Below are 115,343 nucleotides of genomic sequence, written 5' to 3'. Positions count from 1 at the left end.
ATTCGAATTCGTTGAAAATCAGGCCCCTGCTGGGGGCCTTAAAAAGGAATGTAAATCGCCATGTTACTACCCTGGCTAATATTAATTCCCTTCATCGGCGGCTTCCTGTGCTGGCAGACTGAACGCTTTGGCGTGAAGATGCCGCGCTGGATCGCGCTGATCACCATGGGATTGACGCTCGCGCTTGGTCTGCAACTCTGGTTGCAGGGTGGCTACTCTCTGACCCAGTCTGTGGGCATTCCGCAGTGGCAGTCTGAGTTTATCCTGCCGTGGATCCCACGTTTCGGCATTACGATCCACCTGGCGATTGACGGTCTGTCGCTGCTGATGGTGGTGCTGACTGGTCTGCTCGGTGTTCTGGCGGTACTCTGCTCCTGGCGTGAAATCGAAAAATACCAGGGCTTCTTCCACCTGAACCTGATGTGGATCCTGGGCGGCGTTATCGGCGTGTTCCTTGCCATCGACATGTTCCTGTTCTTCTTCTTCTGGGAGATGATGCTGGTGCCGATGTACTTCCTGATCGCGCTGTGGGGCCATAAGGCGTCCGACGGTAAAACGCGTATCACGGCGGCAACCAAGTTCTTCATCTATACCCAGGCGAGTGGTCTGGTAATGTTGATTGCCATTCTGGCGCTGGTGTTTGTTCATCACAACGCGACCGGCTCCTGGACCTTCAACTACGAAGACCTGCTGAAGACCCCGATGTCGCACGGCGTTGAATACCTGCTGATGCTGGGCTTCTTCATCGCGTTCGCGGTGAAAATGCCGGTGGTTCCTCTGCACGGCTGGCTGCCAGACGCGCACTCTCAGGCGCCAACGGCGGGTTCCGTTGACCTGGCGGGCATCTTGCTGAAAACGGCGGCCTACGGTCTGCTGCGTTTCGCACTGCCGCTGTTCCCGAATGCCTCCGCTGAGTTCGCACCGATTGCCATGTGGCTGGGTGTGATCGGTATCTTCTACGGTGCCTGGATGGCCTTCACGCAGTACGACATCAAGCGTCTGATTGCGTATACCTCCGTTTCCCACATGGGCTTCGTGCTGATTGCTATCTACACCGGCAGCCAGCTGGCGTACCAGGGCGCGGTGATCCAGATGATTGCGCACGGTCTGTCCGCAGCCGGCCTCTTCATCCTGTGCGGCCAGCTGTACGAACGTCTGCATACCCGCGACATGCGTATGATGGGCGGCCTGTGGAGCAAAATTAAATGGCTGCCAGCGCTGTCCATGTTCTTCGCGGTTGCCACCCTGGGGATGCCGGGCACCGGTAACTTCGTCGGCGAATTTATGATTCTGTTCGGCAGCTTCAAAGTGGTACCGGTGATTACCGTGATCTCCACCTTTGGTCTGGTATTCGCTTCCGTGTACTCGCTGGCGATGCTGCACCGCGCTTACTTCGGTAAAGCGAAGAGCGAAATTGCTGCACAAGAACTGCCGGGGATGTCGCTGCGTGAGCTGTTCATCATCCTGCTGCTGGTCGTACTGCTGGTGCTGCTGGGCTTCTTCCCGCAGCCGATTCTGGATACCTCGCACAGCGCGATGGGTAACATCCAGCAGTGGTTTGTTAATTCTGCTTCTACTACAAGGCCGTAATTCGCCATGACAATAACTCCACAACAACTGATCGCGCTGCTACCGCTGCTGATCGTCGGATTGACGGTGGTGGTTGTGATGCTCTCCATTGCGTGGCGACGCAATCACTTCCTGAATGCCACGCTGTCGGTCATCGGCCTGAACGCCGCGTTAGTCTCTCTCTGGTTTGTTGGCCAGGGTGGAGCGATGGACGTCACCCCGCTGATGCGCGTTGACGGTTACGCCATGCTGTATACCGGTCTGGTTCTGCTGGCGAGCCTGGCAACCTGTACCTTTGCGTATCCGTGGCTCGAAGGCTACAACGACAATAAAGAAGAGTTTTATCTGCTGGTTCTGATTGCCGCGCTGGGCGGCATTCTGCTGGCGAACGCGAACCACCTTGCTGCACTGTTCCTCGGCATTGAGTTGATCTCTCTGCCGCTGTTCGGTCTGATTGGTTACGCCTTCCGCCAGAAGCGCTCTCTGGAAGCCAGCATCAAGTACACCATCCTGTCTGCGGCGGCGTCCTCGTTCCTGCTGTTTGGTATTGCGCTGCTGTACGCACAGTCCGGTAATCTCTCCTTCATGGCGCTCGGCAAGAGCCTCGGCGACGGCATGCTGCATGAGCCGCTGCTGCTGGCGGGTCTGGGCATGATGATTGTTGGCCTTGGCTTCAAACTCTCTCTGGTTCCGTTCCACCTGTGGACGCCAGACGTATACCAGGGTGCTCCGGCTCCGGTGTCGACCTTCCTGGCGACGGCGAGCAAAATCGCTATCTTCGGGGTGGTCATGCGTCTGTTCCTGTACGCACCGGTGGGTGACAGCGAAGCGGTTCGCGTGGTGCTGGGCATCATCGCGTTCGTCTCCATCATCTTCGGTAACCTGATGGCGCTGAGCCAGACCAACATCAAACGCCTGCTGGGCTACTCGTCAATCTCTCATCTGGGCTACCTGATGGTGGCGCTGATTGCGCTGCAGAGCGGTGAGATGTCGATGGAAGCCGTAGGCGTGTATCTGGCCGGTTACCTGTTCAGCAGCCTCGGCGCGTTCGGCGTGGTGAGCCTGATGTCCAGCCCGTACCGTGGTCCGGATGCCGATTCACTGTTCTCCTACCGTGGTCTGTTCTGGCACCGTCCAATTCTGTCCGCGGTGATGACGGTGATGATGCTCTCTCTGGCGGGTATCCCGATGACGCTGGGCTTCATCGGTAAGTTCTACGTTCTGGCCGTCGGTGTGCAGGCGCACCTGTGGTGGCTGACTGCGGGCGTGGTTATCGGCTCCGCGATTGGTCTGTACTATTACCTGCGTGTGGCAGTGAGCCTGTACCTGAGTGCACCTCAGCAGCTCAACCGTGATGCCCCAACCAACTGGCAGTACAGCGCCGGTGGTATTGTGGTACTCATCTCCGCACTGCTGGTGCTGATCTTCGGTATCTATCCGCAGCCTCTGATTGATATCGTGCAGCGAGCGATGCCATTAATGTAAAAGCAAAAAACCCGCCTCGGCGGGTTTTTTTATGGTCTTCGCCCTCTCCCTGTGGGAGAGGGTTGGGGTGAGGGCACCAGCCCGCTCCAGACTTAAGCCAGCTGCTTGCGGCTAATCAGCGGCCCGTCAATCTTCTTCATCGAGCGGTCCAGCACTTCCTCAATCACCGACGACAGCTCGTTCAGCTCAAACTTCGCCACGTAACCGTCCGCCTTCACCTTACGAATATGATCTTCGTTGGCGTTGCCGGAAAGGGAAGAGTGGATCACCACCGGAATGTCCTTCAGGAACGGGTCGGTTTTGATTTTACGCGTCAGCGTAAAGCCGTCCATCTCCGGCATTTCGAGGTCGGTCAGCACCAGAGCGATCTTATCGGTGATCGGCACCCCTTCAGCCTGCGCCTGTGCCGCCAGCACGCCAATTTTTTCCCACGCCTCTTTACCGGTGATATGCAGCTGCGCCGGGATCTCCATCGCCTGCAGGCCTTTCTCCAGCATCGAACGCGCCACTTTGGAGTCTTCCGCGACGATGGCGACAGCGCCTGGCTTAATATGGAATTTGGTGGTCTTCAGGTTTGTGGCGTGCAGATCGTGATTGGCCGGGGTGATGTCATACAGGATCTGCTCAACGTCCAGCACCATTGCCAGATCGTTGGTATCGGTCTTCTCGTCCAGGCAGGCTATGCTGGTGATATAGCGGCCGCTGACGGCGGTTTCCGCCGCGTGCACCTGCTTCCAGTCCAGACGCATGATGTTCTCAACCGATTCCACGGCAAACGCCTGCACGCTGCGGGCATATTCGGTGATCAGCAGAATGTTCAGCCCGGTCGTGGGCTTACAGCCCGCTACGGCGGCCAGATCGATCACCGGAATCACCTGATCGCGAATATTCACCATTCCCATCAGCGGTGATTTCATCCCTGCGGGTTTCGTGAACTCCGGCATCGGCACAATTTCACGCAGCTTAAAGACGTTAATGCCAAACAGCTCGGATTTATTTTCGTTAAGAGAGGTGCCCAGACGGAACAGCAACAGTTCAAAACGGTTCGACAGGGTCAGATTCGCCCTGTCATCAATATCTTTCTGGAAATTATCCATTCTACCCTCGAGAGAAATGCTGACCTTTTAATCGTTATCGGCATCCTGAGAGAAAAATGAAGGACTAAACGCTGACCTGAGCGAAATCTTCGGCCAGCTCACATTCCGGGAACAGCGCGCGGCACTCCGACAGCAGGTTTGCGCATCCCCGCGCGTCGTAGCGTGAACTGACGTGGGTAACGATGAGCCTCCCGACGCCCGCGTCACGGGCAAGCTGCGCTGCCTGACGCGTGGAGCTATGGCCACGGCTGTTGGCTTTCTCTTCCATTGCCGCTTCAAGCGTGGCTTCGTGCACCATCACGTCCACGCCCTGAGCCAGCGTGAGCGCCGCCGGGCACGGGGCCGTGTCGCCAAAAATCGCCAGTTTTTTGCCGGGCTGCGGTGCGGCGAGATAATCCTGGCCGTTAATAACGCGCCCGTCCTCCAGCGTGACGGTCTCTCCGTGCTTCAGGCGCTGGAACAGCGGCCCGGGCTTAATGCCGTCGGCCATTAGCGCAGCGGCATCCAGCGCGCCGGGTTTGTCATGCGCTTCAATACGGTAGCCATAGCATTCCACTGGATGATTGAGTGGTTGGGCCGTAACCCGATAATCCCCGTCATCGAAAACCACGCCTTCTGTAATCTCAACGATCTCCAGCGGATAATCCGTCCACGAGCCGCTCAGGCGCAGCGTGGTTTCAACAAATTCACGCACACCCGCAGGCCCGTAAATCGCCAGCGGGTTGGCATTACCGGCCATTGAGCGGCTGCACAGCAGGCCGGGCAGGCCAAAGAGATGGTCACCATGCAGGTGAGTGATAAAGATTTTATCCAGCTTGCCCGGGTGATAAGCGGTATGTAACAGCTGATGCTGCGTCCCTTCACCACAGTCAAACAGCCACAGCCCGCCGCGGGTTGGGTGTTTAAGATCCAGCAGAATCGCCGTCACATTTCGTGAGCGGGTTGGCACGCCAGCGGACGTACCCAGAAAAATCAGTTCCATAACGCAATCAGCCCTTTGCCGAACGGGGAGGGGTTTAGTATAACGTGATGAACCCCAGGAAGGAGACTGACATGATCCAGTGGCAAGATTTACACCATAGCGACCTCACCGTTCATTCGCTCTACGCGCTGCTTAAACTGCGCTGTGAAGTGTTTGTTGTAGAACAGACCTGCCCGTATCAGGACATCGACGGCGATGACCTCGTTGGCGAGAACCGTCATATCCTCGGCTGGCGCGATAACGAGCTGGTCGCGTATGCGAGGATTCTGAAAAGCGAAGACGATTTTGAGCCTGTCGTTATTGGCCGCGTCATCATTAGCGGCAAGGCGCGCGGCGAAAAATTGGGCTACCAGCTTATGGAAAAAACGCTGGAAGCGTGCCAGAAACAGTGGCCGGACAAGGCGTTATACCTGGGCGCGCAGGCGCATCTGCAGTCGTTTTATGCCCACTTTGGCTTCACGCCGGTAACGGAAGTGTATGACGAAGATGGCATTCCCCACATCGGCATGGCGCGGGAAGTGAAACAGGCGTAATGGCGGCGCGTTGGCTATAGTTAGCGGACTGGTGTACTAACATGGAGAAAACTATGTCATTTCAATCCTGGGATACCCGTATCGATGACGATCTGGCCTTACTGAGCGAAACGCTGGAAGAGGTGTTACGTTCCTCGGGCGACCCTGCCGATCAGAAATATATTGAGCTAAAAGCCCGTGCCGAACAGGCGCTGCATGAGGTCAAAAACCGCGTCAGCCATGCGTCTGATACCTATTACTACCGCGCTAAAAAAGCGGTTTATCGTGCCGATGATTACGTGCATGAAAAACCGTGGCAGGGTATCGGCGCAGGCGCTGCTGTAGGCCTGGTTCTCGGCCTGCTGCTGGCCCGTCGTTAAGCCGCTTAACCACTCCCTATACGTGGGTACTGCTATTTATGGTCAGTACCCCGTATAATACGAGGTTTTAACAGGGAGAGGTTCGCGTGAATTCGATTTTCCTCGCGCTGGAGCATCTGCGTACCCAGCTTACGCAAGCGTTACCCGCAGCACCCGGCATACGTCATTTCGACGTCTCTTTCCCGTTAAACGATGCCTTCGATCCCCTCGCCTGGCTGGGGGCGCAGCAGTGCTATCCTCAGTTTTACTGGCAGCAGCGTAACGGCGATGAAGAGCTGGCTGCGCTGGGGGCGGTTACCCATTTTTCCTCTCTGGCGATAGCCTCACAGTTTTTGCGTGAGCAAAATGCGGCAGGTGATACCCGTATCTGCGGCCTGAACGCCTTTAACCCGGAGCAGGGCAGCCTCTTTTTACCCCGTCTGCTCTGGCGACGCACGGCCGGAAACGCCACGCTGCGCCTGCAATTATGGAGCGAGCGCTCGCTTCAGGACGACGCCTTTGCCGCGCGGGATTTTTTACAGCAGCTTCAGCCTGCCAGGCCTATCCGCCCGCTGGCCGTTCAGGTTGAGCACGAAACCCATCAGCCGCAACAGGCCGAATGGCTGAGACTTGTCCACAGGGCGACCGAAACCATCGCGCGCGGTGATTTTGAAAAGGTCGTCCTCGCGAGGGCCACCGATCTTCAGTTTACACGGCGCATTAACCCCGTCGCGCTGATGGCGGCCAGCCGCGCCCTGAATTTACATTGCTACCATTTCTGCATGGTATTTGACGCCAGCAACGCCTTTCTGGGCTCAACGCCCGAGCGACTCTGGCGGCGGCGCGGCAGGCTGCTGCGCACGGAAGCGCTGGCGGGCACGGTTGCCAGCCACAATGATGATAAACAGGCGCAGCGTCTGGGCGAGTGGCTGCTGAATGACGATAAAAACCAGCGTGAAAATATGCTGGTCGTGGAAGATATCTGTCAGCGTCTTCAGCACCACACGCAGACGCTTGAGGTACTGCCAGCCCAGGTGGTGCGCCTGCGTAAAGTGCAGCATTTACGCCGCTGTATCTGGACCGAGCTCAAGCAGGCCGATGATGAGCAGTGTCTTAACATGCTGCAGCCAACCGCGGCCGTTGCGGGATTACCGCGACAGCCTGCACGCGAGTTTATCCAGAAGGTTGAACCCTTTAACCGCGAGTGGTACGCCGGTTCGGCCGGGTATTTATCGCCCGATCAAAGTGAGTTCTGCGTGGCATTGCGCTCCGCCCGCGTGCTGGAGGATTCCCTGCGGCTTTACGCTGGCGCCGGCATTGTCAGCGGATCTGACCCGGAGCAGGAGTGGCAGGAGATTGAAAATAAAGCCGCCGGATTGCGCTCTCTGCTCCTAAGGGATTAATACTGATTCGCGCAATCCCGATTCACATCAAAATTCCAATTTTTTCTATTATTTATACTGTGTCGCATTCTTGATACCGGACAATCTCATGTCAGTAAGTTCTTTTAACCGACGCTGGGCGGCGGTGATCCTTGAAGCCCTGACGCGCCATGGCGTCAGGCACGTGTGTATTGCACCGGGTTCTCGCTCAACGCCGCTGACGCTGGCGGCCGCCGAAAACCGGGCGTTGATTCATCACACCCACTTTGATGAACGCGGCCTCGGCCACCTCGCACTGGGCCTGGCGAAAGCCAGCAAAGAACCTGTGGCGGTGATTGTCACCTCCGGTACCGCGGTGGCAAACCTCTATCCGGCGCTGATCGAAGCCGGGTTAACCGGTGAAAAGCTGATTCTGCTCACCGCCGATCGCCCCCCTGAGCTTATTGACTGCGGCGCCAATCAGGCGATTCGCCAGCCGGGACTCTTTGCTTCACATCCGTCGCAGACGATTTCGTTACCGCGTCCCACCCAGGATATTCCGGCAAGCTGGCTGGTTTCCACCGTTGATCACGCCATGGAGACGTTGCGTGGGGGGGCGTTGCACATCAACTGCCCGTTTGCGGAGCCGCTGTACGGTGAGCTGGACGACACCGGCCTGGAATGGCAGCACTCTCTCGGTGACTGGTGGGAGAGTGAAAAACCGTGGCTACGCGAGCAGACGCACCTTGAGAGCGCAAAACAGCGCGACTGGTTCTTCTGGCGGCAGAAGCGCGGTGTGGTCATCGCCGGGCGCATGAGCGCCGCGGAAGGCAAGCTGGTCGCGGAATGGGCACAAACGCTCGGCTGGCCACTGATTGGCGATGTGCTTTCCCAGACCGGTCAGCCGCTGCCGTGCGCCGACCTCTGGCTGGGTAATGCGAAAGCGGTTACCGAGCTGTCGCATGCGCAGATTGTGGTGCAGCTGGGTTCGAGTTTGACCGGCAAGCGGTTACTGCAGTGGCAGGCTACCTGCACGCCGGAAGAGTACTGGCTGGTGGATCCGCTGGAAGGGCGACTCGACCCGGCGCACCATCGCGGTCGTCGCCTGGTCAGCAGTATTGACGCCTGGCTGACGCTCCATCCGGCAGAAAAGCGCAAACCCTGGGCGGTGATCCTCCCGGACCTTTCGCGTCAGGCGTGGGAGCTGACCAAAGCGCACTGCGACGCGTTTAGCGAGGCCGGGCTGGCGCACCGTATTCGCCAGCTTCTGCCTGAGCAGGGGCAGCTGTTTGTCGGCAATAGCCTGGTGGTGCGCCTGATTGACGCCTTTTCGAAGCTGCCTGCCGGCTACCCGGTTTATAGCAACCGCGGCGCCAGCGGCATCGACGGCCTGATCTCAACGGCGGCGGGCGTGCAGCGCGCCAGCGCGAAATCGACGCTGGCGATCGTGGGCGATCTCTCCGCGCTCTACGATCTCAACGCGCTGGCGCTGCTGCGTCAGGCGTCAGCCCCGTTTGTGCTGATTGTGGTCAACAACAACGGCGGGCAGATTTTCTCCCTTTTGCCCACGCCGCAGAGCGAGCGCGAGCGCTTCTATCTGATGCCGCAGAATGTGCACTTCGAACACGCCGCGGCGATGTTCAGCCTGAAATACCATCGCCCTGAAAGCTGGGAACAGCTGGATGCCGCGCTGGGCACCGCCTGGAAACAGCCGGGCGCGACGCTGATTGAGCTGGTGGTGAACGATGCAGATGGTGCGCAGATGCTGCAAAGCCTGCTGGCGCAGGTGAGCCAGCTGTGATCCTCTCTGGCGTGCAGCGGGCCGGCGAGCCAGGCTATCCCTGGCTGGTCTTCTTGCACGGCTTTTCCGGGGACTGCCGCGAGTGGCAGAGGGTCGGTGAAAAACTCAGCGACTACCCCCGGCTGTATCTGGATCTGCCGGGTCACGGTGGATCCCGAGATTTGAGCGTGACGGGGTTTGAGGAGATGAGCACGCTGCTCACCCAAACCTTGCTTAGTTACAACATACTCAAGTTCTGGCTCATCGGGTACTCCCTCGGCGGCCGCATTGCGATGTTCCATGCCTGCCAGCAGCCTGAGGGGCTGCTGGGCGTGGTGGTAGAGGGCGGGCATCCGGGCCTGGAGGATGCCGAAGCGCGAAATGCGCGGCTGGCATCTGACCGCCGCTGGGCGAGACGTTTTCGTACTGAACCGCTGAGTAAGGTATTCGCTGACTGGTATCAACAGCCCGTTTTTGCCTCACTCACGGATGCCCAGCGCGAGGCGCTGATTACCCTGCGCAGCCAGAACAGCGGCGCGGCGCTGGGGATGATGCTCGAAGCGACGTCGCTGGCCGTGCAGCCCGATTTGCGTGCCGCGCTTGGGGCACGCCATTTCTCTTTTGATTATCTCTATGGCGAACGCGATGAGAAGTTTGCGGCCCTTGCCGCTGAGCTGAACGCCGTTCGCCATGCAATTCCCAACGCCGGACACAACGCCCACCGGGAAAATCCCGATGCGGTTACCGCGAGTCTGGCTCAGATACTGCGTCTTCGTATAAAGGACATTCTATGATCTATCCTGATGAAAACATGCTCTATGCACCGGTTGAATGGCAAGACTGCTCCGAAGGCTACACCGACATTCGCTACCACAAATCCACCGACGGCATTGCCAAAATCACCATTAACCGTCCGCAGGTGCGCAACGCCTTCCGTCCGCTGACCGTTAAAGAGATGATTCAGGCCCTGGCGGATGCACGCTACGACGACAACATCGGCGTGATTGTCCTGACCGGCGAAGGCGATAAGGCGTTCTGCTCCGGCGGCGATCAGAAAGTGCGCGGTGACTACGGCGGATATCAGGACGATGCGGGCACGCACCACCTGAACGTGCTCGATTTCCAGCGTCAGATCCGCACCTGTCCAAAACCGGTGGTGGCGATGGTGGCAGGCTACTCCATCGGTGGCGGGCACGTGCTGCACATGATGTGTGACCTGACCATTGCGGCAGAGAACGCCATCTTCGGCCAGACGGGCCCGAAAGTAGGCTCCTTCGACGGCGGCTGGGGTGCCTCCTACATGGCACGCATCGTCGGGCAGAAAAAAGCCCGTGAAATCTGGTTCCTGTGCCGTCAGTACAACGCCCAGGAAGCCCTGGATATGGGTCTGGTGAATACCGTGGTGCCGATTGCCGATCTCGAAAAAGAGACCGTACGCTGGTGCCGCGAAATGCTGCAAAACAGCCCGATGGCGCTGCGCTGCCTCAAAGCCGCGCTCAACGCCGACTGTGACGGTCAGGCGGGTCTGCAGGAGCTGGCGGGTAACGCCACCATGCTGTTCTACATGACCGAAGAGGGTCAGGAAGGGCGCAACGCGTTTAACGAAAAACGCCAGCCGGACTTCAGCAAATACAAACGGAACCCGTAATGCGTCGCGCGCAGGTTTACCGCTGGCAGATACCGATGGACGCGGGCGTGGTGCTGCGTGAGCGGCGGTTAAAAACCCGTGACGGCTTCTTCGTGCATCTGCAGCAGGGCGAGCGGGAAGGCTGGGGCGAGATTTCGCCTCTGCCGGGCTTTAGCCTGGAGTCGCTGGAGGACGCGCAGGCTGCATTGCTGACGTGGGCAGACGCGTGGCGTGAGGGCGAGAACCCGGCGTTACCGGACGTGCCTTCCGCGGCTTTTGGTATCAGCTGCGCGCTGGCGGAGCTGGACGATAGCCTGCCTGAAGAGGCTAACTACCGCGCGGCACCGCTCTGCACAGGGGATCCGGACGAACTCTTCGCGCTGCTCTCCGTCATGCCGGGCGAGAAGGTCGCGAAAATCAAAGTCGGCCTCTACGAAGCGGTGCGCGACGGCATGGTTGCCAACCTGCTGCTGGAGGCGATCCCCGACCTGCACCTGCGTCTGGATGCTAACCGCGCCTGGACGCCGCTGAAGGCGCAGCAGTTTGCGAAATACGTCAACCCGGAGTACCGCAGCCGCATTGCCTTCCTGGAAGAGCCGTGTAAAACCCGCGACGATTCGCGCGCGTTTGCCCGCGAAACGGGGATTGCCATCGCCTGGGATGAAAGCCTGCGCGAAGCGGGTTTTGCCTTCGTTGCCGAACCCGGCGTCAGCGCGGTAGTGATTAAGCCGACGCTGACCGGCAGTCTGGCGAAGGTGCGCGAGCAGGTCGCGGCGGCGCACGCCGCAGGGCTGACGGCGGTAATCAGCTCGTCGATTGAGTCCAGCCTGGGGCTGACCCAGCTGGCGCGTATTGCCGCCTGGTTAACGCCGGCCACGGTGCCTGGCCTCGATACGCTGAACCTGATGCAGGCCCAGCTTATCCGCACGTGGCCGGACAGTGCGCTGCCGTGCCTCGGCACCGAGGCGCTGGAGCCGTTGTTATGAGTTTTACCGACTGGCCGTGGCGGCACTGGAGCGCCCTGTCTGCCGATAAGCCTGCTCTGAGGCTGAACGACGAAACGCTTACCTGGCAACAGCTGTGCGCGCGCGTCGACAGCCTTGCGGCGGGGTTTCACCAGCAGGGCGTGGAGGAGGGCGACGGCGTGCTGCTGCTGGCTCATAACCACCCGCAAACCCTGCTGGCGTGGCTGGCGCTGCTCCAGTGCGGAGCGCGGATCCTTCCCGTGAATCCACAGCTGCCGCGCCCGCTGCTGGACGTGTTGCTTCCCCAGATGACCCTGCGCTTTGCGCTGGTGCTGGACGGTCTCTACGACGCTCTTCCTCCCCTGAGCATGCGCGAGCGCGCGGGTGAATATCGCGCCGCGTGGCAGCCTGCGCGGCTGGCGTCCATGACGCTGACCTCCGGCTCTACCGGTCTGCCTAAGGCGGCGGTGCATACCTGCGAGGCCCATCTGGCCAGCGCGCGCGGCGTGCTGACGCTGATGCCCTACGGTGAAGACGACGACTGGCTGCTTTCGCTGCCGCTGTTTCACGTTTCCGGTCAGGGTATTTTATGGCGCTGGCTTCTGGCTGGCGCACGGTTAACCGTACGCGAGAAACAGCCGCTGGCGCAGGCCTTGCGCGGCTGTACGCACGCCTCGCTGGTGCCGACCCAGCTCTGGCGTCTTCTGAATACCGAAAGCCACATTGCCCTGAAAGCGGTTTTGCTTGGCGGGGCGGCCATTCCGGTGGAATTGACGCAAAAGGCGAGAGAGCAGGGAATTCGCACCTTCTGCGGTTACGGCCTGACCGAGTTTGCCTCTACCGTCTGCGCGAAAGCGGCGGACGGCGAGCCGGACGTGGGCAGCGCGCTGCCGGGCCGAGAGGTGCAGGTCGTTAACGGTGAGGTCTGGATCAGGGCGCAAAGCATGGCCTCAGGCTACTGGCGCGACGGCGCGCTGATTCCGCTGACCAATGCGCAAGGATGGTTCGCCACCCGCGATCGCGGCGAGCTGCATGACGGCCGCCTGACGATTCTGGGCCGCATGGACAATCTCTTTTTTAGCGGCGGAGAAGGGATCCAGCCGGAAAGCCTGGAGCGGGTTATCGCCCGGCATCCGCAGATTAACCAGGTGTTTATCGTCCCGCTGGACGACGCCGAGTTCGGGCAGCGTCCGGTGGCGGTGGTGGAGTGTGAGCCGGGAACGGATATCGCCTGTTTGCCTGACTGGGTCACGGATAAGCTGGCGCGTTTTGAGCAGCCCGTCCGCTGGCTGCTGCTGCCGACCGAGCTTAAAAATGGCGGCATTAAAGTTTCGCGTCGTGCGCTGCAGCAGTGGGTGAACGCATCGCTGAAAGGATAATAGCCGTTTCAAATAGTTACAATCTACCGACCTGCCGCACGCAGAGTGCTTGATCCCCGGAAGAGTCAGGTTAAAATCTCGCGGTTTTGGGACTTCTTATAAAATGTGCGGGATCGCGACAATGAAAAAAGTGGCATTAATGGGCTTCGGCCTGATGGTTGTTTCTGCGGCGGCTAACGCTATTAGCATTAACGGCTCGGCGGGTCAGGACTATACCCACCTGGGCTTTGGCATGGGTACAGAGACCTCCGGTCTGGCGATGACCGGCGGCTGGACGCATAACGATGACGACGGCGACGCGGCCAGCCTCGGCCTGGGTCTTAACGTTCCTCTCGGCCCGTTCCTGGCGACCGTCGGCGGTAAAGGTATCTATACCAACCCAAATGACGGTGACGAAGGGTACGCGGCGGCAGTGGGCGGCGGCCTGCAGTGGAAGATTGGCGACAGCTTCGGCCTGTTTGGCGAGTACTACTATTCTCCCGACTCCCTCTCAAGCGGTATCGAAAGCTATGAGGAAGCCAACGCCGGCGCGCGCTGGACCATCATGCGTCCGATTACCATCGAAGCAGGCTATCGTTATCTGAACCTGGCCGGCAAAGACGGCAACCGCGACAACGCGCTGGCCGACGGCCCGTACGTGGGCGTCAGCGCAGGCTTCTAATCACTCCGGCGCGGCATTCTGTCGCGCCAGTTTCTCTCTTCTCCACCCCGCGTTTGCGCTATAGTGTTTTGACCAAATTAGCGGGAGAACATAATGATTAACGTGGAGATGTTATCCACCGGCGACGAAGTACTGCATGGCCAAATTATTGATACCAATGCTGCCTGGCTTGCCGATCTTTTCTTTGAGCAAGGATTACCGTTAACGCGCCGCAACACGGTGGGCGACAATCTTGAGTCACTGGTCGCTATTCTGCGTGAACGCAGCGAACACTGTGACGTGCTGATTGTGAACGGTGGGCTCGGCCCTACCAGCGACGATCTCAGCGCGCTGGCCGCCGCGACCGCAAAAGGCGAAGGGCTGGTGCTGCACGAGGCGTGGCTTTCGCAGATGGAGCGCTTTTTCTCCGAACGCGGCCGCATCATGGCCCCCAGCAACCGCAAGCAGGCTGAAATCCCCGCCAGCGCTGAGCTGGTCGATAACCCGGTCGGCACCGCGTGCGGGTTTGCCATGCAGTTGAACCGCTGCCTGATGTTCTTCACGCCGGGCGTGCCCTCAGAATTTAAAGTGATGGTCGAGCAGCAGATCCTGCCGCGCCTTCGCGATCGTTTTACCCTGCCGGAACCCCCGCTTTGCCTGCGTCTGACCACCTTTGGCCGCTCGGAAAGCGATCTGGCTCAGAGCCTCGACCACCTGGCACTGCCGCCGGACGTGTCCATGGGCTATCGCTCCTCCATGCCGATCATTGAACTTAAGCTTACCGGTCCGGCCACGCAGAAAGAGGCGATGCTGGCCCTGTGGCCTGAGGTGCAGCGCGTGGCGGGCGAAAGCCTGATTTTTGAAGGCACGGAAGGGCTTCCGGCGCAGATTGCGAAGCATCTGCAGTCGCGCCAGCTGAGCGTGACCTTAAGCGAGCAGTTCACCGGCGGCCTGCTGGCGCTGCAGCTGTCGCGCGTTAACGCGCCGCTGCTGGCCAGCGAAGTGGTGCCGTTCCAGCAGGAAACGCTGGCGCAGACCGCCCGCTGGGCTTCTGAAAGAAGGGTGAAACATTTTGCCGGCCTGGCGCTGTTTGTCGGGGGGCTGGATGAGGAATACCTTAACTTCGCGCTGGCCACGCCGGAAGGCACCTGGGCGCTGCGGGTAAAAATGAGCATCACCCGCCACAGCCTGGCGGTGCGTCAGGAGGTTTGCGCCATGATGGCGTTGAACATGCTGCGCCGCTGGTTGAATGGCAAAGAGGTTGCCAGCGAGCACGGCTGGATCCATGTGGTCGAGTCGCTGTTCGTTGAGTAAAACCCGTGCCGGGGCCTTTCGCCCCGGCACCGTTTAGCCCAGCGCCTTCGCCAGCAGGGTAATCGGATGTTCACAGCGCTTGCTGGTGGACATCTCAATCTGCCACTTGCAGGTTTCGCAGTCGGTCACCACGATATCCGCGCCGCTCTCTTCAATCTGGCGAAACAGCGGGGCGCCAATCGCCTGTGACGTTTCGTAGTTCTCACGCTTGAAGCCGTAGGTTCCTGCAATCCCGCAGCAGCGCGAATCCAGCACCGTTAGCTCAAGGCCCGGAATCAACCGCAGCAGTTCAAGCGTATAGAGCGACCAGCCCATTTTCTCCATATGACACGGCGTGTGGTACACCACTTTCAGGGGCAGTTTCCCCAGCGGCAACGTCTGCCCGCTATCCAGCTTGCGCCACAGGAAACGCGTCGCCAGCTCGATGTGCTCGCGCAGCCCGCTATTATCCACGTCCAGCAGATGCGGGTACTCGTCGCGCAGGGTGAAGGTGCAGGTGGACGAGGTCGCCAGCACCGGAATACCCTTGTCGACAATGGCTTCGCGCAGCGACGTAACGTTGCTTTTGGCCTGCCTGCGCGCTTTATCGGTAAACCCGTTGGCAATCAGCGGTACGCCGCAGCACTTCTCCTTGTTCAGTAGCTGAACGCCCGTTCCCATGGCGTTAAGCACCTTCAGCAGATCTTTACCCAGCTGCGGGTGGTTGTAGTTCACATAGCAGCCGTGGAAAAAGGCCACCTGGTCGACATACTTCGCTTGCTCCGCCGCGACGGACTTATACCAGCGGCGGAAGGTGCCGTGAGAATATTTCGGCAGGCTGCGGTGATGGTCTATCTTCAGCGTGGCATCCAGCAGCTGGCGCACCGGTTTGAGAGAGGTCGCCGCGTTCACCAGCGGGGCAAACGGCGTTGAGACGCTGCCCATCAGATCGGTGTGGCTCAGAATGGCGTCCCGCAGCGTCGGCTTTTGCGTGCCGTAGCGCGCCCGGGCGCGCTGGATGATATCGCCGATTTTAACATCCGACGGGCAGGCCACCTCGCAGCGTTTACAGTTAATGCAGTATTTCAGCGCCTCGTCATACAGCCTGCCGTCCTTCAGACGCAGACGCTCGCCGTCCGGTCCGGCCTGCTTTGGTCCGGGATAGCGTGGGTTCACGCCGCTGACCGGGCAGACGGTGGTACACACCGTGCATTTAATGCAGCTTTCAAAACGGGTGTCGTTCATTGTTCAGCCTCCGTGAGCTGGATAATCCGCTCTGCCACATACAGCGCCGTGACGGCGCAGACGCCACCACCGCATCCCTGAGCGATGGGATCGTATCCGCCCAGCAGCGAGCCGATGGCAAAGAGATTGCTGACGGGCTTACCGGAAAGCTGCGGGTGTAGCTGGTTATCGACAATCACGCCGAACTGTTGCCAGGGCTGGGGCGAGAAGAAATCACTCTGATACCAGTCCGCGCGGGAGGCGCTTTGCCGGACATCCAGCCCCATAATGGCTTCCCGAATGCCCTCCCGGTTGCTCAGCAGTCCGTTACTGAAGAAACTGCCGCTTGCCAGCACCGTATAGCGGGCGCGAAGCGGAATATCATCGTGGTTGCGCGTCCAGACTTCGCTTACCGCGCCGTCCGTCAGGGTGATTTTTTTCACCTCGTCACCCGCCATCCAGACGCCACCCTGCGCAACAAACTGGCGCTGGAGCTGGGTATGCAGGCGAATACCCGGTACGGAAGGCGGCAGCGTTGGCAGCAGGCCGAGCGTGCAGGGCAGTCGGTCCGAGAGCCAGCGCCAGAGCCGGTTGTCGCGTAAGCCGAAGCAGGCGGGCATCAACAGCGCGTCGCAGCTTTCGCCGAGCGGCCTGAGCGCGTCATACAGCAGCGGCCACTTATCTTCGTTATCGAGGAAACGGGCGATATTCACCGCGCGAAACTCGCTCGGGTTGTCGCGCAAAACATCAAGCTCGGGCAGCTCTATCTCTGCCGTTTCGGCATTAACGCCCTGGCGGCAAAGCGATGCCGCCGCGAGATGGGGCTGAAAATCAAGAAAACCGCTAATACCCACTACCCGCACGCGCGCGGCGCTGAACGGGGTAATGGGCACCTCCTCCGGACTTAGCCAGGCGGAACGCAGGGTACCGAGCGGCGTGACGCGCTGATGATTTTGCCTGGCGCTCCCCTTCATGCGCGCGCCGCAGTCCGCCAGTAGCGCTTCGGTTTCCAGGGCAAAGCGGTCAATATTATGCGCGCCGATCAGGTGATAGGGGTGCTCCGGCGGCAGCTTATCGCGGTACGGATCGTCCACCAGGTCCAGCGATCCCGACGAGAAGTGCAGAGCGCTCTGACCCCGGGTGATAATGGCGCAGCGTAGCCCCCGCTTTGTGAGTTTGATGCCACAAAGCAGGCCTGCCAGCCCGCCGCCGACAATCACGGTGTCAAATTTCATCGCGTTGCTCCTTCTCAAGACCGCAAAGCCCCTGGTAGACCCAGCGGGTAAATTCGCTTTCACGCAGGGCATCTCCCCAGGCAACAGGCTGAATGCCTTTCCAGCGCTCGTTTAAAAACGCGCTGAGCTGATCGAGCGACTGGGTGGCGGTGGTGGTATGAAAACGTTGCAGCAGACCGGCGGCACGACAGGCGCACAGCTCGCCCTGGCAGGTCCCCATTCCGACGCGGGTGCGGCGGCGGAGATCGAGCAGGCTATTGACCGTCAGGTTCTCTACCGCGTACTGCACTTCACCGGCGGTCACGGCTTCGCATTCGCATACGAGGCTGCGGCTCAGCCGCCCTTCGCCCAGCCAGGCCGGCGTTCTGTCGCCATGGCGATAGATGGCCGATCCGCGCAGAGGGGCTGGCAGAGAGATAATTTTTTGCAGCGTCTTCTCGGTGGACTGCCGCGAACCGGGCAGAGGCTGTTCTGCCGTTACGCACGGTTCGGTATTGCCCAGCTTGCGGCAGACGGCATCCGTTGCCCACTCCGCCATCAGGCGATAGGTCATCAGCTTGCCGCCGGTGATGGTGATAAACCCGTCCAGGCCGTCACGCGCGGCATGGTCGAGCAGCACAATGCCGCGGCTGACGTTTCGCCCGCTTGGGTCATTATCGCTGGCGACTAGCGGACGTACGCCCGCATAGGCCCGCAGGATCCGGGTCTGCGCCATTACCGGGGCCAGCTTTTCCCCTTCGCGCAGCAGGATATCCACCTCTTCGGCGGTCACGCGGTTGTAATCAATCTCGCTGTAGTCCACGTGCGTTGAGGTGGTACCGATTAACGAAATGGTATCGCCGGGGACGAGGATGTCGGCATCGGACGGTTTGCGGCAGCGGTTGATCACGTGGTTATTAATGCGGTGGTCGAGGATCAGCAGGGAGCCTTTCGCCGGGAACATGCGAACCGAGAGCTCAGCGTATTCCGCAATGTGCTGCCCCCAGATCCCCGCGGCATTCACGACGACGGAGGCAAACAGCTCGCTGTGTTCATTGTATTGCGTGTCATACACCCGCACGCCGCAGATGCGATGGCCTTCGCGGATAAGCCCGGTCACTTCGTGCCCGGTCAGTATGTGCGCACCATGCTCGCGAGCGTCCAGCATGTTGGCGGCCGTCAGGCGAAAAGGATCAACCGTACCGTCAGGCACTTTTACCGCGCCCGTCAGGGCCGGGTTGACGGAGGGCTCAATGCGCCGTGCGAGGGCAGGGTCGATAGCCTCGGCCTGAATCCCCGCCGCGCTGCAGGCGGTAATAAAGGTTGACTGAAAGGCGAGATCGTCTTCGGGAAGCGTAATAAACAGACCATCGGTGGGTTCAATGCAGTGGCGGGCTATACGCCGCAGGATCTGATTTTCGGCGATACATTCGCGCGCGGATTCGCCGTCGGTCACGGCGTAGCGGGCGCCGCTGTGAAGCAGTCCATGATTGCGGCCGGTAGCGCCCGTCGCTATGTCATGGCGCTCCAGAAGCGTGACGCTTAATCCCCGCAGGGCACAATCGCGTGCGATGCCAGAGCCGGTTGCGCCACCGCCAATGATAATCACATCGCTGTAACGAGGATCGTGAATTGTCATTGTCATCCCTCTGTGTTCGTTTTTTTATCATTTAGCCACATGAAAACTGTGGTTTGTTTGATTTCGAACACAAACGAGCGAAATTCGAAAGTGAAACGCGATTTCATGCGCTTTTTTGCGCATTCTGTCATATTTCTGTAACAATCTGTGCGTTGATTCACAGTAACAATCACTGTGATTTCTTAACATCGCGACCTCTCTGGAGTATGGGGCAGTTAAACCCCTGTAAATACAATTTTTGGCCACGGAGGCTGTCATGCTCAGTATCTTCAAACCTGCGCCGCATCGGGCGCGTCTGCCAGAGGCAGAAATTGATCCGCTATACCGCCGTCTGCGTTGGCAAATTTTCCTGGGGATCTTCTTCGGGTACGCGGCGTACTACCTTGTTCGTAAAAACTTCGCGCTCGCCATGCCGTACCTGGTGGAGCAGGGCTTTTCCCGTGGCGATCTGGGGTTCGCGCTGTCAGGTATTTCCATCGCCTACGGTTTTTCCAAATTCATTATGGGTTCAGTGTCCGACCGCTCGAACCCGCGCGTGTTTCTGCCGGCCGGCCTGATCCTGGCGGCAGCGGTTATGCTGTTTATGGGCTTTGTGCCGTGGGCAACCTCCAGCATTGCCGTCATGTTCGTGCTGCTGTTCCTCTGCGGCTGGTTCCAGGGTATGGGATGGCCGCCGTGCGGACGCACTATGGTGCACTGGTGGTCGCAGAAAGAGCGTGGCGGCATCGTGTCGGTGTGGAACTGCGCGCATAACGTGGGTGGCGGCATTCCGCCTCTGCTGTTCCTGCTGGGAATGGCCTGGTTCAACGACTGGAAAGCCGCGCTGTATATGCCTGCCTTTGGCGCCATCGTGGTGGCGATTATTGCCTTCGCCCTGATGCGCGATACGCCGCAGTCCTGCGGCCTGCCGCCGATCGAAGAGTACAAAAACGACTATCCGGATGATTACAGCAAGGAGCATGAAGAAGAGCTGACCGCAAAACAGATCTTCATGAAGTACGTCCTGCCGAACAAGCTGCTGTGGTACATCGCGGTAGCGAACGTGTTCGTTTACCTGCTGCGCTATGGCATTCTGGACTGGTCACCGACTTACCTGAAAGAGGTGAAGCACTTCGCGCTGGATAAATCTTCCTGGGCCTACTTCCTGTATGAATACGCCGGGATCCCGGGCACGCTGCTTTGCGGCTGGATGTCGGACAAGGTGTTTAAAGGCAACCGCGGTGCGACGGGCGTCTTCTTTATGACTCTGGTGACCATCGCCACCGTAGTGTACTGGCTCAACCCGCCGGGCAACCCGTCAGTAGATATGGCCTGTATGATCGTCATCGGCTTCCTGATTTATGGTCCGGTTATGCTGATCGGTCTGCACGCGCTGGAGCTGGCACCGAAGAAAGCGGCAGGCACGGCGGCAGGCTTTACCGGTCTGTTCGGCTATCTGGGTGGGTCGGTCGCGGCGAGCGCTATCGTGGGCTATACCGTTGACTTCTTCGGCTGGGACGGCGGCTTTATGGTGATGATTGGCGGTAGCGTGCTGGCGGTACTGCTGCTGATTATCGTGATGATTGGTGAGAAACGTCACCACGCGGAAGTGCAGGCACGTCGTCAATAAGGAGCATTGCCATGAAATTATCATTCTTAACAACCGGCCTGCTGCTGGCGGGCCTGATGACCGGGTCCGCGCTGGCGGCAGATAAAATCGTCATCGCCCACCGCGGCGCGAGCGGCTATCTGCCGGAGCATACGCTGCCGGCAAAAGCGATGGCCTATGCGCAGGGCGCGGATTATCTGGAGCAGGACCTGGTGATGACGAAGGACGACCAGCTGGTGGTCCTGCACGATCATTATCTTGACCGCGTGACGGACGTGGCGGAGCGTTTCCCGGACCGCGCCCGCAAAGATGGCCGGTTCTACGCCATTGATTTTACCCTGGATGAGATCCGCTCCCTGAAGTTTACCGAAGGCTTCGAGTTTGAAAACGGCAAGAAGGTGCAGGTCTATCCGGGACGTTTCCCGATGGGCAAATCTGACTTCCGGATCCACACCTTCCAGGAAGAGATTGAGTTTGTTCAGGGGCTGAACCACTCAACCGGGAAAAATATCGGTATCTACCCGGAAATCAAAGCGCCGTGGTTCCACCACCAGGAAGGGAAAGACATTGCCGCGAAGACGCTGGAGGTGCTGAAGCAGTACGGCTACACCAGCAAGAAGGACAAGGTTTACCTGCAGTGCTTTGACGCCGCCGAGCTGAAGCGCATCAAAACCGAGCTGGAGCCGAAGATGGGGATGAACCTCAATCTGGTACAGCTGATTGCCTATACCGACTGGAATGAAACCCAGGAGAAGCAGCCGGACGGCAAGTGGGTGAACTACAACTACGACTGGATGTTTAAGCCGGGCGCGATGAAGCAGATTGCGCAGTACGCCGACGGCATCGGGCCGGATTACCACATGCTGGTGGCGGAGGGTTCGACCCCGGGCCACGTGAAGCTGACGGCGATGGTGAAAGAGGCGCATGCCAGCAAGATGCAGGTCCACCCGTACACGGTGCGTGCAGACCAGCTGCCGCCGTATGCCACGGACGTGAATCAGCTTTATGAGGTGTTGTATAACCAGGCGGGCGTGGACGGACTGTTTACGGATTTCCCGGATAAAGCGGTGAGTTTTTTGAAGGATAAACGCTGAAATTGCCGGGTGGCGGCTGCGCCTTACCCGGCCTACGAAATGCGGTTTTGTAGGTCGGGTAAGCGAAGCGCCACCCGACGCAATCACATCTCGATCTCAATATCGCCTTTTGCCCTGCAGCAGCAGGGCAAAATTTCCCCTTCGTTGATAAAGGCCAGCGGTTCGGTCAGCCAGTCCACCTGGCCTGCGACCAGGCGGCAGCGGCAGGAGCCGCAATAGCCTTCACGACACTGGTACTCTACCTCCACCTGATGCGCTTCAAGCGCCACCAGCAGGGAAGGGTGCTCTTCCTGGCACAACACTTCGGTGCGCGAAAGGCTCAGCGTTACGCGCGTCATCAGAGCTGGAAGTCGCTCAGGTCGTCAGTGTTGACTTCAGAATCAATCTGACCGACCAGGTAAGAACTCACTTCCACTTCCTGTGGCGCTACCTGCACGTTATCGGACACCAGCCAGGTGTTGATCCACGGGATTGGGTTAGAGCGCGTCTGGAACGGCAAATCGAGACCGACGGCCTGCATACGGATGTTGGTAATGTACTCAACGTACTGGCACAAAATGTCTTTGTTCAGGCCAATCATGGAGCCGTCGCGGAACAGGTAATCTGCCCACTCTTTCTCCTGCTGAGCCGCCAGCACGAACAGGTCATAGCACTCCTGCTTGCACTCTTCGGCGATTTCAGCCATTTCCGGGTCGTCCGTGCCGCTGCGCAGCAGGTTCAGCATGTGCTGGGTGCCGGTCAGGTGCAGGGCTTCATCACGGGCAATCAGGCGGATGATTTTGGCGTTGCCTTCCATCAGCTTGCGCTCGGCGAAGGCGAAGGAGCAGGCAAAGCTGACGTAGAAGCGGATCGCTTCCAGCGCGTTGACGCTCATCAGGCACAGGTACAGCTGTTTTTTCAGCGCGCGCAGGTTCACGGTAACGGTCTTGCCGTTCACGTTGTGCGTGCCTTCACCCAGCAGATGCCAGTAGCTGGTCATCTCGATCAGCTCGTCGTAGTAGTGGGAAATGCCTTCGGCGCGCTTCTGGATCTGCTCGTTGGTGACGATATCGTCAAACACCACCGCCGGATCGTTCACGATGTTGCGGATGATATGGGTGTAAGAGCGGGAGTGGATCGTCTCGGAGAACGCCCAGGTTTCCACCCAGGTTTCCAGCTCAGGAATCGAGATCAGCGGCAGCAGCGCCACGTTCGGGCTACGGCCCTGAATGGAGTCCAGCAGCGTCTGGTACTTCAGGTTGCTGAGGAAGATATGCTTTTCGTGATCCGGCAATGCCTGGAAATCAATACGATCGCGGGAAACGTCCACTTCTTCCGGGCGCCAGAAGAAGGAGAGTTGCTTTTCAATCAGCTTTTCGAAGATGTCATATTTTTGCTGATCGTAGCGTGCCACGTTGACCGGCTGGCCGAAGAACATCGGCTCTTTGAGCTGGTCGTTTTTCGTCTGTGAAAAGGTGGTATATGCCATTGCGGTGAGTCCTGTTGAGATTTTATTGCCCGGCGGCACTGCGTTTGCCGGGCCTACAAAACCGTAGGCCGGGTAAGCGTAGCGCCACCCGGCGAAGTGCTTAGATCTTACATGCGCCGCTTTCGCAGCCATCGTCCTGAATTGACGGAACCATGTCGTCCTGGGCGTCTTCCGCACCATCACGGGTGTTGTGATAGTACAGGGTTTTCACGCCAAATTTATAGGCGGTCAGCAGGTCTTTCAGCAGCTGCTGCATCGGAACCTTGCCGGACGGGAAGCGCGTTGGGTCGTAGTTGGTATTGGCAGAGATCGACTGGTCGATAAACTTCTGCATGATACCCACCAGCTGCAGATAGCCGTCGTTATTTGGCATTTCCCACAGCAGCTCGTAGTTGTTGCCCAGCGTCTCGTAATCCGGTACCACCTGACGCAGCACGCCGTCTTTCGAGGCTTTAATGCTGACGTGGCCGCGCGGAGGCTCAATACCGTTGGTGGCGTTCGAGATCTGCGAAGAGGTCTCGGACGGCATCAGGGCAGAGAGCGTGGAGTTACGCAGGCCGTGAGTCTTAATAGACTCGCGCAGGCCTTCCCAGTCGAGGTGCAGCGGCTCGCTGACAATCGCATCCAGGTCTTTCTTGTAGGTGTCGATTGGCAGAATGCCTTTCGCGTAGGTGGTTTCGTTGAACCACGGGCACGCGCCTTGCTCTTTCGCCAGCTCGTTGGAGGCTTTCATCAGGTAGTACTGAATGGCTTCAAACGTCTGGTGCGTCAAGTTGTTGGCGCTGCCGTCAGAGTAACGCTTGCCGTTTTTCGCCAGCCAGTAGGCGAAGTTGATCACGCCGATACCCAGCGTGCGGCGGCCCATCGCACCGCGTTTGGCTGCCGGGATTGGGTAATCCTGGTAATCAAGCAGGGCGTCGAGGGCACGTACGGCCAGCACGGCCAGCTCTTCCAGCTCGTCCAGGCTCTTAATCGCACCCAGGTTGAACGCGGACAGCGTACACAGCGCGATTTCACCGTTTTCGTCGTTCACGTCTTCCAGCGGTTTGGTCGGCAGGGCGATCTCCAGGCACAGGTTAGACTGGCGCACTGGCGCAACAACCGGGTCAAACGGGCTGTGGGTGTTGCAGTGGTCAACGTTCTGGATGTAGATACGACCGGTAGAGGCACGTTCCTGCATCATCAGGGAGAACAGGTCTACCGCCTTCACGCGCTGTTTGCGGATGCTGTCGTCTTTTTCGTATTTGGTGTACAGACGCTCGAACTCGTCCTGATCGGCGAAGAACGCGTCATACAGGCCCGGGACGTCGGACGGGCTGAACAGGGTGATGTCTTCGCCCTTCAGCAGACGGGTGTACATCAGCTTGTTGATCTGTACGCCGTAGTCCATGTGGCGCACGCGGTTGCCTTCCACGCCGCGGTTGTTTTTCAGCACCAGCAGGCTTTCCACTTCCAGGTGCCACATTGGGTAGAACAGGGTCGCTGCACCGCCGCGCACGCCGCCCTGCGAGCAGGATTTAACTGCTGTCTGGAAGTGTTTATAGAACGGAATACAGCCGGTGTGGAACGCTTCACCGCCGCGAATCGGGCTGCCCAGCGCACGGATGCGACCGGCGTTGATACCGATACCGGCGCGCTGGGAAACGTATTTCACAATGGCGCTGGAGGTGGCGTTGATGGAATCCAGGCTGTCACCACACTCGATCAGTACGCAGGAGCTGAACTGACGGGTTGGAGTGCGCACGCCAGACATGATTGGCGTAGGCAGAGAAATTTTGAACGTCGATACCGCATCGTAGAAACGCTTCACGTATTCCAGACGGGTGTCGCGCGGATAGTTAGAGAACAGGCAGGCAGCCACCAGAATATAGAGGAACTGGGCGCTTTCGTAGATCTCACCGGTTACGCGGTTCTGAACCAGGTATTTGCCTTCGAGCTGCTTCACCGCCGCATAGGAGAAGTTCATATCGCGCCAGTGATCGATAAACCCGTTCATCTGCTCGAACTCTTCTTCCGTATAGTCTTCCAGCAGATGCGTGTCGTATTTGCCCAGCTCGACCATTTTCACCACGTGATCGTACAGCTTAGGCGGCTCAAACTGGCCGTAGGCTTTTTTACGCAGGTGGAAAATCGCCAGACGTGCAGCGAGGTACTGATAATCCGGTGCTTCGCGGGAGATCAGATCCGCCGCTGCCTTGATGATGGTTTCATGGATATCAGACGTTTTGATGCCGTCGTAGAACTGGATGTGGGAACGCAGTTCAACCTGGGAGATAGATACGTTGTTCAGTCCTTCTGCTGCCCAGTCGAGAACTCGATGGATTTTGTCCAGATTGATACGCTCGGTGGTACCGTCGCGCTTTGTCACCAGCAGACTCTGATTCATGTGGGGTTTACCTGTCCGTGAAATAAAAAAATATCCCCCGCTTATCCACAGAACCGTCTTGTGACTAACTCTGTGGATAAATACTACATATAGGGGGTTTGCGATAAGAAAAACGCTATATGGTGAGTATTCTAGTATCGAATCTTTTCAGCACAAGGGTTGATTTTGACGTTAAATTGAGGTTGTGAAAGGGTAAAAAAGGCTAAGTCCTCGTACCGTAAGGCCTGGAAGACATGTCAATAATTAAGAAAAAAAATTCAAAATTTGATCGAGTGCTGATTTCTTCAACGGGAGGTCAGAATTGCGCAACATGATGTCGCGCAATCTTTATAAGAATAACGAATGACGTTAGTCGTTTTTGGCGGTGGTATGCAACATATAGTTAACATCTACGCCCGGTGCGAGCTTGAATTTATCGGTCAGCGGATTGTAGTGCAGGCCGGTGATGTGTTGCTCTTTGAGCCACGTCTGGTCAACCCAGCTTAACAGCTCAGCAGGCTTGATGAATTTCTTCACGTCGTGCGTGCCTTTCGGCACCATGCGCAGCACATATTCTGCGCCGACGACGGCCATCAGCCAGGCTTTACCGTTACGGTTGATCGTCGAGAAGAAGACCTGTCCACCCGGTTTAACCAGTTTTGCACAGGCATGCACCACGGACTGCGGATCGGGTACGTGCTCCAGCATCTCCATGCAGGTCACCACATCGTACTGATGAGCATGTTTTGCCGCGTGTTCTTCGACGGTTTCCTGCACGTATTCCACCTGGATGCCGGACTCCAGCGCATGAAGACGGGCAACCTGCAACGGTTCAAAGCCCATATCGAGGCCAGTGACGTTCGCCCCTTCGCGCGCCATGCTCTCAGCCAGGATACCGCCGCCGCAGCCGACATCGAGCACTTTTTTACCGAACAGACCGCCGGAACGCTCCGCGATATAGCCCAGACGCAGCGGGTTAATGCGGTGCAGCGGTTTGAACTCACCTTCGAGATCCCACCAGCGGGAGGCCACCGCTTCAAATTTGGCAATCTCTTCGTGGTCAACGTTGTGAGCCACCGGGGATTTTTCGGCATTCATGGGCGCTTTTACTCCTTATTTAGCAAGACAAAGGAGTATATCAGGCAATCCCTGTGAATAAAGCGTATAGGTTTACCTCAATCACCTCGGCTGTGTTATAATTTGCGACCTTTGAATCCGGGATACAGTAGAGGGATAGCGGTTAGATGAGCGACCTTGCGAGAGAAATTACACCGGTTAACATCGAGGAAGAGCTGAAGAGCTCCTATCTGGACTATGCGATGTCGGTCATTGTTGGCCGTGCGCTGCCGGATGTCCGCGATGGCCTGAAGCCGGTACACCGTCGCGTACTATACGCCATGAACGTATTGGGCAATGACTGGAATAAAGCCTATAAAAAATCTGCCCGCGTCGTGGGTGACGTCATCGGTAAATATCACCCGCATGGTGATACCGCCGTGTATGACACCATCGTCCGTATGGCGCAGCCATTCTCCTTGCGTTACATGCTGGTAGATGGTCAGGGTAACTTTGGTTCTGTTGACGGCGACTCCGCAGCGGCGATGCGTTATACGGAAATCCGTATGTCGAAAATCGCCCACGAGCTGATGGCCGACCTGGAAAAAGAGACCGTTGATTTCGTCGATAACTACGACGGCACCGAGCGCATTCCTGATGTTATGCCAACCAAGATCCCGAACCTGCTAGTGAACGGTTCGTCCGGTATCGCGGTCGGTATGGCAACCAACATTCCGCCGCACAACATCACCGAAGTGATCAACGGCTGCCTGGCCTATATCGACGATGAAGACATCAGCATTGAAGGGCTGATGGAACACATCCCGGGTCCGGATTTCCCGACGGCGGCGATCATCAACGGTCGTCGCGGTATTGAAGAAGCGTACCGCACCGGTCGCGGCAAGATTTACATCCGTGCCCGCGCCGAAGTGGAAGCGGACGCTAAAACCGGCCGTGAGACCATCATTGTTCACGAGATCCCGTATCAGGTGAACAAAGCGCGTCTGATTGAAAAAATCGCCGAGCTGGTAAAAGAAAAACGTGTTGAAGGTATCAGCGCGCTGCGTGACGAGTCTGACAAAGACGGTATGCGTATCGTGATTGAGATCAAACGTGACGCGGTGGGTGAGGTTGTGCTGAACAACCTGTACTCCCAGACTCAGCTCCAGGTTTCCTTCGGTATCAACATGGTGGCACTGCACCATGGTCAGCCGAAGATCATGAACCTGAAAGAGATCCTGAGCGCGTTCGTGCGTCACCGCCGTGAAGTGGTGACCCGTCGTACCATCTTCGAACTGCGCAAAGCGCGCGACCGTGCGCACATCCTTGAAGCGCTGGCCGTTGCCCTGGCTAACATCGACCCGATTATCGAGTTGATTCGCCGTGCACCGACGCCGGCAGAAGCGAAAGCCGCCCTGATCGCGCGTCCGTGGGAGCTGGGTAACGTGGCCGCCATGCTGGAACGTGCGGGCGATGACGCTGCGCGTCCTGAGTGGCTGGAGCCTGAATTCGGCGTGCGTGACGGTCAGTACTACCTGACTGAACAGCAGGCCCAGGCGATTCTGGATCTGCGTCTGCAGAAACTGACCGGCCTTGAGCACGAAAAACTGCTCGACGAATACAAAGAGCTGCTGGAACAGATTGCCGAGCTGCTGCATATCCTGGGTAGCGCAGATCGCCTGATGGAAGTGATCCGTGAAGAGCTGGAGCTGGTCCGCGATCAGTTCGGCGATGAACGTCGCACCGAAATCACCGCGAACAGCTCTGATATCAATATTGAAGACCTGATCAACCGTGAAGACGTGGTGGTTACCCTGTCTCACCAGGGCTATGTGAAGTATCAGCCGCTGACCGACTACGAAGCACAGCGTCGTGGCGGTAAAGGCAAATCGGCAGCCCGTATTAAAGAAGAAGACTTTATCGACCGCCTGCTGGTGGCAAACACCCATGACACGATCCTCTGCTTCTCCAGCCGGGGCCGTCTGTACTGGATGAAGGTCTATCAACTGCCGGAAGCGAGCCGTGGCGCGCGTGGTCGTCCGATCGTTAACCTGCTGCCGCTGGAAGCGAACGAACGTATCACCGCTATTCTGCCGGTACGCGAATACGAAGAAGGCGTGAACGTCTTTATGGCCACCGCCAGCGGTACCGTGAAGAAAACCGCCCTGACCGAATTCAGCCGTCCGCGTTCTGCGGGCATCATCGCGGTGAACCTCAATGAAGGCGATGAGCTGATTGGCGTTGATCTGACTTCCGGTTCTGATGAAGTGATGCTGTTCTCTGCCGCCGGTAAAGTGGTGCGCTTTAAAGAGAACGCCGTCCGCGCAATGGGCCGTACCGCTACGGGCGTTCGCGGTATCAAACTGGCGGGCGAAGACAGCGTCGTTTCTCTGATCATTCCGCGCGGTGAAGGGGCAATCCTGACCGTGACGCAGAATGGTTACGGTAAACGTACGGCGGAAGGGGAATACCCAACCAAGTCTCGCGGCACGCAGGGCGTTATCTCTATCAAGGTGACCGAGCGCAACGGTTCCGTTGTTGGCGCGGTGCAGGTAGACGATGCCGACCAGATCATGATGATCACGGATGCCGGTACGCTGGTGCGTACCCGCGTTTCTGAGATTAGCGTGGTGGGCCGTAACACCCAGGGCGTGATCCTCATCCGTACTGCGGAAGATGAAAACGTGGTGGGTCTGCAGCGTGTTGCCGAGCCAGTGGATGACGAAGAGCTCGACTCCATCGACGGTAGCGTCGCGGAAGGTGATGATGAAATCGCGCCAGAAGCCGACACCGACGATGATGCAGCGGACGACGCTGACGAGTAATGTCTCCTGATGCAAAAAAGGGCCGAATTCCGGCCCTTTTCTTTTGCAGAAGCAGATAAGTCAACGTTGCGACCTGGCGCGTTTACCGCTACCTTAACCACATTCTTTTGACCCCGACGGCGGAGCCTCGCCCCTTTGAAATACCTCGTCTCCTTTCGTAATACGCTGAAAGTTTCTCGCTATCTGTTTCGGGCGCTGGCGCTCTTGCTTTGGCTGCTGGTGGCCTTGTTCTCGGTGTTTTACATCGTTAACGCGCTGCACCAGAAAGAAGCGGAGATCCGCCAGGAGTTTAATTTAAGCTCCGACCAGGCCCAGCGCTACATTCAGCGAACGTCTGACGTGATGAAGGAGCTGAAGTATATTGCCGAAAACCGCCTGACGGCGGAAAACGGTATCCTTGCGCTTCGCGGGCGTAATGACAAAACCGAAGTCCCGGACTTCCAGCCGCTGTTCCCGGACTCCGACTGCTCCACCATGAGCAATACCTGGCGCGGGTCGCTGGAATCGCTTGCCTGGTTTATGCGCTACTGGCGAGACAATTTCTCCGCCGCCTATGACCTCAACCGCGTATTCCTGATTGGCAGTGAAAATCTCTGCATGGCTGACTTTGGCCTGCGCGATGTCCCCGTTGAGCGTGATGACGCGCTGAAAAGCCTGCATGAGCGTATTGTGAAATATCGCAATGCGCCGCAGGACGAGCGCGGGAATAACATTTTTTGGGTAAGCCAGGGCCCGCGCCCGGGGGTGGGCTATTTCTACGCCCTGACGCCGGTTTATCTGGGCAATCGCCTGCAGGCGCTGCTGGGGATTGAGCAGACCATTCGCATGGAAAACTTCTTCACTCCGGGCAGCCTGCCAATGGGGGTGACCATTCTTGATGAAAATGGTCATCAGCTGATCTCGCTTGCCGGGCCCGATAACCGTTTAAACGTCGAGCCGCACTGGATGCAGGAGCGGTCGTGGTTTGGCTATACCTCGGGTTTCCGCGAGCTGGTGCTGAAGAAGAGCCTGCCGCCTTCGTCGCTGAGTATTGTCTATTCGCTGCCGGTGGATATGGTGCTTGAGCGGATACGCATTCTTATCATGAATGCCATTCTGCTGAACCTGATCGCGGGTGGGGCGCTGTTCACCCTGGCGCGCATGTATGAGCGGAAAATCTTTATTCCTGCCGAAAGCGACGCCCAGCGGCTGGAGGAACACGAACAGTTTAACCGCAAGATCGTCGCGTCGGCACCGGTAGGGATCTGTATTCTGCGTACTCAGGACGGGACAAATATCCTGAGTAACGAACTGGCGCATAACTACCTGAACATGCTGACGCATGAGGACCGGCAAAGGCTGACGCAAATTATCTGCGGCCAGCAGGTTAACTTCGTCGACGTGCTCACCAGCACGCACACCAACCTGCAGATTAGCTTTGTCCATTCCCGCTATCGTAATGAAAACGTGGCGATTTGCGTGCTGGTGGATGTCTCCGCGCGCGTGAAAATGGAAGAGTCGTTGCAGGAGATGGCACAGGCCGCGGAGCAGGCGAGTCAGTCGAAATCCATGTTCCTTGCGACCGTCAGCCACGAGCTGCGCACGCCGCTGTATGGGATTATCGGTAACCTCGATCTGCTCCAGACGAAAGAATTACCGAAAGGGGTCGACAGGCTGGTGACGGCGATGAACAACTCCTCCAGCCTGCTGCTGAAAATCATTAGCGATATTCTCGACTTCTCTAAAATTGAGTCTGAGCAGCTGAAAATCGAACCGCGGGAGTTCTCGCCGCGCGAGGTGATGAACCATATCAGCGCCAACTATCTGCCGCTGGTCGTGCGTAAACAGCTGGGGCTTTACTGCTTCATCGAACCGGACGTGCCGCTGACGCTGCACGGCGATCCGATGCGCCTGCAGCAGGTCATCTCTAACCTGCTCAGCAACGCCATTAAATTCACCGATGTGGGCTGTATCGTGTTGCACGTCTGCCGGGCGGGGGATTACCTGAGCATTCGCGTGCGCGACACGGGGGTGGGCATTCCGGCGAAGGAGGTGGTTCGTCTGTTCGACCCGTTCTTCCAGGTCGGTACCGGCGTACAGCGTAACTTCCAGGGAACCGGCCTGGGGCTGGCGATTTGTGAGAAGCTTGTCAGCATGATGGACGGTGATATCTCGGTTGATACCGAGCCCGGCATGGGCAGCCAGTTCACCATCCGCATTCCGCTCTATTCGGCGCAGTATCCGGCGAAAGCGACGCTTGACGGGCTGAGTGATAAGCGCTGCTGGCTGGCGGTGCATAATGCTTCACTGAATGACTACCTGACGGCACTGCTCACCCACAGCGGTGTCAGGGTGTGCAGCTATGAAGGCCAAACGCCGGACGTGGACGATGTGCTGATTTCCGACGAGATGCTGGAACAGCCGTGGCAGGGGAGAGGAACGGTGCGCTTCTGTCGCCACCACATCGGCATTCCGGTTGAGCGCGCGCCGGGTGAATGGGTACACAGCGTTGCAACGCCGCACGAGCTGTTGAGCCTGCTGGCGCGCATCTACAAGGTGCAACTGGAAGAGAGCGACAGCGCCGGCGGATTGCCATCACCGGATTCTCTGGCGTCGGTGAATGACGATATGATGATTCTGGTGGTGGATGACCATCCGATTAACCGCCGCCTGCTGGCAGACCAGCTCGGATCGCTTGGCTATCAGTGCAAAACCGCTAATGACGGCGTGGATGCGCTGAATGTGCTGAGTAAAAATCACATTGATATCGTGCTTAGCGACGTCAACATGCCCAACATGGACGGTTACCGCCTGACGCAGCGCATCCGGCAGCTTGGCCTGACGCTGCCGGTGGTGGGCGTAACGGCGAACGCGCTGGCGGAAGAGAAACAGCGCTGTCTGGAGTCAGGAATGGACAGCTGTCTGTCGAAACCGGTGACGCTGGACGTGCTGAAGCAGACATTGTCGATTTACGCAGATCGCGTGAGAAAAACCAGAATATAAAAAAGGCCCGCAAGGGCCTTTTACTTTTCACCCTCTCCCTGTGGGAGAGGGGCGGGGTGAGGGCATCAGGCCGCACACCCGTCCGGGATCAATCCTTATCCGTTGCGCTCAGCGTAACGGAGGAGAGATAGTTCAGCAGAGCAATATCGTTGTCCACGCCCAGCTTCATCATCGCTGATTTCTTCTGGCTGCTGATGGTTTTAATACTGCGGTTCAGCTTCTTGGCAATTTCGGTGACCAGGAAACCTTCTGCGAACAGGCGCAGAACTTCGCTCTCTTTCGGCGACAGGCGTTTGTCACCGTAACCCCCCGCGCTGATTTTTTCCAGCAGGCGAGAGACGCTCTCAGGCGTGAACTTCTTGCCTTTCTGCAGCGCAGCAAGCGCTTTTGGCAGATCGGTCGGTGCGCCTTGTTTCAGCACAATCCCTTCGATATCCAGATCCAGCACGGCGCTCAGGATCGCCGGGTTGTTGTTCATGGTCAGAACAATGATCGAGATGTCCGGGAAGTGGCGTTTAATGTATTTGATGAGCGTGATCCCATCACCGTATTTGTCCCCAGGCATGGAGAGATCGGTAATGAGCACGTGTGCATCAAGCTTTGGGAGGTTATTGATCAGTGCTGTAGAGTCTTCAAATTCACCGACTACATTCACCCACTCGATCTGTTCAAGTGATTTGCGAATACCGAACAGTACAATCGGATGGTCATCGGCAATAATTACGTTCATATTGTTCATGTATAAGGCTACCTTGCTACAGCAAGCTTTTGACGTAGGCGTCAATGTCGCTGATGTATTTTTCAATGCCAGAGGCATCTTTCTCACGAATTAGATGTTCCAGCGTTTCACATAACTGCTTGCCGGGAACCAGATTAAGCATGGCAAACACCCCTTTAAGCCGGTGTGCTGTCTGTGCCAGCGCTGCAAAATCATTCGCAGCGGACTCAGTATACAACCGCTTAACATCATCTGGTACTGTATCAACAAAGAGTGAATAATATCCGCTGGCGTGAAGCTCGGCGTTTTCATTGCCGCCTAACGGTGATTCCGCTATCTCTTCCTGCGCCAGCTGCTCTTCTATTAGTTGTAGTACAGCTTCCTGCATCGCATTGCTTATATTAAAGTTGACGCGCAGCTGGCCAGGGCCGATTTTCCGCACGCCTGACTCATCATCGCTTAAAAGCAAGCCGGAGGCAGTAAGATTAGACGGATTATCAGTTAAAAACAGATCATATTCTTGACTTGCAAGCCTTTCATCCGGCGTGATGCAGGCCGCACCCCAGTTTTCTAACTGACGAACCACAATATTGCGGATCTCATTCGAGGTCACATCAACCATCACCACGACATCATCCAGCAGACGTTCTTCATCTTCTTCCTGTGGATTGGCGGGCATTTTGACGTGCAGAGAATAACGGGTGCCGAGTGATTCACGGGCTTTAATATTCAGATGACCGCCGAGCTTACGCGCCAGCTGATCGCACAGCCAGAACGTCAGCGCATTGGCCTTGCCGTAGCGATCGCTTTGCGTGTCATTCAGGAACGGGAAGTGCAGATTATCAATTTCACTCGTCGTTACCCCTTCCCCGGTGTCCAGAATGCGGAACGTCAGGCGATCTTCTGCCGACTCGTCCGTACTGACTTCGAGGGTGATCTTACCGATCTGCGTGGTGGTCACGGCATACTGAATAATCATCAACAGAATGCGACGCAGCGCTTCACGATCGCCGTGGCGTACGTCATTCGCGGACAAACGGTTATTGATCAGTAGCTGCAGCCCTTTACGCTTAATCACGGGCAGAACTTCCGGAACCACTTCGTCGATCAGATCCTGAATGGAGAAGAGGGTTGGCGTTCCCTTCCAGAAGTCATTCTCCAGCATGTTCGCCAGCTGGATCTCATCAACCATACGCACCAGCGAGTCGGCCTGGCAGGCAAGCTGGTGGCTTTCAGCGGTGTTTAGCGCCGCTGCCTGGGTCGCCAGCGTTTTTAACGGCTGCTTGAAGGCATCGCCAATGTTTTGCATAAATGCGGCGCGCCCCTGCTGGTTTTTCTCATACAGCCTTTGCGCCTGCTTGAGCTTTTTATTCACCAGCACTTCGCGATCCTGATCGCGGATAATAAAGATTTGCGTACGCGAGGCCACCTGGCTGCGGAACTGACGGATCTCGTACAGCTCGTTATTAATCGTGGCTTGAATGACCCCCTGATGCTGATCCGCCATGGTGGTGATGTTCTGCAGGTTCAGATGCGGCAGCAGATGGTCAGCAATTTTGTTGCTCATCACCGTACGATTCGCTTCCTGATCGTGAACTAACACCCCGAGCGGCAGCACGGAAACAATCTCTTCATTCAGCGCACGCAATACGCGCAGCTCATTGCCGGTACCGGCCGGAACCGCAGAGGCGTCGCTCTGCCGTCCCGTCTGGAAGCGGAACGTGCTATAGCCAAACAGGGCCAGCGCAAGCAGGCCAATATTCAGCAGCAGAGGCAGCAGGATATTTTGCAGGGTATCGAGTAACAGCGTGCCAAACGGAACCTGCCACACCAGACGCATACCGGTCGAGTTGAGCGACGAGGCAATTTCGATTTTCGAACCGTTAAAGGAGATCGATACGCTCTCTGCGGCCTCTTTGTCAGGCGCCGAACGCATATTCTGGGTACTGCTGTCTGGCTCCAGACGGAAGCTGTCGAGCGGCATGTCCGGCGGAATTAAATCATTAATCGGTAAATCGAAGGCCACGACCGTTGCCAGATGCCCCGGCTGGTTAAAGGTGGTACGCAGGGTAAAGTAATGGCCATTTTGCCATGCCAGCCGGCGCAGTGATGAGAAGCTCTCACGTTCATCAAGGGCGTTGGCCTGCTGCAGCATCTCTGCCCGGCGGGAATCGACAATGCTGCCCACGGTCGTCTCTTTAAATCCGGAAGAGAGATCTTTCAACGGCAGCGTTGAGATCAGGATCATGCTGTTGTCCTGACCGTTCAGATAGTACATCGACCACGGTACCGTTTCGGCACCCCAGAGGGTATCCAGATAGGTCGAAATACGCTGGGTCATCTCAAGCGTCGCGCTGTCGTGAGAGCCAAAGATAAGCGCCTCAGTCTTGCGCTGCGGTTTTTCGAGGTAATAGACATCCTGCTTAAGCCGCGTTTCCTGAAGCCCATCCCCGGATGAAGATGCCGGTGCTGCCGCGATGTTGTCGTATATCTGCCAGGTGGCGTAGCGCCAGGTATCTATGCGCTTGTGCACGGCATGGGTGATATCAACGACCTGATAGCTCTTATCCTTCAGCCAGGCGTTAACCGCGCTCTGTACCATCACCCCCATTGTGACTAACAGCACAACGATCAAAAGAAGAAAGAAACGGGTGATGCTCCCGGGAAGGAGGGAGAATTTGCTCGGGGCGGTAGTTTCAGTCTGACTCATTGATATCTTTAACCCGTTATGGTCGTGCTCTGTGGCGATAGGGCAGTATAAAGGGTAATAACTGAATTTCCAGCGCCACTGTCCTGGAACAGGCGACTTTTTCAACCAACAATATCGGCGGCGAGGAGTGCAGTAAACATGTACAAACGCGCCCTGCGCGTACAGATATAACGCATTATCAGCCGATAAATAGCACGAATTAACAAGAAATTAAGTTTTGCATCAATCGTGTGCTTTCGGTGGCTACACGAAGAGAATTTAGTTAATAGTCGTTACAATTACGCTGCGGTAGCACAAAAAAAGAAAGATTACGTAAAGAAAGGTAAAAAAAAACCGAATGCGAAGCATCCGGTTGAATTAGGGATAAACAGACATTCAAAGCTGAATGACGGTAATAAATAAAGTTAATGATGATAGCGAGAGTTATTTTAGAGATTAGGGGCGATCTTGTTTTGTCATTCAGTGCTGTAACGTTTTTTATTGTAACTCGTTGATATTAGTGTAATGTCATTTCTGTTTGATTATAAGTGCTAAATTCATAAGCTATTTGTGCTTTGTAAAAGTTCCTTGATGTTTACATTTTGAAACATGTTGATAGATAAATGAAACATCTTCAAAGTTTTCGTATCATATTCGCATTGGATTATTCTGTAATTTTGAGGAGAATGAAATTGCCGACTGGTTAATGAGGGTTAACCAGTAAGCAGTGGCAATTATAAGGCATATAACAGAGGGTTAATAAAATGAAAGTTAAAGTACTGTCCCTCCTGGTACCAGCACTCCTGGTGGCAGGCGCAGCAAATGCGGCCGAAATTTATAACAAAGATGGCAACAAATTAGATCTGTACGGCAAAGTCGATGGTCTGCACTATTTCTCTGACGACAAGAGTGCCGACGGCGACCAGACTTACATGCGTCTTGGCTTCAAAGGCGAAACTCAGGTTAACGATCAGCTGACCGGTTACGGCCAGTGGGAATACCAGATCCAGGGCAACACCTCTGAAAGCGACAACCAGGCCTGGACGCGTGTGGCGTTCGCGGGTCTGAAATTCGCTGAAGCGGGTTCTTTCGATTACGGCCGTAACTACGGTGTGATCTACGACGTAACCTCCTGGACCGACGTTCTGCCAGAATTTGGCGGCGATACCTACGGCGCAGACAACTTCCTGCAGTCCCGTGCTAACGGCGTGGCGACCTACCGTAACCAGGACTTCTTTGGTCTGGTCGATGGCCTGAACTTTGCTCTGCAGTATCAGGGCAAAAACGGCAGCGTAAGCGGCGAAAACGACACCGGTCGTAGCACCCTGAAACAGAACGGCGACGGCTACGGTGCGTCCCTGACCTATAACCTGGGCGAAGGCTTCAGCATCGGTGGTGCAATGTCTTCTTCTAAGCGTACTGCTGACCAGAACAACACCGCTAACCCGGCGCTGAAGGGTGAAGGCGACCACGCTGAAGTGTATACCGGTGGCCTGAAATACGACGCCAACAACATCTACCTGGCGGCGCAATACTCTCAGACCTACAACGCAACGCGTTTCGGCAACTCTCAGAGCAGCAGCGACATTTACGGTTTTGCTAACAAAGCGCAGAACTTCGAAGTGGTTGCTCAGTACCAGTTCGACTTCGGTCTGCGTCCATCCGTGGCTTACCTGCAGTCTAAAGGTAAGGACATCGAAGGTTACGGCGACCAGGATCTGCTGAAATATGTTGATGTGGGTGCGACTTACTACTTCAACAAAAATATGTCTACCTACGTGGATTACAAAATCAACCTGGTTGATGAAAATGAATTCACCCGTCAGGCGGGTATCGGTACTGACGATATCGTCGCGCTGGGCCTGGTTTACCAGTTCTAATCGCTTCACCGTATAGCACAGGGGCCTGACGGCCCCTTTTTTGTGTTTTTTTTAGGCCCTCACAATTCACCCGTTTTGGTGTACTCTTGCCGCCCTGGCATGAGGATAATAATGAATGGACATGACTTTTTTACGCGCCAGCTTTCTGGCAACCCTTTTTTTCCTGACCGCTTGTGACTCTTCCACGCCGGTGGCAACCCCCGATGCACCCGCCGCGACGGTGCTTGAAGGCAAAACGATGGGCACCTTCTGGCGCGTCAGCGTGATGAACGTTGATAAGACACGCGCAAATGAGCTTCGTGGCAAAATTCAGACGCAGCTGGACGCTGACGATCAGCTGCTGTCGACATATAAAAACGACTCGGCGCTGATGCGCTTTAATCTTTCAAGCACGACCTCCCTGTGGCCGGTGAACGAGGCGATGGCCGATATCGTGACCGAGGCAATGCGCGTGGGCTACAAAACCAACGGTGCGATGGATGTGACCGTCGGCCCTCTGGTGAACCTCTGGGGATTTGGCCCCAACAAGCAGCCTGCCACCGCGCCCGATCAGGCTGCCATTGATGACGCTCGCGCCCGGACCGGGCTTCAGCATCTGACGGTGATCAATCAGTACGGGCAACAGTATCTGCAAAAAGACATTCCCGATCTGTTTGTCGATCTGTCGACGGTAGGGGAAGGCTATGCGGCGGATCATCTGGCTACGCTGATGGCGCAGGAGGGTATTTCGCGCTATCTGGTATCCGTGGGCGGTGCGTTAGTCAGCCGGGGCATGAACGCCAGCGATAAACCGTGGCGCGTTGCGATTCAAAAGCCGACCGATCGGCAAAATGCCGTGCAGGCGATGGTGGATATCAACGGACATGGCATCAGCACCTCCGGGAGCTACCGTAACTATTACGAGCTCGACGGGAAACGTATTTCGCACGTTATTGACCCGCAGACCGGACGTCCGATCGAGCATAACCTGGTGTCGGTAACGGTGATTGCCCCCACCGCGCTGGAAGCGGATGCCTGGGACACCGGGCTTATGGTACTCGGTCCGGAGAAAGCGAAAGAGGTGGTGCGTCAGGAAGGGCTGGCGGTTTATATGATCGTTAAAGAGGGCGACGGGTTTAAAACCTGGCATTCGCCGCAGTTCAACAGCTTCCTCGTGAGCGACAAAAATTAAAAAGCAAGGTTGCGGGTTTTTAATCAGTGGCACTCAGGCACGCTGTATATATGCTTATAAGAGGAGCCGATAATGAGAAACCCGACCTTAATGACCGATGAGGATCGCTGGCTGGCCGTGCTGGCCCGCGATCCGCGCGCTGACGCTCAGTTTGTCTTTGCCGTGCAGACGACGGGGATTTTCTGTCGCCCGTCGTGCCGTGCCCGACACGCGCTGCGTAAAAATGTCCGCTTTTATCCTGATGCCCAGCATGCCGTTCAGGCAGGGTTTCGTCCGTGCAAGCGCTGCATGCCGGATAAACGCGATCCGCATGAGCAGAAGCTGGCAAAAGTGGAACACGCCTGCCGTCTTCTGGAGCAGGATCCTGCGTTAACCCTGGAGAAGCTGGCGCAGCAGGTTGCCATGAGTCCTTTCCATTTCCACCGTCTGTTTAAGTCCGTAACCGGTATGACGCCAAAAGCCTGGCAGCAGGCTGCGCGGGGACAGCGCCTGCGCACCGCGCTTGCTCAGGGAGACAAAATTACCGATGCCGTGCTGGCGGCCGGATTTCCTGACAGCAGTAGCTATTATCGCAAAGCTAACGATGCGTTGGGCATGACGGCGAAGCAGTACCGTAAAGGTGATGCGGCCGTACGTTATGCCATCGATGACTGCTCGTTAGGACGCTGCCTGGTGGCGGAAAGCGAGCGGGGGATCTGCGCGATTCTGCTGGGCGACAACGACCCAGCATTAGCCGAGGAGCTTGCGACGGTATTTCCAAACGCAGAGCACGCGCCGCTGGACGATGCTTTCGCGCGGCGGATCCATCAGGTGATTGCCAGTATTGATGACCGCGCGGTTCCGCTCGCGCTGCCGCTGGATATTCGCGGAACCGCGTTCCAGCAGCGGGTCTGGCAGGCCCTTCGCCACATCCCCTGCGGTGAAACGGCAAGTTACCAGCAGGTGGCGCAGGCGATTGGTCAACCCGGTGCGGTGCGCGCCGTTGCCGGCGCCTGTGCCGCAAACACGCTGGCGATTGTAATCCCCTGTCATCGCGTTGTTCGCAGCGACGGGGCGCTGTCAGGCTATCGATGGGGAACGGAGCGAAAAGCGCTATTACTGAAACGTGAGGCAAAACGCCAGGAGGGATAATGCTCGATCTTTTTGCGGATGCTGAACCCTGGCAGGAGCCGCTTGCGCCGGGGGCAGTTATCCTGCGCCGCTTTGCGCTCTCCCGTGCGGCGGCGCTGCTTGCCGGTATCGAAGAGGTGACGGCCGTTTCACCGTTTCGCCATATGGTGACGCCGGGCGGATACACCATGTCGGTGGCCATGGCCAACTGCGGCGAATTAGGTTGGGCGACAAACGCGCGGGGCTATCTGTATGCGCCGAACGATCCCACCACCGGCCAGCCGTGGCCCCCTATGCCTGCGGTTTTTCAGGCACTTTGTCACGATGCCGCGGTTGCGGCGGATTATGCCGACTTCCGTCCGGATGCCTGCCTGATTAACCGCTACGCCGTCGGCGCGAAGCTCTCTCTGCATCAGGACAAGGATGAGCCCGATCTGCGCGCGCCCATTGTCTCGGTATCGTTAGGTCTGCCCGCCGTCTTCCAGTTCGGCGGATTGCGCCGCAACGATCCGCTCAGGCGCATTATGCTGGAACATGGCGATGTGGTGGTGTGGGGCAGGGAGTCGCGGCTTTATTACCACGGCATTCAGCCGCTGAAGCCCGGGATTCACCCGCTCACGGGCGAGTACCGTTATAACCTGACCTTCCGTCAGGCGGGGTACAGTAAACTAAAATAAGAATTATTCTTGATGTCCGTGCAGGGCAGTTTACACTGCTGGCTGATTTTTATTGTCCGGATTGCCTGCATGCAACTACTTCTCCTTGTCTGGCGTCAGTATCGCTGGCCATTCATCGCCGTAATGGCGTTAAGCCTCGCCAGCGCCGCGCTGGGTATTGGCCTGATCGCGTTTATTAACGTGCGTTTGATTGAAATGGTCGATACTTCGCTCTCCGTATTGCCGGAATTTCTTGGCCTTCTCCTGCTGCTGATGGCGGTAACGCTCGGCTCTCAGCTGGCGCTGACCGCGCTCGGCCACCATTTCGTTTTCCGTTTGCGCAGCGAGTTTATCAAGCGGATTCTGGATACCCAGGTAGAACGCGTGGAACAACTCGGCAGTGCTTCTCTGCTGGCGGGGCTGACCAGCGATGTGCGCGCCATTACCATCGCGTTCGTTCGGCTGCCGGAGCTGGTTCAGGGGATCATTCTGACCTTTGGCTCTGCGGCCTATCTCGCCTGGCTCTCCAGCAAAATGCTGGCGGTGACCGCGCTGTGGATTGCGATCACCATCTGGGGCGGCTTTGTGCTGGTGTCACGCGTCTATAAACACATGGCGGTACTGCGCGAAACCGAAGATAAGCTCTATAACGATTACCAGACGGTACTGGAAGGGCGCAAAGAGCTGACCCTGAACCGCGAGCGCGCCGAGTATATCTTTAACAATCTCTATATCCCGGACGCGCGCGAATACCGGCACCATATTATCCGTGCGGATACGTTCCACCTGAGCGCGGTAAACTGGTCAAATATCATGATGCTGGGAGCGATTGGCCTGGTATTCTGGATGGCGAACAGCCTGGGCTGGGCGGACACGAACGTCGCGGCAACTTATTCGCTGACGCTGCTGTTCTTGCGTACACCGCTGCTCTCGGCCGTCGGTGCCTTGCCGACTCTGCTAAGCGCGCAGGTGGCGTTCAATAAGCTCAAAAAATTCGATCTCGCGCCGTTTAAAGCCGAATTCCCGCGTCCGGAGACCTTCCCGAACTGGCAGACGCTGGAGCTGCGTAACGTCACGTTCCGCTATCAGGACAACGCCTTCTCCGTGGGGCCAATCAATCTGACGATTCACCGCGGCGAGCTGCTGTTCCTGATTGGCGGCAACGGCAGTGGAAAATCGACCCTGGCGATGCTGCTCACCGGGCTTTATCAGCCGCAGTCTGGCGAAATTTTGCTGGATGGCAAGGCGCTGAGCGCAGAGAAGCCCGAGGATTATCGCAAGCTTTTCTCAGCGGTCTTCACCGACGTCTGGCTGTTCGATCGGCTGCTGGGGCCGGAAGGGCAACAGGCTAATCCTGCGCTGGTGGAGAAATGGCTGGCGCAGCTGCAGATGTCGCACAAGCTGGAGCTACAGGACGGGAAGATCCTCAACCTGAAGCTCTCCAAAGGGCAGAAAAAACGCGTGGCGCTGCTGCTGGCGCTGGCGGAAGAGCGTGACATCATTCTGCTGGACGAGTGGGCGGCCGATCAGGACCCGCATTTCCGCCGCGAATTTTATCAGGTGCTGCTGCCGCTGATGCAGGAGATGGGCAAAACCATTTTCGCCATCAGCCATGACGATCATTACTTTATTCATGCCGACCGTCTGCTGGAGATGCGCGACGGCAGGCTGAGCGAGCTGACCGGCGAAGAGCGCGATGCGGCATCTCGCGATGCGGTGGCGCGTACGGCCTGATGCCAATGTGCCGGGTGGCGGCTTCGCCTTACCCGGCCTACGTTTTTGTAGGCCCGTGCAAGCGTAGCGCAGCCGGGCACAATGATTTGCATAATATGCCGATTTTTTCTTCATCCCACTTCGTTGTTTATTCTTATTTACATATCCCCGCGCTATGCTTAATACCAACTTATTTCATGGATTTATGATTAATGTCGGTATTAAAGAAAAACAGCGCCAGGCAGCGTGACCAGGAACGTGCGCGACTTATCTGGCTTCTCACGACCGATAAAGCGGTCACTTCTACGTTATTAGGCAAACTCACCCTGGCTGAGCAATATGATGTCGGCACCCTGGCCGACGATATTGCTGAGGTAGGTGCGCTGGTTGCTCATTTACCCCCGCCGGATCTGGCGGATACCCTTGAAGCGCTCCCCTCAGAAGAACGCCACGCCCTGTGGCGGCTGGTGCAGGATCACGAGCGCGGGCAGGTGCTGCTTGAGGCCTCCGAAAACGTCTGGGATGACCTTATCGACGAGATGAGCGACCGGGATATTCTCGACGCCCTGCAAACCCTGGATATCGACGAGCAGATTTACCTCGTTCAGCACCTGCCGCGAAACCTGACCGGTCGCCTGCTGGCTTCCCTGCCTGCCGATGAACGCGCGCGCGTGCGCCAGGTGATGCACTACGAGAAAAACAGCGTCGGCGCGATCATGGAATTCGGCGTGATCACGGTGCGCCCGGACGTGACGCTCGGCACCGTGCAGCGCTACCTGCGCCGTCTGGGCAGGATGCCGGACAACACCGATAAACTGTTTGTCACCTCGCGGGATAAAACCCTGCTCGGCGAGCTGGAGCTGAAAACCATCCTGCTCAACAGCGCCCAGCGGAAGGTGAGCGAGGTGATGGAAAACGAGCCGATGGTCTTCTCCCCGGAAGACGATGCGGAAAAAGCGGCGCGTACCTTCGAACGTGACGACCTCGTGAGTGCCGCGGTCGTGGATTCCGTCGGCAAACTGATGGGGCGTCTGACCATCGATGAGATCGTTGACGTGGTCTATGAAGAGACCGATAACGACCTGCGTGCGCTTGGGGGGATCAGCGCCGAAGATGACGTCCATGCCTCCGTCGGCAAGGCGGTGAAAACGCGCTGGGCCTGGCTTGCTATCAATTTGTGTACCGCGTTTATCGCCTCCCGCGTGATTGACGGCTTTGAACATACCATTTCGCAGCTGGTGGCGTTAGCCTCGCTGATGCCGATTGTGGCCGGAATTGGCGGCAACACCGGAAACCAGACCATCACCATGATCGTTCGCGCGCTGGCGCTGGAAAATATTCAGCCGGGTAACTTTTCGTGGCTTATTTTTAGAGAGATGGGCGTCGCGCTAATTAACGGCCTGGTGTGGGGGGGCATTATGGGGGGCATCACCTGGTGGTTATACGACGATATGCCACTGGGCGGCGTGATGATGCTGGCGATGGTACTCAACCTGCTGGTGGCGTCGATAATGGGCGTGATTATCCCGCTGACGATGACCAAACTGGGGCGCGACCCCGCGGTGGGGTCGAGCGTGATGATCACCGCCATCACCGATACCGGCGGTTTCTTTATTTTTCTTGGACTGGCGACGATTTTTCTTCTTTAAGCCGACGCTTAGCGCGGGCGGGAAGCAGCGCCATGACGATGATCCCGCCCAGCACGCCAATTGCCAGGTTGCCGGTTGATACCGTTGCGGCCACGGTGACCAGCATCACCACCGTTTCCGCAATCGGGGCATTTTTTAACGTGGCTGGCTGAAGGCTGTGCCAGCTGAACGTTTTAATGGCGACAATCGCCATGATCCCGGCCAGCACGGCCATCGGGATTTTAGCCATCACTTCACTGAGCGCCGTCACGAGAATTAGCAATACGACGCCTGCCGCAATGGTGGAAAGGCGGCTTCGTCCTTTCCCCATCTCCACGTTGACGATGGTTTGTCCGATCATTGCGCAGCCCGCAATACCACCATAAAAACCGGACAGAATATTACCCACGCCCAGCCCGATGCTTTCACGGCGCTTGCTCGACGGCGTTGCGGTCAGCTCATCCACCAGCTTTGCCGTGAGCAGGGATTCCAGCAGGCCGACGAACGCGATACTCAGCGCGCACGGCCAGATGATGCTCAGCGTCTGTAAATTAAGCGGAACCAGCAGCTCGGTTAGCCCCGGTAAACCGCCGCTTATCGCGCCTTCATCACCCACGGTCGGCAGGATTTGACCGGTGGTCACGGTATAAAGCGTCAACACAACAATGGCAATCAGCGGCGACGGGACGCTTTTGATATAGCGCGGTACCCACAGCACGATCAGCACCGTCAGCACGAACAGGCCTACAATCAGCGGGCTTCGGCTCCAGAAGTGAGGTACCTGGGCGAAGAAAATCAAAATACCGAGCGCGTTAACAAACCCGGTCATGACGGCCTGAGGAATAAAGCGCATCAGCCGCGCCATGCCCGATACCCCAAACAGGATCTGAATCACGCCAGCCATCAGTACCGCCGGCAGAATGTACTGCACGCCGTGCTGATGCACCATCGGGCCAATGACCAGCGCGACGGAACCGGCCGCTGCCGTGACCATCGCCGGACGACCGCCCAGCACGGACAGGGCAAGACACAGCACCACGGAGGCAAAAAGGCTGACCTTCGGGTCAACGCCCGCGACCACCGAAAATGAAATAACTTCGGGGATCAGCGCCAGAGCGGTAATCACGCCCGCCAGCGTTTCACGCATCAGAAGTTTGGGTGAGCTGAGGACCGTGGTGACGCGGCCTTCGTTGGGAAAAGCAGGTTGGGGTAAGGACATAACAATTCGCTGGTTAGGGCAGGCTTCCGTGCGCGCGATCACAAAGTGCAGGATAGTAGCCAGAAAATGCCCCTATTGCCAGCCGCCAGCATAATCCCCTACAAACAATCCATCATTAAATTTCACAATTACAATAATTTCGTAACCTTTAAACAATATTTAAAAGTTGTTACCGTGCCCCCGCAGCTTTTTTCACCTGCAATTTCCACGCATCAAGCACTTTTACACTAAGGCATAAATTATGAAAAAAATGACTGCCATGCTCTTTTCTCTGGCCGTGGGGCTTAACACCGTCTCTATGGCGGCGAAAGCTGACGCACCAAAAGAGCAGGAAACGGACGTCCTTTTAATTGGTGGCGGTATCATGAGCGCCACGCTGGGAACCTATCTGCAAGAACTGCAGCCGGACTGGTCAATGACCATGGTCGAGCGCCTTGATGGCGTGGCGCAGGAGAGTTCGAACGGCTGGAATAACGCCGGTACCGGACATTCGGCACTCATGGAACTGAACTATACGCCGCAGAAAAAGGACGGTTCCATTAGTATCGAGAAGGCGGTAGAAATCAACGAAGCCTTCCAGATTTCTCGCCAGTTCTGGTCTCACCAGGTCAACAGCGGCGTGATGCACGATCCGCACTCCTTCATCAATACCGTACCGCACATGAGCTTTGTGTGGGGCGAACAGAACGTTAACTTCCTGCGCGCGCGCTACGCGGCTCTGCAGCAGAGCACGCTGTTCCGCGGCATGAAATACTCTGAAGACCACGCGCAGATCAAAGAGTGGGCTCCGCTGGTCATGGAAGGTCGTGACCCGAACCAGAAAGTCGCGGCGACCCGCACCGAAATTGGTACCGACGTCAACTACGGTGAAATTACCCGCCAGCTGGTAACGTCTCTGAAGAAGAAAGAAAACTTCAACCTGCAGCTCAGCACCGAAGTGCGCGGTTTCAAGCGCAACGCGGATAACAGCTGGAGCGTGACCGTTGCCGATCTGAAAAACAATGAAGCCGAACACGTCATCAAGGCGAAGTTTGTGTTTATTGGGGCAGGTGGCGCGGCGCTGAAGCTGCTGCAGGAGTCCGGTATTCCGGAAGCGGACGACTATGCGGGCTTCCCGGTTGGCGGTCAGTTCCTGGTGTCCGATAACCCGGAAGTGGTGAATCGTCATCTGGCAAAAGTGTACGGCCAGGCTTCTGTCGGTGCGCCGCCAATGTCCGTTCCGCATATCGATACCCGTATGCTTGACGGCAAGCGCGTGGTGCTGTTCGGACCGTTCGCGACCTTCTCCACCAAGTTCCTGAAAAACGGCTCTCTGTGGGATCTGCTGAGCGCCACGACCACCTCTAACGTCAAGCCGATGATGGATGTGGGGCTGGATAACTTCGACCTGGTGAAATACCTGATTAGCCAGGTGATGCTCTCTGACGACGACCGTTTCGAGGCGCTGAAAGAGTACTATCCGCAGGCGAAGAAAGAAGACTGGCGTTTGTGGCAGGCGGGTCAGCGCGTACAAATCATCAAACGCGATCCTAAAGAGGGCGGCGTGCTGCGTCTGGGTACGGAAGTGGTGAGCGATAAGGATGGCACCATCGCCGCGCTGCTGGGTGCTTCACCGGGTGCGTCTACTGCTGCGCCAATCATGCTGCACCTGATGGAAAAAGTGTTTAAGGATAAAGTTTCCAGCCCGGAATGGCAGGCTAAGCTGAAAACCATTATTCCATCCTACGGCACGAAGCTGAACGGTAACGTGGACGCGACGGAGCAGGAGCTGGAATACACCAGCCGCGTACTGCAGCTGCAATATGTGAAGCCGCAGGCTGCTGATGCTGCACCAAAAGCGGAGCTGAAGCCTCAGGCGGAAAACAAACCGGTTGCGGATATCGCGCTGTAAGATAAAAGCAAAACGGCAACATACGTTGCCGTTTTTGGTATTTTCCCCCTCTCCCTGTGGGAGAGGGTTGGGGCGAGGGCACCAGAGCGCACCCGACCTGGTTTTAACGTACTACCGCTTGTCCGACATTCTCATCAGCCTTCCACACGCGATATTTCACCTCGACGTTTTCAGGCGTATATACCACGATTGGCAGCTTGCTGTTGTAGCGCAGCAGACTGTTGTCACCCAGATACGCAGTCACAAATTTCTTCTCTTTTTTGCCGTCCGGGCAGGCCATCATGGTTGAGACCGGAGACGTCACTTTATCAAAGACGTAATAGTCGTAACCCCAGCCTTCCAGGGTTTTGCTTTCAAGTTGACCGCCCAGACGGTGCTGGTTGCAGTCCACTTCCAGCGTCTTGCCAATTAACAGTTCCACTTTGAAGTTCCCTTCATCCTGCTGAACCGGTAACTGAATCACCTGACGCTTCATCCCTTTGTCCGCTTTCGGATACGGGGCAACTTTTTCCAGCGGCTGCTCTTTTGGGGTATCGCTGGCGAAAGCACCGGTGCTGGCGCACGCGGCGGCGATGAGGGCGATGGCAAATTTAGGTGCGTTTTTCATTGTCATTCCTTTATGTCAAAACGATCCTGCACAGGTTAACATAACAACTATAAATGATTGGTGTTATTTACTTACATTTTCAATATATACAGAGTTATAAGCTTTTAATTTGCGTGTTATATGGTTGTTTGTGCTGGTGTGGAGTGGGGTGTCAGTTCGTGTTATTTTAAGCACTCTATAATGTTATTCATCTGTAAAGGGAAGAGAGATGGTTCGTGCAAAACTTAAAACACCTGAAGGCCGCAAATTTCTCCTGGCGCTGCTGGTGGTATTTATGATTGCTGCCGCGTGCGTTGGGCGGGCAACCATTGTTGGCGTTATCGAACAGTACAATATCCCCCTCTCAGCCTGGACGACCAGCATGTACGTCCTGCAATCGGCCATGATCTTCGTCTACAGCCTGGTGTTCACCGTTCTGCTGGCCATACCGCTGGGCATTTTCTTCCTGGGCGGTCGCGAGAAGCACTAAGCGTCGATATGCGAAAACTAAGCCATCCTGCGGGGTGGCTTTTTTTATGTCTGACGATATTTTACCCGCACTTCCAGGATATTCTGTTTCGAGCAAAATGTTCAACATACAGCAGGAGATGCGCAATGTTATCCCGGTTTGCAACACTCAGCCGGATCCCGAAAGGCGTCTGGGTTGTTGGGGGGGTCAGCATGTTGATGGATATCTCCTCGGAGATCATTCACAGCCTGCTACCGCTGTTTATGGTGACGACGCTCGGCGCCAGCGTGATTTTCATCGGTTTGATCGAAGGTCTGGCCGAAGCCACTGCGCTGTTTATCAAGGTATTTTCCGGGGCAATTAGCGACTATCTGGGTAAACGTAAAGGGCTGGCGGTGCTGGGCTATGGTCTCGGCGCGCTAAGTAAACCGTTGTTTGCTATTGCCTCTTCGTCCGGCATGATTCTGGGGGCACGGTTAATCGACCGGGTGGGGAAGGGGATTCGGGGGGCGCCGCGCGATGCGCTGGTCGCTGACGTTACGCCGCCGGAACTCCGCGGCGCGGCCTTTGGTTTGCGTCAATCTATGGACACCGTGGGCGCATTTCTCGGCCCGCTTTTGGCCGTTGGCTTGATGCTGCTGTGGAACGATGATTTTCGTACCATTTTCTGGATTGCGGTGATCCCCGGCGTACTCGCCGTTGCCTTGCTTTTCTTCGGCCTGCATGAGCCTAAAACCCCTGTCGAGCATAAACGAACGAATCCCATCAAACGAGAGAACCTCAGGCGTCTGGGTAAAGGCTGCTGGTGGGTGATTGGGTTAGGCGCCGTTTTCACACTCGCACGTTTCAGTGAGGCATTTCTTGTCCTCCGTGCCCAGCAGTCCGGCGTGCCGCTGGCATTGATCCCGCTGGTGATGGTGGCGATGAATCTGCTCTATTTCCTCTCAGCCTATCCGTTTGGCAAATTGTCCGACGTCATGAGCCACACCCGATTACTGCAGTGGGGGCTGGTGGTGCTGATAGGAGCGGACATTGTGCTGGCGCTGAGCACCCACTGGGTGGGCATTATTTTAGGCGTTGCGCTTTGGGGTGTGCATATGGGGATGACGCAAGGATTGCTGGCGGCAATGATTGCTAAAACCGCGCCAGCGGATTTACGCGGCACGGCTTTCGGTATTTTTAGTCTGGTCAGCGGCGTGGGATTATTAATAGCCAGCGTGGGAGCCGGGGTGATATGGGAAACGTTTGGCGCGGAATATACGTTTTATGCTGGTGCGGTGATTTGCCTGGTTGCGCTGGTGTATCTGCATAAAAAACCTGAAACGGTAAGATAGTATTTTTTTAGTGGGTAAAAATGTGGAAATAATGGCTTCTGGTTGACCTTTTTACGACGAGTCATCATTTTTTACCAAAGAGATTTTAGGGGTTAATGAAAATTCCGAGTTATGTAATTTTCTGATGCATTAACCTTATCTATAGAAACGGTCTTTTTCTGGACTAGGCATCTTTATTTTTTTATCCATATGTTAGCCGGTAATCTTAAACGATAGTTTTTATGCTCTCTTTATAAGATTTTTCCAATGAAATTGATTTTCATCAATAAAATACGTTAACCCAACAATAAATCTGTTATTTCTTCAGGCCGCCGATTTTAAAACTACCTTGTCGGCTAAAGATGGCTTAATTACGCCATGGTGAAGCCGTTAGACAGTGCTTTCATTACTCCTTTTTGGCATAAATCACTTACGAAAATTCCTAACGTAGATCTTTGATCTGTAAAGTTGATCTTGGTTGGTTCATTGCTCTATTATGCATGCGTAAACAAACGTCGTTCACTCAACAATCATTCCTCAAGGAAAGGGACTGCTATGGCTGATACGTTCCAGAATGAAGTACCCAAGGCGCGCATTAATTTAAAATTATCCCTGCATACGGGTGGTGCTCAGAAGAAAGTCGAACTGCCGCTTAAACTTCTCACCGTCGGTGATTTCAGTAATGGCAAAGAGAACCGACCATTATCCGAAAGGGAAAAAATCAACGTCAATAAAAACAACTTCAATAGTGTACTTTCGGAATTTAACCCGGAAGTAAATCTGAGTGTGAAGAATACGCTGACTGACGATGGTTCTGAGGAAGCTATTAAACTGAATTTTTCCGATATTAAAGACTTCGAACCGGAGCAGGTCGCCCGTCAGATCCCACAGCTTCGCGCCATGCTTGCCATGCGTAACTTATTACGGGATCTCAAATCCAATCTTCTTGATAACGCCACTTTCAGAAAAGAACTAGAGAAAATTCTTAAAGACCCGGCGCTGTCTCAAGAATTACGCGACGAAATGAGTGCTCTGGCGCCGAAATAAGCGGTGCTCGTCTTTTAATGGATTAATCGGGAATATGCTGATGTCTGTAAATACTGAAAATGCCTCCGTTCAGGGGCAGACCACACTACGTGAAAAAGAGAGCGTATACGCCTCCCTGTTTGACAAAATCAACCTGACCCCGGCCTCAAGCCTGGGCGATATCAATTCGTTTCTGGACGATGCGGCGCTGTCCGATGCGCCGGCTGGTGAACGCCTCACGGCGGCGATGCAGGTGTTTATGGACTGCATCCGCAAATCCGGTCAGCAGGTAGAAAAGCTCGATAAGTCGCTGATTGATCACCATATCGCGGAGCTGGATTACCAGATCAGTCGCCAACTGGACGCGGTGATGCACCATGAAGCGTTCCAGAAAGTAGAATCTCTGTGGCGCGGCCTGAAGCAGCTGGTGGACAACACCGACTACCGCCAGAACGTGAAAACCGAAATTCTGGACGTGTCCAAAGATGACCTGCGCCAGGATTTTGAAGATGCGCCGGAGCTTGTACAAAGCGGCCTGTACTGGCATACCTACACCGCCGAGTACGACACCCCTGGCGGAGAGCCGATTGGTTCCGTGATTTCGGCCTATGAGTTTGATGCCAGCCCGCAGGACATCGCGCTGCTGCGCAATATCTCGAAAGTCTCTGCCGCCGCGCATATGCCGTTTATCGGTGCTGTCGGTCCGGCCTTCTTCCTGAAGGAAAATATGGAAGAGGTCGCCTCCATTAAGGATATCGGCAACTACTTCGATCGCGCCGAGTACATCAAATGGAAAGCGTTCCGTGACACCGACGACTCACGCTATATCGGGCTGGTAATGCCGCGCGTACTCGGACGTCTGCCATACGGTCCCGATACCGTACCGGTGCGCAGCTTCAACTACGTTGAGCAGGTGAAAGGCCCCGATCACGAGAAGTATCTGTGGACCAGCGCGTCGTTCTCTTTCGCTTCAAACATGGTTAAAAGCTTCATCAATAACGGCTGGTGCGTCCAGATCCGTGGGCCGCAGGCGGGTGGGGCGGTAAAAGATCTGCCGATCCATCTGTATGACCTGGGCACCGGTAACCAGGTGAAAATCCCGTCTGAGGTGATGATCCCCGAAACCCGCGAATTTGAATTCGCTAATCTGGGCTTTATCCCGCTGTCGTACTACAAAAACCGCGATTACGCCTGTTTCTTCTCGGCCAACTCTGCCCAGAAACCGGCGCTGTACGACACGGCTGATGCCACCGCTAACAGCCGCATCAACGCGCGCCTGCCTTACATCTTCCTGCTGTCGCGTATTGCCCATTACCTGAAGCTCATTCAGCGTGAAAATATTGGTACCACCAAGGATCGCCGTCTGCTTGAGCTCGAACTCAACACCTGGGTACGCGGTCTGGTCACCGAAATGACCGATCCGGGCGACGAGCTGCAGGCATCGCATCCGCTGCGTGATGCGAAAGTTGTCGTGGAAGATATTGAGGATAACCCGGGCTTCTTCCGCGTGAAGCTGTTTGCAGTGCCGCACTTCCAGGTGGAAGGGATGGACGTCAACCTGTCGCTGGTTTCCCAGATGCCGAAGGCGAAATCGTAACGTAAGGCAGGAAGCCGATGAAAACGGAACAACCGTTATGGGGCAGGGGCATAATGGTCTCTCCCCAGCACTTCCAGCAACAGGTCGCATATGCGGCCTGGTCTGCAGAATGCATCGCCCGACTGGGTCTTTCCCATCCCTGGGGAGTGATTGAAGCCACTTTCGAACCGGAAGCACTGAAGCTGGGACGTCTGCAGGCCCGTCATCTGCATATGCGTTTTCAGGACGGTACGCTGATTGATACAGACAATGCTGACGACCTGCCACCCGTGTTATCACTTGAGAGTGAATCGCATGAGGTTGTGGTGGTGCTGGCACTTCCTTTGCTGCGGGCTAACGGCGGTAACTGCCTGAAACCCGATGAGGTGGCTGAGCGCCCTGTTCGCTATCGCCAGCGCTGGCGGGATGTGCGCAACGCCTTTGGGGAGGACACCCGCCAGATTGCGGTGATGAAGCCAGAACTGACCCTGCGTTTTGCCCATCAAAACAACAGCGATTATCTGACCTGTCCGGTTGCCCGCCTCCAGCAGGATTCACAGGGGAGCTGGGTTCTTGACGGGGGGTACATTCCGCCACTGCTGGCTTTACAGGGCAGCCGCTGGCTGGTGACCCAGTTGGAACAATTGCTGACCCAACTGCGGGCGCGCCTGAGCCGTCTGATGGCAATGCGCCGTGAAAGCAATGAGCGTATGGCTGACTTCGCCGTGGCTGATGTGTCCCTGTTCTGGCTGCTCAATGCCCTGAACAGTGCCGAGCCCGTGCTGGGTCAGTTTCAGCGTCAGCCGCAAAGTCCCCCTGAACGTCTGTATCCTGAACTGGCACGTCTGGCGGGCAGCCTGCTGACCTTCTCGCTTGAGCACCAGGTGAATGCAATACCGGTCTGGCAGCATGAGCAACTGAATAATGTCTTCCCACCGCTGTTTGATTTACTGGGCGACCTGCTGGAAGCCAGCCTGCCGTCGCGGGTGGTAGCGATTGAGCTTGAGCATGATGCCCGGCTTCACTTCTGGCAGGCTCGTCTGCATGACCCGCGTCTGCGTGAAGGGGCAGATTACTACCTCTCTGTGCGTTCACCTATGTCGGTGGCACAGCTGCAGGAGCAGTTCCCGCGCCAGTGCAAGGTCGGCAGTCCCGACCATGTCAGAAGTATCGTCAATTCATCGCGGGTGGGTGTGCCTCTGACGCCACTGCGTCATGTGCCGGCAGCTATTCCACTGCGTCTGGAAAACCAGTACTTCAGCCTTGATGTTTCTCATCCTCTGACCACTGAAATGCTTCAGGGTGGGATCTGTATGTTTTACGTCCCGGGGATGCTCGGCGAGCCTGAACTTGAACTCTTTGCGGTACTGAGAACATGAGTGAGCCTAAACGCGGCACCGCCGCGTCCATTGATATTGATGCCCTTTTGCAGGACACCTGGCTGCAGGCGATCAGCCTGCGTCACGGTCCGACTTTCCAGGATGGAGAAGGGCGTACGCTGTGGGAGCGATGCATTGCCGATGTGGAGCGCGTACAGCATGAGCTGAAAGCGAGCGAACTTGATGAAGCCAGCTGCCGGCATATTCTCACTGCACAATGTGCTCTGCTTGATGAGGCAGTTAAAGGCCGCGGTGTGGAGGATGACGCCTGCCTGCAGTGGTATGACATTCCCTTGCAGGGACACTTCCTCGGCACCATGGACGCCGGTGATACCCTGTGCGATCGGATGCGCGACGTGCTGCGTGAACCGGCTCCAGACCACGCCGTTGTGACCTGCTTCCAGCGGGTCATGATGCTGGGGTTCCTCGGTAGTTTCCGCTCCCTGAACGATCCGGAGCGCCAGAAACTCATTAATGCGCTTGATGAGTATGTCACGCCGTTCAGCTATCCACAAACCCATCCCGTTCTTGCAGAAAGTCGTGCAGGAAGAGGAATGGGCGGCTGGCTGGCATCATGGCCTGTACGCATTGGCCTGAGCGTGGTGGTGGTTGCCGCACTATGGTGGGGACTGGATCGCTGGCTGGATCAGACGCTGCTGACCCTGCTGCCGGGAGCCGTGAAATGAGTTCTGCACAACAGCGCGTGCTTGTGCTGTGGGCCGCCCTGCTGAGTGCAGTGGTCTGCCTGGGGTTTCTGCCGGCTTCCCGTCTGGTTTCTGTGCTCGTTCTGCTGATGGTACTGGGGCTTATCGTGGTGCTCTGGTATGCCGCCAGTCGTCGCGTGAAGCACGATATCTGTCTGAGTCTGGATGATCTGCCTGAAGCTACTTACCGTCAGCCTGTGGTGCTGGTCTGTGGCGATCTGCCGCTGGCCTGGCCGCATCAGTCGCCAGTACTGACCGTCACGCAGGGATGCTGGATCCGCGTGGAGGACCATCAGGATCTGGAGCAGGTCGCCCGTCAGATATTGTGGCTGCGTCCTGACTGGGAACGACAGCTGTCGGTGATGGTCAATGTCTGCCCGCAGAAACATGCTGACAGTGGAGCACTGACCAGTCGCCTGCTGAGCCTGCGCTGGCAAATCAGCCAGCTGCGTAAAGAAACCGGTCACGGTGTGCCGCTGGTGCTGAATGGTCAGATCGGCAGCGCGATGACGAATGACATGCTCTGGCAGGCGGCTATCCCGGGTGAAGGGGTGAGGGTCTGGCGCGAGTGTTCAGTGCCAGGCTCAATCGCTGCATGGGTCACCACCGGCGGAACGCCTGCCATGCAGCAGCAGGTGCTGATGAACAGCCTGATGAGCTGGTTCCATCAGCACGTTAAAACCGTCTTTATGGATGAGAACCCCGATGTGCCGGTCATAGCACCTGCCGTGGTGCTATGGGGAATGGGACCAATCCTGGCCGGAAGCCTGGCCACATCGGCCTGGACGACGTGGCTGTCCCGTCACACCGCGATGCAGCAGGTGTCTGGCTGGCAGCCAGTGGGAACGGACAGTACGGTTATTTCCCCGTTCCCGGATTTTATCCTGCCATTGCTGCCGGAAGGGCGAGGCCTGACGCCGCGTGAGCGTACCTGGCGCTGGGCGCTCGGGATCTTCACCCTGGCGTCCATTGCTTCGCTGCTCAGCAGTGGCTGGAACAATCACCAGCTGCTGCAACGCGTGAGCTTCGATATTGCACGCTACGACCGTATTCCGATGAATGATTTCGGCCCGAAGGCCGACGCTGTTGCCGTCCTGCGTGACGATGCGGCACTGCTGGATGACCTGGCGCGCAATGGCGTGCCGATCCGACTGGGTCTGGGCCTGTATCAGGGGGAACGTCTGCGCATGCCTGTGCTGGAAGCGATCCGCTCGTATGTGCCACCGCCGCCCAAACCGCAACCGAAACCCAAACCGGTACCGAAAATTGTACGTCTCGACAGCATGTCGCTGTTCGATTCTGGCAAGTTTGTGCTGAAAGCGGGCTCCACCAGAATGCTGGTGAATTCGCTGGTCGGCATCAAAGCGAAGCCGGGCTGGTTGATTGTCGTGTCCGGGCATACCGATAACACCGGCAATCCGCAACTGAACCAGACGCTGTCCCTGAAGCGTGCTGAAGCGGTGCGCGACTGGATGCGTGACACCGGCGACGTGCCGGAAAGCTGTTTTGCAGTGCAGGGCTATGGCGAAAGCCGTCCTGTCGCAACCAACGACACTCCGGAAGGGCGTGCGCTTAACCGCCGTGTCGAAATCAGTCTGGTACCGCAGGCGAATGCTTGCCAGATACCAGGCAATTCCAAAGCGTCATCGCAGGATGATGACGTATCACAACACAATGGAGAGTAATTCCATGGCAATTCCTGTTTATCTTTGGCTGAAAGACGACGGCGGCGCGGACATTAAAGGTTCTGTGGACGTTCAGGATCGTGAAGGCAGCATCGAGGTGGTGGCTCAGGAGCATAACCTGTACATCCCGACCGATAATAACACCGGCAAGCTGACCGGCACCCGTATTCACACGCCTTTCCTGTTCACCAAAGAAATCGATTCGTCCAGCCCGTACCTGTACAAGGCAGTGACTACCGGTCAGACCCTCAAGTCTGCGGAATTCAAGTGGTACAAAATCAACGATGCGGGTCAGGAGGTGGAGTACTTCAACACCAAACTGGAAAACGTGAAAGTGGTGAAAGTGAACCCTGAAATGTATGACATCAAGGATCCTTCCAAAGAGAAGCATAACCATCTTGAGCGCGTAGAACTGCGTTACGAAAAAATCACCTGGACCTACAAGGACGGCAACATCATTCATTCCGATTCCTGGAACGAACGCGCCACCGCGTAAGCCCGATGCGGACAGGGTTTCCTGTCCGCAGTTTTTTGCTGAGTGCCTGTCCGAAATGGGCTTTCAGTAAAGAAACCCACAAACTGCCAGCCCGACCGTATGCGCTTTGGTCTCCCTCACGGGAAACAGCGAGGGGCGGTAGCGTGTCCAGGAACCGACAAAGAGAGAGATTCATGGAAAATCCAGCCATCCTGTTGCGACGTCTGAACCCTTACTGTGCCCGTGCGATGGAAGGTGCTGCGTCACTCTGCCAGACCCGTGCCCATGCGAAAATTTTGCCGGAGCACTGGCTGCTGAAGTTGCTCGAACAGGGGGAAGGTGACCTGACGGTGCTGGCACGCCGCTACGAGTGGGATATGGATGCACTGTGGCAGGATTTGCTCGGCTGGCTGGATAATCAACCTCGTTCGGTACGCCGCCGCCCGCAGTTATCCGCCGATATTCAGAAGCTAATGCAGGAAGCCTGGATGCTGGCCTCACTGGCAGGTGAGCAGAGTATCCGCAGCGTTCACCTGCTGATGGCGCTGACGGAAAACCCGCGACTTGCACGCTGTGACGGTCTGTGGCCCCTGTTGACGCTCGGGATGAGCCAGCTTTCACGTTTGCGCCCGTTGCTGGATGCCCAATCTGATGAGCGTCCGGATCGGCAACTTGAAGCTGAACTGGTAAAGGATCACGGTAGTGAGGTGGAGTTTGTTGGCCGCCCGGCCGGTGCAGAACTGAAAGAAGGTGAGCTGAACCCGGCGCTGCAGAACGCCCTGGATAAATTCACCCTCGACGTCACCGCCAAAGCGAAAGAAGGCAAGATTGATCCGGTGTTCGGTCGTGATACGGAAATCCGCCAGATGGTGGACATCCTCTCCCGTCGTCGTAAAAACAACCCGATCCTGGTCGGAGAACCTGGGGTGGGTAAAACCGCACTGGTCGAAGGGCTGGCGCTCAGAATTGCCGAAGGCAACGTACCGGAATCCCTCAAACCAGTCATCCTGCGCACTCTTGATCTCGGTCTGTTACAGGCGGGGGCGGGCGTGAAAGGCGAGTTCGAGCAGCGCCTGAAAAACGTCATCGATGCGGTGCAGCAGTCACCGGTGCCGATCCTGCTGTTTATCGACGAAGCCCACACCATTATTGGTGCGGGCAACCAGGCGGGGGGCGCGGATGCCGCCAACCTGCTGAAACCGGCACTGGCCCGCGGCGAACTGCGCACTATTGCCGCGACGACCTGGTCTGAATACAAGCAGTATTTTGAGCGCGATGCGGCGCTGGAACGTCGCTTCCAGACGGTGAAAGTGGACGAGCCGGACGACGACATCGCCTGTCTGATGCTGCGTGGCCTGAAATCCCGCTACGCTGAGCACCATAACGTGCACATCACCGACGACGCGGTTCGCGCCGCGGTCACGCTGTCGCGTCGCTACCTGACCGGCCGCCAGCTGCCGGACAAGGCCGTTGACCTGCTGGATACTGCCGCTGCGCGCGTACGGATGGGCCTCGATACCGTGCCAGAACAAATTGTGCGCCTGAAAGCACAGCTGACCGCACTGGCGCTGGAAGAGCAGGCGCTGCTGGAAGATATTGCCGCCGGCAGCAACAGTCATGGCGATCGCCTGGGGGCCATTGAGCAGCAGCGGACTGAACTGACAGCACGTATCGGGGAGCAGGAGGCGCGTTTCAGCAACGAAAAGGCGCTGGCGCAGCAGCTGATGGCCAGCCGGCAGGATATCAGCCAGCAGGCTGAAATTTCCGACCTGCAACAACAGCTGGAGCAGGTGCAGCAGGGAGATATGCTGGTTCAGGTAGATGTGGATGCCCGCACGGTCGCCAACGTTATCGCCGACTGGACCGGTGTGCCGCTGTCTTCCCTGATGAAAGACGAACAGACAGAACTGCTGACCCTGGAAAACGAAATCGGTAAACGCGTGGTCGGCCAGGATGTGGCGCTTGAAGCCATGGCCCAGCGCCTGCGCGCCGCCAAAACTGGCCTGACGTCCGAGAACGGCCCGCAGGGCGTGTTCCTGCTGGTCGGCCCCAGCGGTGTGGGTAAAACCGAAACCGCGCTGGCGCTGGCGGATGTGCTGTACGGCGGCGAAAAATCCCTGATTACCATTAACCTCTCCGAATACCAGGAGCCGCACACCGTATCTCAGTTGAAAGGCTCGCCGCCGGGCTATGTCGGCTACGGGCAGGGCGGGATCCTCACCGAAGCCGTGCGCAAGCGTCCGTACAGCGTGGTGCTGCTCGATGAAGTGGAAAAGGCGCACCGCGACGTGATGAACCTGTTCTATCAGGTTTTCGACCGCGGCTTTATGCGCGACGGCGAAGGGCGTGAAATTGACTTTCGTAATACCGTTATCCTGATGACCTCCAACCTCGGCAGCGACCACCTGATGCAGCTGCTGGATGAACAGCCGGATGCCACCGAAGGCGATCTTCACGAACTGCTGCGTCCGATTTTACGTGACCACTTCCAGCCCGCGCTGCTGGCCCGCTTCCAGACCGTGATTTACCAGCCGCTGGCGGAAGCGGCCATGCGCACCATCGTGGAAATGAAGCTGGCGCAGGTCAGTAAACGCCTGCATCGTCACTATGGCCTGAGCACGCATATTGATGAGAGCCTGTATGACGTGCTGACGGCCGCCTGCCTGCTGCCGGATACCGGCGCGCGCAACGTCGACAGCCTGCTTAACCAGCAAATTCTGCCGGTGTTGAGTCAGCAGTTGCTGACCCGCATGGCCGCCAGACAGAAACCACAGTCGTTACACCTCAACTGGAGTGAGGAAGAGGGTATCGGGCTGGAGTTTGACCGGACACAGGGAGCGCACGCATGAGCAGTAATCCTCCGCTACAATTCAGCCACAGCCATCACCTGCTTTCGGTGAAGGGCTGTGATGCCGGGCTTGATGTGCTGGCGTTTGAGGGCGATGAAGCCCTGAGTAAACCTTTCAGCTACCGTATTGAATTCACCAGCGCTGAGCATGCCATCAGCAAAGAGATGATGCTGATGAAGCCCGGTTCGCTGACGCTGCAGGCCCCGGTTGACCAGGGTTACGGCATTAAGCTGCAGCAGCCGGTGCGGGTGATACAGGGGGTGGTGAGCGGTCTGGAGCGCCTCAGCACCTCAAAAGATGAAACCCGCTACGCGGTAACGCTTGAGCCGCGTCTGGCGCTGCTAAGCCGTTCGCACCAGAACGCCATTTACCAGGACATGTCCGTCCCGCAGATTGTGGAAAAAATCCTGCGCGAGCGCCACGGCATGCGCGGCCAGGATTTTCTGTTTTCGCTCACCCGAGAGTATCCACGGCGTGAGCAGGTGATGCAGTACGGTGAGAACGACCTGCACTTTATCACCCGCCTGCTGGGTGAGGTCGGCATCTGGTTCCGCTTCACCACCGACACGCGGCTGAACATCGACGTGGTGGAATTTTACGACAGCCAGCAGGGGTATGAGAAAGGCCTGACGCTGCCGTCGGTGCCGCCGTCAGGGCAGCACTCGCAGGGCGTGGATTCAGTATGGGACATGGAGAGCCGTCATAACGTGGTGCAGAAGCAGGTCAGCACCCGCGACTACAACTACCGTCAGGCCACGGAGGACATGAACACCCTGGTGGACGCGACCGGCGGGGATGCCACCACCTGTGGTGAGGCCTATCATTACGGCGATAATTATCTGACGCAGGGAAGTGTGTATGACCGTAACCCGGCCCCGGAATCCGGCGCGTTCTATGCCCGCATTCGTCACGAGCGTTACCTGAATGGCCAGACGAAGACCCGGGCCTTCACCAGCTGTCCGACCCTCTCTCCGGGGCAGGTAGTGAAAGTCACCGGTGGTTATGAAGTGGCCGAGGTATTTTCGCAGGGCGTGGTTGTCACGGCGATGCACAGCCATGCGCGGCGTGATGAGGATTTTGGCGTCAGGTTTGAGGGCATCCCGGACAGCACGGATGTTTGTTTCCGCCCGGAGCCAGGTTCACGCCCGGTGATGGCCGGTACGTTACCGGCCCGCGTCACCAGCACCACCGAAAATGACACCTACGGGCATATTGACAAAGACGGGCGCTACCGCGTCAGCATGCTGTTCGACCGGGATAACTGGGAGACCGGGTTCGAGAGCCTGTGGGTACGTCAGTCCCGCCCGTATGCCGGAGACGCCTACGGCCTGCACCTGCCGCTGCTGGCGGGCACCGAAGTGGCGATTGGCTTTGAGGACGGTAACCCGGACAGGCCGTACATCTCCGGTGTGCTGCACGACTCGGCGCACGGTGACCACGTCACCATCCGCAACTACAAACGTAACGTGCTGCGGACGCCTGCGAACAACAAAATCCGCCTCGACGACGAGCGCGGAAAAGAGCATATCAAGGTCAGCACGGAGTACGGCGGCAAGAGTCAGCTGAATCTCGGCCACTTAGTTGACAGCGAAAAACAACAGCGAGGTGAGGGGTTTGAGCTCAGAACCGACAGCTGGGGCGCCATCCGTGCGCAGAAAGGGATTTTTATCAGTGCTGACGGCCAGGCAAAGGCGCAGGGGCAGGTGCTGGAGATGGGAGCTGCGCTGAGTCAACTGCAACTGGCCCTGAACCAGGCCGAGGCCCTGAGCGGTGCAGTTGAAACAGCCAAAGCCGAACTGGCTGATATCCAGGCTCAGAAGGCTCTGCTGCAGCAAACGCTTACCGGTTTGAAGCAATCTGCGTTATTACTCTCTGCTCCGGAGGGCATTGCCCAGAGCACGCCCAAAAGTGTGCAGCTGTCAGCGGGTGAAAATGTTATCAGTACCAGCGGTAAACATACTGATTTCAGCGCACTGAAAAGATTCACCGTGGCGGCCGGGGAGAGGGTGAGTTTATTTGCCCAAAAGCTGGGTATCAAAATGTTTGCCAGCCAGGGGAAGGTGGAGATACAGGCGCAGGGCGATGAGATGACGCTGGATGCGCTGAAAGATATCCGCATCAGCAGCAGCGAAGGTAAGCTTGTCATCAGCGCGAAGCAGGAAATCATTCTCACCAGCGGAGGCGGTTATATCCGTATTGCTGATGGTACCGTGGAGTGCGCTGCACCGGACAAAATTATCCAGCGGGCAGCAGTATGGCAGAAGTTTGGCGGGCAAAGTATGAGCCAGGCGATGCAGAGCTGGGAAAACACTGATTTTGCCATAACGCCTGAAGTCAGAAGATTATCGGATGACTCGCCGGTGGCCGGTCTGAAGCTGGGTTTAACAGGCGGGGATGGCACGCAGCAAAGTTTAGCGACTTCCGCTTCAGGGACCACTGCGGTGCAGAATAATGTAAATGTCGATTCTCTCAACGCCTCTTTGCTGGATAAAACATAAGGCGCTCTGTTATTTCGGAACATATCTTCGGGGAAAGCACAAGGTTGATTGCCCCGAATGTCTTTCTGAAAAGTATTTTCCTGAACGGAAAAAGGACGGAATTTATGGTGAATGAAAATACCACAGGTCATAACAGTAGCCGCTCTATAACCTGTATAAAACCAGAATGGGATGACAGTGGAAAGGTCTACTGGCCCGACATACAGAATCAAAAAAAATCAGAGAATGCTAAAGCCGTTTTGCTTCAGCCGCCTGTCAAAGCGATCCCCGTTATCTTCCTTCCCGGGGTGATGGGGACTAATTTGATGTCAAACAAAGCCTCTCAAACCGAAGATATTTGGCGTGGCGATAGTATGGGAGGAGTATTTCTTAAATGGGCGGGAAAAGACGGAGATCGTAGAAGAAAATTACTTAATCCCGACACCACAAAGGTGGATAACCGTGGGGATATTAACCAGACCATCTATTCTCCGATTTCCGATGATGGGAAATTATTTACAACCCGCCGGGATCGGGGCTGGGGGGAGGTTTTATCCTTCAGCTACGGTAAATTTTTGAGTGTTTTACAAGGTGCACTGTTGGATGACTGGCAGCAGGATCTTGTTAACTACGGCAAATCAGCGCCTGATAAAAAGGGTGTACTAAGCCAGCTAGTCGGCAAATCTTTGTCTGGGGGAAAAGATGCCGAAATTACCGGTGAATCTGTCCTGACCCAGGAAGAACTGAACCATTTTCAGAACTTTTTAATCCCGGTTCACGTTTATGGCTATAACTGGCTGCAGGATAATAAAACCTCGGCGGAAGGGCTGGTCGCCTTTATCGACAGGACGATAAAGCTCTATAACAATTACTGCGGACACGGCATGCCTTTTCCTCCCGGACAGGAAAAAGTCATTATCGTCACCCATTCCATGGGCGGGCTGGTGGCGCGCTATGCGTCCCAGGTCAGCGGAGCAAAAGATAAAATTCTGGGAATAGTTCATGGGGTGATCCCCGACCTTGGCTCGCCGGCGGCGTACCGCCGCATGAAGGTTGGCGCAAAACAGGAAGGCATGGCCGGGGCCGTGCTGGGCAATACGGCAGAAGAGCTGATGCCGGTCCTGGCCAGGGCTCCCGCACCGCTTCAGCTCTTGCCCTCGGCGAAATACCTTGCCGGGACTCCCTGGCTGACCGTGGAAGGGGCTGGCGAAGACGGCAGTGATATTAAATTGCCGCAGACCCGGGATCCTTTCGGTGAAATTTATCTGAATAAAACTCTCTGGTACCGCCTGTATGAGTCCGACATTATAGATATGGATGAGGCAGTTAGTCAGAGTAACTGGACTAACTATGTACGTTTAGTTGATAAGCCTGTCCGCAAGTTTATTTCTCTCATGGATAGTAGAGGCTATCACCCAAATACTTATGCTTTTTACGGCCATAAAATCGCCTCCGACGGCACCCTGGCGTGGCGAAAAACCTCGATCACCTATCCGAAAAATATACATGAGAGTGACAGGCAATTGCCTAATAATTACCGGGAGATCCCTCTACCTTTTAATCGTTCTCAAATGTATGAGGTTACCTCATCAAAAACGCCGGGTGATGGCACAGTCCCGGTAGAGTCGCTGAGCTCTATATGTCGTAACAGCGAAATCAAAAGCGTTCTGGCGACCAGTGTGGACCACCAGGGGGCCTACGACGTCAGCAGCCTAAAGGATATAAAAGACAGGCCAGCCCTGCAGTTTACCCTCAGGGCCATTGTGAAAATGGTTCAGGAGATCCCTATCCCATGAATGCTATTCGGCAGCTTACAGCGTTATCTCTTATGACGGGCAGTATATTTCTCATTGCCCAGGCTATGGCATCCACGCCAGCGCAGAAGGACAATACAGTGATAAATACTTTGTTTACGCAGACCAAACCGCAGTGTATCGGGCGCTACGTGATTGATGTTCCCGAGTCGTTTAACAACCAGCTTCACGATATGATTTTTATCGATGATTTTAAAATTGAAAGCAAGCCGCTCTATCCACCCGCATTTAAACAGCGGGTGCAGTTAAGAGAGCAGGAACTGCGTGATGCTATAAATAAGCCTGAAAATGAGTCTGTAAATGCACCGTTTATAAAAGAAAAAATTGAGTTGCCTGATGGTAAGGGGGTTATTTTTGACAGGAATATTTCAGGAGAAGATGACCTCGGAAGAGTTTTAGAAGCACATGTGTTTGTAAATGCGACAGCTTTTATTATTACGACGGAAATACTTGATTTATCCAGCCCTAAATATAGAGAAAGAAAAAAGACATACATTAAAGCTGGCTTTACCGAGGCTCAAATGAATGAGAAGCCAGCCAAAGTGGCGGCCGTGCAGTCTCTGATATCAAGGTTAAGCGGCAGAAAAGATGAGGACATTCCGTCAGCTAAAGGTGTGTGTATTCCGAATGGGTTTATCCGGGATGATGGCGGAAAACATAAAGAAAGTCTCACATTTCGGTATGAAAATGATGATTTTGTTTTTGGTGTCGATATGGATAACACAATTAAGGGTTCGGGAGACACCCTTTTTAACCGTGATGCGCAAATTAATGAGGCACTTAAAACATCAAATCAGTACACCATAAAGAAAGTGGCACTCTCACCGAACGGTATTCCGGCGGAGTCATGGCTATTTGGTGGTGTCCAAATCATCAGGAATCCGGCAACGGGAAAAGATGAAAAGAACACATTCTATAATTTTATGCTTTATGCTAATGAGCGCGATGCCACACCGGATAAGCCGAATCTTAACATTGGGTTCGGCAGTGAGTATAAAAAAACGCGCTACAGCGAAGCGCAGATGATTGAAATCTGGGACCGGTTGGTAAATTCCCTGCGCTATAAATGACAGGTCAAGATGGAGCCTGGCGTTGCACTCCGTCTCTTCCGAAGAGCCCGCCAGGCGTACAGAAAAGGAGTTCTCACCATGCAATGTATTTGTGTACGTATGGCCTTAGCGTTTGTGGCTGCCGGGATGCTTTGTATTACCCCTGTAACGGCAACCACGCCAGTCCAGAAGGACAGTCCAGTGATAAATAATTTATTTGCGCAAACCAAACCGCAGTGTATCGGGCGCTACGTGATTGATGTTCCCGAGTCGTTTAATAATCAGCTTCACGATATGATTTTTATCGATGATTTTAAAATTGAAAGTAAACATCTTTATCCGCCTGCATTTAAACAGCGGATGCAGCTAAGAGAGCAGGCGCTGCGTGATGCCACGAATAAACCAGGTAACAGACCTGAAAACGCCCCTTTTTTAAAAGAGGTTATTCTTCTTTCTGATGGAAAGGGAGCAATTTTTGATCATAATGAGTCGGGTGCTCCTGATATATACAGGCAACTGGAGGCCCATGTTTATTCAGGCATGATAGCCTTTGTGATTACTACAGATATCCGTGATTTTTCAGACAAGAAGCACCGCGAAAAAAAACCAAATATCTAGCCAGAGGGTTTACTGAGGCCGACGCAAATACCAAACCAGCCAAACTGGCCGCCCTGCAGTCTCTGATATCACGGCTTAGCGGCAGAAAAGATGAGGACATTCCGTCAGCTAAAGGTGTGTGTATTCCGAATGGGTTTATCCGGGATGATGGCGAAAAGCATCTGGAAAAAATTACATTTAGTTATGAAAGTGACGACTTTATTTTAGGTATATATACAAACAATAAATATCCTGGTTCTGAGGACACCCTGTTTAATCGTAGCGCACAAATTAACGAAGCGCTTAAAACCTCAAATCAGTACACCATAAAGAAAGTAGCTCTCTCTCCGAATGGTATTCCGGCGGAGTCATGGTTGTTTGGTGGTATCCAAACCATCAGAAATCCGGCGACGGGGCAGGATGAGAAGAATACATTTTATGATTTTGATTTTAAAGCCAATGAGCGTGATGCTACAGCAGATAAGCCAAGGTTTGGTATTGGACTCACCAGCGAGTATAAAAAAACGCGTTACAGCGAAGCACAGATGATAGAAATCTGGGACCGGCTGGTAAATTCCCTGCGCTATAAATGACAGGTAAAGATGGAGCCTGGCGTTGCACTTCGTCTCTTCCGAAGAGCCCGCCAGACGTACTGAAAAGGAGTTCTCACCATGCAATGTATTTGTGAACGTATGGCCTTAGCGCTTGTGGCTGCCGGGATGCTTTGTATTCCCCCTGTAACGGCATCCACGCCAGTGCAGAAGGACAGTTCAGTGATAAATATTTTGTTTGCGCAAACCAAACCACAGTGCATCGGGCACTATGTGATTGACGTTCCCGAGTCGTTTAATAATCAGCTTCACGATATGATTTTTATCGATGATTTTAAAATTGAAAGCAAACCGCTCTATCCACCCGCGTTTAAGCAGCGGGTGCAGTTAAGAAAGCAAGAGCTGAATGGGGCAATAACTATACCAGGGAATAAACCAGAAAATGCACCCTACATCAAACAAATTATTCAACTGCAGGGCAATAAAGGCGTGATTTTTGATCGAAATGATTCAGGCTCTGCGGATTCATTCCGACATCTGGAAGCGCATGTTTATGTAAATGGTGTTGCATTTATTATTACTACCAAGATCTTAGACTTGTCTGCTGCTAAGTATGAGGAGGAGAAAAAAACATATCTCAATGCTGGTTTCTCCGAGATGGAAACTAACACTAAGCCCACCAAACTGGCAGCCATGCAGTCTCTGATATTACGGCTTAGCGGCAGAAAAGATGAGGACATTCCGTCAGCTAAAGGTGTGTGTATTCCGAATGGGTTTATTCGGGATGATGGCGAAAAGCATCTGGAAAAAATTACATTTAGTTATGAAAGTGACGACTTTATTTTAGGTATATATACAAACAATAAATATCCTGGTTCTGAGGACACCCTGTTTAATCGTAGCGCACAAATTAACGAAGCGCTTAAAACCTCAAATCAGTACACCATAAAGAAAGTAGCTCTCTCTCCGAATGGTATTCCGGCGGAGTCATGGTTGTTTGGTGGTATCCAAACCATCAGAAATCCGGCGACGGGGCAGGGTGAGAAGAATACATTTTATGATTTTGATTTTAAAGCCAATGAGCGTGATGCTACAGCAGATAAGCCAAGGTTTGGTATTGGACTCACCAGCGAGTATAAAAAAACGCGTTACAGCGAAGCACAGATGATAGAAATCTGGGACCGACTGGTAAATTCCCTGCGCTATAAATGACAGGTCAAGATGGAGCCTGGCGTTGCACTTCGTCTCTACCGAAGAGCCCGCCAGACGTACTGAAAGGAGTTCTCACCATGCAATGTATTTGTGTACGTATGGCCTTAGCGTTTGTGGCTGCCGGGATGCTTTGTATTACCCCTGTAACGGCATCCACGCCAGTGCAGAAGGACAGTCCAGTGATAAATACTTTGTTTGCGCAAACCAAACCACAGTGCATCGGGCACTATGTGATTGACGTTCCCGAGTCGTTTAATAATCAGCTTCACGATATGATTTTTATCGATGATTTTAAAATTGAAAGTAAACCTCTCTATCCGCCTGCATTTAAACAGCGGATGCAGCTAAGAGAGCAGGCGCTGCGTGATGCCACTAATAAACCAGGTAACAGACCTGAAAACGCCCCTTTTTTAAAAGAGGTTATTCTTCTTCCTGATGGCAAGGGAGCAATTTTTGATCATAATGAGTCGGGTACTCCTGATATATACAGGCAGCTGGAGGCCCATGTTTATTCAGGCATGATAGCCTTTGTGATTACTACAGATATCCGTGATTTTTCAGACAAGAAGCACAGCGAGAAAAAAACTAAATATCTAGCCAGAGGGTTTGCTGAGGCTGACGCAAATACCAAGCCAGCCAAACTGGCCGCCCTGCAGTCTCTGATATCACGGCTTAGCGGAAGAAAAGATGAGGACATTCCGTCGGCTAAAGGTGTGTGTATTCCGAATGGGTTTATCCGGGATGATGGCGGAAAGCATAAAGAAAGTCTCACATTTCGGTATGAAAATGATGATTTTATTTTTGGTGTCGATATGGATAACACAATTAAGGGGGCGGGAGACACCCTGTTTAACCGTAGTGCGCAAATTAATGAGGCACTTAAAACATCAAATCAGTACACCATTAAGAAAGTGGCGCTCTCACCGAACGGTATTCCGGCGGAGTCATGGCTATTTGGTGGTGCCCAAATCATCAGAAATCTGGCGACGGGGCAGGATGAGAAGAATACATTTTATGATTTTGATTTTAAAGCCAATGAGCGTGATGCTACAGCAGATAAGCCAAGGTTTGGTATTGGACTCACCAGCGACTATAAAAAAACGCGTTACAGCGAAGCGCAGATGATTGAAATCTGGGATAGGCTAGTGAATTCCCTTCGTTATAAGTAGCGCTGGTAAAATTAGTCATGCTTTCCGTATACATCCACAATATTTGAAAATAGAGGATGCGCAATGAGTGTCGGTTATTTTTTAAGAGTCGGTGATAGCACCACCTGTGGTGGGAAGATCCTTACCGGCGATCCAACATTTCAATGGTATGGCGTTTCTGCTGCCAGAGAAGGAGATATGGTTAACTGCGGTAAGCACCCGGGAACGTACAAAATCTTAGGCGGAGCTGCGGATACATTCGATGGAGGCCAGGTTCTGGCGGGGTCACTTGATAGCTTTAGTTCCTGCCCATGTCACGCGAAATTTATCCCCGGTATTCCGGATAGCTACTCCAGGGATGATGCAGGGGGATTGGAAAAAACAATCTCCACTGTTACAGAGACTAATTCTGTAGTGGATAATTTATGGATAAGCTTTGCTTTGCCAAAAACTGAAAATTATTCAGGCCTTAATTATCGTTTGACAATGGATGATGGCAGCGTACATAAAGGGATGTTCGATGAAAATAACAAGGTATATATTCCTTCTGTTTCTGCCAGATCCTGTATTTCTGTTGAAATTGAAAGTCCGGGTAATGATAACAGCGTTTGTGAAAGTTTGACCAGCCAACTATTGAAGAATATTATGGGGTGATTAATGGACTATATGATCATTAAAGGTCTGTATGAGGCCGGGCAAGAGCATGAGTTGGAATCCCCTGTGTTGGATAATGCAATTGCGGCTCTTGAGGGCGCCGCTATCAAGTTTTCTACTGATACTATCAACGATGCCAATGTCAGGACCAGTTACACATCAAATATTAAAAGAGTTACATTAGAAGTAAAGGAAATGGTTAAAGCCAGGAAAATAACGGTAAAAGAAGCTTCTGAATTTTGCTATGAGATGAGAAACAAAATTCTTGAGGAGCACAGAAAATACACCTCATCAACAGGATTGTCATTTGCTGAAAAGCATAAAAAAACCCCCCCAAAATTAGATGACCTATACGATAAGTATGCTTTTAAAAAATTCGAACGTTCTTTTAAAGAGTTAACTGCACAGCAGAGAAATTCTATTCATTACGAAATTATTGAGTCATCTGCACGAGGCAATCCTAAATTTAATGCATCAAACAAAAGACTAAAGGTAATGGGAAAGGTTGGTGTTTTAATAACGGCGTCACTGGCAACCTATGAAATACTAAATGCTGAAAATAAACCTAAAGAAGCGATAAAACAGGGGGTGCAAATTGGTGGTGGTGTCGCTGGTGGGTGGTTAGCAGGGCTCGCCGTAGCGCCACTTTGCGGGCCGGGAGCTCCGGTCTGTGCAATTGCACTAGTTTTATTAGGTAGCGCTGCAGGTGGTATAGTTGGTTCGGTAGTCGCTGATAGTCTGGATGAGGAAATTGAGGAGTTCACAACGTGGAAGATAAACTAGTTTACTTCAATTTGTGTGGCGTACTATCAGATATATTTGTAGATAACGAAGTTGATTTCAAATATATCTCCTCAATAGCAAAAAAATTCCCTGTCGCTATAGTTGAAGAAATTTTGTTTGAATGGGTTGCCCCTGTTTGTTACACCAACCTCCTGACGCCTGCACCTTCTGTATGGAGCGGGTTTGATAAAAAATCTTTATGGATTGATATTTGCGACTATAGGAATAAAAAGAGTTTTGCCGCAAAATGTAAGCATAAGTTGCTCGTGTCTATTCTCAAAATAACTTACAGGAAAGAATGGCGGACTCTGAAAAATGAAATGCTACAGAGCTAACTCTAAAATATCGCATGGTTATTCTTTTATTTGATTTTTTAATGAATAGCATGACATTCATTTAATCTGGAACGTTGTGCATGATTCTTTTAATTTCTTTTTTAGTCTTTAATAAAACATACAAATATCGAGTTTTACTATGGCATGGCCTATACCTGAGATACCTGATAAAAAATCTTTTCCACCACCAAAGTTCTGGTTCTGGATTATAGTATTGGTACTGATGTTAATAGTGGGTGCTATTTTCAGCTTATGGATCTGGAATAAGGCAACTTATGCTGAAGTTTTCTTCTATGGTGTTCTCCCTGCATTGTTGATTTGGTTATGCTTATTCGGGGTGCTGTTTAATCGCTACGAGCAGTCTGTCGCAGCTAGACGGGCATGGGATTTCGAAAGGGAACAAACCAAAGCTGAATGGCGCAACTGGAGTCGACAGCAGCTGGCCGTAGTTGGTAATGTTTTGTTTTCTCCGGAAGAGAAAGGAATGGAGGCACTATTGGACGAGTTGGAAAAGGTTCCTGCATTTCCTAAAAAAGCTCGTCCATTATTCAACTCCCAGCATAGCTTTCAAGATTTTATGAAGGAAACAGACAGAAAGCTGGAGTTGCAACATCCCGGATATCGTTATTCCCTGCACTCTGTTTATGTTTACCAGTCGCCAGAACTGATTGACGAAAAACGCATTGAGTTAATTTCTCAACAATGGGATCTCATTCCCAATTTAATTTATTCCATGAAGACTATAGATTCTTTCTATGATGAAAAGAATTTTGACGGGCTGATATTAATGCTTTGTCTTCAGGACTGGCCTCATCGGCGCAGCGGGCAGTCAAGTGAGTTTATTTCTGCTCAGCTCCTTACGTCATCTGCTTATGCTCATCAGCATTCATTGCCTGTTATCGCTGGCATAACTCGTACGATGCCATTGGAAGAGGGTAAGCTAAGCAATGAGTTAGATATGTTATTCGAATATGTTCAGCCCGATAAGCAGAGTCTGGAATACGTTTGGCTGTTGGGAGCGGCTGAGAAATCTGCTACAGAAATAATGCAATATGCAACTCTTCATCACTGGCCGCTGCCAGAGAAAAGACCTCTGCATTCTATCGATCTCTCCTTTGGACCTCCCGGAGAGATGGCCTTGCCACTTTCCCTTGCGATGCTGGCCGAGGCCGCCAATAAAACGGGTAAGGATCAACTGCTGGTAAATCAGACGCCGCAGAAAACAGGGACACTTTGCTTGATTGCCAGGGAGCTTTACGCATGACCGAACGAAAAATAATACCAAATGCACGCTATGGCTCATGGGGGTACTTTCTTCTGATTGTCGGTCTGGCGGGGATAATCGCATTTTTAATTTTTATCAATCAGGAGAGTTTGAACAACCTTGGGATTTCAACTCAAAAAATCTGGACGATTTGGGGAACTGTGTTTGCCGTTTTACTCTTTGGCCTGATTGGCTCACCTGTTTGGTGGCGATGGAAGCAGAGAAGAAATCAGGCTGTCTATAAGCCGCAGGTGTCAGGGGAAAAGCTCGCTCCTTCCTCAGTTGCGGGCGGTTACAGTGGTCAATTATTCTCCAGTCTTAAAAATCATCTTCGAATTCGTTACAGATTTTTCTGGCGCAACAAAGTCCGTCTCCTGCTCGTCACCGGCGACGAAACTGGCATCAATCAGTTAGTACCCAACCTGCAGGCCAGCCACTGGCAGGAAGGTAACCGTACGGTCCTGATTTACGGTGGCAGCCTTGCGGCAGATATCGACGCGGAAAAATATGCCTCACTTCGCAAATTGCGTCGTGGCCGTCCTCTGGACGGTATCGTCCGGGTAATAGGCGAAGGCCAGAACCTTACCCCGCAAATGAGCGACAACGATCTTCGCGGTCTGGAGAAAATCAGCGAGGCGCTGCGCTATTCCGCCCCGGTTTATCTCTGGCAACTGTGCGACAGCGCATGGTCGCAGGCGGCGCGTCAGCCTCAGGCTGTCGGCGTGACGCTGCCGCTGCGGGCGATACCGGACGAGGTGACGGCTCAGCTCAATAGCCTGCTGCCGCAACTGCGCGAGCAGGGGCTGTCACAAATTGCGGATAACAACCGCTACGATTTTTTACTGCGTCTGGCGCAGCAGTTTGAGCAAGGGGCCAGCCCAGGCTGGGCCGCCCGGCTGACGCCGTGGCTGTTCAGTTCACAGCAGCGGGTGCCGCTGCGTGGGCTGGTATTCAGCCTGGACGGAAAAGAAGAGCCTTCCGCCGAAGCCCTTAAAGTAGCATCGCTTCCTTCGCATAAACACGCGCTGACGTTCCCGGCCAGCTGGCAGGGCGTTATCGACGATTGCACCCGCCTACGTGGCCGCCGTGTCGGTATGGCGTGGGAACAGACGCTTGCCTGGATGCTGATGGCCCTTATCGGTGTCTGGGGGGCGGGGACGCTGCTGTCGTTTGCCGTTAACCGATCACAGATAGTTTCTGTTGCGCAGCAGGCTCATGCCCTGGTGGAGCACCCTTCCGTATCGGATTACCAGCTGACGGCCCTGCATACCCTGCGTAATGATGCCGGCCGGCTGCAGCACCATGTTCAGGAGGGGACGCCGTGGTATCAGCGCTTTGGTCTGGATCATAACCAGCAACTGCTCGACGCCATGCTGCCCTGGTACGGCGTGGCGAACAACCGCCTGATACGCGACCCGGCAAATGAGGCGCTTAAGCAGAAGCTCAACGCTCTGGCAAACTCTGCACCCAACAGCGACCAGCGGGCGCAGCTGGCGAAACCAGGTTATGACCAGTTGAAAGCCTGGCTGATGATGGCCCGTCCGGATAAAGCCGATGGCGCATTCTACGCACAGACCATGAAAACCGTGCAGCCGACGCGAATGGGCATCTCAACCGGCCTGTGGCAAAGCCTGTCGCCGGATTTGTGGGCCTTCTACATCGCCGAACTGCCAGAGCAGCCACAGTGGAAAATCACGCCGGATTCGCAGCTGGTCAGTCAGAACCGTCAGGTTCTCTTACAGCAGATAGGGCGGCGCAATGCGGAAAGCACGCTGTATGAGAATATGCTCAAATCCGTACGCCGTAACTTTGCCGATGTGTCCCTGGAAGACATGACCGGCGGTACCGATGCCCGCCGCCTGTTTACCACCGATGAAGTGGTGCCGGGTATGTTCACCCGTCAGGCCTGGGAAGGAGGCATTCAGCAGGCTATCGAAAAAGCCGCCAACTCCCGCCGGGATGAAATTGACTGGGTGCTCAGCGACAGCCAAAAAGCGGTTTCCTCAGATTTGTCGCCGGAAGCCTTGAAAACGCGTCTGACGCAACGTTACTTCACCGACTTTGCCGGCAGCTGGCTGAGCTTCCTCAACAGTCTGCGCCTTAATCCGGCGAACAATATTGCAGACGTTACTGACCAGCTGACGCTGATGAGTGATGTCCGCCAGTCGCCGCTGATTGCCCTGATGAACACCATTGCCTGGCAGGGACAGACCGGCCAGAAGAGTGAAGGGCTGTCAGACTCCCTCATCAAGTCGGCAAAAGACCTGGTCGGGGGAAAAGATAAACCGGTGATCGATCAGTCAGCCTCAGGCCCGCAGGGGCCGCTGGATGAAACCTTTGGACCGCTACTGACACTGATGGGTAAAAACAAAGGCAGCAACGTCATGTCGGCTGACAACTCCCTGAGCCTGCAGACGTATCTGACCCGCATCACCCGCGTGCGTCTGCGCCTGCAGCAGGTGGCCAGCGCCTCTGACCCGCAGGAGATGATGCAGACTCTGGCGCAGACCGTATTCCAGGGCAAAAGCGTGGACCTGACCGACACCCAGCAGTACGGAAGTCTGATTTCGGCAAGCCTTGGCGAAGAGTGGAGTGGCTTTGGCAGCACGATGTTTGTGCAGCCGCTGGCTCAGGCCTGGGAAACCGTGCTTCAACCGTCGGCGGCGAGCCTGAATGACAAGTGGAGCCGCTCTGTGGTGGTGAACTGGCACACGGCATTTGACGGGCGCTTCCCGTTTGCTGTTAGCAAAAGTGATACATCTCTTCCGATGCTGGCTGAATTTGTGCGTAAGGACAGTGGACGCATTGAGCGCTTCCTGACGACAGAGCTTAGCGGCGTGTTGCACAAGGAAGGCAGCCAGTGGGTGCCGGATAAGGTCAACAGCCAGGGACTGAACTTTAACCCGGCTTTCCTGCGGGCGGTTAATCAGCTGAGCCAGCTGTCGGACATTTTGTTTACCGACGGCAGTCAGGGCATTACCTTTGAACTGCAGGCGCGTCCTGTACCACAGGTGGTGGAGACGCAGCTGACAGTTGATGGACAAAAGCTGCACTACTTCAACCAGATGGCTGACTGGCAGTCCTTCCGCTGGCCTGGTGACACCTACAAACCGGGTACCATGCTTACCTGGACTTCAACCAGCGCGGGCGCGCGTCTGTTCGGCGATTACAGCGGCACCTGGGGCTTTATTCGCTGGCTGGACCAGGGCAAGCGCCAGCAGCTTGACCGCAGCCAGTGGATGATGAGCTTCACCGCTCCGGATGGTCGAACCCTACAGTGGGTCCTGCGTTCACAGCTGGGCAGCGGGCCGCTGGCGTTACTGGCACTGCGCGGCTTCACTCTGCCGGATCAGATATTCAGTGTCGACAGCGCGGCTACGGCTCAGGCGCTGATGGCCAACACGGATAACAGTGATATGGACGGAACCGAATAATGGACTCTTTAAGGAATCTGGTTACTGCCTGTCAGGCGGATGAAAACCTGCTGCGACAGCAGGCGCAGTTACGCACGGAAAGCTGGCAGCCCTGGCTTGCCCCAGTCAGTAATACCTCTCTGACGGGAGAGGATCCGGGATATGACGATGACTTCCAGCGTATTCGGGAGGAGGTCAATAAACTTTCCGGCATCGATACCGGGCTGATATGCACGCTTACCGAAAAATTGCTGACTACTATTACCAAAGATATCCGGATTGCCACCTACTACTGCTGGGCGCGGCTGCATCAGGACGGCGAAACCGGCTTTGCCGAAGGGCTTGAGCTGCTGGCTGGATTACTGCAGCGCTACGGAGCGCAACTTCATCCGCAGCGTGAGCGAAGCCGTAAACCGGCGCTGGAATGGCTCGCTGGCTCTCGTCTGCTCGACAGCCTGTCACTCTGGCCGGAAGTCGTACGCGACGATGCTCAGCGCACGACGGGGGCGCTGCTGCTCATCCGCGACAGTCTGGAGACAGAGCCGGAGGCGTCACGGCCGGAGCTGAACGCACTGTACAGTGCGCTGGAATCTCGTCTGATGAAGGCTGGTGGCGTGGATGCCGTGGTGCCTCAGAATGCAAGCGACAAGTCTCAGCCATCGATCTCATCGCACACGACAGAATATGACGCACCGGTTCTGAGCCGCATCACGTCCGGTCAGGATTTACTGGCCCAGGCCCGTACCCTGACGGGGTATCTGCGCGAACAACCAGATGGCTGGCTTGCCGCACACCGGCTGATGAAAAGTCTGCGGCATGACACGCTGAGAGCTATTCCGGCACCGGATGCCGAAGGAAAAACGCGCATCGAACCGCCGCGGGCTGACCAGCGGGCAATGCTCAAACGTCTGTATCTGCAGCAGAGCTGGCTTGAGATACTGGAGCAGGCGGACAGTACCTTCTCGCGCGGTGCCAATCACCTCTGGCTGGATTTACAGTGGTATATCCATCAGGCCCTGATGAAGTCGGGGCAGGATGTGCTGGCCGACATCATCATTGCTGATCTGAAAGGGCTGCTGCGCCGTCTCACCGGACTTGAAACGCTGGCGTTTAATGACGGTACGCCGTTTGCCGATGAGGTCACGCTGAACTGGATAAACCAGAGCGTACTGGACGAAATGTCCGGCTGGCGCGATGAACCGGTCAGTGCCGTGAGCGGGGCGGATAACGATATCCTGGCACTCGAACCGGAAGCGCTGGAGAAAGCGGACACTGACGGTCTGGACGCCACACTCCACTGGCTGCAGACACGCCCGGGTACGGACTCCACGAAAGATAAATGGCTGCTGCGTCTGCTGATGGCTCGCGTGGCCGAGCAGAAGGGCAGGAATGAACTGGCGCTGCATCTGCTGGGTGAACTTGATGGTGCAGCGGAATCAATCACCCTTACGCAGTGGACACCGGCGCTGCTGTTTGAAGTGAAATCTCGCCGTCTCAGGCTGCTGCGCATGAAAGCCGCCCGCAGTGAAACCGATAAGTCACGGCTTCAGCCTGAGATGGACCAGCTTCTGGCCGGTCTGATTGCACTTGACCCGGCAGGCAGTGCGGTACTTTGCGGGTAAAACGCCTGGCACACCTTTAAAACTCAATATTCAGGTTTTTATGGACGATTTAACCTTGCGTTACTACGACGCTGAAATGCGCTACCTGCTTGAAGCCGGCGAAGAGTTTGCCCGTGCTCACCCCGAGCAGGCTGCAATGCTTAACCTCGATAAAGCCGGGGCGCGCGACCCGTACGTGGAACGCCTGTTCGAAGGCTTTGCCTTCATGATGGGCCGCCTGCGAGAGAAGCTCGATGATGACCTGCCTGAGCTGACCGAAGGGCTGGTCAGCCTGCTGTGGCCGCATTACCTGCGCACTATTCCGTCGATGTCGGTGGTGGAATTCACCCCTGACTGGCGCGAGATGAAAGAGCCGATGCGTATTATCAAAGGTTTCGAAGTGTACTCGCGGCCGATCGGGGATAAGGGCACGCGCTGCCGGTACACCACTACCAAAGAGATTATCCTTCAGCCGCTGTCGCTGGAGCATGCCCGCCTGTCGACTGACTCTGACGGGCGTTCGGTTATTAGCCTGCGGTTTAACTGCAGTCATCTTGCCGACTGGAGCCGTGTCGATCTCAGCCACATCCCGTTCTACTTTAACGCTGATGCACCGCTGGCCTGCGCCATGCATGAAGCCTTTACCACGAACACGGCGCGCCTGTGGCTGCGCATGCCGGGTGACGTGGACAGAAGACCGCTCGACGGGTATTTCACCGCGCTGGGGTTTGGTGATGATGATGCTCTGTGGCCGAAGGGGGACAGCAGCTTCAGCGGCTACCAGCTGCTGCTGGAGTATTTCACTTTTCGCGAGAAATTCATGTTCTCGGGTCTGCGCGGGCTGGAGACCGTGGCTTTTCCGGCAGAGCTCCCGTGGTTCGAAATCGACGTGGTGCTGGCAGAATGCTGGGAGCATGATTTCAGCTTTACCGAAAAACATCTGCGCCTGAACTGTGTGCCGGTGATTAACCTGTTCCCGCTGGAATCCGATCCGCTAACGATCAACTCTCTGCAAACCGAATACATGCTGCGCCCGATGCGCGTGCAGGATGGCCATACCGAGATATACACGGTGGATTCGGTGATGTCATCGAGCCAGCATACCTATGTGCCGTTCTCAAGCTTCCGTCACAAAGGCGGAATGATGCGACATGAAGCGCCGGAATACTACTACCACACCCGCGTGCGCCGTGGCCCGTCGGGACTGCATAACACCTGGCTTATTCTTGGTGGTGAAGCCTTTGATAACCACACGGTACCGGAAAACGAGAGCCTGTCGCTGACGCTCACCGGCACCAACGGACAGTTGCCACGCCGTGCGCTGCAGAGCACGGTGCTCGATACGGTGATGAAAACGACCTCCGCCAGCATCGCGGTGCGTAACCTCTGTGCGCCAACGCTGCCCTGCTACCCACCGGCGCAGGACCGTTTCCACTGGCGCGTGCTGAGCCACCTCGGCAGCGGATTCCTGTCGATGATGGACAATGCCGACGTGCTGCGCGGGACCCTGGCTCTGTATGAATGGACCGATAGCGAGATGAACCGCCGCCGCCTGGAAGCCATCATTGACGTAAAGCACAGTGAAACGGAGCGCTTTGAGCAGGGCTATCTGGTCCGTGGTGTGCAGATTGAAGTGACGCTCGACAGCCATGGCTTTGCCGGGCGCGGCGACATCTGTCTGTTCGGCGAAATGCTGAGCCGCTTCTTTGCGCTTTACACCGACATCTATCTGTTTAACCGCCTGATTATCATTCTGCAACCGACCGGAGAGCGCCTGGAATGGGAAGAGAAGCACAACCGCCGCATCCCCGGCTGACTCCGCGGCTGGAAGCCGACCTGCACCGCATTAATTTTTACCGTTTATGCCAGCTGCTGGAGAAGCGTAACCCGGGCAGGCCGCTGATGGGCTCGACCAGCCACCCCGCAGATGACCCGGTACGCTTTGCGCCGCATCCGGGGATGGGGTTCCCGGCCAGCGAGCTGAAAACCGTTGAATATGACGAGGATGATGACAGCAAACCACCGGTTATTCGTGCCACGTTTATGGGGATGTACGGTGTCGACTCCCCGCTTCCGACGGCCTATCTCGATGATATAACCCAGCGCCGCGAAGGTCATGAAGCGTTGCAGGGTTTCCTCGATATTTTCAGCCACCGGATCCTGACGCAGTTTTACCGCATCTGGCGAAAATACTCCTATCCGGCCTCGTTTGAGCCTGGTGGAACCGACAGCATTTCACAGTCGCTGCTGGGTCTGGTGGGACTGGGCATACCGGGCACTGCAAACCACATTGCCACACCGGTATCGAGGTTTCTGGCGCTGCTTGGCGTACTGCGTCAGCCCGGCAAAACCCAGGAGGGCGTGCAGGCACTGGTGAGCCTGCTGGCCCCGTATACCATCGTCAGGGTCAGTCCTTACTGCCTGCGTCCGGTGGAGGTCAGTCAGCCACTGGGCTTTTACGGCGATGATGATTTACTGCTGGACGGCAATACGCCGTTGGGTGACGAGGCGATGGACGCGGGCAGTCAGTTGCTGGTTGCGCTCACCACGGACAACGAACAGGAAGCGCAGGGCTGGAAGCCGGATGGTCTGCTCTATAAGGATTTTCTGGTGATGCTGCGTGTTTATCTCGGCTGGCGCTTTAAGGCAAAAATCACGCTGACCACCCAGACTCGCCTGTTGGCCGTGCCTCCTCTGGGAGACGGCCCTTTCTGGCTGGGCATGAACGGTGTTCTGGGAGCTGAAGGCGATGAATCTCCGGCGGATATTCCTGAGACCTTTACCACCGAACTGGGTTACTACACCGGGCTGGAGCCCACAATACGACAACAAGGAAACCAACGTGTTACGTACAAGTTTGATTAAACCCGCGTGCTGGCTACCTGCTTTGCTGGCGTTCAGCCTGACGGGGTGTGGGGTGACGCAGGGCATCACAGATGGCACCAGATCGGCATTTAACTCCGTGTTTTACAAAAAGATTAAGGTGCTACATCTGGATTTCACGGCGCGTGAAGCGCTAAACACAGATTCCCGCGAGAGTAACTCACTCTCCGAGCCAGTGGTAGTCCGTGTTTATCAACTGAAAGACCGCAAAGCATTTGACAAGACGGTCTATCAGCAGCTCCTCATGGACGGCGACACGATCCTGAAAGCCGACCTGCTGGCAACCCGCGACGTGGTGGTAAAGCCGGGTGGGGATGCGAATCTTGATATGCCCATGGAAGAGGGCGCACAGTTTGTTGCGGTGGTAGGGCAGTTCCGCCATCCGGATATCGTCAACAACACCTGGAAGCAGGTAATTCAGCGCGAAGACCTTGACCCGGATAAGCCGCGCATTCTGGAGGCGGGAAATAACCACCTGGCGTTACAGCCACTAAAGGAGGACTGATGCCACAGGGACACAACACGCCATCGCTGTATGAAATGCTGAGCGGTAATTTCGCAGGTGGCCTGAGCCTCAGTCATGTCAGTGAACAGAATCAGGTGATTTTATCGGTACTCGATAACATGCAGCGGGTGCTCAACTGCCGTGCCGGCACGCTGGCGCACTTGCCGGACTACGGCCTGCCGGACATGACCAAAATCCTGCAGGGGATGCCGGGTACGGCGCATGAATTGATAGGGACCTTATCGTCTGTTCTGCTGAAGTACGAGCCGCGGCTTAAGAAAATCGATGTTGTTCTGCTTGAGCAGGATATTCCCGGTGAAATACGTTATGCCATAGATGCCGAGCTGAAAGGCATCGGCCTGGTGCGCTACGGTACGGAATTTATGCCCGAAGGGCGCGTGCTGATACGCCACCTCAAACAGCAACATTATCTTAACGCACGGACCCGCCTTTAATCTCCTGACGGACAGCATAGCATGTCGGCAAAATCACGATTTTTTAAAAAACTGCAGGACCAGTCCCCCCGCAACGAAGCCTTTAACACGAAAGCCGAAGCGGATATCGCGGCGTTTCGCCAGCGAATCAGCCAGCTCCAGGAGTCCATGGAGACATGGCTTGCCGGAACAGGGATTCGCACTGAAACCACAGCCAACTCCCTGGTTGAATTTCTCATTGGCGGGAGCGCGTTTTCGGTTCCGGGTATTACTCTGCATTACGGAACGCGGAGTATCCGGTTTACTCCCATTTTTCTGTACGGACAGGGCGTGACCGGCTGTATTGAGGTCTGTCTGTATACCGGAGCCGATATCAGGCCCCGGTACCGTCTGTTTATGCGCAGTGGCAGGCAAAATGACTGGACCTGGTGTCCGGCCGGAGCGCAGAACGGAAATCCTGCCCGGTTTGATGAAGAGACATTTTTTACGATGATCGACTCTTTGCTTCCGGAGTAACCACTGCCTCTGGCTCTGAGCCTGGCTCACGTTTATGCCCACGGACATTCAAAATATGCAAGACGAACAAACACGCCTGGTGAGAACCGGCGGCGATCCGCGATCATTGCCTCAGTTTACGGCGCTGCGCGATGAAATGAGTAAACTTACGCATCCGGCACGCCCGGACGTCGACTGGAAGCAGGTGGAAATACTGTCGCTTTCCCTGTTTGAAATCAACGGCGTGGAGCTTCAGACGAGTGCCTGGTATACCCTCGCGCGCAGCCATCTGGTCCGCGTCAGTGGGATGAATGAAGGCTTCAACATACTGGTTGCGCTGCTAAGCCATCAGTGGGCACAACTCTGGCCACAGCCAGTGTATGCCCGGGCAGAAATCCTGAATGGTCTTTTTCAGCGCTTACAGAAACTTTTCCGCACCTGGTCACTGTTGCCCGCTGATTTCCCGGCCCTTGAGCAGGCCGAAAAGCGTTTGCTGGAACTGGATGACATTCTAAAACGTCAGGAACTCAGGCTCGCCTGCAATCTGAGTCCCCTGATGCAGCAAATACGCAGCGCCTTAAATCGCCTGGAGAATAGTCGTCAGCTGGAGGAGACAACCCAGACCACTGCTTTGCCTGAACAGGCGCGGATGAGTGGTGACGAAGTAGCCCCATGTGCCAGCCAGCTGGTCTATGTCATCCATAAAGAACCCGAAGTAAAGGTGCAGGTGACAGAGGCTCCACCGGTTAAACCAACACGATGGCCAGTCTTTGTAGCTGGCATGGCGACCTCGTTGGTGCTTAGCGCAGCCATTGCCTTTGGATGGCAGGTCCTGCATCAACCGGATGAAGCCATGAAATCCATGGCTGCGTCCGTCAGCTGGCAGCCCGAACCCATGACGGCCTCGCAAATAGATGCTTTCAGGGAAACGGATACCAGCCGGACACATTCCGCCATGTGGATTGGGCGGATAACGAACCAGGTTAACTGGATCATGAATTTGTCGCCGGGGTGGCGGTTTCGCTATGGGCAGGATCTGATTACGCAGGCTAAGACTTTGTGGCCGAATGACCCCGCAACCCGGGCTTTAGTTCAACGCTGGGAACAATATCGGGTGGCCAGAACGCTGCCGGCAAGTCAGTTACTGGGCTGGTATGAGGGAATGAAACAGCTTCAGGTGCTGTCGGCAAAGCTTGATGCGCTGGACCACCAGAAAGGCAAATACCTGACGGGCAGCGAACTGAAGACGATGGTCTGGCAGATAACCAGTTCGTTTGCCAGCGCGGTTCCGGTCGAAGAGCAGCTTCGACAACTGGTTACTGTTCCGGGGGAGGTTACCGTACCCGGAGCGAATATTGTGCAGGTCTCGCAGCATCTTGATTCGTTGAACCATGTGTTAGAACAACTGTCCGCACAGAAAATCAGTGTAACAGAGAGCGGGCCGGAAGCTTCCGATATGCCCAAATAAATGCCTGAAACCGTGGATGTAAGCACTCAGCTCTGCACGTTTCTGGAAGATAAAAAAACAGCAAGTTTTTCAACTTGCTGTTTTTTTTTGATATTTCTGAACCAGTCTGCACAACTGTGGACTGGTTCAGATGAATGACTGGTCGGCACGAGAGGATTTGAACCTCCGACCCCCGACACCCCATGACGGTGCGCTACCAGGCTGCGCTACGTGCCGACGCATAAAAGAATACTACTCGATTCCGTTTTGAATGCAAGGGAATCTGTCGCTAACTGGTTTATAATTAATCAGTTAGCGATGAAGCGCTTCTCATCCGTCAGGACCTGCAGCAGCAGGCTCAGCTGCGGTTTCTGGTCTTTCAACCGTTCACCCTGCAGATTATACGTCTGGTAATTTCCGTTGCTGTTCAGCACCAGCGTCAGCTTCGGCGTGGTCACCACCAGCGTGTTATTCCCGGCAGCGGTAACCCAGTTATGGCGGCGCGCGGCGCTGAAGAGATCCTGCCCCTGCGAATACTCGTTTGCTGGCGTGCTGACGTGCAGCAGGCGTTGCATCAGTGTGGTCATGACATCTTTATGCTCGGTAAGCATATTGATGCGCTGAGCCGGGGTGCCAGGCCAGTGGATCACCAGCGGAACGTGCAGGTTCGGGCGCGACCAGTTCATACTCTTCGTCTCGTTGCCCAACGGGACGCCGTGACCTGCGGTGACGATCACCACGGTGTTGTCCAGCTTTCCTGACTCGCGTAGTGCGCCAAGCACGCGGCCTATCTGCGCATCGACATCGCCAGCCGCACGGCCGTAGCGTCGCGCAAAGTCATTCTTATTACTGTCGGCAAGGGTTGTGCCGTTAAAAGCAACCCATGAGAACCAGCGGTTATCTTCCTGCGCGTAGCGCTGCAGCCAGTTAATCCATTGGTTGGCGGTCTGCGCGTCGGACTGATCTTGCGCCGGCGGCAGTGAGAAATCTGACAGCAGTGCCTGACGGTAGAGCGGGCTGTTAAAGCCATCTGATGAGAACAGCCCTAACTGATAACCTTGCTGATTCAGCCCGGTGATCAGCGCGGCAGGTGTACGGGTAGAGAGTACGCCGTCCATGTAGCCGGCTGAAATACCGTAGAAGAGGCCAAAGATGCCCGCATCGGTTGAGTTACCGGAGCTCATATGCTGAGTAAACGAGACGTTTTGACTCGCGAACTCGGCCAGGGCAGGCATCTGCTTCTCGTAACGGGAATAGTTCAGGCCGTCGACGGTGATCAGCAGGACGTTTTGCCCGCGGCCCATGTCGCGGTAGCGCAGGTCGCTCAGCGGATACTGAACGCTGACCGCTTCCGGGTTACCCTGTTCGACCAGGCGGCGCTGGTACTCCTGCGCATCAAGCAGGCCGTGTTTTTCAAGGAAGCGACGGGCCGTCATTGGATACGAGAGCGGCAGGTTAGCGCGCTGCATGGTAATAGGGCGATAGAAGTTCGCATCCGCCCAGATATACATGATGTGCGAACTGATAAAAGAGACGAAAAAGAGCGTGGCGACGGGCTTCGCATAATGGCGTCGCCGGGTCAGACTGCGAAGTTTTTGCCAGCTCCAGGTGGCAAACAGCATCTCAATCAACAGGATCACCGGGACGCTGATAAACATCAGCTGCCAGTCACGGGCCGTTTCATTCTGGTCGGGGTTAATCACCAGTTCCCAGACGATGGGGTTGAGATGCAGGTGGAAGCGGGTGAACACTTCGCTGTCGATAAGCAGCAGCGTCATTCCCACCGTCGCAAGGATGGCGGACAAGAACCGCATCAGACGCTGCGACATGACGATAAACGTCAGGGGGAACAGGATCAGCAGATAGGTGGCGAAAACCAAAAAGCTAAAGTGACCCACAACGCTCATCCAGGAGTAGATCCGCCCGGTTAGCGTTGTTGGCCAGTCTGCGACAAAAAGATAACGGCAGCCAATGACCGTCGCCAACAGAATGTTGAACAGGGCAAACCAGTGCCCCCAGCTGACCATCTGGGAGACTTTTTCACGGTAGCGCTGACGATTCGTCACCATAAACTGTTGTTCGTATCCCTTAATGGGCCTGGTCGTTGCTGACGGATGACTGTAAAGCCTGGGCGAAAGATTTTGCGATCGCCTGACGCTGAGCCGGAGCAACGCTGGTGTTAATAAGGTTGGTGACCATATTCCCCAAAACCATCAGGGAGAGATCGGTCGGCGTTTTATGTTTTTCCAGTACGTTGACCAGCTCACTGAGCAGTTGTTCAACGTGTTCATCACTGTAGCGGGAATGTTGTGGCATAAATCAAAATCAGTTTGTTGATGAAAGGGCAACATATTACCGTAGCAACAGCTTTTTTTCCCCTTTTTTATCTGTTGTTGCACACATGCCCTGGTGGTGGTTGAATACCGCCCGGTCTAAAAGGAGAGTTTATCATGAGTCTGGAAATCAACCAGATTGCCTTGCACCAGCTTATCAAGCGCGATGAGCAAACCCTTGAAGTGGTGCTGCGCGATTCGTTACTGGAACCCACGGCGACCGTTGTGGAGATGATGGCAGAGCTGCATCGCGTCTATAGCGCCAAAAATAAAGCCTATGGTCTGTTCAGCGAAGAGAGTGAACTGGCAGATAGCCTGCGCCTGCAGCGTCAGGGTGAAGAGGATTTCCTGGCGTTTAGCCGTGCCGCAACCGGGCGTCTGCGCGACGAACTGGCGAAATATCCCTTCGCCGACGGCGGGATCGTGCTGTTCTGCCACTACCGCTATCTCGCCGTAGAGTATCTGCTGGTTACCGTACTGAATAACTTAAGCAGCATGCGCGTGAACGAGCAGCTTGATATAAGCTCGACCCATTATCTGGATATCAACCATGCGGATATCGTGGCGCGTATTGATTTGACCGAGTGGGAAACGAACCCGGAGTCGACCCGCTACCTGACTTTCCTGAAGGGGCGCGTGGGCCGAAAAGTGGCTGATTTCTTCATGGACTTCCTCGGTGCCAGCGAAGGTCTTAACGCCAAAGCGCAGAACAAAGGTCTGCTCCAGGCGGTTGATGACTTCACGGCTGAAGCACAGCTCGATAAATCTGAGCGTCAGAACGTACGCCAGCAGGTTTACAGCTACTGCAACGAACAGCTGCAGGCAGGGGAAGAGATTGAGCTGGAGTCGCTGTCAAAAGAGCTGGCGGGAGTGAGTGAAGTCAGCTTCCAGGAATTCACCGCGGATAAAGGTTATGAGCTTGAAGAGAGCTTCCCGGCGGACCGCAGTACGCTGCGTCAGTTAACTAAGTTTGCCGGCAGCGGCGGCGGGTTAACCATTAATTTTGACGCTATGTTGCTGGGTGAACGCATTTTCTGGGATCCGGCCACCGACACGCTGACCATCAAAGGTACGCCGCCGAACCTGCGCGATCAGCTTCAGCGCCGCACCTCGGGCGGGAAATAACAGCCATAAAAAAACCCCGCAGAAGCGGGGTTTTTTTCGACGTGTTTGCGATTACGCGCGAACGAAGTCGATGTGAGACAGTTTTGGCTTGAACGGGTGACGCTGAACAGCCTGAACTTTCACTTTTTCTTCTTTACCGCCAACAACGATGGTCAGAACTTCGCTGTAGAATTCAGCTTTGGTCTGCAGGTTCCACAGTTTGTCGTGATCCAGTTCGATTGCAACTGGAGCAGTTTCGCCACCGTAAACGATAGCCGGGAACTTGTTAGCGTTACGCAGGCGGCGGCTCGCACCCTTACCCTGCACGTTACGTACTTCTGCTTCGATAGTGAACATTGATTTCTCTCTGTATTTAAAACCCTGCTACAGGCGACCCAGCAGCAGGTGAGTGTTCTGCCTCACGGATGTGAAGCGGGCGGCATTTTATACTCAAATGCCCCTCACATCAATGAAAAGTCCCGCTAACCGCGCAATTCGTTGGCGCGACGAAAGCGACCTTCGTAGTCAAAGAGTTTCTCACGCACCTGCCAGAACTGGCCTTTCTTGCGGGCGACAACAAAATCCGGATGGCGCAACAGCACCTGCTGACGCACGATATCGGCCACGGTTATCCAGCGCAGGGGCACGCCCGGCGTGCGGGTGTGCGGGCGGATAAACAGCTGTTCGAAAGCCGTTCGCTGGGCGGGCGTCTGAACCCGGAAGCGTTCGCTGACGTCTGCCCCGTCCTCATCGTAATAGGTGATTTTTAACCATTCACCTTTTTCATCGGCGCCGGGCTGCAGTGCCATGCCGGAACAGCGCAGCACCAGGGCATCTTTCAGCTTTAGCGCGGCTTTCAGCATGTCGTCCGGGTCGACCAGCACCGTGTCGCACTCCCGGCAGCGGCGCGCTGCAATGTCGTTTTCCGCATTACACTGCGGGCAGTTTTTAAAGCGGAAGCGGAAGTCGCACTGCTCGCGATGCCCCTCGTCATCTTCAAACCAGCCCTGACAGCGGCGGCCAAAGTGTTCGATCAGCGTCCCGTCGGAGGTGGTTTTTCCCCAGAAGGTGTTGGCAAAGCCGCAGGCAGGGCAAAAGACCTGGACGGGCACGTTGTCGCTTTTCCCTTTTGGCGCGCCGACTTCGGGCGTGTAGAGATCGTGCGGGTTGCCGGCATAATCCAGAATCAGACAGTCGGTTTTCCCGGGAGCCAGGCGCAGGCCGCGGCCAACAATTTGCTGATACAGGCTGACCGATTCGGTCGGGCGCAAAATGGCGATCAGATCTACGTGCGGCGCGTCAAAGCCGGTGGTCAATACCGACACGTTCACCAGATAGCGGAACCGCTGGGCTTTAAAGGCGTCAATCAGGCCGTCGCGCTCCGGGCCGGGCGTCTCGCCGGTGATTAACGCCGCGTCGCCAGAGGGCAGTAACCCGGTGATCTCGCGCGCATGCTCAACGGTGGCGGCAAAGATCATCACCCCTTTGCGCGTCGCGGCAAACTCCTCAATCTGGCTGATGATGTGCGGCGTAATGCGCTTTTGCTTTTCCAGCTCCTGGTTAAGATCCGCTTCGCTGAACAAGCCGTTGCTCTGCGCCTGCAGACGGCTGAAATCATACTGCACCACCGGCATATCCAGCCGTTCTGGCGGCGTCAGGTAGCCATGTTTAATCATATAACGCAGCGGAAGTTCGTAAATGCAGTCGCTAAACAGGGCCTTGTCATCGCCGCGCACCATGCCGTGATAATGGTAGCGATAGATCCAGCCTTTACCCAGGCGAAACGGGGTCGCCGTCAGGCCCAGCAGGCGTAAGTGAGGGTTCACCTCTTTCAGGTGCGCCAGGATTTGCTGATACTGGCTGTCGTCGTCATCGCTGATGCGGTGACACTCATCGACAATCAGCAGCGAAAATTCGCTGCGAAACAGGTCCAGATTTCGGGCCACCGACTGCACGCTGCCAAACACCACTTTGCCGTGGCTCTCTTTACGCTTTAGCCCGGCGGCGAAAATGTCGGCCTCTAGCCCAAGCGCACAATACTTGGCGTGATTTTGCGCGACGAGCTCTTTGACGTGGGCCAGCACCAGCACGCGGCCACGGGCCAGGCGCGCCAGTTCGGCGATGACCAGGCTTTTGCCTGCACCGGTCGGGAGCACAATAGCCGCGGGCTCACGGTGTTTGCGAAACCAGGCCAGGGTGGCGTCAACGGCTTCCTGCTGATAGGGACGAAGTGTAAAAGTCATGACATCTCTGTTCTGTTAACTCGCATATAGTATGCCACGAAACTTTTTCCCTTGAGTGGCGCAACCAGACCATTATACTGAGCCGTTCCAGACTGCTTCTTTTTTCGGACCTCTAGTTCGACTTCCAGCACCATTAAGGCTAAAAAGATTTCATGCGACTTGATAAGTTTATCGCTCAGCAACTCGGCGTAAGCCGCGCTATTGCCGGGCGCGAAATTCGCGCCAGCCGCGTTACCGTGGATGGCGACATTGTGAGAGACAGCGCGTTCAAACTCCAGCCTGACCACCAGGTGGAATATGACGGCAATCCGCTGACCCAGCAGCACGGTCCGCGCTACTTCATGCTCAATAAGCCGGAAGGCTATGTCTGCTCAACGGACGATCCGGATCACCCGACGGTACTCTATTTTCTCGACGAACCGGTTGCACACAAGCTGCATGCCGCAGGCCGCCTCGATATCGACACCACCGGTCTGGTGCTGATGACCGACGACGGGCAGTGGTCGCACCGCATCACCTCTCCGCGCCATCACTGCGAGAAAACCTATCTCGTGACGCTGGAGTCTCCGGTTGCGGATGACACGGCAGAGCAATTCGCCAAAGGCGTTCAGCTGCATAATGAAAAAGACCTCACCAAACCGGCGGTACTGGAAGTCATTACCCCAACGGAAGTCCGTCTGACCATCAGTGAAGGGCGCTACCATCAGGTGAAACGTATGTTTGCCGCGGTGGGGAACCACGTTGTGGGCCTGCACCGCGAGCGGATTGGTGCGATTGAACTCGATCCCGACCTGGCGCCAGGCGAATACCGCCCGTTAACGGAAGAAGAGATTGCCAGCGTCGGTCTGCCTTCGCACTAATTTCAGGAGAACTCTGTGACCACCAGGCCACGCTCGTCGTTCAAAATCGTCTTTATTCTTGGCCTGCTGGCCATGCTGATGCCGCTGTCTATTGATATGTACCTGCCCGCGCTGCCGGTCATTTCCGCGCAGTTTGGCGTTCCGGCGGGCAGCGCGCAGATGACGCTCAGCACCTATATTCTCGGCTTTGCCCTCGGCCAGCTGTTTTATGGCCCGATGGCGGACAGCCTTGGACGCAAGCCTGTCATTCTGGGCGGGACGCTGGTCTTTGCGGCGGCTGCGGTTGCCTGCGCGCTGTCGCAGACCATCGATCACCTGATTATCATGCGCTTCCTCCACGGTCTGGCGGCGGCAGCGGCAAGCGTGGTGATTAACGCCCTGATGCGCGATATCTACCCGAAAGAAGAGTTCTCCCGCATGATGTCGTTTGTGATGCTGGTGACGACGATTGCGCCGCTGGTCGCTCCGATGGCCGGTGGGGCAGTGCTGGTGTGGTTTAGCTGGCACGTTATTTTCTGGATCCTGGCACTGGCCGCGCTGCTGGCCTCGGCGATGATTTTCTTCTTTATTGATGAAACGCTTCCCGCCGAGCGCCGCCAGAAGTTCCACATCCGTACCACAATCGGCAACTTTGCCTCGCTGTTTCGCCACAAGCGCGTGCTGAGCTATATGCTGGCGAGCGGGTTCAGCTTCGCCGGGATGTTCTCCTTCCTGAGCGCCGGGCCGTTTGTCTACATCGAGCTGAATCACGTTTCACCTCAGCATTTCGGCTATTACTTTGCGCTCAACATCGTCTTCCTGTTTATCATGACCATCATCAACAGCCGATTTGTCCGGCGGGTTGGGGCGCTGAACATGTTCCGCGCCGGGCTGTGGATCCAGTTTGTGATGGCTATCTGGCTGGTGGTGAGCGCGTTTCTGGGCGTAGGCTTCTGGGCGCTGGTCGTCGGTGTGGCGGCCTTTGTTGGCTGCGTGTCGATGGTGTCATCTAACGGGATGGCGGTGATCCTGGATGAGTTTCCGCATATGGCGGGTACCGCATCGTCGCTGGCGGGGACGTTCCGCTTCGGTATAGGCGCTATCGTCGGAGCGCTGCTGTCTATGGCCACCTTTACGACGGCGTGGCCGATGCTGTGGGCGATGGCTTTTTGCGCAACCAGCTCCATACTCTTCTATCTTTACGCCAGTCGACCGCGAAAAGCGGCTCACTAAAACATAAAGAAGGCCCGGCAGGGCCTTTTTTGTTGATACATATCAACCAAACCCACGTTCGTTTATGCCGTGTTTGTTTATTTTATGTAAAATCTATTTATGTAAAAAGTCACATCATTGTATTCAAAAAGGTTGAGTTAGATCGCAGAAACGGGTACATATAGCGCCGAAGCGAGCCTGGATACGAATAAAAAGCGCTGAATAGTGCAGGCTGGCGCTGATGTGTTACTATAAATGTAAATAAATTGTGAAGTAAATTTTGCTTCCGGGGAACGAACGTGAATACATTACAACTCTCCATTGTCCATCGCTTGCCTCAGAGCTATCGCTGGTCAGCGGGTTTTGCAGGTTCGAAAGTTGAACCGATTCCGCAAAACGTCGCGGGCTGCGAGAATTGCCTCGTGGCACTCAAACTGCTGAGCCCGAGCGACGAAAATGCATGGCGGGTGATGGAACGTCTTAGCCAGGCCCTGACGGATATTGAAGTGGACAGCTCCGTGCTGGAGTGCGAAGGCGAGCCGTGCCTGTTTGTGAAAAGCCAGGACGAATTTGCCGCCACCTGCCGCCTGAAAAATTTTGGCGTTGCGATTGCTGAGCCTTTCTCTGGCCAGTACCCGTTCTGAGCGCTAGTCTGCCGACAACAGCTGGCGCGTGTAGCGCTGCGTTGGTGCGCTAAATACGCGCTGGCACTCACCCTGCTCGACCACTTCTCCCTGTCGCAACACAATTACCTGATGGCATAGCGCCCGCACCACCTGTAAATCATGGCTGATAAAGATATAGGCCAGCCGGTGTTTTTCCTGTAATCCTTTGAGCAGCGCCAGGATCTGCGCCTGAACGGTCCTGTCCAGAGACGACGTTGGTTCATCGAGAATAATCAGCTCCGGTTTCAGGATCAGCGCGCGGGCAATCGCGATTCGCTGGCGCTGTCCGCCGGAGAATTCAGCCGGATAGCGGTGACGCGTCTCGGGATCTAAACCCACTTCAACCATTACCCGCATGACCTCCTGCTCGCGCTGCTGAGCGCTCAGAGCGGGCTGATGCACCCGCAGACCCTCTTCGACAATCTGCAACACACTGAGCCGCGGGTTAAGCGAGGAGTTGGGATCCTGGAAGACCACCTGCATGCGGGGACGTACGGGCATCATCTGGCGCCGGTTCCAGCGGTGCAGCGGCATGCCGTCAAAGAGGATCTCGCCCTGCGAGGCAATTAAGCGCAGCAGCGCCAGACCGGTGGTGCTTTTCCCCGAACCGGATTCGCCCACCAGCCCCAGAGACTCGCCAGGGCGCAGCGAGAAGCGGAGGTTCTTCAGCACCGGGTTCCGATCGACAATGCGCCGCAAAATTCCTTTGCGGATTGGGAACGAAACGGACAGATCCTCAACGCGCAACAGCGGCGCGCTGTCCGCATCGAGAGGAACCGGATCGCCGGAGGGTTCGCTGTCGAGCAGGCGCTGCGTATACGGATGTTGCGGTGCGTGCAGCAGCGTGGACGCGATATTCTGTTCAACACACCGCCCGTTTTGCATCACCGCAACGCTGTCGGCCAGCTTTCTCACAATGCTGAGGTTGTGCGTGATAAACAGCAGGCTCATATTGAGCTCGTCACGCAGCTCCCGCAGCAGCGTTAATATTTGCGCCTGTACCGTCACGTCGAGCGCCGTTGTGGGCTCGTCGGCAATCAGCAGTTCCGGGCGCGTGAGCAGGGCCATAGCAATCATCACGCGCTGGCGTTCGCCGCCGGAGAGCTGGTGCGGAAAATCATTCAGCCGTTTGGCCGCATTGCGTATGCCTGTCCGTTCAAGACAGTCCAGAATTTCTCCCCGCGCGGCCTCTTTGCGTATTCCCCTGTGCAGCGAGAGCACTTCATAGAGCTGTTTTTCCAGGCTGTGCAGAGGGTTAAGCGAAACCATTGGCTCCTGGAAGATCATCGCAATTTTGTTGCCGCGGATGCCGCGCAGGGTATGTTCGTCGGCATGCAGCAGTGAACTGCCGTGAAACAGAATATCTCCCTGCGGGTAGCTTACCGGCGGAGACGGCAGCAGGCGCAGGATAGAGAGTGCCGAAACGCTCTTGCCTGAACCCGACTCGCCCACCAGGGCCAGCGTTTCACCGCGCTGGATCTGCAGCGACAGATCGGTAACCACGGTGCGCGTCTTGCCCTGATTTGAAAAAGCAATCGACAGGTTATCAATGCTGAGAAGGGGCTGGGTCATCTTATACCGCCTTGTTAGGATCGAAGGCGTCGCGCACGGCTTCACCAATAAAAATCAGCAGCGAAAGCAGTACGGCCACGGAGAGGAAGGCGGCGATGCCTAACCACGGCGCCTGCAGGTTGTTCTTGCCCTGCAGCAGCAGTTCGCCGAGCGACGGGGAACCCAGCGGTAGCCCAAAGCCAAGAAAATCCAGAGAGGTGAGGGTGGTGATGGAGCTGCACAGAATAAACGGCAGGAAGGTGAGCGTTGCCACCACGGCGTTAGGCAGCATGTGGCGGAAGATGATCCCCCGGTCGCTTACGCCAAGCGCCTGCGCGGCGCGAATATAGTCGAAATTGCGGGTGCGCAGGAACTCCGCCCGCACCACGCCCACCAGCGCCATCCAGCCGAACAGGACGGTGATGCCTAACAGCCACCAGAAGCCCGGCTGCACCACGCTGGAAAGCAGGATAATCAGAAACAGCGTTGGCATGCCGGACCAGACCTCAATAACCCGTTGACCCCACAGGTCGATTTTGCCGCCGTAGTAGCCCTGAACCGCACCCGCCACGACACCCATCACGCTGGAGAAGATCGTCAGCATAAGGCCAAAGAGGATAGAAATTCGGGTGCCATACAGGATGCGCGCCAGCACGTCGCCACCGTTGGCATCCGTCCCCAGCCAGTTTTGCGCGGAGGGCGGAGAAGGGAAGGGGGCCGTGGTGGCGAAGTTAATGCTGTTTGCGCCAAAACGCACCGGTGCCCAGAGCGCCCAGCCGTGCTGCTCTATCTGCTGGCGGAGCCACGGATCCTGATACTCTGCCGGCGTTGCAAACGGGCCGCCAAAGTCGCTTTCGCTGTAGTTGGCCATAACCGGCACGTACCAGCGGTCGTTAAAATGCACCAGCAACGGCTTGTCGTTGGCGATGAGCTCCGAAAACATGCTCAGGACAAACAGCACGGCAAAAATCCACAGCGACCAGTAGCCGCGGCGGTTGTGGCGAAAACGGGCCCAGCGGGCCTGGTTGACGGGGCTTAAGCGCGGCATCAGCGGCCCTCAAAATCGATTCGGGGATCGACCAGCGTATAGCTGATATCACTGATGATATTCAGCAGCAGGCCAATCAGGGTGAAAATATAGAGCGTGCCAAACATCACCGGATAATCACGCGACACGGTGGCCTCATAGCCCAGCAGGCCCAGACCGTTGAGCGAGAACATCACCTCTATCAGCAGCGAGCCGGTAAAAAACATACTGATGAACGTGGCTGGAAATCCGGCGATTACCAGCAGCATGGCGTTGCGAAACACGTGCTTCCACATGATCTGCTTCTCGCTCACGCCCTTGGCGCGGGCAGTGACGACGTACTGTTTACGAATTTCATCGAGAAAGGCGTTTTTGGTCAACATGGTCAGGGCGGCAAACCCGCCAATGACCGTGGCCAGAACAGGCAGCGTGATATGCCAGAGATAGTCGGTAATTTTCTGATACCACGGTAAGGTGCTGAAATCCGCGGAGACCAGCCCTCGCAGCGGGAAGAGGTCGAAATAAGTTCCCCCGGCAAAAAAGACGATCAGCAGGACGGCAAACAGAAACGCCGGAATGGCGTAGCCGATGATGATGAACGTGCTGCTCCAGATATCAAACCGGCTGCCGTTGTAAACCGCTTTGCGGATCCCCAGCGGAATAGAGACCAGATAGACGATCAGCGTTCCCCACAGCCCCAGCGTTATCGAAACCGGTAGGCTTTGCTTAATCAACGTTAACACTGACGCGCTGCGAAACAGGCTATCGCCAAAATCAAAGCGGATGTAATCCCAGAGCATTTTGAAATAGCGCTCATGAATTGGTTTGTCAAAGCCGTAGCGATGAGTGATCTCGGCGATCACCTCAGGATCCAGTCCGCGCCCGCCGCGATAATGGCTTTCACTGATATTCCCCACGCCGGTTCGCGCATGGCTCGCGCCCATGCCTTCACCGCCACCGCCGGGCATGCCGCCGCTGTTGCCAAATTCAATGGCGGCAATAGCCTGATCGACCGGCCCCCCGGGGGCGATTTGCACGATAAAAAAGTTAATCGTGATGATGGCCCACAGGGTGGGGATGACCAGCAGAAGACGGCGGATAAGATATGCACCCATGATGATTCCCTATCGCCGCTCAGCGGGAAGTCTGGCGGCTTTATTAACATCATACCACCAGGTATCAAAGCCCAGGGAATAGACCGGGCGCACGGCAGGCACGGAGAACTTATCCCAGCGCGCAAGGCGATCTTCGCCCATATACCACATCGGCAGCATGTAATAGTTCCAGGTTAACACCCTGTCGAGGGCGCGCCCAAGCGGCAGGAGCTTTTCTTTATCCCCCTGCGCCGCCACAATTTTCGCAATCAGCGCGTCAATCGCCGTGCTTTTAACGCCGGGTGCATTGTATGAGGAGTCGATGTAGCTGGAGGCCCAGGATATTTGCAGGTCCGAGCTCGGCCACGGCTGCGCGGGCCACAGGCGCTGCATCATGTCGTAATCACGGCTGCGCATGCGGCTGGTGATCTGCGCGTTATCAACCTGACGAATGTTCATGGTTACGCCCAGCCGCTCAAGATTGTGCTTAAACGGCAGCACCCACTGATCGTTGCCCCCGGACGAAAGCAGTAGCTCAAAGCTGAGAGGCTTGCCCGTTTTGGCATCAACACGCTTTTGATTCTTCAGAGGCCAGCCAGCGTCATCCAGCAGCTTGCTGGCTTTCAGCAGGTTGTCGCGATCGTAACCGTCACCGTTCGACGCGGGCGGCTGAAACACGCTGGTGAAAACCTGCGGCGGAACCTCGGCTTTCAGCGGTGCCAGCAGGACCAGCTCGTCGGCTTTCGGGTAATCACGCGCGGCGTACTCGGTATTCTGAAAATAGCTGTTAGCGCGGCTGTAGGCGCCGTAGAACAGGGCTTTGTTCATCCATTCGAAATCAAAGGCCAGGGAAATGGCTTCCCGCACCCGGCGGTCATTGAAAACCGGACGCTGAATATTAAACGCCAGCCAGCGCGTGTCCTGGGCGGATTCATTTTTATGCTCGTCTTTGACGATATAGCCTTTGGCGAAATTTTTCCCGATATAGCGGGTTGCCCAGTTTTTAGCGCTGCTCTCGACGCGTAAGTCGAAGGCACCGGCTTTGAAAGCTTCAAACGCCACGTTATCGTCAAGGTAGTAATCATAGCGAAGGGTGTCGAAATTCCAGCGCCCGCGGTTTACCGGCAGGTTGGCCGCCCAGTAGTCTTTGACGCGGGAATAGACTACATACTGCCCCATGCGCCAGTCGGTGATGCGATACGGGCCGCCCGCCAACGGTGGCGTCGAGAGCGGGTCGCTTAGCTTATGGTTTTTCCAGAACGATTCCGGCATGACGGGCAGCGAGAACAGGCTGAGCATATTCTCTTTGTTCGGTTCGCTGAGCTCAATGCGCACGGTGAGCGGCGCAATGGCTCTGACCGACGCGCCTTTATACACGATGCGGAACTGGGGAACGCCTTCGGTCATGAATTTATGGAAGGTGAACGCAACGTCGCTGGCCTTAACCGGCGAGCCGTCATGAAAGCGGGCCCGCGGGTTCAGCGAGATTTCCGCCCAGGCGAAGTTATCGGCATAACGCACGTTCTCGGCAATCAGCGGATAGTAGCTGCCGGGCTCGTCATCAGACGTGACAAAGAGCGTATCGTAAAGCGATTCCGTTCGCGCCGCCGCCACGCCGCGCAGGGCGAAGCGGTTGAAGTTGTCGAAGGTTCCCGTGGCGGAAAGCGTGACCTTCCCGCCTTTCGGCGCGGCAGGGTTGACGTAATCGAAGTGCGTAAAATTAACCGCGTATTTCGGCTCGCCAATGACCGCGAAGGCGATATTTTCTTTGATGGCCTGCGCCTGGCTGGACAGGCTCGTTAATGCCAACATCAGCAACATGAAGCGCATAAGCATCTCGCGGCAGCTCCCTCTTTTACAGACCGGCTCGGTTAAGCTGAATAATAAGTGACGCCACGGCCATTGTGAAATTATTCACCGTCGAGTGAAACGTCAGGACGCCATTGGCGGAACTGCTCCAGCGGCATAGGACGGCTAATCCAGTAGCCCTGCAGGTAGTTAACACCGTGTTCACGCAGCCAGGCGGCCTGTTCCGGTGTTTCTACGCCTTCGGCAACGGTCAACATATCCAGTCGTCTTGCCAGCGTCAGGACGGCATCCAGCACCGGCGACGTTACGGTCTCGGTGCCGATCGCATTCACGAAACCACGGTCGATTTTGAGGTAGTCCATGGTGAAATGCTCAAGATAGATCAGCGCGCTGTGGCCGGTGCCAAAGTCATCAATGGCTATCTCAAAGCCTTCGTTGTGCAGCCATTCGAAGAGGCTGTTGGCTTCGCGATGGTTAAGCATGTCGCGCTCGGTAATTTCCAGCACGATCTGGAAGTAATCCGGCGGCAGTAACGCTTTGAAGGTGCGCATGTCGTCTTTGAAGCTTTCCGCATGCAGATGCCCCGGCGCAATGTTGATGCCCACCTTTGCGCCCGGAGGGAGCAGCGTTTGTAACACGGGGGCATCGCGAATAATAAGATCAAAGAGATGCAGCGTCAGCGGGACAATCAGCTTCTGGGCTTCGGCAAAATTGATAAACGCGTCCGGCGGAATTTCCCCCATGGTCGGGTGTTTCCAGCGCATCAGCACTTCAAGCCCGGTCATTCTGAGCGATTTGGCATCGACGACGGGCTGATAGACCACGTAAAACTGGCCGCGCTTAATGGCGCTTAAAATCTCTTTGCCAGGATTCAGCCGTATACTGAGGATATAGTAGTTGAGCGATCCGGCACAAATGCCGCATACCAGCCCGAAGAACAGCGCGTAGAGAATTTCATCGCTGGTCCATGCGTCCGCATAAAGATTAATGGTCAGGGGGACGTCTTTCAGCGTCGCGGTGCGGGCCGGGATTTCACGTAAGTCGTGCGCCTTCACCAGCGTGCTGGACCGCGTTGACAACGCATGATCGCCAATAATGATGGCGATACCCGCGAATTCATCCTGGCGTGCGGTATAAAGCAGGTAAGGCGTCAGATTAAGATTCACCGAGGTAAACACGCCACCGTCTTTTACTAACGGGTTACGGTACCAGATGGCAATCGCGGGCTTATTGGGCAACATCGGGGTACCTGGAAGCAATGCCATATCGATCTGCTTATCAATGTGCAGCTCGGGTACCAGCCCCTCCATCGGGGTATTCATCGGGCCCGTGGCAGAAGAGCAGAACGCCATTTTGTCTCTGACCAGCAGGAATGCGCGAACGTTAATGCTAAAGGCGGCGCGCGAGGTGAGTTCCTGATTGACGTCATGGCAACTGTTCAGCGTGAGCGGCTGGAGGGCATCGATGGCGCTTTTTAACTCATCGAAATAGCTTTCCATGTAGATGCTGACGTCGTGAATCAGGGTGTCGAATTTGACTTCGCGCTTGTGGTAGCTCCAGAAAAATTGCAGCGAACCCAGGAGCAGGGCGGCAATAAGGCCTGTGATAATGCTGAGGATCAGTATCTTGCGATTACTGGAGAAGTAGCGGGTGAACATAGACGTCGTGATTCCTGAAATGCCGCTGGATGTATTCAGTGTAATGGGCAAAAAAAAACACTGCCGAAGCAGTGCTTTTTTTCATCATATCGTCAGCCAAGGGATAACCAACGATACAATTATCATATTAACTGCGGGTCAATACGCGGCGCGCTTCGTTATAGCGCTTCTTCCAGTACGGCTCGTTCATGCTGGAAATGGTCACACCGCTGCTGGTGGAGGCATGTACAAACTGGTCGTTACCAATATAGATGCCAACATGTCGACCCGTGGAACCTGCACGGAACAGAACTAAGTCACCGGTGCGAAGTTTAGTGCGCGAAATCGACTTGCCCATCTCCTGCTGTTCATAGGTTGAACGCGGAAGATCTAACCCAAACTGCTCGCGGAACGTACGCTGTACAAAACCGGAACAATCAATACCTGTTTTTGTGCTGCCGCCAAGACGATAGCGCACGCCTTTCCAGCTAGCATACTGGTCCATAATGCGGGACTTCACGTCCAGATTACGTACCATATTTTCAAATTCATCCTGAGAGGCTTGCAGTGACGAGGAATCTTCCATTCCCACAACACGCGTCTCAGGATGCATATTCTTTGCGGTGTTCGATGTACTACATGCAGACAACAGTACCGCGACTGCTATCGCCGGGATCCCCCGTAAGATATATCTCAGAAACGGTTGAGATTTGACCATTTTGTTTATTATCCCTTGAAGTCCTTAACGACAAATATCGTTATAAAAATGCCAAACGTGACGAGACTAATTATCTGTTCACATTGAGACAATTCTTTCTGGTCACATTTGTGGCACAGCGCACAAAATTATTCACCAGCGAAATAATTATCTCTATGGGGCAAAACGAGTTCGAGATTAACCGATTGCCAGGGGTATTGCGAGTAAAAAAAGCCTTTTTTTTATAAGAAAATGTGATACAGAAAGTAAAAATCCGTAATTGCTTAAATTACCGTCAGATCCGACGCCTAATTGCGCAATTGCTTCATTTTTATCATGAATATGATGACGAGAATATGACAGTGGGGAAAGATCGCGCCGGGAGCAGCATCAGGGATCATGTCGATCCCTGATAGTTAGCGGTAATTTGAGTGAGTTATTTGTTTAATTATTGTTGCGCTTTGCCGGGAAGATAGCGATCGAACAACGCTATTATCCTGTCGCTCAGCGGCGTCAACAGACACCACGGCAGCGCAATCAGCGCAACGGAGAGCGAACCGACGGCAATATCGGTGAACCAGTGGGCGCCAATCATTACGCGCGGGAAGGCAAAAACCACAAAAATAATCAGGGCTATGGCAAAGGCTTTTCTGCCGAAATAGCGAAGCATAATTGCGGAAAAAATAAGCAGCATCATCCCGTGATCGCCGGGGAAACTGTCCTTCGACGCATCTTTTGTTGGAATATGCAGCAGCTCGCTGACGCGATAAATATCGGTGAAGAATAGCGTTGGGCTTGAACGCTTCACCGGAATAATCGCGGTGGCCAGCTGGTTAATTAACACAGCAAACAGCAGCATCACCAGACCGATAATCAGGATACGCCGACGTCCGGCTTTATCCTCTTTCAGCCAGAAAGAGAGCATCAGGCAGCCCATGGCCAGCAGGGAGAAGCCGTCAAAGGCGCGGTTGTTGGTAATTGCCACCAGCCACAGGAACGCGTTGCTCTTCACCAGCTCCTGGTTGAAGAAGTGAAAAATGGCAGAATCCAGCGGGAACCAGAAACCATGATCCGCCGGGATATACCAGGAGAAGAAGAGCGCCAGGCCGGCGACATTAAGCAGTAATATCAGGGGAAATCGAGTTGTCATAACGTTCTGCATAGAGTGAAAACTGGGGCAACGTTAGCCGCCCGAACTTAAACGAATCCTCAACAGGCTGGACTGCAGGGCATTCCAGTCGGCGTTAACCGCACTAATTAACTCTATACGGCTGTCAGGCGGCGCCACATTTTGCGTTTCAATAAAGAAATCGTCGCCCTGGCGATTGATTCGCACCAGGCCGTCCGGCGTGCGCATAATCCCTTTCACGCGATCGACGGGCGCAAGTCTGGCCCACTCCAGAATCCCGATGGTGTCGAAAACGGTGTCAGCATCAAAAATCCATCCACAGGCCTGATATCCCTGGCCGCTGTTCAGATTACGACGCCAGCGCTGGTGTTCCGGCAGGCTCAGTGCGCCCAGGCCCTGCTTAACCGGATGACTGTGCGCGTGATCCGCGCTGGCAGACAGCTCGGTGAGGTTCAGACGAGGCAGGTCAAGCAGGGCGCCGTCAATTTTCCCCTGTGTCGCCTGCACTCGCGTGCGGTTGCCGCCGAAATGCTGCCACCACGCGTCCAGCGCGGCCTGGCTTTCCGCCGTGGCGCGATCTTCTTTATTGGCGACGATAACGTCTGCCGAGGCGAGCTGATCGCGGAAGTTCTCATTGGCTACCGCTTTTTCATCCAGTAGCTGACGAGGATCGAGCAGGCACAGGGTGGCGCGCAGATCGATCCACGGCTCGTAAACCGGGGCGGTCAGTAAATCGAGGATCTGCTTTGGGTGACCGAGCCCGGTGGGTTCAATCAGCAGGCGGTCGGGTTTGCCCTGACGCAGCAGGGTATTGAGCCCCACCTGCATCGGCAGGCCATTGACGCAGCACATGCATCCGCCGGGGATCTCTTTAATCATCGCGCCGCTGGATGACAGCAATGCACCATCAATGCCCACCTCGCCAAATTCATTGACCAGCACGGCCCATTTTTCGGCCGGATCTTTATTCGCCAGCAGGTGAAGAATGGAGGTGGTTTTACCGCTGCCGAGAAAACCGGTGATGAGGTTGGTTTTGGTCACGTGTGCTCCGCAAGAGAATTGTGATGCTATAACACTATTCTCTTATCCTGGCGAAAAATGTGCCCAATGAGAAGGGGAAGGGCGAACGGAGGCCGCATCCGTTCGCGTTAAGCGCAATAATCGCTAAATATTTAACGTTTCAATAACAGCCTGACGCGCGCCGTGGCGGGCAATGCGCTGATATGCCTGGCTGACAGCATCAACAAACGTGCCGTTTTGCGCGAGATCGTGTCCAAAGACCTCGTTCAGCCCCAGTATAGCGTTAACGCGCCCGGCGTCGCTGCTGGCGTCAACAATCGCGCGGATTTTTTCGCTGAGGGGATCGCGAACGTCAATCGCGTTGCCACGCTCGTCGGTACCGCTGACGTAGCGTATCCACCCGGCCACGCCCAGGGCCAGCAGCGGCCACGGCGTTTTTCGCTCAAGATGGACGCGGATCCCATCCAGCATTCTCTGGGGCAGCTTCTGGCTGCCGTCCATCGCGATTTGCCACGTGCGATGCTGAAGTGCCGGGTTGGCAAAGCGCTCGAGCAGGCTGTCAGCGTATGCGGTGAGGTCGACATCCTTAATACGTAATGTGGGAGCCTGTTCGTTCAGCATGAGGCGCCGGGCGGCTTCGCGGAAGGCTGCGTCTTCCATACATTCATTAATATGCGCGTAGCCGGCGAGATACCCCAGATACGCCAGGAAAGAGTGGCTGCCGTTGAGCATGCGTAACTTCATCTGCTCCCACGGCAGAACGTCCTGCACCATCTGGACGCCCGCAGCTTCCCACGCCGGACGGCCGGCGACAAAATTATCTTCCACTACCCACTGAATAAACGGCTCGCAGCTGATGGCGCACGGATCTTCAACGCCGAGCGCGTCGGTGATTTCCGCCAGCGAGGCTTCGGTCGCGGCGGGCACAATCCTGTCGACCATCGTTCCCGGGAAACTCACGTGGGTATCAATCCATTCTGACAGCGCCGCGGAACGCTTTTGCGCCATGCCCAGCACCGCGTTTTTCACCACGTGGCCGTTGTCGGGGATATTGTCGCAGGACAACACGGTAAAAGCGGGCAGGCCGCGCTCGCGGCGGCGGTGGAGCGCTTCGACCAGGATCCCGGGGGCGGAATGCGGCTCTGAGGGGTTTTCAAGATCGTGGACGATCCGCGCGTTATGCAGATCCAGCTTACCGGTCGCGGGATCGATGCAGTAGCCTTTCTCCGTGATGGTGAGCGACACAATCGCCACCTGAGGCTCACAAAATTTCTCAATAATCGCCGGCAGAGAGTCCAGCTTTGCGTTCAGGCATTCGTGGACGGCACCGACGATAATCGGCTGATTGCCGTCTGCGCCTTTCTCCAGCACGGTAAACAGATGATCCTGCGCGCGCAGCTGGCCCATCAGCACGTCGCCGCTGAAAAGGCTAATCTCACAAATCCCCCAGTCGCCGCCTTTTTCATTCAGCACCCGGTTTGTTAACAAAGCCTGGTGCGCGCGGTGAAAGGCACCAAAGCCAAAATGGACGATGCGGGAGCGTAATTGCGCGCGATCGTAGCGAGGTTGCTGAACGTGGGCAGGAAGCGAGGTGGAGGCAATTGTCTTCATGAAATACACACCTGATTAACCATTAATTAACAATGCCAGTGTAAAGTTATATGACAGCAAATAAAATTGGTGAGCCGTAAATATCCCCGTTCTGTGAGTTTGATCAATCAACGTGTGGCGGTATGTTGACCCTTAGCGGCAAACATGTATGGTAGTCGTCATTGCAGTAACGCATATTGGTATAACAACTTAAGAGGGTGAGGCAATGGAACAAACCTGGCGTTGGTACGGGCCGAACGATCCGGTTTCTCTTGATGATGTGCGTCAGGCTGGCGCAACGGGTGTCGTCACGGCGCTGCATCATATTCCTAACGGTCAGGTATGGCCGATTGAGGAAATTCAACAGCGTCAGGCGCTGCTGGCGGAGAAGGGATTAACCTGGTCTGTGGTGGAAAGCATTCCGGTTCATGAAGAGATCAAAACCCATTCCGGTGAGTACCAGACGTGGATTGCTAACTATCAGCAGAGCATTCGCAACCTGGCGGCCTGCGGCATTGATACGGTCTGCTATAACTTCATGCCCATTCTGGACTGGACGCGGACCGACCTTGAGTATCAGATGCCGGACGGTTCAAAAGCGCTGCGTTTCGATCAGATTGCCTTTGCGGCATTCGAACTGCACATTCTGAAACGCCCTGGTGCCGAAGCGGATTACACCGCAGAAGAGCAGCAGCAGGCGCGTGAGTGGTTTAACGCCGCCAGCGAAGCAGACATCGAAAAGCTGACCCGTAATATTATTGCTGGCCTGCCGGGTGCTGAAGAGGGGTATACGCTGGATCAGTTCCGCGCGCGTCTGGCGGAATACGGCGATATTGATAAGCACCAGCTGCGCGAAAACATGGCGTATTTCCTGCGCGCTATCGTGCCGGTCGCTGAAGAGGCGGGTGTACGCCTCGCCGTGCACCCGGACGATCCTCCGCGTCCTATCCTTGGCCTGCCGCGTATCGTTTCCACCCTTGAAGATATGCAGTGGCTGAAAGAGACGGTAAACAGCATCTATAACGGCTTTACCATGTGTACCGGCTCCTACGGCGTGCGCGCGGATAACGATCTGGTACGGATGATTGAAACCTTCGGCGATCGTATCCACTTCACGCATCTGCGTGCGACCTGCCGTGAAGCGAACCCGAAAACCTTCCACGAGGCGGCGCACCTTGGCGGCGATGTGAATATGGTCGCGGTGGTGGATGCTATTCTGGCGGAAGAGGCGCGTCGCAAGCAGGCTGGCGATGTGCGTCCTATCCCGTTCCGTCCGGATCACGGACACCAGATGCTGGACGATCTGCGTAAGAAGACCAACCCGGGCTATTCGGCGATTGGCCGTCTTAAGGGGATGGCGGAAGTGCGCGGCGTTGAGCTGGCGCTGAAGATGACGAAGTATCCGGAGCTTCTGTAAGCTCTGTTGCCCGGTGACGCTACGCTTACCGGGCCTACAAATAAACCGGCCTGAGAGCCGGTTTTTGTGTTTTTGTAGGTCGGGTAAGGCGAAGCCGCCACCCGACAAATGCCGCAATCAGTCAGCGCGGCCCATATAGCGTTTTTCTTCGATATGGATGCGGATTTTCTCGCCAGCGGAGAGGTATTCCGGTACCTGCACAACCAGGCCGGTCGTCAGGGTAGCCGGTTTGTTGCGGGCACTTGCTGATGCGCCTTTGATGCCAGGCGCCGTTTCAACGATTTCCAGATCGACGGTCTGAGGCAGTTCCAGGGCCAGCAGCACGCCGTCCCAGGTCAGAACCTGCATGTCAGGCATACCGCCTTCAGGGATGAACAGCAGCTCTTCTTCGATCTGATCTTTGGTGAAGATGTACGGGGTGTAATCTTCTTTATCCATGAACACGTATTCGTTGCCGTCGATGTAGGAGAAATCGACATAGCGGCGGGTCAGGGTCACGGTATCGACGATATCGTCACCTTTAAAGCGCTCTTCCACTTTCAGGCCGGTACGCACATCGGCGAAACGCATTTTGTACAGCGTTGCTGCACCACGGGCGCTCGGGGCCTGAATGTCGATATCTTTCACAATCAGCAGTTTGCCGTTGTAATTCAGCACCATACCTTTCTTAATTTCGTTCGCTCTTGGCATTGCAGTAATCCTGTTTACGGGAGGTAAAAAATATCGCGCCAAATTACTCGCGCGCGGCCTTTCAGGCAAGAGGAATTCGCGGCTTTTGCTATCAATACGCAAAAGGTGTTACTGTGCGCGCGATGCCCGACTGCGCGGGCGTCCGTCAGCGAAAGAGAGCATTTATGGATTGCCGTCCAGACTGTGGCGCGTGCTGTACTGCACCGTCCATTTCAAGTCCCATTCCAGGAATGCCCGAGGGCAAGCCTGCCAATACCCGCTGCGTTCAGCTCTCGGAAACGAATCTGTGCATGATCTTTGGCTCGCCTTTGCGCCCGAAGGTCTGCTCCGGGCTTCAGCCCACTGCCGAAATGTGCGGCAGCACGCGAGGGCAGGCGATGACGTACCTTCTTGAGCTGGAAGCGCTCACCGCGCCCTAAACGTCTTTAATCCGCGTCAGACAGCCAATCGTCAGCGTACACATCACCAGCGCAATCCAGAACACCGTGTGATAGTTCCAGATTTCAGCCACCACGCCGGCCATTGAGCCGGCGATAATCCAGCCCACGCGGGTGGTATTAGTATAAAGGGTGGTGGCAGAGCCTGCCTGACCCGGCATCAGATCCTGGAAGTAGAGCATGCCTATCCCGGCGAGAATGCCAATATAAATGGCGTTCAGCAGCTGTAAAGCCAGCAGCAGCCCCGGCGTATGAACCGTCAACATACCGATATAGAACAGCAGGCCCGCGACGGCGGCGATGCGCATTAAAAAACGCTTCCCGAAGCGCTTTGCGTAATAGCCTGCGATGAGCATGGTCGGGATCTCCAGCCCGGCGGCGGTGCCCATCATAATGCCCGCCAGCTTCTCCGACAGGTGCAGTTCATCAATAATAAACAGCGGCATATTGATGATATACAGGCTGTTGGTACCCCACATCAGCGTGCAGACAACAAACAGGAGCAGGGCATCGCGGCGGTTGCGGCGCGGCGCTTCCAGCACGCCCGTTGCCACTTTCGGCTCTTTGCGCATGGACGGCAGGAAGAACCACACCAGCGCGCCGCACGCCACAAACGCGACGGCCGCGCTCAGGTACATCACCGTAAAGCCAAAACCCATCGCCAGCGCGTAAGCCAGCGGCGGGCCAATTACCCACGCCAGCGACACCTGAGCACGCAGAACGGAGCTGAACATCACCGCTTCACGCCCGGTATGGTCGGCGTGTTCGCGGGCAAGGGCGAACATCTGCGGGTTCGCCGTCGAGCCAAAGCTGCTCAGGAACACCCCGACGAAGAGCAAAATGAAATAATTGCGGTTCCAGGCAAACAGAACGCAGGCCAATACCCCCAGCAGGCAGCAGAAAACGATCAGGCTTTTACGATCGCCTTTTCTGTCGGATCGCCCCGCCAGAAACTGACTGACCAGGATGCCGATGATGGCGCTGCCGGTAAAAAAGAAGCCGACCATTGCCGGGCGGGCGTGAACCTCATTCGTCAGAAATAAACTCAGCGTCGGCGTCTGTAACGCACCGGCAATGCCAGTGAAGAAGGCAACAACCAGAAATGCCGCTGAGGTTAAATCAAAGGGCTTCGGCGAGGCGGCCGCAGGGGTGTTATGCATGTTTTATAATTAGCGAGTAGCAGAGAGGAGGCGGAGTTTACGCCGTCAGCTAAAAAATAAACAGTGGGTGCGGTCAATGATGCCACGAAAAATCAAAATGGCATTTCAACTTATAAACAGGCTGGCTGACCTTAGCTGAAACTGGCTTGCTGAACTTCAGCAAAATTCAGCTGAACGAAGAAGAAATGTGCTGTATCTCTAAATTCTGACATCAGAAAGACGAGTTTACTTGCAAGGCTTTGCAGAAAGCGCAAGACTTTTTGAAACGTTTCAGCGCTATCTTGTTTAAATAAACGGAGCAGGCTAGCGCATTTTTTCTCATTAAAGCTGAAACGATTCAAGTTCAGCAGGAGTGGAGAACCATGTTCCAGTTATCTGTTCAGGATATCCACCCGGGCGCTCAGGCCGGGGATAAAGAAGAGGCTATTCGCCAGGTTGCCGCCGCGCTTGTGCAGGCGGGCAACGTCGCGGACGGCTATGTAAACGGCATGCTGGCGCGTGAGCAGCAGACCTCAACCTTCCTCGGCAATGGCATTGCCATTCCGCACGGCACAACCGACACCCGCGATCAGGTGCTGAAAACCGGCGTTCAGGTTTATCAGTTCCCGCAGGGCGTGCTCTGGGGTGACGGTCAGGTGGCTTACGTGGCTATCGGTATCGCGGCCAGCAGCGACGAACACTTAGGCCTGCTGCGTCAGCTGACGCATGTCCTGAGCGATGACGCGGTAGCTGAACAGCTTAAGTCTGCCACGACGGCGGAAGAGCTGCGCGCCTTGCTGATGGGCGAAAAACAGAGTGAAGCGCTGAAACTGGATAACGAAACGCTGACGCTGGACGTGGCTGCCTCCGATCTGGTGACGCTGCAGGCGCTGAACGCAGGTCGGCTGAAAGAAGCCGGCGCGGCAGATGCCACCTTTGTCACCCGCGCGATCAACGATAAGCCGTTGAATCTGGGTCAGGGCATCTGGCTGAACGACAGTGCTGAAGGCAACCTGCGCAGTGCAATCGCCGTGAGCCGCGCGGCCAATGCGTTTGACGTCGAAGGCGAGCGCGCGGCCATGCTGGTGACCGTGGCGATGAACGACAATCAGCCAGTTTCCGTGCTGAAGCGTCTGGGCGACCTGCTGCTGAACAACAAAGCTGAAAAACTGCTGAACGCTGATGCCTCTACCGTGCTGGCACTGCTGACCAGTGATGATGCGCTGACGGATGACGTGCAGTCGGCGGAGTTCGTTGTGCGCAACGAACACGGCCTGCATGCCCGTCCTGGCACCATGCTGGTGAATACCATTAAACAATTCGAGAGTGAGATCACCGTGGCGAATCTTGATGGCACGGGCAAACCGGCCAACGGCCGTAGTCTGATGAAAGTTGTCGCGCTGGGCGTGAAGAAAGGCCACCGACTGCGTTTCACCGCGCAGGGTGCGGATGCTGAACAGGCGCTGAAAGCGATTGGCGACGCCATCGCGGCGGGTCTGGGGGAGGGCGCATAATGAGCAGACGTGTTGCGACTATTACGCTGAACCCGGCTTATGACCTGGTGGGATTTTGCCCTGAAATTGAGCGCGGCGAAGTCAACCTCGTGCGTACCACTGGCCTGCATGCTGCGGGTAAAGGGATCAACGTCGCGAAAGTGCTCAAGGATCTCGGTATCGACGTCACCGTGGGCGGATTCCTCGGTAAAGATAACCAGGATGGCTTCCAGCAGCTGTTCAGCGAGCTGGGCATTGCCAACCGTTTTCAGGTTGTTCAGGGCCGTACCCGTATCAACGTTAAGCTGACCGAGAAAGACGGTGAAGTGACCGATCTCAACTTCTCTGGCTTCGAAGTGACGCCGTCAGACTGGGAACGTTTTGTAAACGACTCGCTGACCTGGCTTGGCCAGTTTGACATGGTCTGCGTCAGCGGCAGCCTGCCGTCCGGCGTGAGTCCGGAAGCGTTTACCGACTGGATGACGCGCCTGCGCAGCCAGTGTCCGTGCATTATTTTCGACAGCAGCCGCGACGCGTTGGTTGCGGGTCTGAAAGCCTCTCCGTGGCTGGTGAAGCCGAATCGCCGCGAGCTGGAGATCTGGGCGGGCCGTAAGCTGCCAGAATTAAAAGATGTAATTGACGCTGCCCATGCGCTGCGCGAGCAGGGTATCGCTCACGTGGTTATCTCGCTTGGCGCAGAAGGCGCGTTGTGGGTTAACGCGTCTGGCGAATGGATTGCCAAACCGCCGTCGGTTGACGTTGTCAGCACCGTTGGCGCAGGGGATTCCATGGTTGGCGGCCTGATTTACGGTCTGCTGATGCGTGAATCCAGTGAACATACTTTACGTCTTGCCACCGCCGTTGCTGCCCTGGCCGTAAGCCAGAGCAATGTCGGTATTACCGATCGTACCCAGTTAGCCGCGATGATGGCGCGCGTTGACTTAAAACCTTTTAACTAACAGCAGGAGAGGAATAATGAAAACGCTGCTGATCATTGACTCCGGTCTCGGACAGGCTCGCGCCTATATGGCGAAGACCTTGCTGGGCGCGGCGGCACAAAAAGCACATCTGGATATTATCGATAATCCAGGCGATGCAGAGCTGGCCATTGTACTGGGCGATAAAATCCCGGCTGACAGTGCGCTGAACGGCAAAAAAGTGTGGCTGGGCGATATTAATCGCGCGGTGGCACACCCGGAACTGTTCCTGAGTGAAGCGAAAGGCCACGCGTCCGTCTACAGCGCGCCTGTGGCGACGGCACCGGCTGCGGCCGCAGGTCCGAAACGCATTGTGGCGGTGACGGCCTGCCCGACGGGCGTGGCTCACACCTTTATGGCGGCTGAAGCCATTGAAACCGAAGCGAAAAAACGCGGCTGGTGGGTAAAAGTTGAAACCCGCGGCTCGGTTGGCGCCGGCAACGCCATCACCCCTGAAGAAGTGGCGGAAGCCGATCTGGTGATCGTGGCGGCGGATATCGAAGTGGATCTGGCGAAATTTGCCGGTAAGCCTATGTACCGTACCTCTACCGGCCTGGCGCTGAAAAAAACCGCTCAGGAGTTTGATAAGGCGCTGGTGGAAGCGAAGCCGTATCAGGCAACCGGCGCGCGTCAAACCGCAACGGAAGGTAAGAAAGAGTCTGCAGGCGCCTATCGCCATCTCCTGACCGGCGTGTCTTACATGCTGCCGATGGTGGTTGCGGGTGGTCTGTGTATCGCTCTCTCGTTCGCATTTGGTATTACCGCGTTTAAAGAAGAAGGCACGCTGGCGGCTGCGTTGATGCAGATCGGCGGTGGATCCGCGTTCGCGCTGATGGTCCCTGTTCTGGCAGGCTTTATTGCCTTCTCCATCGCTGACCGTCCTGGCCTGACGCCGGGTCTTATCGGCGGTATGCTGGCAGTAAGCACCGGTTCCGGCTTTATCGGCGGTATCATCGCCGGCTTCCTGGCCGGTTACGTCGCGAAGCTCATTAGCGCGAAGCTGAAGTTGCCGCAGAGTATGGAAGCCCTGAAGCCGATTCTGATCATCCCGCTGATTTCCAGCCTGGTGGTCGGCCTGGCGATGATTTACCTGATTGGTAAACCTGTTGCGGGCATCCTGGCGGGTCTGACCCACTGGCTGCAAACTATGGGCACCGCGAACGCGGTTCTGCTGGGTGCTATCCTCGGTGGCATGATGTGTACCGATATGGGTGGTCCGGTGAACAAAGCGGCGTACGCCTTTGGCGTTGGCCTGCTGAGTACCCAGACCTACGCGCCGATGGCAGCCATCATGGCAGCCGGTATGGTGCCTCCGCTGGCGCTCGGTCTGGCGACGATTATTGCCCGCCGTAAGTTCGATAAAGCGCAGCAGGAAGGCGGTAAGGCCGCGCTGGTGCTGGGTCTGTGCTTCATCACCGAAGGGGCGATTCCGTTCGCGGCCCGTGACCCAATGCGCGTCCTGCCGTGCTGTATCGTGGGTGGGGCAGTGACGGGGGCTATCTCCATGGCGGTTGGCGCGAAACTGATGGCACCGCACGGCGGTCTGTTTGTTCTGCTGATCCCTGGCGCTATCACCCCGGTACTGGGCTACCTGCTGGCAATCGTTGCCGGTACGCTGGTGGCGGGTCTCTCTTACGCAGTGCTGAAACGTCCGGAAGCGGAAGTCGTGGCAAAAGCAGCGTAAGCAATAAACAACAAAAAAGCCGGGTTGCATTATGCACCCGGCTTTTTTTTATGCCGCCTGTTCAGCGGTTTGCTGCGCCTTGAGCCAGGCAATCTCTTCTGCCCAGATATCCGGATTGATGGTTTCAAGCACCATCGGAATACCGTCGAATCGGGCGTCCTGCATGATAAAGCGGAACGCGTCATGGCCGATGTTGCCTTCGCCCAGGCTGTGGTGGCGGTCAACGCGGCTGCCAAAGGCGCTTTTCGCATCGTTTAGGTGCATTCCGCGCAGATACTTAAAGCCCACGATGCGCTCGAACTCATCAAACGTGTTTTTCGTTGCCTCGGTCGTGCGCAGGTCATAGCCGGCCGCAAACGCGTGGCAGGTATCAATGCACACGCCGACGCGGGATTTATCTTCCACGCCGTCAATAATGGCCGCCAGATGTTCGAACTTAAAGCCGAGGTTGCTGCCCTGACCGGCGGTATTCTCAATCACCGCGGTGACGCCCTGGGTTTTATCCAGGGTGATGTTGATGGACTCGGCAATGCGCGCCAGACAGGCATCTTCATCGATTTGCATCAGGTGACTACCCGGATGGAAGTTCATCAGCGTCAGCCCCAGCTGTTCGCAGCGCTGGACTTCATCCAGAAACGCTTCGCGGGACTTATCCAGCGCTTCCTGAACCGGATGCCCGAGGTTGATCAGGTAGCTGTCGTGGGGGAGGATCTGGCCCGGCCCGTAGCGGTATTTCTCACAGGCGGCTTTGAAGTCATCAATCACTTCAGAGGTCAGCGGCGCGGCGCGCCACTGGCGCTGGTTTTTGGTGAACAGGGCGAAAGCGGTCGCCTCAATTTCGGCGGCGCGAATGGCGGCATTCGCAAGGCCACCTGCAGCGCTAACGTGCGCTCCAACATATTTCATAAAAAACTCCTGCTAACCCGAAACGCTTATGATAGCGGGTTAGCAGGAGAAGGACGAGATGGTTTATGCCATCAGGGTGTGCACGGCGAGGTTAATGGCACCACCGCCGACAATCAGCCAGATGAAGAGCACCAGCGCCATCAGCAGCGGTTTCGCACGAGCTTTTTTCAGCGCGCTGACGTGCGTGGTCACCCCCAGCGCCGCCATGGCCATCGCCAGCAGCACCGTATCCAGCGTCACCAGCATATCGACAACGGCTTTCGGCAGCAGGTGGAAGGAGTTGAAAATCGCCACCACGATAAACAGGATCGCAAACCACGGAATGGTGATTTTGCTTTTCTCGCTGCCGCCCGCCGGAGCCAGCTGTTTAACCCGCGCGGCCAGGAAAATCAGGAACGGCGCCAGCATCATTACGCGCAGCATTTTGGCAATCACCGCCGCGTTTTCGGCTTCCGGGTTAATGGCGTGTCCTGCGGCAACCACCTGGGCCACTTCGTGCATGGTTGAGCCAATATAAATGCCGTACGTTTCCGGGCTAAACCAGTGGGCAACCAGCGGATACATCGCCGGGTAGAGGAAAATTGCCAGCGTACCGAAGATCACCACCGTCGCCACCGCCACCGTCACCTTGCTGGCTTCGGCTTTAACGACGGGTTCCGTTGCCAGCACCGCCGCGGCCCCGCAAATACTGCTCCCGGCACCGATCAGCCAGCTGGTATGCTTATCCAGGCCAAAGACTTTCTGACCGATAAAGCAGGCCAGTAAAAAGGTGCTGGTGAGGGTCAGGACGTCGATAGCGATCCCGCTCACGCCCACGTCCGCAATCTGCGAAAAGGTGAGACGGAAGCCGTAAAGGATGATCCCGAGACGCAGCAGGTGCTGTTTGGCAAAGATCACGCCGCCGTCGCAGGATTTCCAGATATGCGGGTAAACGGTATTTCCCACGACCATGCCGAGCAATATTGCCAGGGTTAACGCGCTAAAGCCTGCCCCCGCGATGGCCGGAATACTTCCGCCCCATAGCGCCACGCCGGTAACCGCTGCGCTGAGCGCAAGACCCGGCACGAAGTGCCACACTGTACGATGATGTTGTAAGGTGATTTCTGACATAACCTTCTCCTTTGTCTGGCTAAAGGTTACGGCGCTCTGGCTTAAAAATAAAATTGATTATATACTTATAATCAATCTATATAAGTGGTAAGCAACCATGCACATTACATTGCGTCAGCTGGAAGTGTTTGCCGAGGTGCTGAAAAGCGGTTCGACGACCCAGGCGTCACAAATGCTGGCGCTCTCGCAGTCTGCGGTCAGCGCGGCGTTGACCGATCTTGAAGGGCAACTGGGCGTTCAGCTTTTCGACAGGGTAGGGAAGCGTCTGGTGGTCAACGAACATGGCCGTCTGCTCTATCCGCGCGCGCTGGCGCTGCTCGAGCAGGCTATCGAAATCGAACAGCTGTTCCGCGAGGATAACGGTGCAATTCGCGTTTACGCCAGCAGCACCATCGGGAATTACATTCTGCCGGAAGTGATTGCCCGCTACCGCCGGGATTTCCCGACCCTGCCGCTGGAGATGAGCGTGGGCAATAGCCAGGACGTCATCAACGCGGTGATCGATTTCCGCGTGGATATCGGCCTCATCGAAGGACCCTGCCATAACGTCGACATCATTGCCGAGCCCTGGCTGGAGGATGAGCTGGTGGTGTTTGCTTCCCCGGCCTCATCTTTACTGCAGGGGGAAGTGACGCTGGAACGCCTCGCGCAGGCGCAGTGGATCCTGCGCGAGCAGGGCTCCGGCACGCGTGAAATTGTCGATTATCTGCTGCTTTCCCATCTGCCGCATTTCCAGCTGGGGATGGAGCTGGGCAATTCAGAGGCCATCAAGCACGCGGTGCGCCACGGGCTGGGCATCAGCTGTCTTTCCCGGCGCGTCATTGCTGAACAGCTTGAGACGGGCTCGCTGGTGGAAATTCCCGTTCCGCTCCCAAAACTGGTACGCACCCTGTGGTGCATCCATCATCGTCAGAAACACCTTTCCAGTTCGCTGCAGCGTTTTCTGCGCTATTGCGAGATGTAATCTTCCCCTCTCCTCAAAGGGGAGAGGGGAAAGCCCCGATTTCTGCTTTACTTATAATCCTGGCCGAGTCATGAAGCTCTCTTATAACTGAGTATTTCTGCCGGAAGGAACGCGGATCGTCTGCTACAATCGCGCCTCATTTATTAAATGGACAGCATTTTCATATGGTTTCAGAAATTAAAACCACAGAAGCGCCCACGCTACGTCGTGAACTGAAGGCGCGTCACCTGACGATGATCGCGATTGGCGGCTCAATCGGTACAGGTCTTTTCGTTGCCTCCGGCGCAACGATTTCGGCAGCAGGCCCGGGTGGGGCACTTTTCTCTTATATTCTGATTGGCCTGATGGTGTACTTCCTGATGACCAGCCTGGGCGAACTGGCCGCGTACATGCCGGTATCCGGTTCGTTTTCGACCTACGGTCAAAAATACGTTGAAGAAGGCTTCGGCTTCGCGCTGGGCTGGAACTATTGGTACAACTGGGCGGTCACCATCGCCGTTGACCTTGTCGCCGCACAGCTGGTAATGAACTGGTGGTTCCCGGATACGCCGGGCTGGATCTGGAGCGCTCTGTTCCTGGCCGTCATCTTCCTGCTGAACTACATCTCCGTGCGCGGTTTCGGCGAAGCGGAATACTGGTTCTCTTTGATCAAAGTGGCAACCGTCATCATCTTTATCGTCGTCGGTGTGGCGATGATCGTTGGTATTTTCAAAGGCGCTGAACCTGCGGGCTGGAGTAACTGGGCGATAGGCGATGCGCCGTTTGCCGGTGGCCTCTCGGCGATGATTGGCGTGGCAATGATTGTCGGCTTCTCCTTCCAGGGGACCGAGCTGATTGGCATCGCCGCCGGTGAGTCAGAGAACCCGGAGAAAAATATTCCGCGGGCGGTCCGTCAGGTCTTCTGGCGTATCCTGCTGTTCTATGTGTTCGCGATCCTGATTATCAGCCTGATCATTCCGTACACCGATCCAAGCCTGCTGCGCAATGACGTTAAAGACATTAGCGTCAGCCCGTTCACGCTGGTCTTCCAGCACGCCGGCCTGCTTTCTGCCGCGGCAGTGATGAACGCCGTTATCCTGACCGCCGTGCTTTCAGCCGGTAACTCCGGGATGTACGCGTCCACCCGTATGCTTTACACGCTGGCATGCGACGGTAAGGCACCGCGTATCTTCGCGAAACTGTCCCGAGGCGGCGTCCCACGTAACGCGCTGTACGCGACAACGGTAATCGCCGGTCTGTGCTTCCTGACTTCCATGTTTGGCAACCAGACGGTGTACCTTTGGCTGCTTAACACCTCAGGGATGACGGGCTTTATCGCGTGGCTGGGCATTGCCATTAGCCACTACCGTTTCCGCCGTGGCTTCGTCAAGCAGGGTCACGATATTAACTCGCTGCCGTATCGCTCCGGCTTCTTCCCGCTGGGTCCCATTTTCGCCTTCATTCTGTGCCTGATCATTACGCTCGGACAGAACTATGAAGCGTTCCTGGCGGACACCATTGACTGGGGCGCCGTTACGGCGACCTACATTGGTATTCCGCTGTTCCTCGTCATCTGGTTTGGCTACAAGCTGACGAAAGGAACAAAATTCGTTCGCTACAGTGAAATGGAATTCCCGGAACGATTTAAACAATAACCGCACTTCCTCTCTCTTTAGCCCGCTCATTCGAGCGGGCTTTTTTATTCCCGCATCCTGAAACAAAGATATATTTCTTAACAATTTAATTGATAATAATTATCGTTTGCTTTATCGTTATCAAAAATAAGCGTGTCACCGACCCACCGTAGATGTGGGCGGCAAGGAAGACGCTGTGAGCGATGATGATTTGATTTAGTTGTATTTACCTCATGGAGATATGGAATGTTTAGGTTGAATCCCTTCGTCAGGGGAGGACTTTGTGCGTCCGCAATGTCCCTGGCCCTGCCTGTTATCGCAGCCGAATCCGGCGACACAATGGTTGTAACGGCCTCTGCGACCGAGCAAAACCTGAAAGACGCACCCGCAAGCATCAGCGTGATTACCCAGGAAGATTTGCAGCGCAAACCCGTTCAGAATCTGAAAGATGTGTTACGGGATGTGCCGGGCGTTCAGCTCACGAGCGAAGGGGACAACCGTAAAGGGGTAAGTATTCGCGGACTGGACAGCAGCTATACGCTGATCCTGATCGACGGCAAGCGCGTCAACTCTCGTAACGCGGTGTTCCGTCATAATGATTTCGACCTCAACTGGGTGCCGGTTGACGCCATTGAACGAATCGAAGTGGTGCGCGGACCGATGTCTTCTCTTTATGGTTCCGATGCGCTGGGCGGCGTGGTGAACATTATCACCAAAAAAATCGGCCAGAAATGGACGGGCACCCTGAGCGCCGATTCCACGATTCAGGAACATCGCGATCGTGGAGACACGTATAACGGTCAGTTCTATACCAGCGGCCCGCTGGTCGACGGCCTGCTGGGGCTGAAAGCCTACGGTAGCCTCGCGAAGCGTGAGAAAGACGCTCAGCAGAAATCCTCCACCACGGCGAGCGGTGAAACACCGCGCATTGAGGGCTTCACCAGCCGCGATGCGAATGTGGAATTCGCCTGGACACCGTCTGAAAATCACGACTTTACGGCGGGCTACGGTTTCGACCGTCAGGATCGTGACTCGGATTCCCTCGATAAGAACCGCCTTG

General features: G+C 55.6%; 93 protein-coding genes and 1 tRNA gene (1 of these 94 cut by a window edge). 63 read left to right on the top strand and 31 right to left on the bottom strand.

The window, feature by feature from the left end:
- Positions 1-60 precede the first annotated feature (60 nt).
- Both nuoM and nuoN read left to right on the top strand, forming a co-directional pair.
- Positions 61-1,590, top strand: a complete 1,530-nt coding sequence (gene nuoM, locus ACWHWP_RS16180) for an NADH-quinone oxidoreductase subunit M (RefSeq protein WP_447856008.1) — start codon at positions 61-63, stop codon at positions 1,588-1,590.
- A gap of 6 nt (positions 1,591-1,596) precedes the next feature.
- On the top strand, positions 1,597-3,054 hold the full coding sequence (gene nuoN / locus ACWHWP_RS16175) for an NADH-quinone oxidoreductase subunit NuoN (RefSeq protein WP_029740937.1): 1,458 nt from the start codon (positions 1,597-1,599) through the stop codon (positions 3,052-3,054).
- Positions 3,055-3,146: 92 nt separating this feature from the next.
- On the opposite strand, the gene ACWHWP_RS16170 is transcribed toward nuoN, so the two are convergent.
- Complete coding sequence (locus ACWHWP_RS16170) at positions 3,147-4,151, bottom strand: chemotaxis protein (RefSeq protein WP_032643418.1); 1,005 nt, start codon at positions 4,149-4,151, stop codon at positions 3,147-3,149.
- Positions 4,152-4,215: 64 nt separating this feature from the next.
- Complete coding sequence (gene rbn / locus ACWHWP_RS16165; RefSeq protein WP_447856007.1) at positions 4,216-5,133, bottom strand: ribonuclease BN; 918 nt, start codon at positions 5,131-5,133, stop codon at positions 4,216-4,218.
- A gap of 71 nt (positions 5,134-5,204) precedes the next feature.
- On the opposite strand from rbn, the gene ACWHWP_RS16160 reads away from it, so the two are divergent.
- The 10 genes from ACWHWP_RS16160 (at position 5,205) to ACWHWP_RS16115 (ending at position 15,070) form a co-directional block, all read left to right on the top strand.
- Positions 5,205-5,666, top strand: a complete 462-nt coding sequence (locus tag ACWHWP_RS16160) for a GNAT family N-acetyltransferase (RefSeq protein ID WP_063957851.1) — start codon at positions 5,205-5,207, stop codon at positions 5,664-5,666.
- Between the two features lie 53 nt (positions 5,667-5,719).
- Positions 5,720-6,025, top strand: coding sequence for a stress response protein ElaB (gene elaB, locus ACWHWP_RS16155; protein WP_059312839.1), 306 nt, complete (start codon positions 5,720-5,722; stop codon positions 6,023-6,025).
- 86 nt (positions 6,026-6,111) lie between these two features.
- Complete coding sequence (menF, locus tag ACWHWP_RS16150) at positions 6,112-7,407, top strand: isochorismate synthase MenF (protein ID WP_059312838.1); 1,296 nt, start codon at positions 6,112-6,114, stop codon at positions 7,405-7,407.
- 88 nt (positions 7,408-7,495) lie between these two features.
- On the top strand, positions 7,496-9,166 hold the full coding sequence (gene menD, locus ACWHWP_RS16145; protein WP_447856006.1) for a 2-succinyl-5-enolpyruvyl-6-hydroxy-3-cyclohexene-1-carboxylic-acid synthase: 1,671 nt from the start codon (positions 7,496-7,498) through the stop codon (positions 9,164-9,166).
- Complete coding sequence (menH, locus tag ACWHWP_RS16140) at positions 9,163-9,939, top strand: 2-succinyl-6-hydroxy-2,4-cyclohexadiene-1-carboxylate synthase (RefSeq protein WP_063957853.1); 777 nt, start codon at positions 9,163-9,165, stop codon at positions 9,937-9,939. Before menD ends, menH begins: the two co-directional genes overlap by 4 nt.
- On the top strand, positions 9,936-10,793 hold the full coding sequence (menB, locus tag ACWHWP_RS16135; protein WP_023312524.1) for a 1,4-dihydroxy-2-naphthoyl-CoA synthase: 858 nt from the start codon (positions 9,936-9,938) through the stop codon (positions 10,791-10,793). The genes menH and menB overlap by 4 nt, the downstream gene beginning before the upstream one ends.
- Positions 10,793-11,758, top strand: a complete 966-nt coding sequence (menC, locus tag ACWHWP_RS16130; RefSeq protein ID WP_447856005.1) for an o-succinylbenzoate synthase — start codon at positions 10,793-10,795, stop codon at positions 11,756-11,758. The genes menB and menC overlap by 1 nt, the downstream gene beginning before the upstream one ends.
- Complete coding sequence (gene menE / locus ACWHWP_RS16125) at positions 11,755-13,116, top strand: o-succinylbenzoate--CoA ligase (protein WP_447856004.1); 1,362 nt, start codon at positions 11,755-11,757, stop codon at positions 13,114-13,116. Before menC ends, menE begins: the two co-directional genes overlap by 4 nt.
- Before the next feature lie 121 nt (positions 13,117-13,237).
- Positions 13,238-13,777, top strand: a complete 540-nt coding sequence (locus tag ACWHWP_RS16120) for a YfaZ family outer membrane protein (RefSeq protein WP_059312833.1) — start codon at positions 13,238-13,240, stop codon at positions 13,775-13,777.
- Between the two features lie 93 nt (positions 13,778-13,870).
- Positions 13,871-15,070: a nicotinamide mononucleotide deamidase-related protein YfaY gene (locus ACWHWP_RS16115; RefSeq protein WP_059312832.1), complete on the top strand. Its 1,200-nt coding sequence runs from the start codon at positions 13,871-13,873 to the stop codon at positions 15,068-15,070.
- A gap of 33 nt (positions 15,071-15,103) precedes the next feature.
- Here the strand turns inward: ACWHWP_RS16115 and glpC are convergent, their stop codons facing one another.
- From glpC to glpA, 3 genes are read right to left on the bottom strand one after another with little or no spacing between them, the layout of a single operon-like run.
- Positions 15,104-16,294, bottom strand: coding sequence for an anaerobic glycerol-3-phosphate dehydrogenase subunit GlpC (gene glpC, locus ACWHWP_RS16110; protein WP_063429109.1), 1,191 nt, complete (start codon positions 16,292-16,294; stop codon positions 15,104-15,106).
- On the bottom strand, positions 16,291-17,508 hold the full coding sequence (gene glpB / locus ACWHWP_RS16105; protein ID WP_059312830.1) for a glycerol-3-phosphate dehydrogenase subunit GlpB: 1,218 nt from the start codon (positions 17,506-17,508) through the stop codon (positions 16,291-16,293). The genes glpC and glpB overlap by 4 nt, the downstream gene beginning before the upstream one ends.
- On the bottom strand, positions 17,498-19,126 hold the full coding sequence (gene glpA / locus ACWHWP_RS16100) for an anaerobic glycerol-3-phosphate dehydrogenase subunit A (protein WP_447856003.1): 1,629 nt from the start codon (positions 19,124-19,126) through the stop codon (positions 17,498-17,500). The genes glpB and glpA overlap by 11 nt, the downstream gene beginning before the upstream one ends.
- 256 nt (positions 19,127-19,382) lie before the next feature.
- On the opposite strand from glpA, the gene glpT reads away from it, so the two are divergent.
- Positions 19,383-20,735, top strand: coding sequence for a glycerol-3-phosphate transporter (gene glpT, locus ACWHWP_RS16095; RefSeq protein ID WP_059312828.1), 1,353 nt, complete (start codon positions 19,383-19,385; stop codon positions 20,733-20,735).
- Positions 20,736-20,746: 11 nt separating this feature from the next.
- Positions 20,747-21,808 (top strand): glycerophosphodiester phosphodiesterase, encoded by a 1,062-nt coding sequence (glpQ, locus tag ACWHWP_RS16090; protein ID WP_447856002.1) that lies wholly within the window; start codon positions 20,747-20,749, stop codon positions 21,806-21,808.
- Between the two features lie 83 nt (positions 21,809-21,891).
- Here glpQ and yfaE read toward each other — a convergent pair whose 3' ends face one another.
- From yfaE to ubiG, 4 genes are all read right to left on the bottom strand, one after another.
- Entirely contained in the window at positions 21,892-22,146 is a 255-nt protein-coding gene (yfaE, locus tag ACWHWP_RS16085; RefSeq protein WP_063957860.1) for a class I ribonucleotide reductase maintenance protein YfaE, read from the bottom strand.
- A complete protein-coding gene (gene nrdB, locus ACWHWP_RS16080; protein ID WP_047346599.1) occupies positions 22,146-23,276 on the bottom strand; it encodes a class Ia ribonucleoside-diphosphate reductase subunit beta in 1,131 nt (376 codons plus the stop codon). The genes yfaE and nrdB overlap by 1 nt, the downstream gene beginning before the upstream one ends.
- Before the next feature lie 100 nt (positions 23,277-23,376).
- Positions 23,377-25,662 carry a class 1a ribonucleoside-diphosphate reductase subunit alpha gene (gene nrdA / locus ACWHWP_RS16075; protein ID WP_023312513.1) on the bottom strand — a complete coding sequence of 762 codons (2,286 nt, stop codon included), beginning with the start codon at positions 25,660-25,662 and terminating at the stop codon, positions 23,377-23,379.
- 348 nt (positions 25,663-26,010) lie between these two features.
- Positions 26,011-26,739: a bifunctional 2-polyprenyl-6-hydroxyphenol methylase/3-demethylubiquinol 3-O-methyltransferase UbiG gene (gene ubiG, locus ACWHWP_RS16070; protein WP_039263205.1), complete on the bottom strand. Its 729-nt coding sequence runs from the start codon at positions 26,737-26,739 to the stop codon at positions 26,011-26,013.
- 146 nt (positions 26,740-26,885) lie between these two features.
- On the opposite strand from ubiG, the gene gyrA reads away from it, so the two are divergent.
- Together gyrA and rcsC are read left to right on the top strand one after the other, a co-directional pair.
- Positions 26,886-29,522: a DNA topoisomerase (ATP-hydrolyzing) subunit A gene (gyrA, locus tag ACWHWP_RS16065; protein ID WP_059312824.1), complete on the top strand. Its 2,637-nt coding sequence runs from the start codon at positions 26,886-26,888 to the stop codon at positions 29,520-29,522.
- 135 nt (positions 29,523-29,657) lie between these two features.
- Entirely contained in the window at positions 29,658-32,504 is a 2,847-nt protein-coding gene (gene rcsC, locus ACWHWP_RS16060) for a two-component system sensor histidine kinase RcsC (protein WP_447856001.1), read from the top strand.
- 88 nt (positions 32,505-32,592) lie between these two features.
- Here rcsC and rcsB read toward each other — a convergent pair whose 3' ends face one another.
- Positions 32,593-33,243: a response regulator transcription factor RcsB gene (rcsB, locus tag ACWHWP_RS16055; RefSeq protein WP_003859405.1), complete on the bottom strand. Its 651-nt coding sequence runs from the start codon at positions 33,241-33,243 to the stop codon at positions 32,593-32,595.
- A 16-nt stretch (positions 33,244-33,259) separates the two neighbouring features.
- On the bottom strand, positions 33,260-35,932 hold the full coding sequence (gene rcsD / locus ACWHWP_RS16050) for a phosphotransferase RcsD (protein WP_447856000.1): 2,673 nt from the start codon (positions 35,930-35,932) through the stop codon (positions 33,260-33,262).
- A gap of 743 nt (positions 35,933-36,675) precedes the next feature.
- On the opposite strand from rcsD, the gene ACWHWP_RS16045 reads away from it, so the two are divergent.
- From ACWHWP_RS16045 to mgtE, 6 genes are all read left to right on the top strand, one after another.
- A complete protein-coding gene (locus ACWHWP_RS16045) occupies positions 36,676-37,791 on the top strand; it encodes a porin OmpC (RefSeq protein ID WP_059312821.1) in 1,116 nt (371 codons plus the stop codon).
- A gap of 115 nt (positions 37,792-37,906) precedes the next feature.
- The gene (gene apbE, locus ACWHWP_RS16040; RefSeq protein WP_059312820.1) at positions 37,907-38,962 is read left to right on the top strand and encodes an FAD:protein FMN transferase ApbE; all 1,056 of its coding nucleotides are present in this window, start codon (positions 37,907-37,909) and stop codon (positions 38,960-38,962) included.
- Between the two features lie 72 nt (positions 38,963-39,034).
- Positions 39,035-40,093 carry a bifunctional DNA-binding transcriptional regulator/O6-methylguanine-DNA methyltransferase Ada gene (ada, locus tag ACWHWP_RS16035; RefSeq protein WP_059312819.1) on the top strand — a complete coding sequence of 353 codons (1,059 nt, stop codon included), beginning with the start codon at positions 39,035-39,037 and terminating at the stop codon, positions 40,091-40,093.
- Positions 40,093-40,749: a DNA oxidative demethylase AlkB gene (gene alkB / locus ACWHWP_RS16030; RefSeq protein ID WP_059312818.1), complete on the top strand. Its 657-nt coding sequence runs from the start codon at positions 40,093-40,095 to the stop codon at positions 40,747-40,749. The genes ada and alkB overlap by 1 nt, the downstream gene beginning before the upstream one ends.
- A 69-nt stretch (positions 40,750-40,818) precedes the next feature.
- Complete coding sequence (locus tag ACWHWP_RS16025) at positions 40,819-42,462, top strand: multidrug ABC transporter permease/ATP-binding protein (protein WP_059312901.1); 1,644 nt, start codon at positions 40,819-40,821, stop codon at positions 42,460-42,462.
- 191 nt (positions 42,463-42,653) lie between these two features.
- Positions 42,654-44,090, top strand: coding sequence for a magnesium transporter (gene mgtE / locus ACWHWP_RS16020; protein ID WP_063957868.1), 1,437 nt, complete (start codon positions 42,654-42,656; stop codon positions 44,088-44,090).
- On the opposite strand, the gene ACWHWP_RS16015 is transcribed toward mgtE, so the two are convergent.
- Positions 44,053-45,342, bottom strand: coding sequence for a SulP family inorganic anion transporter (locus tag ACWHWP_RS16015; protein WP_447856697.1), 1,290 nt, complete (start codon positions 45,340-45,342; stop codon positions 44,053-44,055). The genes mgtE and ACWHWP_RS16015 overlap by 38 nt on opposite strands.
- A gap of 187 nt (positions 45,343-45,529) precedes the next feature.
- Between ACWHWP_RS16015 and mqo the strand changes: the two genes are divergently transcribed.
- Entirely contained in the window at positions 45,530-47,179 is a 1,650-nt protein-coding gene (gene mqo, locus ACWHWP_RS16010; RefSeq protein WP_063428859.1) for a malate dehydrogenase (quinone), read from the top strand.
- Between the two features lie 103 nt (positions 47,180-47,282).
- Here mqo and eco read toward each other — a convergent pair whose 3' ends face one another.
- Positions 47,283-47,786, bottom strand: a complete 504-nt coding sequence (gene eco, locus ACWHWP_RS16005; protein WP_429054252.1) for a serine protease inhibitor ecotin — start codon at positions 47,784-47,786, stop codon at positions 47,283-47,285.
- Between the two features lie 208 nt (positions 47,787-47,994).
- Between eco and ACWHWP_RS16000 the strand changes: the two genes are divergently transcribed.
- The 28 genes from ACWHWP_RS16000 (at position 47,995) to ACWHWP_RS15865 (ending at position 81,924) form a co-directional block, all read left to right on the top strand.
- The gene (locus ACWHWP_RS16000; protein WP_008500962.1) at positions 47,995-48,255 is read left to right on the top strand and encodes a DUF2534 family protein; all 261 of its coding nucleotides are present in this window, start codon (positions 47,995-47,997) and stop codon (positions 48,253-48,255) included.
- Between the two features lie 125 nt (positions 48,256-48,380).
- Positions 48,381-49,568 (top strand): MFS transporter, encoded by a 1,188-nt coding sequence (locus ACWHWP_RS15995; protein WP_447855999.1) that lies wholly within the window; start codon positions 48,381-48,383, stop codon positions 49,566-49,568.
- Positions 49,569-50,102: 534 nt separating this feature from the next.
- Positions 50,103-50,594, top strand: coding sequence for a type VI secretion system contractile sheath small subunit (tssB, locus tag ACWHWP_RS15990; protein ID WP_063428854.1), 492 nt, complete (start codon positions 50,103-50,105; stop codon positions 50,592-50,594).
- 40 nt (positions 50,595-50,634) lie between these two features.
- Positions 50,635-52,170 (top strand): type VI secretion system contractile sheath large subunit, encoded by a 1,536-nt coding sequence (gene tssC, locus ACWHWP_RS15985; protein WP_447855998.1) that lies wholly within the window; start codon positions 50,635-50,637, stop codon positions 52,168-52,170.
- 17 nt (positions 52,171-52,187) lie between these two features.
- A complete protein-coding gene (tssK, locus tag ACWHWP_RS15980; RefSeq protein WP_059312030.1) occupies positions 52,188-53,528 on the top strand; it encodes a type VI secretion system baseplate subunit TssK in 1,341 nt (446 codons plus the stop codon).
- The gene (tssL, locus tag ACWHWP_RS15975) at positions 53,525-54,214 is read left to right on the top strand and encodes a type VI secretion system protein TssL, short form (RefSeq protein WP_059312031.1); all 690 of its coding nucleotides are present in this window, start codon (positions 53,525-53,527) and stop codon (positions 54,212-54,214) included. The genes tssK and tssL overlap by 4 nt, the downstream gene beginning before the upstream one ends.
- Positions 54,211-55,917, top strand: a complete 1,707-nt coding sequence (locus tag ACWHWP_RS15970; RefSeq protein WP_059312032.1) for an OmpA family protein — start codon at positions 54,211-54,213, stop codon at positions 55,915-55,917. Before tssL ends, ACWHWP_RS15970 begins: the two co-directional genes overlap by 4 nt.
- 4 nt (positions 55,918-55,921) lie before the next feature.
- A complete protein-coding gene (gene hcp / locus ACWHWP_RS15965) occupies positions 55,922-56,413 on the top strand; it encodes a type VI secretion system effector Hcp (RefSeq protein WP_023325816.1) in 492 nt (163 codons plus the stop codon).
- A 173-nt stretch (positions 56,414-56,586) separates the two neighbouring features.
- The gene (tssH, locus tag ACWHWP_RS15960; RefSeq protein ID WP_447855997.1) at positions 56,587-59,241 is read left to right on the top strand and encodes a type VI secretion system ATPase TssH; all 2,655 of its coding nucleotides are present in this window, start codon (positions 56,587-56,589) and stop codon (positions 59,239-59,241) included.
- On the top strand, positions 59,238-61,739 hold the full coding sequence (locus ACWHWP_RS15955; protein ID WP_447855996.1) for a type VI secretion system Vgr family protein: 2,502 nt from the start codon (positions 59,238-59,240) through the stop codon (positions 61,737-61,739). The genes tssH and ACWHWP_RS15955 overlap by 4 nt, the downstream gene beginning before the upstream one ends.
- A 104-nt stretch (positions 61,740-61,843) precedes the next feature.
- A complete protein-coding gene (locus ACWHWP_RS15950) occupies positions 61,844-63,514 on the top strand; it encodes a lipase family alpha/beta hydrolase (protein ID WP_447855995.1) in 1,671 nt (556 codons plus the stop codon).
- Entirely contained in the window at positions 63,511-64,602 is a 1,092-nt protein-coding gene (locus ACWHWP_RS15945) for a T6SS immunity protein Tli4 family protein (protein ID WP_447855994.1), read from the top strand. Before ACWHWP_RS15950 ends, ACWHWP_RS15945 begins: the two co-directional genes overlap by 4 nt.
- A gap of 78 nt (positions 64,603-64,680) precedes the next feature.
- Positions 64,681-65,199 (top strand): hypothetical protein, encoded by a 519-nt coding sequence (locus ACWHWP_RS15940; protein WP_447855993.1) that lies wholly within the window; start codon positions 64,681-64,683, stop codon positions 65,197-65,199.
- Between the two features lie 116 nt (positions 65,200-65,315).
- Entirely contained in the window at positions 65,316-65,771 is a 456-nt protein-coding gene (locus tag ACWHWP_RS15935; RefSeq protein WP_447855992.1) for a T6SS immunity protein Tli4 family protein, read from the top strand.
- 78 nt (positions 65,772-65,849) lie between these two features.
- Entirely contained in the window at positions 65,850-66,941 is a 1,092-nt protein-coding gene (locus tag ACWHWP_RS15930; RefSeq protein ID WP_447855991.1) for a T6SS immunity protein Tli4 family protein, read from the top strand.
- Positions 66,942-67,018: 77 nt separating this feature from the next.
- Positions 67,019-68,110: a T6SS immunity protein Tli4 family protein gene (locus ACWHWP_RS15925; RefSeq protein ID WP_447855990.1), complete on the top strand. Its 1,092-nt coding sequence runs from the start codon at positions 67,019-67,021 to the stop codon at positions 68,108-68,110.
- A 63-nt stretch (positions 68,111-68,173) separates the two neighbouring features.
- Positions 68,174-68,743, top strand: a complete 570-nt coding sequence (locus ACWHWP_RS15920) for a PAAR domain-containing protein (RefSeq protein WP_447855989.1) — start codon at positions 68,174-68,176, stop codon at positions 68,741-68,743.
- Positions 68,744-68,746: 3 nt separating this feature from the next.
- A complete protein-coding gene (locus tag ACWHWP_RS15915; protein ID WP_447855988.1) occupies positions 68,747-69,526 on the top strand; it encodes a hypothetical protein in 780 nt (259 codons plus the stop codon).
- Positions 69,511-69,861: a DUF7079 family protein gene (locus tag ACWHWP_RS15910; protein WP_447855987.1), complete on the top strand. Its 351-nt coding sequence runs from the start codon at positions 69,511-69,513 to the stop codon at positions 69,859-69,861. The genes ACWHWP_RS15915 and ACWHWP_RS15910 overlap by 16 nt, the downstream gene beginning before the upstream one ends.
- A gap of 139 nt (positions 69,862-70,000) precedes the next feature.
- Positions 70,001-71,125: a hypothetical protein gene (locus ACWHWP_RS15905; protein WP_447855986.1), complete on the top strand. Its 1,125-nt coding sequence runs from the start codon at positions 70,001-70,003 to the stop codon at positions 71,123-71,125.
- Entirely contained in the window at positions 71,122-74,559 is a 3,438-nt protein-coding gene (locus ACWHWP_RS15900) for an ImcF-related family protein (RefSeq protein WP_447855985.1), read from the top strand. The genes ACWHWP_RS15905 and ACWHWP_RS15900 overlap by 4 nt, the downstream gene beginning before the upstream one ends.
- Positions 74,559-76,160, top strand: a complete 1,602-nt coding sequence (tssA, locus tag ACWHWP_RS15895; RefSeq protein WP_063428824.1) for a type VI secretion system protein TssA — start codon at positions 74,559-74,561, stop codon at positions 76,158-76,160. Before ACWHWP_RS15900 ends, tssA begins: the two co-directional genes overlap by 1 nt.
- Before the next feature lie 40 nt (positions 76,161-76,200).
- Positions 76,201-77,955 carry a type VI secretion system baseplate subunit TssF gene (gene tssF / locus ACWHWP_RS15890; RefSeq protein WP_063957687.1) on the top strand — a complete coding sequence of 585 codons (1,755 nt, stop codon included), beginning with the start codon at positions 76,201-76,203 and terminating at the stop codon, positions 77,953-77,955.
- A complete protein-coding gene (gene tssG / locus ACWHWP_RS15885) occupies positions 77,919-79,004 on the top strand; it encodes a type VI secretion system baseplate subunit TssG (RefSeq protein WP_063957686.1) in 1,086 nt (361 codons plus the stop codon). The genes tssF and tssG overlap by 37 nt, the downstream gene beginning before the upstream one ends.
- Entirely contained in the window at positions 78,982-79,527 is a 546-nt protein-coding gene (gene tssJ / locus ACWHWP_RS15880; RefSeq protein WP_447855984.1) for a type VI secretion system lipoprotein TssJ, read from the top strand. Before tssG ends, tssJ begins: the two co-directional genes overlap by 23 nt.
- Positions 79,527-79,982, top strand: a complete 456-nt coding sequence (tssE, locus tag ACWHWP_RS15875; RefSeq protein ID WP_059312046.1) for a type VI secretion system baseplate subunit TssE — start codon at positions 79,527-79,529, stop codon at positions 79,980-79,982. Before tssJ ends, tssE begins: the two co-directional genes overlap by 1 nt.
- A 21-nt stretch (positions 79,983-80,003) precedes the next feature.
- Positions 80,004-80,477: a hypothetical protein gene (locus ACWHWP_RS15870; RefSeq protein ID WP_059312047.1), complete on the top strand. Its 474-nt coding sequence runs from the start codon at positions 80,004-80,006 to the stop codon at positions 80,475-80,477.
- A 55-nt stretch (positions 80,478-80,532) separates the two neighbouring features.
- Positions 80,533-81,924: a VasL domain-containing protein gene (locus tag ACWHWP_RS15865; protein ID WP_059312060.1), complete on the top strand. Its 1,392-nt coding sequence runs from the start codon at positions 80,533-80,535 to the stop codon at positions 81,922-81,924.
- 139 nt (positions 81,925-82,063) lie between these two features.
- Here ACWHWP_RS15865 and ACWHWP_RS15860 read toward each other — a convergent pair.
- The 3 genes from ACWHWP_RS15860 to ACWHWP_RS15850 form a co-directional block, all read right to left on the bottom strand.
- Positions 82,064-82,140, bottom strand: a tRNA-Pro gene (locus ACWHWP_RS15860).
- Positions 82,141-82,211: 71 nt separating this feature from the next.
- Positions 82,212-83,972 (bottom strand): LPS biosynthesis-modulating metalloenzyme YejM, encoded by a 1,761-nt coding sequence (gene yejM, locus ACWHWP_RS15855; RefSeq protein WP_059312048.1) that lies wholly within the window; start codon positions 83,970-83,972, stop codon positions 82,212-82,214.
- A gap of 19 nt (positions 83,973-83,991) precedes the next feature.
- Positions 83,992-84,219: a YejL family protein gene (locus tag ACWHWP_RS15850; protein ID WP_014884596.1), complete on the bottom strand. Its 228-nt coding sequence runs from the start codon at positions 84,217-84,219 to the stop codon at positions 83,992-83,994.
- Positions 84,220-84,353: 134 nt separating this feature from the next.
- On the opposite strand from ACWHWP_RS15850, the gene yejK reads away from it, so the two are divergent.
- Positions 84,354-85,361, top strand: coding sequence for a nucleoid-associated protein YejK (gene yejK / locus ACWHWP_RS15845; RefSeq protein WP_047346586.1), 1,008 nt, complete (start codon positions 84,354-84,356; stop codon positions 85,359-85,361).
- Positions 85,362-85,412: 51 nt separating this feature from the next.
- Here yejK and rplY read toward each other — a convergent pair whose 3' ends face one another.
- Positions 85,413-85,697: a 50S ribosomal protein L25 gene (gene rplY, locus ACWHWP_RS15840; protein WP_447855983.1), complete on the bottom strand. Its 285-nt coding sequence runs from the start codon at positions 85,695-85,697 to the stop codon at positions 85,413-85,415.
- Between the two features lie 125 nt (positions 85,698-85,822).
- A complete protein-coding gene (locus tag ACWHWP_RS15835; protein WP_447855982.1) occupies positions 85,823-87,583 on the bottom strand; it encodes a DEAD/DEAH box helicase in 1,761 nt (586 codons plus the stop codon).
- Between the two features lie 152 nt (positions 87,584-87,735).
- Here ACWHWP_RS15835 and rsuA point away from each other — a divergent pair, with 152 nt between their 5' ends.
- From rsuA to ACWHWP_RS15820, 3 genes are all read left to right on the top strand, one after another.
- Complete coding sequence (rsuA, locus tag ACWHWP_RS15830) at positions 87,736-88,443, top strand: 16S rRNA pseudouridine(516) synthase RsuA (protein WP_013097990.1); 708 nt, start codon at positions 87,736-87,738, stop codon at positions 88,441-88,443.
- Between the two features lie 15 nt (positions 88,444-88,458).
- Positions 88,459-89,655, top strand: coding sequence for a Bcr/CflA family multidrug efflux MFS transporter (locus tag ACWHWP_RS15825; RefSeq protein ID WP_047346584.1), 1,197 nt, complete (start codon positions 88,459-88,461; stop codon positions 89,653-89,655).
- Positions 89,656-89,933: 278 nt separating this feature from the next.
- A complete protein-coding gene (locus ACWHWP_RS15820) occupies positions 89,934-90,278 on the top strand; it encodes a YejG family protein (RefSeq protein ID WP_008500952.1) in 345 nt (114 codons plus the stop codon).
- Positions 90,279-90,281: 3 nt separating this feature from the next.
- On the opposite strand, the gene yejF is transcribed toward ACWHWP_RS15820, so the two are convergent.
- The 9 genes from yejF to ACWHWP_RS15775 form a co-directional block, all read right to left on the bottom strand.
- Entirely contained in the window at positions 90,282-91,871 is a 1,590-nt protein-coding gene (gene yejF, locus ACWHWP_RS15815) for a microcin C ABC transporter ATP-binding protein YejF (RefSeq protein ID WP_447855981.1), read from the bottom strand.
- 1 nt (position 91,872) lies between these two features.
- Positions 91,873-92,898: an ABC transporter permease gene (locus ACWHWP_RS15810; protein WP_447855980.1), complete on the bottom strand. Its 1,026-nt coding sequence runs from the start codon at positions 92,896-92,898 to the stop codon at positions 91,873-91,875.
- Positions 92,898-93,992 carry a microcin C ABC transporter permease YejB gene (locus ACWHWP_RS15805; RefSeq protein WP_059312053.1) on the bottom strand — a complete coding sequence of 365 codons (1,095 nt, stop codon included), beginning with the start codon at positions 93,990-93,992 and terminating at the stop codon, positions 92,898-92,900. The genes ACWHWP_RS15810 and ACWHWP_RS15805 overlap by 1 nt, the downstream gene beginning before the upstream one ends.
- Before the next feature lie 9 nt (positions 93,993-94,001).
- Complete coding sequence (locus tag ACWHWP_RS15800; protein WP_447855979.1) at positions 94,002-95,807, bottom strand: extracellular solute-binding protein; 1,806 nt, start codon at positions 95,805-95,807, stop codon at positions 94,002-94,004.
- Between the two features lie 74 nt (positions 95,808-95,881).
- Positions 95,882-97,438: a cyclic di-GMP phosphodiesterase gene (locus tag ACWHWP_RS15795; protein ID WP_059312055.1), complete on the bottom strand. Its 1,557-nt coding sequence runs from the start codon at positions 97,436-97,438 to the stop codon at positions 95,882-95,884.
- 127 nt (positions 97,439-97,565) lie between these two features.
- Positions 97,566-98,135: a bifunctional murein DD-endopeptidase/murein LD-carboxypeptidase gene (gene mepS / locus ACWHWP_RS15790; RefSeq protein WP_047346578.1), complete on the bottom strand. Its 570-nt coding sequence runs from the start codon at positions 98,133-98,135 to the stop codon at positions 97,566-97,568.
- A 427-nt stretch (positions 98,136-98,562) separates the two neighbouring features.
- On the bottom strand, positions 98,563-99,264 hold the full coding sequence (locus ACWHWP_RS15785) for a phosphatase PAP2 family protein (protein WP_165602439.1): 702 nt from the start codon (positions 99,262-99,264) through the stop codon (positions 98,563-98,565).
- A 33-nt stretch (positions 99,265-99,297) separates the two neighbouring features.
- A complete protein-coding gene (locus ACWHWP_RS15780; protein ID WP_063428801.1) occupies positions 99,298-100,284 on the bottom strand; it encodes a CobW family GTP-binding protein in 987 nt (328 codons plus the stop codon).
- A 123-nt stretch (positions 100,285-100,407) separates the two neighbouring features.
- On the bottom strand, positions 100,408-101,874 hold the full coding sequence (locus tag ACWHWP_RS15775) for a mannitol dehydrogenase family protein (RefSeq protein ID WP_063957681.1): 1,467 nt from the start codon (positions 101,872-101,874) through the stop codon (positions 100,408-100,410).
- Positions 101,875-102,079: 205 nt separating this feature from the next.
- Between ACWHWP_RS15775 and uxuA the strand changes: the two genes are divergently transcribed.
- Complete coding sequence (uxuA, locus tag ACWHWP_RS15770) at positions 102,080-103,270, top strand: mannonate dehydratase (RefSeq protein ID WP_059311501.1); 1,191 nt, start codon at positions 102,080-102,082, stop codon at positions 103,268-103,270.
- A gap of 117 nt (positions 103,271-103,387) precedes the next feature.
- On the opposite strand, the gene yeiP is transcribed toward uxuA, so the two are convergent.
- Positions 103,388-103,960: an elongation factor P-like protein YeiP gene (gene yeiP / locus ACWHWP_RS15765; protein WP_008500940.1), complete on the bottom strand. Its 573-nt coding sequence runs from the start codon at positions 103,958-103,960 to the stop codon at positions 103,388-103,390.
- 164 nt (positions 103,961-104,124) lie between these two features.
- Here yeiP and ACWHWP_RS15760 point away from each other — a divergent pair, with 164 nt between their 5' ends.
- Positions 104,125-104,379 (top strand): YkgJ family cysteine cluster protein, encoded by a 255-nt coding sequence (locus ACWHWP_RS15760; protein WP_023312483.1) that lies wholly within the window; start codon positions 104,125-104,127, stop codon positions 104,377-104,379.
- Here ACWHWP_RS15760 and setB read toward each other — a convergent pair.
- Positions 104,376-105,557, bottom strand: coding sequence for a sugar efflux transporter SetB (gene setB, locus ACWHWP_RS15755; protein ID WP_047346573.1), 1,182 nt, complete (start codon positions 105,555-105,557; stop codon positions 104,376-104,378). The two genes, ACWHWP_RS15760 and setB, sit on opposite strands and share 4 nt — an antisense overlap.
- Before the next feature lie 362 nt (positions 105,558-105,919).
- On the opposite strand from setB, the gene fruB reads away from it, so the two are divergent.
- From fruB to fruA, 3 genes are read left to right on the top strand one after another with little or no spacing between them, the layout of a single operon-like run.
- On the top strand, positions 105,920-107,050 hold the full coding sequence (gene fruB, locus ACWHWP_RS15750; protein ID WP_447855978.1) for a fused PTS fructose transporter subunit IIA/HPr protein: 1,131 nt from the start codon (positions 105,920-105,922) through the stop codon (positions 107,048-107,050).
- Positions 107,050-107,988 carry a 1-phosphofructokinase gene (gene fruK / locus ACWHWP_RS15745; RefSeq protein ID WP_014170919.1) on the top strand — a complete coding sequence of 313 codons (939 nt, stop codon included), beginning with the start codon at positions 107,050-107,052 and terminating at the stop codon, positions 107,986-107,988. Before fruB ends, fruK begins: the two co-directional genes overlap by 1 nt.
- Before the next feature lie 16 nt (positions 107,989-108,004).
- Positions 108,005-109,690, top strand: coding sequence for a PTS fructose transporter subunit IIBC (fruA, locus tag ACWHWP_RS15740; RefSeq protein WP_447855977.1), 1,686 nt, complete (start codon positions 108,005-108,007; stop codon positions 109,688-109,690).
- 48 nt (positions 109,691-109,738) lie between these two features.
- On the opposite strand, the gene nfo is transcribed toward fruA, so the two are convergent.
- The gene (gene nfo / locus ACWHWP_RS15735) at positions 109,739-110,596 is read right to left on the bottom strand and encodes a deoxyribonuclease IV (RefSeq protein WP_447855976.1); all 858 of its coding nucleotides are present in this window, start codon (positions 110,594-110,596) and stop codon (positions 109,739-109,741) included.
- Positions 110,597-110,659: 63 nt separating this feature from the next.
- On the bottom strand, positions 110,660-111,706 hold the full coding sequence (locus ACWHWP_RS15730) for a YeiH family protein (RefSeq protein WP_447855975.1): 1,047 nt from the start codon (positions 111,704-111,706) through the stop codon (positions 110,660-110,662).
- Positions 111,707-111,803: 97 nt separating this feature from the next.
- On the opposite strand from ACWHWP_RS15730, the gene yieE reads away from it, so the two are divergent.
- From yieE to cirA, 3 genes are all read left to right on the top strand, one after another.
- A complete protein-coding gene (yieE, locus tag ACWHWP_RS15725) occupies positions 111,804-112,670 on the top strand; it encodes a DNA-binding transcriptional regulator YeiE (protein ID WP_024908171.1) in 867 nt (288 codons plus the stop codon).
- A 164-nt stretch (positions 112,671-112,834) separates the two neighbouring features.
- The gene (locus ACWHWP_RS15720; protein ID WP_023336352.1) at positions 112,835-114,304 is read left to right on the top strand and encodes an amino acid permease; all 1,470 of its coding nucleotides are present in this window, start codon (positions 112,835-112,837) and stop codon (positions 114,302-114,304) included.
- Positions 114,305-114,529: 225 nt separating this feature from the next.
- Positions 114,530-115,343, top strand: the 5' portion of a protein-coding gene (gene cirA / locus ACWHWP_RS15715; RefSeq protein ID WP_059311497.1) for a catecholate siderophore receptor CirA. 1,157 nt of this gene lie beyond the right edge of the window; the window shows 814 of its 1,971 coding nt (coding positions 1-814); it begins with the start codon at positions 114,530-114,532; the stop codon falls past the right edge of the window.

This window comes from Enterobacter sp. WI-ESBL-E8 (assembly GCF_053364895.1).
Note: the sequence above shows the minus strand (reverse complement) of the source record. Positions and strands in the feature narration are given on the sequence as shown.

Coding starts and splice junctions, on each gene's coding strand:
- ACWHWP_RS15760 (WP_023312483.1), top strand. CDS start 104,125: ATGGATTGCCGTCCAGACTGTGGCGCGTGCTGTACTGCACCGTCCATT.
- elaB (WP_059312839.1), top strand. CDS start 5,720: ATGTCATTTCAATCCTGGGATACCCGTATCGATGACGATCTGGCCTTA.
- rcsD (WP_447856000.1), bottom strand. CDS start 35,932: ATGAGTCAGACTGAAACTACCGCCCCGAGCAAATTCTCCCTCCTTCCC.
- ACWHWP_RS16045 (WP_059312821.1), top strand. CDS start 36,676: ATGAAAGTTAAAGTACTGTCCCTCCTGGTACCAGCACTCCTGGTGGCA.
- nrdA (WP_023312513.1), bottom strand. CDS start 25,662: ATGAATCAGAGTCTGCTGGTGACAAAGCGCGACGGTACCACCGAGCGT.
- rcsB (WP_003859405.1), bottom strand. CDS start 33,243: ATGAACAATATGAACGTAATTATTGCCGATGACCATCCGATTGTACTG.
- mqo (WP_063428859.1), top strand. CDS start 45,530: ATGAAAAAAATGACTGCCATGCTCTTTTCTCTGGCCGTGGGGCTTAAC.
- menB (WP_023312524.1), top strand. CDS start 9,936: ATGATCTATCCTGATGAAAACATGCTCTATGCACCGGTTGAATGGCAA.
- ACWHWP_RS15785 (WP_165602439.1), bottom strand. CDS start 99,264: ATGACAACTCGATTTCCCCTGATATTACTGCTTAATGTCGCCGGCCTG.
- ACWHWP_RS15795 (WP_059312055.1), bottom strand. CDS start 97,438: ATGTTCACCCGCTACTTCTCCAGTAATCGCAAGATACTGATCCTCAGC.
- ACWHWP_RS15995 (WP_447855999.1), top strand. CDS start 48,381: ATGTTATCCCGGTTTGCAACACTCAGCCGGATCCCGAAAGGCGTCTGG.
- setB (WP_047346573.1), bottom strand. CDS start 105,557: ATGCATAACACCCCTGCGGCCGCCTCGCCGAAGCCCTTTGATTTAACC.
- fruA (WP_447855977.1), top strand. CDS start 108,005: ATGAAAACGCTGCTGATCATTGACTCCGGTCTCGGACAGGCTCGCGCC.
- rbn (WP_447856007.1), bottom strand. CDS start 5,133: ATGGAACTGATTTTTCTGGGTACGTCCGCTGGCGTGCCAACCCGCTCA.
- fruK (WP_014170919.1), top strand. CDS start 107,050: ATGAGCAGACGTGTTGCGACTATTACGCTGAACCCGGCTTATGACCTG.
- apbE (WP_059312820.1), top strand. CDS start 37,907: ATGGACATGACTTTTTTACGCGCCAGCTTTCTGGCAACCCTTTTTTTC.
- ACWHWP_RS15810 (WP_447855980.1), bottom strand. CDS start 92,898: ATGCCGCGCTTAAGCCCCGTCAACCAGGCCCGCTGGGCCCGTTTTCGC.
- ACWHWP_RS15920 (WP_447855989.1), top strand. CDS start 68,174: ATGAGTGTCGGTTATTTTTTAAGAGTCGGTGATAGCACCACCTGTGGT.
- tssG (WP_063957686.1), top strand. CDS start 77,919: ATGGGAAGAGAAGCACAACCGCCGCATCCCCGGCTGACTCCGCGGCTG.
- ubiG (WP_039263205.1), bottom strand. CDS start 26,739: ATGAATGCCGAAAAATCCCCGGTGGCTCACAACGTTGACCACGAAGAG.
- ACWHWP_RS15720 (WP_023336352.1), top strand. CDS start 112,835: ATGGTTTCAGAAATTAAAACCACAGAAGCGCCCACGCTACGTCGTGAA.
- ACWHWP_RS15955 (WP_447855996.1), top strand. CDS start 59,238: ATGAGCAGTAATCCTCCGCTACAATTCAGCCACAGCCATCACCTGCTT.
- nuoM (WP_447856008.1), top strand. CDS start 61: ATGTTACTACCCTGGCTAATATTAATTCCCTTCATCGGCGGCTTCCTG.
- ACWHWP_RS15900 (WP_447855985.1), top strand. CDS start 71,122: ATGACCGAACGAAAAATAATACCAAATGCACGCTATGGCTCATGGGGG.
- yfaE (WP_063957860.1), bottom strand. CDS start 22,146: ATGACGCGCGTAACGCTGAGCCTTTCGCGCACCGAAGTGTTGTGCCAG.
- tssB (WP_063428854.1), top strand. CDS start 50,103: ATGGCTGATACGTTCCAGAATGAAGTACCCAAGGCGCGCATTAATTTA.
- rsuA (WP_013097990.1), top strand. CDS start 87,736: ATGCGACTTGATAAGTTTATCGCTCAGCAACTCGGCGTAAGCCGCGCT.
- ACWHWP_RS15925 (WP_447855990.1), top strand. CDS start 67,019: ATGCAATGTATTTGTGTACGTATGGCCTTAGCGTTTGTGGCTGCCGGG.
- ACWHWP_RS15805 (WP_059312053.1), bottom strand. CDS start 93,992: ATGGGTGCATATCTTATCCGCCGTCTTCTGCTGGTCATCCCCACCCTG.
- ACWHWP_RS15930 (WP_447855991.1), top strand. CDS start 65,850: ATGCAATGTATTTGTGAACGTATGGCCTTAGCGCTTGTGGCTGCCGGG.
- ACWHWP_RS15905 (WP_447855986.1), top strand. CDS start 70,001: ATGGCATGGCCTATACCTGAGATACCTGATAAAAAATCTTTTCCACCA.
- ACWHWP_RS15915 (WP_447855988.1), top strand. CDS start 68,747: ATGGACTATATGATCATTAAAGGTCTGTATGAGGCCGGGCAAGAGCAT.
- ACWHWP_RS15835 (WP_447855982.1), bottom strand. CDS start 87,583: ATGACTTTTACACTTCGTCCCTATCAGCAGGAAGCCGTTGACGCCACC.
- hcp (WP_023325816.1), top strand. CDS start 55,922: ATGGCAATTCCTGTTTATCTTTGGCTGAAAGACGACGGCGGCGCGGAC.
- gyrA (WP_059312824.1), top strand. CDS start 26,886: ATGAGCGACCTTGCGAGAGAAATTACACCGGTTAACATCGAGGAAGAG.
- nfo (WP_447855976.1), bottom strand. CDS start 110,596: ATGAAATATGTTGGAGCGCACGTTAGCGCTGCAGGTGGCCTTGCGAAT.
- ACWHWP_RS16160 (WP_063957851.1), top strand. CDS start 5,205: ATGATCCAGTGGCAAGATTTACACCATAGCGACCTCACCGTTCATTCG.
- menD (WP_447856006.1), top strand. CDS start 7,496: ATGTCAGTAAGTTCTTTTAACCGACGCTGGGCGGCGGTGATCCTTGAA.
- ACWHWP_RS16115 (WP_059312832.1), top strand. CDS start 13,871: ATGATTAACGTGGAGATGTTATCCACCGGCGACGAAGTACTGCATGGC.
- glpT (WP_059312828.1), top strand. CDS start 19,383: ATGCTCAGTATCTTCAAACCTGCGCCGCATCGGGCGCGTCTGCCAGAG.
- ACWHWP_RS15950 (WP_447855995.1), top strand. CDS start 61,844: ATGGTGAATGAAAATACCACAGGTCATAACAGTAGCCGCTCTATAACC.
- eco (WP_429054252.1), bottom strand. CDS start 47,786: ATGAAAAACGCACCTAAATTTGCCATCGCCCTCATCGCCGCCGCGTGC.
- ACWHWP_RS15775 (WP_063957681.1), bottom strand. CDS start 101,874: ATGAAGACAATTGCCTCCACCTCGCTTCCTGCCCACGTTCAGCAACCT.
- tssK (WP_059312030.1), top strand. CDS start 52,188: ATGAAAACGGAACAACCGTTATGGGGCAGGGGCATAATGGTCTCTCCC.
- ACWHWP_RS15940 (WP_447855993.1), top strand. CDS start 64,681: ATGCAATGTATTTGTGTACGTATGGCCTTAGCGTTTGTGGCTGCCGGG.
- fruB (WP_447855978.1), top strand. CDS start 105,920: ATGTTCCAGTTATCTGTTCAGGATATCCACCCGGGCGCTCAGGCCGGG.
- menC (WP_447856005.1), top strand. CDS start 10,793: ATGCGTCGCGCGCAGGTTTACCGCTGGCAGATACCGATGGACGCGGGC.
- yeiP (WP_008500940.1), bottom strand. CDS start 103,960: ATGCCAAGAGCGAACGAAATTAAGAAAGGTATGGTGCTGAATTACAAC.
- glpQ (WP_447856002.1), top strand. CDS start 20,747: ATGAAATTATCATTCTTAACAACCGGCCTGCTGCTGGCGGGCCTGATG.
- ACWHWP_RS16000 (WP_008500962.1), top strand. CDS start 47,995: ATGGTTCGTGCAAAACTTAAAACACCTGAAGGCCGCAAATTTCTCCTG.
- nrdB (WP_047346599.1), bottom strand. CDS start 23,276: ATGGCATATACCACCTTTTCACAGACGAAAAACGACCAGCTCAAAGAG.
- rplY (WP_447855983.1), bottom strand. CDS start 85,697: ATGTTCACTATCGAAGCAGAAGTACGTAACGTGCAGGGTAAGGGTGCG.
- uxuA (WP_059311501.1), top strand. CDS start 102,080: ATGGAACAAACCTGGCGTTGGTACGGGCCGAACGATCCGGTTTCTCTT.
- ACWHWP_RS15730 (WP_447855975.1), bottom strand. CDS start 111,706: ATGTCAGAAATCACCTTACAACATCATCGTACAGTGTGGCACTTCGTG.
- tssL (WP_059312031.1), top strand. CDS start 53,525: ATGAGTGAGCCTAAACGCGGCACCGCCGCGTCCATTGATATTGATGCC.
- glpB (WP_059312830.1), bottom strand. CDS start 17,508: ATGAAATTTGACACCGTGATTGTCGGCGGCGGGCTGGCAGGCCTGCTT.
- yejM (WP_059312048.1), bottom strand. CDS start 83,972: ATGGTGACGAATCGTCAGCGCTACCGTGAAAAAGTCTCCCAGATGGTC.
- glpA (WP_447856003.1), bottom strand. CDS start 19,126: ATGACAATTCACGATCCTCGTTACAGCGATGTGATTATCATTGGCGGT.
- ACWHWP_RS15870 (WP_059312047.1), top strand. CDS start 80,004: ATGTCGGCAAAATCACGATTTTTTAAAAAACTGCAGGACCAGTCCCCC.
- ACWHWP_RS15945 (WP_447855994.1), top strand. CDS start 63,511: ATGAATGCTATTCGGCAGCTTACAGCGTTATCTCTTATGACGGGCAGT.
- mepS (WP_047346578.1), bottom strand. CDS start 98,135: ATGGTCAAATCTCAACCGTTTCTGAGATATATCTTACGGGGGATCCCG.
- tssA (WP_063428824.1), top strand. CDS start 74,559: ATGGACTCTTTAAGGAATCTGGTTACTGCCTGTCAGGCGGATGAAAAC.
- ACWHWP_RS16170 (WP_032643418.1), bottom strand. CDS start 4,151: ATGGATAATTTCCAGAAAGATATTGATGACAGGGCGAATCTGACCCTG.
- nuoN (WP_029740937.1), top strand. CDS start 1,597: ATGACAATAACTCCACAACAACTGATCGCGCTGCTACCGCTGCTGATC.
- yejK (WP_047346586.1), top strand. CDS start 84,354: ATGAGTCTGGAAATCAACCAGATTGCCTTGCACCAGCTTATCAAGCGC.
- tssF (WP_063957687.1), top strand. CDS start 76,201: ATGGACGATTTAACCTTGCGTTACTACGACGCTGAAATGCGCTACCTG.
- ACWHWP_RS15970 (WP_059312032.1), top strand. CDS start 54,211: ATGAGTTCTGCACAACAGCGCGTGCTTGTGCTGTGGGCCGCCCTGCTG.
- alkB (WP_059312818.1), top strand. CDS start 40,093: ATGCTCGATCTTTTTGCGGATGCTGAACCCTGGCAGGAGCCGCTTGCG.
- yejF (WP_447855981.1), bottom strand. CDS start 91,871: ATGACCCAGCCCCTTCTCAGCATTGATAACCTGTCGATTGCTTTTTCA.
- tssC (WP_447855998.1), top strand. CDS start 50,635: ATGTCTGTAAATACTGAAAATGCCTCCGTTCAGGGGCAGACCACACTA.
- ACWHWP_RS16120 (WP_059312833.1), top strand. CDS start 13,238: ATGAAAAAAGTGGCATTAATGGGCTTCGGCCTGATGGTTGTTTCTGCG.
- tssH (WP_447855997.1), top strand. CDS start 56,587: ATGGAAAATCCAGCCATCCTGTTGCGACGTCTGAACCCTTACTGTGCC.
- ACWHWP_RS15800 (WP_447855979.1), bottom strand. CDS start 95,807: ATGCTTATGCGCTTCATGTTGCTGATGTTGGCATTAACGAGCCTGTCC.
- tssE (WP_059312046.1), top strand. CDS start 79,527: ATGCCACAGGGACACAACACGCCATCGCTGTATGAAATGCTGAGCGGT.
- mgtE (WP_063957868.1), top strand. CDS start 42,654: ATGTCGGTATTAAAGAAAAACAGCGCCAGGCAGCGTGACCAGGAACGT.
- ada (WP_059312819.1), top strand. CDS start 39,035: ATGAGAAACCCGACCTTAATGACCGATGAGGATCGCTGGCTGGCCGTG.
- menE (WP_447856004.1), top strand. CDS start 11,755: ATGAGTTTTACCGACTGGCCGTGGCGGCACTGGAGCGCCCTGTCTGCC.
- ACWHWP_RS15850 (WP_014884596.1), bottom strand. CDS start 84,219: ATGCCACAACATTCCCGCTACAGTGATGAACACGTTGAACAACTGCTC.
- ACWHWP_RS16025 (WP_059312901.1), top strand. CDS start 40,819: ATGCAACTACTTCTCCTTGTCTGGCGTCAGTATCGCTGGCCATTCATC.
- ACWHWP_RS15865 (WP_059312060.1), top strand. CDS start 80,533: ATGCAAGACGAACAAACACGCCTGGTGAGAACCGGCGGCGATCCGCGA.
- yieE (WP_024908171.1), top strand. CDS start 111,804: ATGCACATTACATTGCGTCAGCTGGAAGTGTTTGCCGAGGTGCTGAAA.
- glpC (WP_063429109.1), bottom strand. CDS start 16,294: ATGAACGACACCCGTTTTGAAAGCTGCATTAAATGCACGGTGTGTACC.